The 115,101-nt window shown below is 57.0% G+C and carries 110 protein-coding genes and 2 riboswitches (2 of these 112 running past the window's edge); of the genes, 45 read left to right on the top strand and 65 right to left on the bottom strand.

Annotation, left to right across the window (positions count from 1 at the left end):
* Positions 1-106, top strand: the 3' portion of a protein-coding gene (locus B0B07_RS06930; RefSeq protein WP_076757681.1) for a BrxA/BrxB family bacilliredoxin. Its footprint begins 335 nt before the window's first position; the window shows 106 of its 441 coding nt (coding positions 336-441); its start codon lies off the left edge, out of view; its stop codon occupies positions 104-106.
* Between the two features lie 476 nt (positions 107-582).
* On the opposite strand, the gene prli42 is transcribed toward B0B07_RS06930, so the two are convergent.
* Entirely contained in the window at positions 583-675 is a 93-nt protein-coding gene (prli42, locus tag B0B07_RS15235; protein ID WP_159438425.1) for a stressosome-associated protein Prli42, read from the bottom strand.
* A 573-nt stretch (positions 676-1,248) separates the two neighbouring features.
* On the opposite strand from prli42, the gene B0B07_RS15575 reads away from it, so the two are divergent.
* The 8 genes from B0B07_RS15575 to B0B07_RS06890 all read left to right on the top strand — a co-directional run bounded on the left by B0B07_RS15575 (position 1,249) and on the right by B0B07_RS06890 (position 8,588).
* Positions 1,249-1,377 carry a DUF3954 domain-containing protein gene (locus tag B0B07_RS15575; protein ID WP_144264321.1) on the top strand — a complete coding sequence of 43 codons (129 nt, stop codon included), beginning with the start codon at positions 1,249-1,251 and terminating at the stop codon, positions 1,375-1,377.
* A gap of 349 nt (positions 1,378-1,726) precedes the next feature.
* A complete protein-coding gene (locus B0B07_RS15230) occupies positions 1,727-1,903 on the top strand; it encodes a hypothetical protein (protein ID WP_159438424.1) in 177 nt (58 codons plus the stop codon).
* A gap of 58 nt (positions 1,904-1,961) precedes the next feature.
* Positions 1,962-2,372, top strand: a complete 411-nt coding sequence (gene mce / locus B0B07_RS06915; RefSeq protein WP_076757679.1) for a methylmalonyl-CoA epimerase — start codon at positions 1,962-1,964, stop codon at positions 2,370-2,372.
* 8 nt (positions 2,373-2,380) lie between these two features.
* The gene (locus B0B07_RS06910) at positions 2,381-3,928 is read left to right on the top strand and encodes an acyl-CoA carboxylase subunit beta (RefSeq protein ID WP_076757678.1); all 1,548 of its coding nucleotides are present in this window, start codon (positions 2,381-2,383) and stop codon (positions 3,926-3,928) included.
* Positions 3,929-4,004: 76 nt separating this feature from the next.
* A complete protein-coding gene (locus tag B0B07_RS06905; protein WP_076757677.1) occupies positions 4,005-5,135 on the top strand; it encodes a M20/M25/M40 family metallo-hydrolase in 1,131 nt (376 codons plus the stop codon).
* 119 nt (positions 5,136-5,254) lie between these two features.
* Positions 5,255-6,463: a DNA polymerase IV gene (locus B0B07_RS06900; RefSeq protein WP_076757676.1), complete on the top strand. Its 1,209-nt coding sequence runs from the start codon at positions 5,255-5,257 to the stop codon at positions 6,461-6,463.
* 7 nt (positions 6,464-6,470) lie between these two features.
* Entirely contained in the window at positions 6,471-7,412 is a 942-nt protein-coding gene (gene rnz / locus B0B07_RS06895; protein WP_076757675.1) for a ribonuclease Z, read from the top strand.
* A 27-nt stretch (positions 7,413-7,439) separates the two neighbouring features.
* Positions 7,440-8,588: a diaminopropionate ammonia-lyase gene (locus tag B0B07_RS06890; protein WP_234982289.1), complete on the top strand. Its 1,149-nt coding sequence runs from the start codon at positions 7,440-7,442 to the stop codon at positions 8,586-8,588.
* Between the two features lie 221 nt (positions 8,589-8,809).
* Here B0B07_RS06890 and namA read toward each other — a convergent pair whose 3' ends face one another.
* Both namA and proC read right to left on the bottom strand, forming a co-directional pair.
* A complete protein-coding gene (namA, locus tag B0B07_RS06885; protein ID WP_076757673.1) occupies positions 8,810-9,826 on the bottom strand; it encodes an NADPH dehydrogenase NamA in 1,017 nt (338 codons plus the stop codon).
* A gap of 53 nt (positions 9,827-9,879) precedes the next feature.
* Complete coding sequence (gene proC, locus B0B07_RS06880) at positions 9,880-10,689, bottom strand: pyrroline-5-carboxylate reductase (protein ID WP_076757672.1); 810 nt, start codon at positions 10,687-10,689, stop codon at positions 9,880-9,882.
* A gap of 390 nt (positions 10,690-11,079) precedes the next feature.
* On the opposite strand from proC, the gene B0B07_RS06875 reads away from it, so the two are divergent.
* From B0B07_RS06875 to argH, 5 genes are all read left to right on the top strand, one after another.
* Positions 11,080-12,024: an MBL fold metallo-hydrolase gene (locus tag B0B07_RS06875; protein WP_076757671.1), complete on the top strand. Its 945-nt coding sequence runs from the start codon at positions 11,080-11,082 to the stop codon at positions 12,022-12,024.
* A complete protein-coding gene (locus tag B0B07_RS06870) occupies positions 12,011-12,763 on the top strand; it encodes an SDR family NAD(P)-dependent oxidoreductase (RefSeq protein ID WP_076757670.1) in 753 nt (250 codons plus the stop codon). Before B0B07_RS06875 ends, B0B07_RS06870 begins: the two co-directional genes overlap by 14 nt.
* Positions 12,764-12,945: 182 nt before the next feature.
* Entirely contained in the window at positions 12,946-13,506 is a 561-nt protein-coding gene (locus B0B07_RS06865; protein ID WP_144264320.1) for a membrane lipoprotein lipid attachment site-containing protein, read from the top strand.
* Positions 13,507-13,783: 277 nt separating this feature from the next.
* The gene (locus B0B07_RS06860) at positions 13,784-15,010 is read left to right on the top strand and encodes an argininosuccinate synthase (protein ID WP_076757668.1); all 1,227 of its coding nucleotides are present in this window, start codon (positions 13,784-13,786) and stop codon (positions 15,008-15,010) included.
* Positions 15,007-16,395: an argininosuccinate lyase gene (argH, locus tag B0B07_RS06855; RefSeq protein ID WP_076757667.1), complete on the top strand. Its 1,389-nt coding sequence runs from the start codon at positions 15,007-15,009 to the stop codon at positions 16,393-16,395. Before B0B07_RS06860 ends, argH begins: the two co-directional genes overlap by 4 nt.
* Positions 16,396-16,449: 54 nt before the next feature.
* On the opposite strand, the gene B0B07_RS06850 is transcribed toward argH, so the two are convergent.
* Complete coding sequence (locus tag B0B07_RS06850) at positions 16,450-17,064, bottom strand: FMN-binding negative transcriptional regulator (protein ID WP_076757666.1); 615 nt, start codon at positions 17,062-17,064, stop codon at positions 16,450-16,452.
* 207 nt (positions 17,065-17,271) lie between these two features.
* Here B0B07_RS06850 and B0B07_RS06845 point away from each other — a divergent pair, with 207 nt between their 5' ends.
* The gene (locus tag B0B07_RS06845) at positions 17,272-18,525 is read left to right on the top strand and encodes a Y-family DNA polymerase (RefSeq protein WP_076757665.1); all 1,254 of its coding nucleotides are present in this window, start codon (positions 17,272-17,274) and stop codon (positions 18,523-18,525) included.
* Positions 18,526-18,676: 151 nt separating this feature from the next.
* Here B0B07_RS06845 and B0B07_RS06840 read toward each other — a convergent pair whose 3' ends face one another.
* Complete coding sequence (locus B0B07_RS06840) at positions 18,677-20,083, bottom strand: vWA domain-containing protein (protein WP_076757664.1); 1,407 nt, start codon at positions 20,081-20,083, stop codon at positions 18,677-18,679.
* Between the two features lie 110 nt (positions 20,084-20,193).
* Between B0B07_RS06840 and B0B07_RS06835 the strand changes: the two genes are divergently transcribed.
* The 6 genes from B0B07_RS06835 to B0B07_RS06810 all read left to right on the top strand — a co-directional run bounded on the left by B0B07_RS06835 (position 20,194) and on the right by B0B07_RS06810 (position 26,044).
* Positions 20,194-20,526 carry a YolD-like family protein gene (locus tag B0B07_RS06835; protein WP_076758361.1) on the top strand — a complete coding sequence of 111 codons (333 nt, stop codon included), beginning with the start codon at positions 20,194-20,196 and terminating at the stop codon, positions 20,524-20,526.
* A gap of 82 nt (positions 20,527-20,608) precedes the next feature.
* Positions 20,609-22,363: an ABC transporter ATP-binding protein gene (locus B0B07_RS06830; protein WP_076757663.1), complete on the top strand. Its 1,755-nt coding sequence runs from the start codon at positions 20,609-20,611 to the stop codon at positions 22,361-22,363.
* On the top strand, positions 22,363-24,156 hold the full coding sequence (locus B0B07_RS06825; protein ID WP_076757662.1) for an ABC transporter ATP-binding protein: 1,794 nt from the start codon (positions 22,363-22,365) through the stop codon (positions 24,154-24,156). The genes B0B07_RS06830 and B0B07_RS06825 overlap by 1 nt, the downstream gene beginning before the upstream one ends.
* Before the next feature lie 294 nt (positions 24,157-24,450).
* Positions 24,451-25,161: a cytochrome c biogenesis CcdA family protein gene (locus B0B07_RS06820; RefSeq protein ID WP_076757661.1), complete on the top strand. Its 711-nt coding sequence runs from the start codon at positions 24,451-24,453 to the stop codon at positions 25,159-25,161.
* Between the two features lie 24 nt (positions 25,162-25,185).
* The gene (locus B0B07_RS06815; protein ID WP_076757660.1) at positions 25,186-25,518 is read left to right on the top strand and encodes a thioredoxin family protein; all 333 of its coding nucleotides are present in this window, start codon (positions 25,186-25,188) and stop codon (positions 25,516-25,518) included.
* Positions 25,511-26,044, top strand: a complete 534-nt coding sequence (locus tag B0B07_RS06810; RefSeq protein WP_076757659.1) for a CcdC family protein — start codon at positions 25,511-25,513, stop codon at positions 26,042-26,044. The genes B0B07_RS06815 and B0B07_RS06810 overlap by 8 nt, the downstream gene beginning before the upstream one ends.
* Before the next feature lie 81 nt (positions 26,045-26,125).
* On the opposite strand, the gene B0B07_RS06805 is transcribed toward B0B07_RS06810, so the two are convergent.
* A complete protein-coding gene (locus B0B07_RS06805; protein ID WP_076757658.1) occupies positions 26,126-26,554 on the bottom strand; it encodes a DUF2621 domain-containing protein in 429 nt (142 codons plus the stop codon).
* Positions 26,555-26,665: 111 nt separating this feature from the next.
* On the opposite strand from B0B07_RS06805, the gene B0B07_RS06800 reads away from it, so the two are divergent.
* The 5 genes from B0B07_RS06800 to B0B07_RS06780 all read left to right on the top strand — a co-directional run bounded on the left by B0B07_RS06800 (position 26,666) and on the right by B0B07_RS06780 (position 28,754).
* On the top strand, positions 26,666-26,884 hold the full coding sequence (locus tag B0B07_RS06800) for a DUF1659 domain-containing protein (protein ID WP_076757657.1): 219 nt from the start codon (positions 26,666-26,668) through the stop codon (positions 26,882-26,884).
* A 33-nt stretch (positions 26,885-26,917) separates the two neighbouring features.
* Entirely contained in the window at positions 26,918-27,136 is a 219-nt protein-coding gene (locus tag B0B07_RS06795; protein ID WP_076757656.1) for a DUF2922 domain-containing protein, read from the top strand.
* A 64-nt stretch (positions 27,137-27,200) separates the two neighbouring features.
* A complete protein-coding gene (locus B0B07_RS06790; protein ID WP_076757655.1) occupies positions 27,201-27,341 on the top strand; it encodes a YvrJ family protein in 141 nt (46 codons plus the stop codon).
* Between the two features lie 90 nt (positions 27,342-27,431).
* Positions 27,432-28,028 (top strand): SCO family protein, encoded by a 597-nt coding sequence (locus B0B07_RS06785; RefSeq protein ID WP_076758359.1) that lies wholly within the window; start codon positions 27,432-27,434, stop codon positions 28,026-28,028.
* Between the two features lie 45 nt (positions 28,029-28,073).
* Positions 28,074-28,754 (top strand): lytic transglycosylase domain-containing protein, encoded by a 681-nt coding sequence (locus tag B0B07_RS06780; protein ID WP_076757654.1) that lies wholly within the window; start codon positions 28,074-28,076, stop codon positions 28,752-28,754.
* Between the two features lie 52 nt (positions 28,755-28,806).
* On the opposite strand, the gene B0B07_RS06775 is transcribed toward B0B07_RS06780, so the two are convergent.
* Entirely contained in the window at positions 28,807-29,058 is a 252-nt protein-coding gene (locus B0B07_RS06775) for a GlsB/YeaQ/YmgE family stress response membrane protein (RefSeq protein ID WP_076757653.1), read from the bottom strand.
* A 506-nt stretch (positions 29,059-29,564) separates the two neighbouring features.
* Here B0B07_RS06775 and acnA point away from each other — a divergent pair.
* The 3 genes from acnA (at position 29,565) to B0B07_RS06760 (ending at position 33,422) form a co-directional block, all read left to right on the top strand.
* On the top strand, positions 29,565-32,279 hold the full coding sequence (gene acnA, locus B0B07_RS06770; protein ID WP_076757652.1) for an aconitate hydratase AcnA: 2,715 nt from the start codon (positions 29,565-29,567) through the stop codon (positions 32,277-32,279).
* Between the two features lie 397 nt (positions 32,280-32,676).
* Positions 32,677-33,102 carry an acyl-CoA thioesterase gene (locus B0B07_RS06765; RefSeq protein ID WP_076757651.1) on the top strand — a complete coding sequence of 142 codons (426 nt, stop codon included), beginning with the start codon at positions 32,677-32,679 and terminating at the stop codon, positions 33,100-33,102.
* Complete coding sequence (locus B0B07_RS06760; RefSeq protein WP_076757650.1) at positions 33,102-33,422, top strand: hypothetical protein; 321 nt, start codon at positions 33,102-33,104, stop codon at positions 33,420-33,422. Before B0B07_RS06765 ends, B0B07_RS06760 begins: the two co-directional genes overlap by 1 nt.
* A gap of 12 nt (positions 33,423-33,434) precedes the next feature.
* Here the strand turns inward: B0B07_RS06760 and B0B07_RS06755 are convergent, their stop codons facing one another.
* The gene (locus B0B07_RS06755; protein ID WP_407643865.1) at positions 33,435-33,734 is read right to left on the bottom strand and encodes a HesB/YadR/YfhF family protein; all 300 of its coding nucleotides are present in this window, start codon (positions 33,732-33,734) and stop codon (positions 33,435-33,437) included.
* 28 nt (positions 33,735-33,762) lie between these two features.
* On the bottom strand, positions 33,763-34,365 hold the full coding sequence (gene plsY / locus B0B07_RS06750; protein ID WP_076757648.1) for a glycerol-3-phosphate 1-O-acyltransferase PlsY: 603 nt from the start codon (positions 34,363-34,365) through the stop codon (positions 33,763-33,765).
* Positions 34,366-34,552: 187 nt separating this feature from the next.
* Here plsY and parE point away from each other — a divergent pair, with 187 nt between their 5' ends.
* Positions 34,553-36,601 carry a DNA topoisomerase IV subunit B gene (parE, locus tag B0B07_RS06745; RefSeq protein ID WP_084186632.1) on the top strand — a complete coding sequence of 683 codons (2,049 nt, stop codon included), beginning with the start codon at positions 34,553-34,555 and terminating at the stop codon, positions 36,599-36,601.
* A complete protein-coding gene (gene parC, locus B0B07_RS06740; protein ID WP_076757647.1) occupies positions 36,598-39,039 on the top strand; it encodes a DNA topoisomerase IV subunit A in 2,442 nt (813 codons plus the stop codon). Before parE ends, parC begins: the two co-directional genes overlap by 4 nt.
* Positions 39,040-39,092: 53 nt before the next feature.
* Here parC and B0B07_RS06735 read toward each other — a convergent pair whose 3' ends face one another.
* The 5 genes from B0B07_RS06735 to dapA all read right to left on the bottom strand — a co-directional run bounded on the left by B0B07_RS06735 (position 39,093) and on the right by dapA (position 43,693).
* Entirely contained in the window at positions 39,093-40,142 is a 1,050-nt protein-coding gene (locus tag B0B07_RS06735) for an alanine racemase (protein WP_076757646.1), read from the bottom strand.
* A complete protein-coding gene (locus tag B0B07_RS06730) occupies positions 40,142-41,293 on the bottom strand; it encodes a M20 metallopeptidase family protein (RefSeq protein ID WP_076757645.1) in 1,152 nt (383 codons plus the stop codon). The genes B0B07_RS06735 and B0B07_RS06730 overlap by 1 nt, the downstream gene beginning before the upstream one ends.
* Before the next feature lie 65 nt (positions 41,294-41,358).
* Positions 41,359-42,075 (bottom strand): 2,3,4,5-tetrahydropyridine-2,6-dicarboxylate N-acetyltransferase, encoded by a 717-nt coding sequence (gene dapD / locus B0B07_RS06725; RefSeq protein WP_076757644.1) that lies wholly within the window; start codon positions 42,073-42,075, stop codon positions 41,359-41,361.
* A 2-nt stretch (positions 42,076-42,077) separates the two neighbouring features.
* Entirely contained in the window at positions 42,078-42,809 is a 732-nt protein-coding gene (gene dapB, locus B0B07_RS06720; RefSeq protein WP_076757643.1) for a 4-hydroxy-tetrahydrodipicolinate reductase, read from the bottom strand.
* Positions 42,810-42,811: 2 nt separating this feature from the next.
* Complete coding sequence (gene dapA / locus B0B07_RS06715) at positions 42,812-43,693, bottom strand: 4-hydroxy-tetrahydrodipicolinate synthase (protein WP_076757642.1); 882 nt, start codon at positions 43,691-43,693, stop codon at positions 42,812-42,814.
* A gap of 167 nt (positions 43,694-43,860) precedes the next feature.
* Positions 43,861-44,039, bottom strand: a riboswitch (Lysine riboswitch).
* Positions 44,040-44,255: 216 nt separating this feature from the next.
* Between dapA and B0B07_RS15030 the strand changes: the two genes are divergently transcribed.
* The gene (locus B0B07_RS15030; protein WP_084186595.1) at positions 44,256-44,747 is read left to right on the top strand and encodes a hypothetical protein; all 492 of its coding nucleotides are present in this window, start codon (positions 44,256-44,258) and stop codon (positions 44,745-44,747) included.
* A gap of 1,218 nt (positions 44,748-45,965) precedes the next feature.
* Here the strand turns inward: B0B07_RS15030 and B0B07_RS06705 are convergent.
* The 4 genes from B0B07_RS06705 to B0B07_RS06690 all read right to left on the bottom strand — a co-directional run bounded on the left by B0B07_RS06705 (position 45,966) and on the right by B0B07_RS06690 (position 49,086).
* Positions 45,966-46,379 carry a MarR family winged helix-turn-helix transcriptional regulator gene (locus B0B07_RS06705; protein ID WP_076757641.1) on the bottom strand — a complete coding sequence of 138 codons (414 nt, stop codon included), beginning with the start codon at positions 46,377-46,379 and terminating at the stop codon, positions 45,966-45,968.
* Positions 46,380-46,466: 87 nt separating this feature from the next.
* A complete protein-coding gene (locus tag B0B07_RS06700; RefSeq protein ID WP_076757640.1) occupies positions 46,467-46,868 on the bottom strand; it encodes a sporulation protein in 402 nt (133 codons plus the stop codon).
* A gap of 8 nt (positions 46,869-46,876) precedes the next feature.
* Entirely contained in the window at positions 46,877-48,082 is a 1,206-nt protein-coding gene (locus B0B07_RS06695; RefSeq protein ID WP_076757639.1) for an AI-2E family transporter, read from the bottom strand.
* Between the two features lie 23 nt (positions 48,083-48,105).
* Complete coding sequence (locus tag B0B07_RS06690) at positions 48,106-49,086, bottom strand: LCP family protein (RefSeq protein ID WP_076757638.1); 981 nt, start codon at positions 49,084-49,086, stop codon at positions 48,106-48,108.
* 126 nt (positions 49,087-49,212) lie between these two features.
* Here B0B07_RS06690 and msrA (B0B07_RS06685) point away from each other — a divergent pair, with 126 nt between their 5' ends.
* The 3 genes from msrA (B0B07_RS06685) to B0B07_RS06675 all read left to right on the top strand — a co-directional run bounded on the left by msrA (B0B07_RS06685) (position 49,213) and on the right by B0B07_RS06675 (position 51,832).
* Positions 49,213-49,746 (top strand): peptide-methionine (S)-S-oxide reductase MsrA, encoded by a 534-nt coding sequence (msrA, locus tag B0B07_RS06685; RefSeq protein ID WP_076757637.1) that lies wholly within the window; start codon positions 49,213-49,215, stop codon positions 49,744-49,746.
* Between the two features lie 125 nt (positions 49,747-49,871).
* A complete protein-coding gene (locus B0B07_RS06680; RefSeq protein WP_076757636.1) occupies positions 49,872-50,123 on the top strand; it encodes a hypothetical protein in 252 nt (83 codons plus the stop codon).
* A 101-nt stretch (positions 50,124-50,224) separates the two neighbouring features.
* On the top strand, positions 50,225-51,832 hold the full coding sequence (locus B0B07_RS06675; RefSeq protein WP_076757635.1) for an ABC-F family ATP-binding cassette domain-containing protein: 1,608 nt from the start codon (positions 50,225-50,227) through the stop codon (positions 51,830-51,832).
* A gap of 40 nt (positions 51,833-51,872) precedes the next feature.
* On the opposite strand, the gene B0B07_RS06670 is transcribed toward B0B07_RS06675, so the two are convergent.
* The 3 genes from B0B07_RS06670 to B0B07_RS06660 all read right to left on the bottom strand — a co-directional run bounded on the left by B0B07_RS06670 (position 51,873) and on the right by B0B07_RS06660 (position 53,219).
* Positions 51,873-52,352, bottom strand: a complete 480-nt coding sequence (locus tag B0B07_RS06670) for a YkvA family protein (RefSeq protein ID WP_084186594.1) — start codon at positions 52,350-52,352, stop codon at positions 51,873-51,875.
* 165 nt (positions 52,353-52,517) lie between these two features.
* Entirely contained in the window at positions 52,518-52,718 is a 201-nt protein-coding gene (locus B0B07_RS06665; protein ID WP_076757633.1) for a cold-shock protein, read from the bottom strand.
* 198 nt (positions 52,719-52,916) lie between these two features.
* On the bottom strand, positions 52,917-53,219 hold the full coding sequence (locus B0B07_RS06660) for a DUF1033 family protein (protein ID WP_076757632.1): 303 nt from the start codon (positions 53,217-53,219) through the stop codon (positions 52,917-52,919).
* A 219-nt stretch (positions 53,220-53,438) separates the two neighbouring features.
* On the opposite strand from B0B07_RS06660, the gene B0B07_RS06655 reads away from it, so the two are divergent.
* Both B0B07_RS06655 and B0B07_RS06650 read left to right on the top strand, forming a co-directional pair.
* Positions 53,439-54,137: a 5-bromo-4-chloroindolyl phosphate hydrolysis family protein gene (locus B0B07_RS06655; protein ID WP_076757631.1), complete on the top strand. Its 699-nt coding sequence runs from the start codon at positions 53,439-53,441 to the stop codon at positions 54,135-54,137.
* Positions 54,112-55,317, top strand: coding sequence for a toxic anion resistance protein (locus tag B0B07_RS06650; protein WP_076757630.1), 1,206 nt, complete (start codon positions 54,112-54,114; stop codon positions 55,315-55,317). Before B0B07_RS06655 ends, B0B07_RS06650 begins: the two co-directional genes overlap by 26 nt.
* 151 nt (positions 55,318-55,468) lie before the next feature.
* Here the strand turns inward: B0B07_RS06650 and B0B07_RS06645 are convergent, their stop codons facing one another.
* The 6 genes from B0B07_RS06645 to B0B07_RS06620 form a co-directional block, all read right to left on the bottom strand.
* On the bottom strand, positions 55,469-57,355 hold the full coding sequence (locus B0B07_RS06645) for a vWA domain-containing protein (RefSeq protein WP_076757629.1): 1,887 nt from the start codon (positions 57,353-57,355) through the stop codon (positions 55,469-55,471).
* 9 nt (positions 57,356-57,364) lie between these two features.
* The gene (locus B0B07_RS06640) at positions 57,365-58,228 is read right to left on the bottom strand and encodes an ATP-binding protein (RefSeq protein ID WP_076757628.1); all 864 of its coding nucleotides are present in this window, start codon (positions 58,226-58,228) and stop codon (positions 57,365-57,367) included.
* Positions 58,229-58,283: 55 nt separating this feature from the next.
* Positions 58,284-58,481 (bottom strand): DUF6501 family protein, encoded by a 198-nt coding sequence (locus B0B07_RS06635; RefSeq protein WP_076757627.1) that lies wholly within the window; start codon positions 58,479-58,481, stop codon positions 58,284-58,286.
* 505 nt (positions 58,482-58,986) lie between these two features.
* On the bottom strand, positions 58,987-60,231 hold the full coding sequence (gene odhB / locus B0B07_RS06630; RefSeq protein WP_076757626.1) for a 2-oxoglutarate dehydrogenase complex dihydrolipoyllysine-residue succinyltransferase: 1,245 nt from the start codon (positions 60,229-60,231) through the stop codon (positions 58,987-58,989).
* A gap of 33 nt (positions 60,232-60,264) precedes the next feature.
* On the bottom strand, positions 60,265-63,075 hold the full coding sequence (locus B0B07_RS06625; RefSeq protein ID WP_076757625.1) for a 2-oxoglutarate dehydrogenase E1 component: 2,811 nt from the start codon (positions 63,073-63,075) through the stop codon (positions 60,265-60,267).
* A 261-nt stretch (positions 63,076-63,336) separates the two neighbouring features.
* Complete coding sequence (locus B0B07_RS06620) at positions 63,337-64,422, bottom strand: undecaprenyldiphospho-muramoylpentapeptide beta-N-acetylglucosaminyltransferase (protein WP_234982285.1); 1,086 nt, start codon at positions 64,420-64,422, stop codon at positions 63,337-63,339.
* Between the two features lie 112 nt (positions 64,423-64,534).
* Between B0B07_RS06620 and B0B07_RS06615 the strand changes: the two genes are divergently transcribed.
* Positions 64,535-65,884 carry an MATE family efflux transporter gene (locus B0B07_RS06615; RefSeq protein WP_076757624.1) on the top strand — a complete coding sequence of 450 codons (1,350 nt, stop codon included), beginning with the start codon at positions 64,535-64,537 and terminating at the stop codon, positions 65,882-65,884.
* A gap of 53 nt (positions 65,885-65,937) precedes the next feature.
* On the opposite strand, the gene B0B07_RS06610 is transcribed toward B0B07_RS06615, so the two are convergent.
* The 14 genes from B0B07_RS06610 to B0B07_RS06545 form a co-directional block, all read right to left on the bottom strand.
* Positions 65,938-67,032, bottom strand: coding sequence for a Ger(x)C family spore germination protein (locus tag B0B07_RS06610; protein ID WP_076757623.1), 1,095 nt, complete (start codon positions 67,030-67,032; stop codon positions 65,938-65,940).
* Positions 67,029-68,057, bottom strand: coding sequence for a GerAB/ArcD/ProY family transporter (locus B0B07_RS06605; protein ID WP_076757622.1), 1,029 nt, complete (start codon positions 68,055-68,057; stop codon positions 67,029-67,031). The genes B0B07_RS06610 and B0B07_RS06605 overlap by 4 nt, the downstream gene beginning before the upstream one ends.
* Positions 68,054-69,457 (bottom strand): spore germination protein, encoded by a 1,404-nt coding sequence (locus B0B07_RS06600; protein WP_076757621.1) that lies wholly within the window; start codon positions 69,455-69,457, stop codon positions 68,054-68,056. Before B0B07_RS06600 ends, B0B07_RS06605 begins: the two co-directional genes overlap by 4 nt.
* 168 nt (positions 69,458-69,625) lie before the next feature.
* Positions 69,626-70,606, bottom strand: coding sequence for a CAP domain-containing protein (locus tag B0B07_RS15550; protein WP_076757620.1), 981 nt, complete (start codon positions 70,604-70,606; stop codon positions 69,626-69,628).
* A 180-nt stretch (positions 70,607-70,786) separates the two neighbouring features.
* Positions 70,787-71,035 carry a hypothetical protein gene (locus B0B07_RS06590; protein ID WP_144264319.1) on the bottom strand — a complete coding sequence of 83 codons (249 nt, stop codon included), beginning with the start codon at positions 71,033-71,035 and terminating at the stop codon, positions 70,787-70,789.
* The gene (locus B0B07_RS06585; protein ID WP_076758351.1) at positions 71,028-71,927 is read right to left on the bottom strand and encodes a CobW family GTP-binding protein; all 900 of its coding nucleotides are present in this window, start codon (positions 71,925-71,927) and stop codon (positions 71,028-71,030) included. Before B0B07_RS06585 ends, B0B07_RS06590 begins: the two co-directional genes overlap by 8 nt.
* A gap of 53 nt (positions 71,928-71,980) precedes the next feature.
* On the bottom strand, positions 71,981-73,474 hold the full coding sequence (locus B0B07_RS06580; RefSeq protein WP_076757618.1) for a lmo1851 family serine protease: 1,494 nt from the start codon (positions 73,472-73,474) through the stop codon (positions 71,981-71,983).
* A gap of 87 nt (positions 73,475-73,561) precedes the next feature.
* Positions 73,562-74,266, bottom strand: a complete 705-nt coding sequence (gene deoD, locus B0B07_RS06575) for a purine-nucleoside phosphorylase (protein ID WP_076757617.1) — start codon at positions 74,264-74,266, stop codon at positions 73,562-73,564.
* Between the two features lie 95 nt (positions 74,267-74,361).
* Entirely contained in the window at positions 74,362-74,580 is a 219-nt protein-coding gene (locus tag B0B07_RS06570) for a YozE family protein (protein ID WP_076757616.1), read from the bottom strand.
* 27 nt (positions 74,581-74,607) lie between these two features.
* Positions 74,608-75,045 (bottom strand): peptide-methionine (R)-S-oxide reductase MsrB, encoded by a 438-nt coding sequence (gene msrB / locus B0B07_RS06565; RefSeq protein ID WP_076757615.1) that lies wholly within the window; start codon positions 75,043-75,045, stop codon positions 74,608-74,610.
* A gap of 3 nt (positions 75,046-75,048) precedes the next feature.
* A complete protein-coding gene (gene msrA / locus B0B07_RS06560; RefSeq protein ID WP_076757614.1) occupies positions 75,049-75,576 on the bottom strand; it encodes a peptide-methionine (S)-S-oxide reductase MsrA in 528 nt (175 codons plus the stop codon).
* A gap of 12 nt (positions 75,577-75,588) precedes the next feature.
* Positions 75,589-76,164, bottom strand: coding sequence for a YpmS family protein (locus tag B0B07_RS06555; protein WP_076757613.1), 576 nt, complete (start codon positions 76,162-76,164; stop codon positions 75,589-75,591).
* Positions 76,165-76,178: 14 nt separating this feature from the next.
* Positions 76,179-76,988: an SGNH/GDSL hydrolase family protein gene (locus tag B0B07_RS06550; protein ID WP_076757612.1), complete on the bottom strand. Its 810-nt coding sequence runs from the start codon at positions 76,986-76,988 to the stop codon at positions 76,179-76,181.
* A gap of 66 nt (positions 76,989-77,054) precedes the next feature.
* A complete protein-coding gene (locus B0B07_RS06545; protein ID WP_076757611.1) occupies positions 77,055-77,894 on the bottom strand; it encodes a DegV family protein in 840 nt (279 codons plus the stop codon).
* A gap of 172 nt (positions 77,895-78,066) precedes the next feature.
* On the opposite strand from B0B07_RS06545, the gene trhA reads away from it, so the two are divergent.
* Positions 78,067-78,696 carry a PAQR family membrane homeostasis protein TrhA gene (gene trhA, locus B0B07_RS06540; protein ID WP_076757610.1) on the top strand — a complete coding sequence of 210 codons (630 nt, stop codon included), beginning with the start codon at positions 78,067-78,069 and terminating at the stop codon, positions 78,694-78,696.
* Positions 78,697-78,849: 153 nt separating this feature from the next.
* Here the strand turns inward: trhA and B0B07_RS06535 are convergent, their stop codons facing one another.
* The 7 genes from B0B07_RS06535 to B0B07_RS06505 all read right to left on the bottom strand — a co-directional run bounded on the left by B0B07_RS06535 (position 78,850) and on the right by B0B07_RS06505 (position 85,622).
* Entirely contained in the window at positions 78,850-79,338 is a 489-nt protein-coding gene (locus tag B0B07_RS06535; protein WP_076757609.1) for a dihydrofolate reductase, read from the bottom strand.
* A gap of 28 nt (positions 79,339-79,366) precedes the next feature.
* Positions 79,367-80,311 (bottom strand): thymidylate synthase, encoded by a 945-nt coding sequence (locus B0B07_RS06530; RefSeq protein WP_076757608.1) that lies wholly within the window; start codon positions 80,309-80,311, stop codon positions 79,367-79,369.
* 177 nt (positions 80,312-80,488) lie between these two features.
* Entirely contained in the window at positions 80,489-81,067 is a 579-nt protein-coding gene (locus B0B07_RS06525; protein WP_076757607.1) for a YpjP family protein, read from the bottom strand.
* A gap of 290 nt (positions 81,068-81,357) precedes the next feature.
* Positions 81,358-82,140: a class I SAM-dependent methyltransferase gene (locus tag B0B07_RS06520; RefSeq protein WP_076757606.1), complete on the bottom strand. Its 783-nt coding sequence runs from the start codon at positions 82,138-82,140 to the stop codon at positions 81,358-81,360.
* Complete coding sequence (locus B0B07_RS06515; protein ID WP_076757605.1) at positions 82,137-82,571, bottom strand: BrxA/BrxB family bacilliredoxin; 435 nt, start codon at positions 82,569-82,571, stop codon at positions 82,137-82,139. The genes B0B07_RS06520 and B0B07_RS06515 overlap by 4 nt, the downstream gene beginning before the upstream one ends.
* A gap of 3 nt (positions 82,572-82,574) precedes the next feature.
* Positions 82,575-83,708: a conserved virulence factor C family protein gene (locus B0B07_RS06510; RefSeq protein WP_076757604.1), complete on the bottom strand. Its 1,134-nt coding sequence runs from the start codon at positions 83,706-83,708 to the stop codon at positions 82,575-82,577.
* Between the two features lie 21 nt (positions 83,709-83,729).
* Entirely contained in the window at positions 83,730-85,622 is a 1,893-nt protein-coding gene (locus B0B07_RS06505; protein WP_076757603.1) for an ABC-F family ATP-binding cassette domain-containing protein, read from the bottom strand.
* A gap of 396 nt (positions 85,623-86,018) precedes the next feature.
* Here B0B07_RS06505 and B0B07_RS06500 point away from each other — a divergent pair, with 396 nt between their 5' ends.
* From B0B07_RS06500 to B0B07_RS06490, 3 genes are all read left to right on the top strand, one after another.
* A complete protein-coding gene (locus B0B07_RS06500; protein WP_234982320.1) occupies positions 86,019-87,587 on the top strand; it encodes a T7SS effector LXG polymorphic toxin in 1,569 nt (522 codons plus the stop codon).
* Between the two features lie 19 nt (positions 87,588-87,606).
* Positions 87,607-88,335, top strand: a complete 729-nt coding sequence (locus tag B0B07_RS06495; protein WP_076757601.1) for a PoNi-like cognate immunity protein — start codon at positions 87,607-87,609, stop codon at positions 88,333-88,335.
* A gap of 531 nt (positions 88,336-88,866) precedes the next feature.
* Entirely contained in the window at positions 88,867-90,099 is a 1,233-nt protein-coding gene (locus tag B0B07_RS06490; RefSeq protein WP_076758349.1) for an MFS transporter, read from the top strand.
* A gap of 149 nt (positions 90,100-90,248) precedes the next feature.
* On the opposite strand, the gene B0B07_RS06485 is transcribed toward B0B07_RS06490, so the two are convergent.
* Positions 90,249-91,550, bottom strand: a complete 1,302-nt coding sequence (locus tag B0B07_RS06485) for a serine hydrolase domain-containing protein (RefSeq protein ID WP_076757600.1) — start codon at positions 91,548-91,550, stop codon at positions 90,249-90,251.
* A gap of 172 nt (positions 91,551-91,722) precedes the next feature.
* Here B0B07_RS06485 and B0B07_RS06480 point away from each other — a divergent pair, with 172 nt between their 5' ends.
* Positions 91,723-94,038: a YhgE/Pip domain-containing protein gene (locus tag B0B07_RS06480; RefSeq protein ID WP_076757599.1), complete on the top strand. Its 2,316-nt coding sequence runs from the start codon at positions 91,723-91,725 to the stop codon at positions 94,036-94,038.
* Positions 94,039-94,118: 80 nt separating this feature from the next.
* On the opposite strand, the gene B0B07_RS06475 is transcribed toward B0B07_RS06480, so the two are convergent.
* The 8 genes from B0B07_RS06475 to B0B07_RS06440 all read right to left on the bottom strand — a co-directional run bounded on the left by B0B07_RS06475 (position 94,119) and on the right by B0B07_RS06440 (position 104,008).
* On the bottom strand, positions 94,119-97,205 hold the full coding sequence (locus B0B07_RS06475; RefSeq protein ID WP_076757598.1) for an AAA family ATPase: 3,087 nt from the start codon (positions 97,203-97,205) through the stop codon (positions 94,119-94,121).
* Entirely contained in the window at positions 97,202-98,374 is a 1,173-nt protein-coding gene (locus tag B0B07_RS06470; RefSeq protein WP_076757597.1) for an exonuclease SbcCD subunit D, read from the bottom strand. Before B0B07_RS06470 ends, B0B07_RS06475 begins: the two co-directional genes overlap by 4 nt.
* Positions 98,375-98,554: 180 nt before the next feature.
* On the bottom strand, positions 98,555-99,022 hold the full coding sequence (locus tag B0B07_RS06465) for a DinB family protein (protein ID WP_076757596.1): 468 nt from the start codon (positions 99,020-99,022) through the stop codon (positions 98,555-98,557).
* A gap of 176 nt (positions 99,023-99,198) precedes the next feature.
* The gene (locus B0B07_RS06460) at positions 99,199-99,660 is read right to left on the bottom strand and encodes an OsmC family protein (RefSeq protein WP_076757595.1); all 462 of its coding nucleotides are present in this window, start codon (positions 99,658-99,660) and stop codon (positions 99,199-99,201) included.
* Between the two features lie 233 nt (positions 99,661-99,893).
* On the bottom strand, positions 99,894-100,250 hold the full coding sequence (locus tag B0B07_RS06455; protein WP_076757594.1) for a DUF779 domain-containing protein: 357 nt from the start codon (positions 100,248-100,250) through the stop codon (positions 99,894-99,896).
* Positions 100,251-100,269: 19 nt separating this feature from the next.
* Positions 100,270-101,811 carry an aldehyde dehydrogenase gene (adh, locus tag B0B07_RS06450; RefSeq protein ID WP_200805793.1) on the bottom strand — a complete coding sequence of 514 codons (1,542 nt, stop codon included), beginning with the start codon at positions 101,809-101,811 and terminating at the stop codon, positions 100,270-100,272.
* Positions 101,812-102,230: 419 nt separating this feature from the next.
* The gene (gene rlmN / locus B0B07_RS06445) at positions 102,231-103,292 is read right to left on the bottom strand and encodes a dual-specificity RNA methyltransferase RlmN (RefSeq protein ID WP_076757593.1); all 1,062 of its coding nucleotides are present in this window, start codon (positions 103,290-103,292) and stop codon (positions 102,231-102,233) included.
* 83 nt (positions 103,293-103,375) lie between these two features.
* On the bottom strand, positions 103,376-104,008 hold the full coding sequence (locus B0B07_RS06440; RefSeq protein ID WP_084186593.1) for a GGDEF domain-containing protein: 633 nt from the start codon (positions 104,006-104,008) through the stop codon (positions 103,376-103,378).
* A gap of 176 nt (positions 104,009-104,184) precedes the next feature.
* Here B0B07_RS06440 and B0B07_RS06435 point away from each other — a divergent pair, with 176 nt between their 5' ends.
* On the top strand, positions 104,185-105,915 hold the full coding sequence (locus B0B07_RS06435; protein ID WP_076757592.1) for an ABC transporter ATP-binding protein: 1,731 nt from the start codon (positions 104,185-104,187) through the stop codon (positions 105,913-105,915).
* 346 nt (positions 105,916-106,261) lie between these two features.
* Here B0B07_RS06435 and B0B07_RS06430 read toward each other — a convergent pair whose 3' ends face one another.
* The 6 genes from B0B07_RS06430 to B0B07_RS06405 form a co-directional block, all read right to left on the bottom strand.
* Complete coding sequence (locus B0B07_RS06430; protein WP_076757591.1) at positions 106,262-107,458, bottom strand: NupC/NupG family nucleoside CNT transporter; 1,197 nt, start codon at positions 107,456-107,458, stop codon at positions 106,262-106,264.
* Positions 107,459-107,841: 383 nt separating this feature from the next.
* Entirely contained in the window at positions 107,842-108,702 is an 861-nt protein-coding gene (locus B0B07_RS06425) for a YitT family protein (RefSeq protein WP_076757590.1), read from the bottom strand.
* Positions 108,703-108,843: 141 nt separating this feature from the next.
* Positions 108,844-110,163, bottom strand: coding sequence for a nucleobase:cation symporter-2 family protein (locus B0B07_RS06420; RefSeq protein ID WP_076757589.1), 1,320 nt, complete (start codon positions 110,161-110,163; stop codon positions 108,844-108,846).
* Positions 110,160-110,747, bottom strand: coding sequence for a xanthine phosphoribosyltransferase (locus tag B0B07_RS06415; RefSeq protein ID WP_076757588.1), 588 nt, complete (start codon positions 110,745-110,747; stop codon positions 110,160-110,162). The genes B0B07_RS06420 and B0B07_RS06415 overlap by 4 nt, the downstream gene beginning before the upstream one ends.
* Before the next feature lie 149 nt (positions 110,748-110,896).
* A riboswitch (purine riboswitch) is annotated at positions 110,897-110,998 on the bottom strand.
* Positions 110,999-111,086: 88 nt separating this feature from the next.
* Complete coding sequence (locus B0B07_RS06410) at positions 111,087-112,301, bottom strand: MFS transporter (RefSeq protein WP_144264318.1); 1,215 nt, start codon at positions 112,299-112,301, stop codon at positions 111,087-111,089.
* Between the two features lie 55 nt (positions 112,302-112,356).
* Complete coding sequence (locus tag B0B07_RS06405; RefSeq protein WP_076758342.1) at positions 112,357-113,478, bottom strand: NAD(P)/FAD-dependent oxidoreductase; 1,122 nt, start codon at positions 113,476-113,478, stop codon at positions 112,357-112,359.
* A gap of 152 nt (positions 113,479-113,630) precedes the next feature.
* Between B0B07_RS06405 and B0B07_RS06400 the strand changes: the two genes are divergently transcribed.
* Complete coding sequence (locus B0B07_RS06400; RefSeq protein ID WP_076757587.1) at positions 113,631-114,464, top strand: EcsC family protein; 834 nt, start codon at positions 113,631-113,633, stop codon at positions 114,462-114,464.
* A gap of 167 nt (positions 114,465-114,631) precedes the next feature.
* On the opposite strand, the gene B0B07_RS06395 is transcribed toward B0B07_RS06400, so the two are convergent.
* Both B0B07_RS06395 and B0B07_RS06390 read right to left on the bottom strand, forming a co-directional pair.
* A complete protein-coding gene (locus B0B07_RS06395; protein ID WP_076757586.1) occupies positions 114,632-114,949 on the bottom strand; it encodes a thioredoxin family protein in 318 nt (105 codons plus the stop codon).
* Positions 114,950-114,977: 28 nt separating this feature from the next.
* Positions 114,978-115,101 carry the 3' portion of a trypsin-like peptidase domain-containing protein gene (locus B0B07_RS06390; protein WP_076757585.1) on the bottom strand. 1,337 nt of this gene lie beyond the right edge of the window, so only the last 124 of its 1,461 coding nucleotides appear in the window; its start codon lies off the right edge, out of view; the stop codon is at positions 114,978-114,980.

Genomic DNA, 115,101 nt, shown 5'->3' with positions numbered 1-115,101 from the left:
CAAAGTGATCGGCGAAGTGCCGCGTCACGAAATCGAAGGCCACGATCCGATGTCGGTCGTCGTCAACCTTCAGGCCCAGTTCGAGGAAAACTGCGAAGAGCTTTAATAGAAAAGGAGAACCGGCACCGCATGAAGCGGCGTCCGGTTCTCCTTTTTTTGTCTGGGTGAGGCGGGTTGGGATGCAGGCAGTCGTCTTTTGATCGAGTGCGTGCAATTGGATTCCGAATCGGTCTGCTCGGAGGGCGAATTGGACTACTGGGCAGGCGAATCGGCCTTCTCAGAGACTGAATCGGTCCTTTCACCGTTTCTGGCTGCTCCGTCTAAGGTTTCATCCAGCTGTGGGCCATAGGGGTGAAGGCGAATCGCTACCAATCATGGATGAGTCCCTACCTTTTCCTTCCGAATCCCTACCTTTCACCTGCGAGTCACTACCTTCCAAACGGGCGCCCTCCGCCTTAGGTTACATCCAGCTGCGGGCGGTAGAGGTTCGGGGTCACAAGTCGGTCCGCGCCGCGGATCGGGATCCGCTCTGCGTCCAGCCTTGTGCCTGTCGCCCCTGATCCACCGCCCTCCGCTTTTGGTTTAAATCGCCATGCTGAGGCCGAAGACGACCATGGAGAGGACCATGAGAAGGATCATGATGTAGACAATTGTTTTCTGGAATTTTTTATTCACATTCCGGTCTCCTTCGTTGATGATGCCCTCATTCTACGATTTTTTCGTTGTTCGCGCAATAACGGGAGTGGTTCGAAAACCAACTGATAACACAGAGTGGGGACGCTGCGATCAACAGTCCCCCAGCGGTTCCTTCAATTCCTAGATTTACTGTCTCCGAAAACAGGTCAACAGCCTCTTCATCAAGTTCTTTTACAGCATGCCCGTACACCCTGCGGATCACCTCCGCGGTATTGCCCAAACACTTGGCCATATTATGGGCAGTGACTCCTTTCACGAACAGGAAGGTAACGTGCGTATGTCTAAAACCTGCAGGGTAATTGATGGGATGAGGTGCTGAATTTCTTCGGTGATCATTCGAGCTCATCAGGAGCCAGCAGATATTACGTTGAACGTGGGATCATGAAGGACGGGGGCGTCTTCGGGATGCCGGGGAACACTATCATCCGTTGCTCAGCGCTTTACCGGGAGGAGTTCATGGAGTGGAAGGAGACAGAAGCCGAAGTTTCTCCAAGCAAGACGTGAATAGTAAGTGAGGAACAGCTGAAGGAAGCAGCGAAGAAGTCGGAAGGCGTGTATATCATCAAGGACGGCAAGACAATGAAAGTTACCCCTCCGGCGACCGGGTTCAGGAAGCAGGTCCTTTTATGGGGAACCGGGAGGCCAACACGTTCGGGGGTCGGCTTTACGGAGAGGGGTTAGTCAACAGTTGACGCATTATGTGCATAAAAAAGCCCCCTAAATGGGGATGTAGGGGGGGACAAGGTGTATTGCTTAAAATCTACAACACAGGGTCCGGATCCTTAGGCCACCAGTAAAGTAAGCTCAACATTTTTTCTTCTTACATTTTTTGTCGTTAGCGAATATCGCGATACATGTACCTGACAAAACAGTCATCCATAAAATGAGATCCATTTTTCCACCCCCAATCGGCATTCGTTACATTATTGTACTTCGGATAATCGTGGAACAGCAATTCTGGGTTATCGAAATAATTAAAAATTAATCTCGTGGTAAGGACTAACGAGTGACAATACAAGGAGGGGAGGCGATGATTCACTTGAAAAATCGTGAAGAGGTTTTTGAAATACTGGATGACTTGGTCAGTAAGGGTTCCAGGTATTTGGTGCGTGCTGAAGGGGTGGAATGCCAAAAACGCAGTATTGATGGAGGTGTGGAATCGCTCAAGTCTCTTCAACCACCCGTGCATGATTCGCGCAATATATAGAGATTTCTCCTTTAACGCGGTACAATTGAAGGCGGATACAAAAAGGGGGCATGAGGAAATGAAACGTGTGGATCATATCGGCATTGCGGTGAAAAGCATCAGCGAGACGCTGCCCTATTACACGGAAACGCTCGGCATCCCGCTGCTCGGCACGGAAGAAGTGCCGACACAGGGGCTGAAGGTGGCTTTCCTTGATGCCGGCAACATCAAACTGGAGCTGCTCGAGCCGATGTCGGAAGACAGCACCGTTGCGAAGTTCATCGACAAGCGGGGGGAAGGGGTGCACCATGTCGCCTTCGGGGTGACCGGCATCCAGGAACGAATGGATGAGCTGAAAGAACACGGGGTCCGGCTGCTGTCAGACGGGCCGAAACCGGGTGCGGGCGGTGCGCAGGTCGCCTTCATGCATCCGAAATCGTCCTTCGGCGTTCTTTATGAGCTCTGCGACAAATCCGGAAACCGGGAGTGACTGACGATATGGATATTTATGAAAAGATCAATGAACTGTATGACCGCCGTCGTGAAATCGAGCTGGGCGGCGGGGATGAACGGATCGAAAAGCAGCACGAGAAAGGAAAGCTCACTGCCCGGGAGCGGATCGACCTGCTCCTGGATGAGGGTTCCTTCGTCGAGCTCAATCCGTTCGTGACCCACCGGACGCAGGATTTCGGGATGGACAAGCTCAAGGGGCCCGGGGACGGCGTCGTGACGGGCTACGGCAAGGTGAACGGCCGCCCGGTCTACCTGTTCTCCCAGGACTTTACGGTTTTCGGCGGTGCACTCGGGGAAATGCACGCCATGAAAATCGCCAATGTCATGGACATGGCCGCGAAGAACGGCGCCCCGTTCATCGGGCTGAACGATTCCGGCGGCGCCCGCATCCAGGAAGGCGTCGTGTCGCTTGACGGGTACGGCGAGATTTTCTACCGGAATGCGATCTATTCGGGCGTCATGCCGCAGATTTCCGTTATTCTCGGACCGTGCGCGGGCGGCGCGGTGTATTCTCCGGCGATCACCGACTTCGTCTTCATGACGGACGAGACGAGCCAGATGTTCATCACCGGCCCGAAGGTCATCGAGACGGTCACCGGCGAGAAGATCTCCTCCGAGGACCTCGGCGGATCAAAAGTACATAATGCGATCAGCGGGAACGCCCATTTCCGCGCGGCGACCGAAGAGGACGTGCTCCGGGATGTGCGCCGGCTCCTGTCCTACCTGCCGCAGAACAACAACGAGATGCCGCCGCGAATCGAGGCAGATTCCGAAAAGGACGACCGTCCGGACCTCGCGGACATCGTCCCGTTTGAAACGATCCGTCCGTACGACGTCCGCAAGGTGATCGACCAGGTCGTCGATGCGGATTCGTTCATGGAAGTGCAGTCGGAGTTCGCGAAGAACATCGTGGTCGGCCTCGCCCGCATCAAGGGTGAAGTCGTCGGCCTCGTCTGCAACCAGCCGAAGGTGATGGCGGGCGGCCTGGACATCGACTCATCCGACAAAGCGGCCCGGTTCATCCGGTTCTGCGATTCGTTCAATATCCCGATCATCACGTTCGAGGACGTCACGGGCTTCTTCCCGGGGATCAAGCAGGAGCACGGCGGCATCATCCGCCACGGTGCGAAGATCCTGTACGCCTATTCCGAGGCGACCGTGCCGAAAATGACCGTCATCCTGCGCAAGGCGTTCGGCGGCGCGTACGTCGCCCTCAACTCGAAGTCGATCGGTGCGGATATCGTGTATGCGTGGCCGAATGCGGAAATCGCCGTCATGGGGCCGGAAGGGGCGGCGAACGTCATCTTCTCCCGAGAGATCGCGAACAGCGACAATCCGGAAGCGACCCGTGCGGCCAAGATCGAGGAATACAAAAACAAATTCGCCAATCCGTATGTGGCGGCAAGCCACGGCATGGTCGACGATGTGATCGACCCGCGCGAGACGAGGATCAAGCTCATCCAGGCCCTCGAGATGATGCGCAACAAGAAAGAGGAACGGCCGGCGAAAAAGCACGGCAACATTCCGCTCTGATGCGGGGCACGGACGCACCGGCAGCTTTTCGGCGACGGTGCGTCCTGCCGTTTTGAAACCTGAAAGGAGAATGGACATGGCACAAAGCAGGCTTGTAGAGGAATTCATGGAGCTCGTCCGGATTGATTCCGAAACGAAACATGAAGAGGAAATCGTCGGAGTGCTGAAGGAAAAGATGGAGGCGCTCGGGTTCGAAGTGACGGAAGACGACTCCGCGGCACGGTCCGGACACGGGGCGGGCAACCTCATCGCCACGCTCGGCGGCAATGTCGCCGGCGCGGACCGGATCTACTTCACCTGCCACATGGATACGGTCGTCCCCGGAAAAGGCATCCGCCCGCAGGTGAAGGAAGACGGATACATTTATTCGGACGGCACGACGATCCTCGGAGCCGATGACAAGGCGGGGCTCGCCGCGCTGTTTGAGATGATGCGCCGGGTGAACGAAGAGAACATCCCGCACGGCGACATCCAGTTCATCATCACGGCGGGCGAAGAAAGCGGGCTTGCCGGCGCACGCGAGCTGGCACCGGACGCCATCCGGGCCGACTACGGCTACGCGGTCGACTCGGACGGCAAAGTCGGCGGCATCGTCACAGCCGCCCCGTACCAGGCGAAGCTCGAAACGGTGATCAAGGGACGCACGGCGCATGCCGGGGTCGCGCCTGAAAAAGGCGTTTCCGCGATCACGATTGCCGCGAAGGCGATCGCCAACATGTCGCTCGGCCGGATCGATTCGGAGACGACGGCGAACATCGGCCGGTTTGAGGGCGGCCGGGCGACGAACATCGTCTGTGACGAAGTGAAGATCCTGTCCGAAGCCCGCTCGATCGACAAAGCCAAGCTCGATGCACAGACGGAGCACATGGTCCGCACATTCGAGCGCCAGGCGCAGCTCATGGGCGGCTCGGCAGAAACCGACGTCCGCCTCATGTACCCCGGCTTCTCAATCGGAAATGAAGACCCGGTCATCCGAACCGCGACGGCCGCCATCCGCAAAATCGGCCGCGAGCCGGAGCTCATGACGAGCGGCGGCGGAAGCGACGGGAACATCTTCAACGGCTTCGGCATTCCGACGGTCACGCTCTCGGTCGGATACGAAGAGATCCATACGACGAACGAACGCATGCCGGTGGAGGAGCTTGAAAAACTTGCCGACCTGCTCGTGGAGATCGTCAAGGAAGCCGGAAACGCGAAATCGGAATAACGCATGACGGAAAAAGCGGGTGAGCTGCCCGCTTTTTCTATTGGCGTCCGCCCGGCAGGAGGCTTTTGTGCATTCCGGCCGGCCGTTGATATAATGAAGGGAGAACGGGAGGTGATGGGATGGCGGAGAACGGCGGCCGGCCGAAGGGCCGGATCATTTTTCATATCGACATGAACTCGTTTTTCGCATCGGTCGAGCAGGCGCATGATCCGTCGCTCAAAGGGAAGCCGGTGGCGATCGCGGGCAATCCGAAAGAACGCCGCGGCATCGTCGTCACCTGCTCCTACGAGGCGCGGGCGCACGGCGTCTATACGACGATGCCGGTATGGGAGGCACGCAAAAAATGCCCCGACCTGATCGTCATCCCGCCCGACCACAACCGGTACAGGGACGCATCGAACGCCATGTTCGGTTTGCTCGGCACGTTCACCGAGCTGGTCGAGCCGGTTTCGATCGATGAAGGCTACCTCGACGTGACCGAGACGGACTGGCCGGGTTCCGCCGTCAGCCTCGCGGAGGAGATCCAGCGCCGGGTGCTTGCGGAACTGGACCTGCCGTGCTCGATCGGCATCGCGCCGAACAAGTTCCTTGCGAAGACCGCATCGGACATGAAAAAGCCGATGGGCATCACGATCCTCCGGAAGCGGGATGTCCCGTCCGTGCTCTGGCCGCTGCCGGTCATCGAGATGCACGGCGTCGGAAAAAGCACGGAGGAAAAACTGAATTCAATCGAGATCCGGACGATCGGCGAACTCGCCGCCGCGCATGACGGACTCCTGAAGGAAAACCTCGGAAAGCGCGGACTTTACCTGAAGGCGCGGGCAAACGGCATTGACGGCCGGCCCGTCGATCCGGAATCCGCGAATGAGCGGAAAAGCGTCGGCGGATCGGTCACCCTGCCGGTCGATGAAACGGATCCGGACGAGATGAAAAAGACGCTGCGGATGCTGGCCGGAAAAGTCGCCCTCCGGCTCGCGCGGAGGGAGCTCGCGGGAGACGTCGTGACGCTCCAGATCCGGGATGCGGACTGGGTGAACCATTCGAGGAGCCGGACGCTCACGAATCCGGTCTTTTCGGAGGAGGCGATCTTCCGGGAGGCCGAGGCGCTCCTGGACCGCCACTGGGAAGGCCAGCCCGTCCGGCTGCTCGGCGTGACCGTGGGGCGAGTGGTCGACCGTTCGGAAGCGACCGAGCAGCTGTCGATCTTCAGTTATGAAAAATACGCAAGGGAAGAACCGGTGCTCAAGGCGCTCGGGGAACTGGAACAGAAATTCGGGAAGGGCGCGGTGACCCGGGGCATCCGGGGAGCGGGACCGGACGGAAAGTAGGGAAATTATGCAGATAGAATTTTTGGGGACCGGAGCGGGCATGCCCTCCAAGCAGAGGAATACGAGCGCACTGGCGCTGAAGCTGCTTGAGGAGCGCGGGACGTTCTGGCTGTTTGACTGCGGGGAGGCGGCCCAGCACCGCATTCTCCACACGACGCTGAAGCCGAAAAAGCTGGAGAAGATCTTCATCACCCACCTTCACGGCGACCACATCTTCGGCTTGCCGGGCCTGCTCGGGTCAAGAGGGTTCCTCGGCGGCACGGACCGGCTCGACCTGTACGGGCCTGCCGGGCTGGCGGAATGGATCGAAGTCACCCTCCGCATCAGCCGCACGCATCTGAACTACGAACTGGCGGTGCATGAGGTGGACGGAGGCACCGTCTTCGAGGATGAGACGTTTCGGGTGGAGGCGCTGCCCCTTGACCATGTGATCCCGTGCTTCGGCTACCGGATCGAACAGAAGCCGCTTCCCGGCAAGCTCCTCATCGACCGCGCGACCGAAGCCGGCGTGCCGAAGGGGCCGCTCCTGCGGGAATTGAAGGAGGGGCGGGACGTGGAGCTCGGGGACGGGCGGACCGTCCGCAGTGCGGACGTCACCGGGCCGCCGCAGCCCGGATTCTCGGTCGCGATCCTCGGCGACACCCGGTTCACGCCAAATGCGATTGAACTCGCGCGCAGCGCCGACGTCGTCGTCCACGAAGCGACCTATGACCGTGAAACGGCCCATCTTGCCGGGGCGTACGGTCACTCGACGATCCTTGACGCCGCGCGTGTCGCAAGGGAGGGGGGCGCAAAGGCGCTCATCGCCAACCATATCAGCGCGCGCTTCCTGCCCGAGGACGCCCGCAAACTGGCGGAAGAGGCGGAAGATCTGTTTCCGTTCGTTGAAATTGCGGAAGACCTTTCGGAGTTTGAATGGAAAGACGGGCAGCTGAGACGGCTGCCGTAGGGGAACGAAGGAACAGGGGGGATTTAAGTGGGGAATATTAAGTGGATGATCAACCAGTATGCGGGGGAGCGGCCATCCGATCTGATGGAGCTTTTTTCATTGGAAGAGGCGAAGCGGGCGAGGGCATTTCACGAGGGCCTTCCGGCGTACGCTGCAACGCCGCTTCATTCGCTTGACGGACTGGCCCGGTCACTCGGGGTCGGTGGACTGTATGTCAAAGATGAGTCGGAGCGGTTCGGCCTCAACGCATTCAAGGGGCTCGGTGCTTCCTATGCGCTCAGCCGGCTGCACAGCGGAAGCGAAGAAACCGTCACATTTGCCACGGCCACCGACGGCAATCACGGAAAGGGACTCGCCTGGGCAGCGAGGGAACTCGGGCAGCGGGCGGTCGTTTTCCTGCCGGCAGGATCCGCAACAGAACGGGTGGACGCCATCCGGGAGCAGGGGGCGGACGTGCGCGTCACCGAGCTGAATTATGACGAAACTGTCCGGCTTGCCGAAGTAGAAGCGGCGCGCAACGGCTGGGTGCTCGTCCAGGACACCGCATGGACCGGCTATGAAAAGGTCCCCCGGCTCATCATGCAGGGCTATCTGACGCTGATCGACGAAGCGTTCGGTCAGCTGGAGGAAGCTTCGGCGCCAAGAGTCACCCATCTGTTCCTGCAGGCAGGCGTCGGCTCGTTCGCTGCGGCGATGGCGGCCTATGCGGTTGCCCGGCTCGGGATGGACGCGCCAAAAATCATTGTAATGGAACCAGACAAGGCCGACTGTTTTTACCAGTCGGCACAGACGGGGGATGGAGCCGCGGCCGTGGTGGGCGGCGACCTGGACACGATGATGGCCGGACTCGCCTGCGGTGTGCCGAGCCCCGATGCTTGGGCGATCCTGAGGCCGCTCGCCGCGCACTTCGTTTCCTGCAGCGACGAAATCAGCGCCGAAGGAATGCGGATCCTCGCCGGGCCGGCTGCGGGAGATTCTGCGGTCGTGTCCGGCGAATCCGGCGCAGCCGTGGCGGTGGGCCTGCTGGACGAACTGTGCATCCGGAGTCCAGAGTGCGCGAGCGAACTGGGACTGGACGAGAATTCCGTCGTCCTCGTGATCAACACGGAAGGCGCCACCGATCCGGCAAATTACCGGAAAGTCACCGGAGGCGAAGCCTGCGGTGGGCGAATATGAACGGGGCGCCGGCCGGGTGATTGAAATCAAAGCCGTGTTTGCCGCCGGAGCATTCAGTGGGGGGCGAGTGTGAAGCAATCCGAAACGAATGTTAAGCAAATCGACCTGAATGTTAAGCAACTGCCCCCGAATGTTAAGCAAACAGACGCGAGTGTGAAGCAACACGTTTCTTCACACATAAAAAAGAGCCGTCCGGGAATTCATCCCGTCCGGCTCCTTTTTCATTTCCAGCCCCGTTCGTACTGGACCGGCGTGTCTAATTCCGCGCCGAGTTTCTCTGCCGCCCTGCGCGGCCAGAATGGGTCGCGCAGCAGTTCGCGGCCGAGCAGCACGAGGTCGGCCCGTCCGTTTTGGACGATCTCTTCCGCATGCTCCGGCTCGGTGATCATGCCGACGGCACCGGTGAGAATGCCGGCACCGGTGCGGATCGTCTCCGAGAACGGTACCTGGTAGCCCGGATAGCTCTCAATCCGGGCCTGGACGACGGCACCCGAGCTCACGTCGATCAGGTCGACGCCCTGTTCCTTCATCCATTGCACCATCGGCACGTAATCATCCGGCTTCATGCCGCCTTCGGTCCAGTCGCTTGCCGAAATCCGGACGAACAGCGGTCCGTCCCACACTTCCTTGACGGCATCGATCGTCTCGCGGACGATTCGGTACCGGTTTTCCGCACTGCCGCCGTATTCGTCTTCCCGCAGGTTGGATAGCGGGGAGAGGAACTCGTTGAGCAGATAGCCGTGGGCCCCGTGGAGCTCGATCACATCGAATCCGGCTTCCTTCGCGCGGCGCGCAGCTTCCCGGAAAGCGGACACGGTCTCCCGGATGTCATCGGCGGTCATTTCGTTCGGCTGCTTGTACCGGTCGCTGAAAGCGATCGCGGACGGGGCGAAGATATCCCCGTCGGTCTCCGACTTCCGGCCGGCGTGCGCAAGCTGGATCCCGGCTGCCGCGCCGTGGCTTTTGACCAGTTCCGTCAGCCGCCGGAGGCCGTCGGTGTGGCCGTCTTCCCAGATGCCGAGGTCTTCATTGGAGATCCGGCCTTCCGGCTGGACCGCGGTCGCCTCCACGATGATGAGGCCGGCGCCGCCGACCGCCCGGGACGGATAGTGGACGAGGTGCCAGTCCTGCACCCGGCCGTCCTGTTCCGGACAGGAGTACATGCACATCGGGGACATGACGATCCGGTTCCGGAGCGTCACGCCTTTGATCTCGATCGGTTCAAACAACTTGGACATCGCAATCACCTTCCCATGACAGAGTTCCCGTCCATTCTACCAGTTGCGGACGGTCACTTTCCTTCCGCAAGCTCACGGGAACGGTTTTCCGCCGCCCGGATGCACGAGGCGACCGCGCGGTGGAAGCCGGCGTCATCGAGCGCGCGCAGTCCCGCAGCGGTCGTGCCGCCCGGGCTCGTGACATTCTCCCGGAGGACGGACGGCTCCATCCGGGTCTGCCGCATCATCGCCGCCGCGCCTTCGAGCGTCTGGATGATCAGCTCGCGTGCGTCGGCCCCGTCAAAGCCGGCCGTCTTCGCCGCTTCCTCCAGCGCTTCCGTGAAATAGTACACATACGCCGGGCCGCTTCCGGAAAGGGCGGTCACCAGGTGGAGATCGTCTTCCGCCACTTCTTTCACGATGCCGACCGCCCCGAGGAGCGAGAGGATGTCCCCGCGCACCCGGTCGCACACGGCGTCGTTCATCGCCACGCCCGTCGCGGCAAGCCCGATCGTCGCCGACGTGTTCGGCATGGACCGTGCCACCGGGCGGCTGCCGAGCCCTTCCTCGAACGTGCGGATCGGGATGCCCGCCATCACCGACAGGATCGCCGCTTCCAGATGAAGCCGTCCGGCCACATCATTCATCGCCTGGCGGACGTCCTTCGGCTTTGTCGCGAATACAACCAGTTCCGCCCGTCCGACCTCAGGATCTTCTTTCCTGACCGGCACGATGCCGTACCTTTCTTCCAGTCCGGACAGCCGCGCCTCATCCGACTTGTTCATCACGAATACGGACGACGGGTCCACGGCCCCCTTTTCCACGATTCCGGCCATGATCGCTTCGGCCATCGAGCCTGCGCCGACAAACAATACGTTTTTCATCCCGCTCATCCTCCTTGTCCAAAATAAAAGATGCGTTCTCGTCCCAAGTCATGACTCATCATGAAAAAGGACGAAAACGCATCGGTTTCCGCGGTACCACCTTCATTCACCGGCAAGGCCGGTGCGGCTCGTCCGCCTTAACGCAGCGGGGCACGGCCGTGTTTCCACGGCGGCTCGGAAGCAGGTTCGGGGCGGGAGAGGGGATGCGGCTCTCAGCCGGTGACCGCATTTTCTGTGCGCCTTCACCGCCCGTACTCGTCTTCGTCGGAGCATTCCGTTCATTCGGTTAACGCGATTATACGCATCGTCTGCCGCGGTGTCAACAGGTGACGCGGCGGACCGGCTCATGTACAATAAGTGAATCACGATTCATTTTGCGGGGGGATTCCGATGATCCATACGATCACCATGCCGACGCCGTTCGCCGTCGGAGACGTCAATGTGTATTTGCTGAAAGGGGATGCACTGACCCTGTTCGATGCCGGGACGAACACGCCCGAAGCGTGGGAAGCGCTTCTGCACGGCCTGAAGGAATCCGGCTATGAACCGGGCGACATCGAACAGGTCATCCTGACCCATCACCATCCGGACCACGCCGGACTTGTCGACCGGTTCGATGGGGCCCGGCTGCTCGGGCACGCCTACAACGACCCCTGGCTGCGCCGCGACGAAGCATTCTTTGAACACCATGACCGGTTTTATCTGGACTGCCTGAAAGAGGAGGGGGTGCCGGAGCAATACCTGAAATGGGTGCCCAAGATGAAGCGGCCGGTCGCCTTCATGGGCAGCCGGCCGCTTGACGGGCAGCTCGGTGAAGGGGACGCCGTGCCGGGACATTCGGGCTGGAAGGTGCTTGAGACACCGGGCCACGCCCGGAGCCACCTGGCGTTCTTCAACGAAGAGACGGGGGAAATGATCGGGGGCGACCTCGTGCTCGGGAAGATCTCGTCCAATCCGCTCATCGAACCGCCGCTCGATCCGAAGGCGGGACGGCCGAAATCTCTGCTCGAATACAATGATTCGCTCCGGCGGGTCGCCGCTCTTCCGGTGGACGTCGTTTATCCGGGGCACGGCGAAGAAGTGCGGGGGATTGCCCCGCTCATCGAACACCGCCTTGGCCAGCAGAAAGAACGCGCGCTCAAAGTGCTCGGCATGCTGGAAGATGGCCCGAAGACGATTTTCGGCCTGACGACGCGCCTGTTCCCGACGATGTATGAAAAAGAACTCGGGCTCACCTTATCCGAAACGATCGGACAGGCGGACTGGCTCGTAGAGGAAGGGCTCGCACGAGAAGTGCGCGGTGAGGACGGGGTGCTTCATTATGAACAGGCGTAAGCGGGTGCTCGTCACCGGCGCGACGGGCGGCATCGGCCGGGCGATCGTTTCACAACTGCTGGAGGAAGGGCATCTCGTGCTCGCCACCGGCCGGAACCGGGCCGGCCTCGAAGCCATCCGGCGGGAAGGCGCCGGGATCCTCGAAGCCGACCTGTCCACCGCGGAAGGACTCGACCGGGTGGCGCGGGCAGCGGGCGCACCGGATGCGGTCATCCTGGCGTCGGGCGTCGGCGCGTTCCTCCATGCCCATGAGCTGTCCGACGAATCGATCGACCGGATGCTTGAAGTGAACGCCGCCTCCCCGATGAAGCTGCTGCGCCGGCTCCTGCCCGGCATGATGGAGCGCGGATCCGGCCGGATCGTATTCATCGCCTCCGCAGCCGGGAAAGTCGCAACTAAAAAGGCCTCTGCGTACGCGGCGTCCAAGAGCGCGATCCTCGGCTATGCGGATGCGTTGAGACTGGAAATGGCCCCGTACGGCATATCCGTCACATCGATCAACCCGGGTCCGGTCGATACGCCGTTTCTCGACATTGCCGCCCCGTCCGCAGATTATCGGGCGTCGATGGCCGGCTACCTGACCGCACCGGAGCGTGTCGCCGAGGCGGCCGTCGGTGCGCTCGGCCGTCCGGTCCGCGACATCGATCTTCCTTGGTACATGGCGGCCGCCGCCAGGGCCCATGCCATCGCCCCGGGGCTCACCGAGCGGCTCGGCCGGAATTTCTTCGACAAGAAATGAAACGTCCGGACTCCTCCGTCCGTCTGCTTGTTTAAGAGGACGGGGATGCCGGTGCCGGAAAAGGTGATTGACCGGATCTGCGGCGGGAATGGAATAGTATGAACGTGCATGCTTTTCCGGAGCTGTACGGGGATGCACCGGATCCAGAAGACCGTTTTCATGATCAAGGGAGTGGTGATCGATTGAAGAAACTGTTCGTATTCACGGTGGCGGCCGTGCTCCTCTCGGCCTGCGGCACAAGCGGGACAGGCGGCGGAAGCGGAGATGCACCAAAAGCGGAAGACAAGCTGTCCGTCCCGGTGGAAGGGATGGAGGAAGCGAAGGGGTTCATCACCGACATCGACGGGGACCGGGTGCTCGTCAACGACATCTACTACACGATCGACGACGAAACCCACTTCGTCTCGATCGGCGACGGCGCGGAGCGGGAACTCGAATCCGGCGACCTTGAGAAGGGGATGCGCGCGGATGTCTATCATTCCGGCATGATTGCCCGGTCGTTCCCGGGCCAGGGCCATGCGGCCGTGTTCGTCGTGCCGAAGGATGACCTCTCCAAGCGCCAGACGGAGGCGTTCCAGGCGTTTCTCGAAAAAGAAGGCAACGGCTTCGTCGTTCTCGGCAAGCCGGAGCTCGGCGAGGACACGATCAAATTCGACTGCACGATCGTCGAGTCCAATGAAACCTACACTGTGGAACTCGATGTCGAAAGCCATGAATATACGAAAGAACCCAAAAGCGAATGATCCCAACGTCAACAGGCGGCCTGCATCCGGTTATCCGGACGCAGGCCCGTTTTTGTCTATCTCAATCCTAAAAGCGCCGGGATCGCCGGGGCGGCAGACGAAGATCCCGCTCGGGGCGCCTGCGCGCTCACTCGCATTTTGAACGCTCTTGAACAAGAATTCTCATTTCTTTTGAAAATGCATAAACATTTGCTTGCATCGATGTTTATTCCATGTTAAGATTCACTCATGAATAAAACATGAATAAAATGAATAAACATACACGGAGGGATTGCATATGGGCAAGAAAGTGGTTCTCGCATATTCAGGAGGTCTTGATACATCGGTGGCGGTCACATGGCTGAAGGAACAGGGGTATGAAGTGGTGGCGGTCTGCCTGGACGTCGGCGAAGGGAAGGACCTCGCGTTCGTCAAGGAAAAGGCGCTCAAGGTCGGCGCAACCGAAAGCTACATGATCGACGCAAAGAAAGAGTTTGCCGAAGACTTCGTCCTGCCGGCGCTCCAGGGCCACACGCTCTACGAGGAGAAGTATCCGCTCGTCTCGGCGCTGTCCCGTCCGCTCATCTCGAAGAAACTTGTCGAGATCGCACATGAGACGAACGCCGACGCCGTCGCACACGGCTGCACGGGCAAGGGGAACGACCAGGTCCGCTTCGAAGTGTCGATCAAGGCGCTCGACCCGTCTCTTGAAGTGATCGCTCCGGTCCGCGAATGGAGCTGGTCGCGTGAAGAGGAGATCGAATACGCGAAAGAGCATAATATCCCGATTCCGATCAACCTCGACAGCCCGTACTCGATCGACCAGAACCTGTGGGGCCGTTCGAATGAATGCGGCATCCTCGAGAATCCTTGGGCGGCGCCGCCGGAAGATGCATACGATCTGACGGTTGCACTCGAAGACGCGCCGGACACGCCGGACGTCATCGAAATCGGCTTTGAGCACGGCGTGCCGGTCACGCTCGACGGCGAGAAGATGCAGCTGGATGAGCTGATCCTGAGCCTCAATGACATCGCCGGCAAGCACGGCGTCGGCCGCATCGACCACGTCGAGAACCGCCTCGTCGGCATCAAGTCCCGTGAAGTGTACGAGTGCCCGGGCGCGATGACGCTGCTCACGGCGCATAAGGAACTCGAAGACATCACGCTCGTGAAGGAGCTGGCCCACTTCAAGCCGGTCGTCGGCAAGAAGCTGACCGAACTCATCTACGAAGGACTCTGGTTCTCGCCGCTCACAAAAGCGCTCCAGGCCTTCCTGAAGGAGACCCAGCAGTTCGTCAACGGCACCGTCCGCGTGAAACTGTTCAAGGGGCACGCGATTGTCGAAGGCCGCAAGTCGCCGAACTCCCTCTATGACGAGAAGCTCGCGACCTATACGAAGGAAGATGCATTCAACCACGAATCCGCAGTCGGCTTCATCGAGCTCTGGGGTCTGCCGACGAAAGTCCATGCATCCGTCAACAAGGCTGCCGAATCCGCGAAACAGCCGGAGAAGGTGCAGTCATGAGTGAAAAACTCTGGGGCGGCCGTTTCCAGAAGAGTGCCGAGGAATGGGTCGACGAGTTCGGCGCGTCGATCGGCTTCGACCGGGAACTCGTCCTGGAGGACATTGAAGGCAGCACGGCGCACGTGCAAATGCTCGGCAAATGCGGCATTCTCACCAACGATGAGACGGACGCCATCCTCGGCGGCCTCGCCCGCCTGAAGGAAAAGGCGCAGGCGGATGAACTGGAATTCTCCGTCGAGCTCGAGGACATCCACCTGAACCTCGAGAAGATGCTGACGGACGACATCGGTCCGGTCGGCGGCAAGCTCCATACCGGACGCAGCCGGAACGACCAGGTCGCGACCGACATGCATCTGTATCTGAAGGCGCGCACGAAGGAGATCATCGGACTGACCGAAGACTTCCAGAAGGCGATCCTCGAACAGGCGGAGGCCCATGTCGAAACGCTTGCGCCGGGCTACACGCATCTCCAGCGCGCGCAGCCGGTGTCGTTCGCCCATCATCTGATGGCGTACTTCTGGATGCTCGAACGGGATAAGGGCCGGTTTTCGGACTCCCTCAAGCGGATCGACCTGTCGCCGCTCGGCGCGGGCGCACTCGCCGGGACGACGTTCCCGATCGACCGTCATCTGTCCGCCGGGCTGCTCGGCTTCTCCGGTGTCTATGAAAACAGCATGGACGCGGTGAGCGACCGGGACTTCATCGTCGAGTTCCTGTCCGCCTCTTCGCTGCTCATGGCCCATCTGTCGCGGTTCGCCGAGGAGATCATCCTCTGGTCGAGCCAGGAGTTCGGGTTCATCGAGCTCGACGACGCGTTCTCGACCGGCTCGAGCATCATGCCGCAGAAGAAGAACCCGGATATGGCGGAACTCATCCGCGGCAAGACCGGACGGGTGTACGGCAACCTGACCGGTTTGCTGACGACGCTGAAGGGCCTGCCGCTTGCCTACAACAAAGACATGCAGGAAGACAAGGAAGGCATGTTCGACACCGTGAAGACCGTCACCGGCTCGCTCCGCATCTTCGCGGGCATGATCCGCACGATGACCGTGAACAAGGACGTCATGGAAGCGGAGGTCGGCAAGGATTTCTCCAATGCGACGGAACTCGCCGATTACCTGGCGGCCAGGGGCATGCCGTTCCGCGAAGCGCATGAAGTGACCGGGAAGCTGGTGTTCACCTGTATCCAAAAAGGCTGCGTGCTGAAGGATCTCCCGCTTTCCGTGATGCAGGAGGAAAGCACGCTGATCGAGGACGACATCTATGGAGTGCTCGCGCCCGAGGCGGCCGTCCGCAGGAGAAACTCCTACGGCGGCACCGGTTTCGACCAAGTCCGCATACAGATCGCCAAGGCAGGGGAAGCACTCGGCCGGACGGTCCGATGAGAAAACAGAAAAGCAGACCGGCGTCCCATTGTGGAGTCCGCCGGTCCGCTTTTTTCATGGCTGGATTTTTTTCATCACTTCCGCCACTTGGCCCGAAAGCGGATCGCTTTCCTCGCCAAGGCGGTCGATGATGTTCCGGTAGTCCCGATCATTGCGGTTCTGGCTCATTTTATAGGCCGCTTCGAATCTTTCCACCTTGATCTTGAATCCGACGATCCCTTTCAGTTCGGTTTCCAGCAGTTCGGGGGACAGAGTGTCCCAGAGCACCGGGTGTTTCCGGTGCTTTTCGTATTTCTCCATCAGGTGTGCGAGGTCCCGGTGCAGTTCTTCGCCTTCGATGATCTCCGGCTTCCCGTACACGTGCACGGCCTGGTAGTTCCAGGTCGGCACGTTTTCCTGCTCATACCAGGAAGGGGAGATGTACGAGTGCGGACCCTGGAAGATGGCCAGGATTTCTTCGTTTTCCCCGAATGTCTTCCACTGCGGGTTGCCGTATGCCACATGTCCGGTCAGCTCGTGGCCTTCCTCCGTCTTGCGCAGCTGCAGGGGAAGATGGGTCGCAATCGGCCGGCCCTCCCGCGTGCTGACGAGCGTGGCGAATGAATTCGCCCCGATGAACGCCACGATTTCTTTCAGGTCTTTCTCTTTGTAAATTCTCGGTATGTACAAGATCGTTCCTCCCCGGATTGAGCGGGTTCGCGCTCTTCTTTTCCTCATCATACTATCTGCAGCGCATTTGCGGAACCCCGCTTACAGGCCGCCATCCCCTCCATTTCCCGAAATTGCCGTTGAATGAATCCGTCCGGTTTGGCTATACTGAAGAAGGGGAACACCTGTTCTGGATCGAATGAATAGAGAAGAAGGGAGGAAAATCGGATGCATGAGGGACTGCCGGACCGGAAGATCATCTGTCTCGACATGCGGAGTTTCTATGCGAGCTGCGCCGCGGCCGACGAAGGGCTTGACGTGATGAAGGAGCCGATTGCGATCATCGGAGACCGGGACCGGAAAGGGAGCGTCGTGCTCGCCGCCTCGCCCCGGCTGAAAAAGGAATTCGGTGTCCGCACGGGCAACCGGCTGTACGAAATACCCGATGATCCGTCGATCCGCCTCATCGAGCCGAAGATGGGATTTTATATCGGCCTCTCGATGGAGATCACCCGCCTTCTGAACGAGTACGTCCCGAGGGAAGCGATCCATGTGTACAGCATCGATGAGGCGTTCGTCGATCTCGGCGGCACGGAGCGGCTGTGGGGCCCGCCGGAGGAAACGGCCAAGCGGATCGGGGACCAGCTGCTCGCCCAATTCCAGATGCCGTCCGCAATCGGGATGGGGCCGAACATGCTCATGGCGAAGCTCGCGCTGGACCTGGATGCCAAGAAGACGGGATTCGCCCGGTGGACATACGGGGACGTTCCCGAAAAGCTCTGGCCCGTCGCCCCGCTGTCCGGGATGTGGGGCATCGGGCGCCGGATCGAGAAGCGCCTGAACGGGCTCGGCATTTTTTCCGTCGGTGATCTGGCCCACGCGGATCTCGCGGTGCTTGAGAAGGAATTCGGCGTCATGGGCAACCAGCTGTACCACCACGCATGGGGGATCGATCTGTCGGAGCTCGGCGCCCCGCTCATCGCCGGCCAGGTGAGCTACGGGAAAGGTCAGGTGCTGTTCCGGGATTATGTGAAGCGGGAGGACATCCTTGCGGTCATCCTGGAGATGTGCGAGGACGTCGGCCGGCGTGCGCGCGAAGCGGGCAGGGCGGGCCGGACCATCCATCTGTCCGCCGGCTACAGCGAAGATGCGTACGGCGGCGGGTTCGGCCGGTCGCGTTCCGTGGAAGTGCCGACCAATGCCACGATGGCGATCTACCGGACGTGCATGGAACTGCTCGATGAATTCCATGACGGCCGGCCGATCCGGCGCCTGGCGATCTCGATCTCCAATCTGGAGGATGAGCGCTCCATGCAGCTCAGCCTGTTCGAGACGCGCAAGTGGGAGGAGCGCAAGCTCGGCGCCGCGATGGATGCCATCCGCTCCAAATACGGGCCGGCCGCCATTCTCCGTGCCGTTTCCTACACGGATGCCGGCACCGCGGTCGGCCGGGCCAAACTGATCGGCGGCCACAAGATCTGAAACGGGAGCCATGAATCCGCCCGGCATTCCAAAGCGTCCGCTCATGCGGTGAGCGCCCTCACTCAAGACGGCACACACCCGCGCGTCCAATATGCCGCCCATCCAAACAGGCGGCCGCCCCATCCCGGAACGGCCGCCTGCAACCCGGGCTTCAGTCGCCCTGTTCTTTTTTCAGTTTTTCCATGCGGGTTCGGTAGTCGTCGATCTTTTTGTCGATGCGCTCGACTTCCGAAGTGACGGCATCCCGCTTCTCTTCCGCAAGTTCGTCCAGCAGCCGGGCGTGGGTGTCCTTCCGGCTGTCGGCCATCGCAAGAAGCTCATCCCGTGTGTCTTCGCCGATCAGCCCTTCTTCCAACAGAAGATCGGCCGCGCCGAGGAAGCGGAGGTGCTCGGTAAAGACAGACCGCTTGGTGAGGGAGGATTTGTCCGAGATATGGTGGAGCGCCGTGGAGCTCGCCCAGCCGTTCGGCGACTGGAATACGAGCAGGGAGAGGTCGAGGTCCGAAGGCAGCCACATCTCCGCGATGCCGCCGGTCATCTCCTCAAGCGTATCGGCCCCGAGGTAGCGGCCGTTCCCGGCTTCCGCCACCGACTTGAGCTGGCTTTCGGCTTCCGCGTCGACCTGGAAGCCGATGATGTCGACATGGCGGCCCGGATGATCGGCCACGAACGCGTCCGCTTCCCCGACCGGGTCGCCTCCGCACGTCTCTGCCCCGTCGCTCACGATGTATACGGTGATGTCGCCGTCGGTCCCGGCAAGGTCTTCCCGTGCCTGGCGGATGGCGCCGGCGAGCGGCGTCCAGCCCGCGGCCTTCACCCCGTCGACGGCCTTATTGAAGCGTTCCTCGTCATACGGGCCGGCCGGAAACACTTCGTCGATCGTGCCGCAGGACAGTTCTTTGTCGGACCGGTTCTGGGTGCCCGCGTGCCCGTACACGTAGAGGGACACGTCGCTCTTCTGGCCGATCGTGCGGCCGAAGCTTCGCACGGCGCTCTTGGCCGTGTCCATCTTGAGCCGTCCGTCCGCCTCGAGCAGCATGCTGGAGCTGGCATCGAGGAGGATGACCGCCCGGTCCGGGATGTCGGCACGGCTATCTTCCGCCGTCCGTTCCTCGGGTTCCGGCAGGAGGGGCTCGTCAAAATCGGGCCGGAACCCGACAAGCCACGGAACGAGCTCCCCGTAGGCCGGCGTGGCAAGTGTCCCGGCGATCGCGGCGAACCAGGCATCGGCATCGTCCTTGCCGGCGGAGACCGCCTGCATCTCGTTCAGGAAGGCGTCGTGTATTTCCTCCGGCACTTCCCGCCGGCTCCATGTGGATGCCTCCTGTTCAACGGGAAATTCCGCGGTCAGCGTGCCGGCGGTCAGCGCGGCCAGCTCATCCGGGGTCGCGGCCTGCGCGGGGCCGTCCGGCAGGGAGGCGGGCGGCGTCCGCTCCTCGCCCTTATCCCCGGTGCCGCTGTCCTGAGGCGGCGGATTGCTTTCATCGGCAGCGGGTCCGCCGCCGGAACAGCCGGCGAGGAGGACGGCTGCAAGCAGGAGAGGCAGAAATGATTTCATCAGGATACCTCCTTTGAAGGCTTATGTACTACACAGCTCCATACGGGCCGGCGGCGGAAAAAGTTTCAGCGCGCCGGACAATCAATGATTTCGGGAAAGGATTGGTGCGGATGATCCGCGACAGGGGAAACATCAAATGGACGGCGATGATGCTCCCGGAACACCTGAGGCTGCTCAGGGAATGGCAGGAAGGGGAAGGGCGGGGAGAGCCGTCCGAACCGGATGCCCAGCAGCTGGAGGAATGGGACCGGCTGCTGCACGAGGCGCTCGAATCCGGCATGGGGCTCGCCATCCGCTGCAGGACGGCCGGCGGGGAGATGGACTGTGCGGGACGGGTCCATCATTTCGACCCGCTGACGGGAACGATCCGGATGGTGGGCGGGGACGGGGAGCCGCACATCATCCGGACGGCGGACGTCCGGGATATTTCAGTTACCGGATAATTTGTTTTCCGGTACTTCTCTAGATTCGGAACATTTGCTACACTGGATATCGGCTTTGAAAACTGAAGGGGGACCGGGGTCTGTGAAAGTGTTCATGCAACTGGGGTGGTTCTTTAAAGAGAGAAAGAAGCAGTACATCTTCGGCATCCTCATGCTGATCGTCGTGGCCGTGCTCCAGCTTCTCCCGCCGCGGATCATCGGATTCGTCGTCGATGAGATCCGGCTCGGCGAGCTGACGCCGGGCGGCCTCGGAAAATGGCTGCTCGTGCTGGCCGGGGCGGCGCTCGGCATGTATGTCCTCCGCTACTATTGGCGGATCATGATTTTTGGTTCCTCGGTTCTGCTCGGGCGCCAGATGCGGGAGCGGCTGTTCCGCCATTTCACCGAACAGTCGCCGTCGTTCTACCAGCAGCGCCGGGTCGGCGACCTGATGGCGCATGCGACGAATGACCTCCGGGCGGTCCAGATGACGGCGGGGCAGGGTGTGCTGACGCTCGTCGACTCGCTCACGACGGGCGGCGCCGTCATCCTGGCGATGGCGTTCACGATCAGCTGGAAGCTGACGCTGATCGCCCTCCTGCCGATGCCGTTCATGGCCGTCCTGACGAGCTGGTACGGCCGCATGCTCCACGAGCGGTTCCGGGGCGCACAGGAAGCGTTCTCCGATCTGAACGACAAGACGCAGGAAAGCATATCGGGCATCAAGGTCATCAAGACGTTCGGCCAGGAGGAAGAGGACATCGAGGACTTCCGCAGGCTGTCCGCGGACGTCGTCGACAAGAACGTCCGGGTCGCGAAGGTCGATGCCCTGTTCGACCCGACGATCTCGCTCATCGTCGGCATTTCCTTCTTCCTCTCGGTCGCGTTCGGCTCCCGCTTCATCGTGGCGGGCGAGATGAGCGTCGGGGACCTTGTCGCCTTCACGGCCTATCTCGGCCTGCTCGTCTGGCCGATGCTGGCATTCGGATTCCTGTTCAACATCGTCGAGCGCGGCCGCGCCTCGTACGGCCGGATCATGGACCTTCTCGCCGTGGAACCCGAAGTCCGGGACGTCCCGGGGGCGATCGACCGGAAGCCCGGGGGCGACCTTTCGTTCGATGTCCGGGAATTCCGGTTCCCCGGCGATGGGCGCACGGCATTGAAGGACGTCCGTTTCGAACTCCGCCGCGGCGAGACGCTCGGCATCGTCGGCCGGACGGGTTCCGGCAAAACGGCGATCCTGAAGCTGCTGCTGCGGGAGTTCGACGGTTATGAGGGCCTCATTTCCTATGGAGGCATCCCGATCGGCGACTACCGGAAAGAGCGGCTCCGCGAGGCGATCGGCTATGTGCCGCAGGACCATTTCCTGTTCTCGGCGACGATCCGGGAGAACATCGCCTTCACGGACATCGACGCACCGATCGGGGATGTGCGCCGCGCCGCGCGGCTCGCCCAGATCGACGGGGACATCCTCGGGTTTGCGGACGGCTATGAAACGGTCGTCGGGGAGCGGGGCGTCTCGCTCTCCGGAGGGCAGAAGCAGCGCATTTCGATTGCGCGCGCCCTCCTCATGGATCCCGAACTGCTCATTCTCGACGATTCGCTCTCCGCAGTCGATGCGCGGACGGAGGAGGCGATCCTCCGTTCCCTGAAGGCGGAGCGGCAGGGGGAGACGACGATCATCACGTCCCACCGGATGAGTGCGATCCAGCACGCGCACCAGATCATCGTCATGGACGGCGGCACGGTCGCCGAAAAAGGGACCCACGACGAACTGATGGCCCTGCGCGGGCAATATTATGAAATGTACGAGCTGCAGCAGCTGGAGGCGCTCGTCGAGCAGGGAGGGGATTCGTGATGGAAAAGCAGGAAAAGCAGCCGGTCCTCAGCAACCGGGAACAATGGCAGGTGCTGAAGCGGCTGATGGGCTATATCCGTCCCCACACGAAGGCCGCGGTCTTCGCCCTCGTGCTCCTCGGGCTCATGGTGCTCGGCAACGTGCTCGGCCCGGTGCTCATCAAGATCTTCATCGATGACTATCTGACGCCGGGCACGTTCCCCGCAGGTCCGCTCTGGTCGCTGGGCGCGGCTTATCTGATCATCCTCGTGCTCAATACGGTGTTCGGCTATGTCCAGCTGCTCAAGTTCCAGGAGATCGCCCTGAAAATCGTCCGCCAGATCCGGATCGACGCATTTTCCAAAGTCCAGCGCCTCGGCATGCGCTTCTTCGACCGGACACCGGCAGGCGGGATCGTCTCGCGTGTGACCAACGACACGGAAGCAATCCTCGAAATGTTCGTGGATGTGCTCGTCGGGTTCCTGCAGAGCGGGTTCCTCATCGCCGGCGTCTATGTCGCCATGTTCATCCTCAATGTCCGGCTCGCGCTCATCACGCTCCTTCTGCTTCCGTTCATCTTCCTCATCATGGCCGTCTACCGGAAGTACAGCTCCGGGTTTTACCAGGATCTGCGCGAGCGCCTCAGCCAGCTCAACGGCAAGATCGCCGAGTCGCTGAACGGCATGGGCATGGTGCAGGCGTTCCGACAGGAGAAGCGGCTGCGGAAGGAATTCGGGGAGATCAATGAAAAGCATTATGAAGCCGGCATGCGCAACATCCGCCTCGACGGGCTGCTCCTGCGGCCGGCGGTCGACCTCGTCTATGCGCTCGGCATCATCCTGCTGCTGTCGTACTTCGGCATCACGTCATTCAGCAGTCCGGTCGAGGTCGGCGTCATCTATGCGTTCGTCACGTACATCGACCGCTTCTTCGAGCCGATCAACCAGGTCATGCAGCGCCTGTCGATCTTCCAGCAGGCCATCGTGTCGGCGCAGCGGGTGTTCGTGCTCATGGATGACCCGGAACTGGAGCCGGCCCAGCCGGCGGACGGAAGTTCGGAGATCCAGGAAGGGAAAATCGAGTTCCGGGACGTGTCGTTTGCCTATGACGGGAAAAACGACGTGCTGAAGCACATCACATTCACGGCAAACCCGGGGGAAACGGTGGCGCTCGTCGGGCACACCGGCTCCGGGAAAAGCTCGATCATCAATCTGCTCATGCGGTTCTACGAATTCGGCCGCGGGGATATCCTGGTCGACGGAAAGCCGATCCGGGAATATCCGAAGGGGGAGCTCCGGCAGAAGATGGGGCTCGTCCTGCAGGATCCGTTTCTGTTCTACGGCGACATCGAGAGCAACATCCGGCTGTTCAATGAGTCGGTCACGCCGGCCGATGTCCGGGCGGCGGCCGAATTTGTCCAGGCCGATCCGTTCATCCGGAAGCTGCCGGACGGATACCGCCAGAAAGTGACGGAGCGGGGGACGACCTTCTCGGGCGGCCAGCGCCAGCTCATCGCCTTTGCCCGGACGATGGCCGCCGATCCGAAGATCCTCGTGCTCGACGAGGCGACGGCGAACATCGACACGGAAACCGAGGCGGCGATCCAGGAAGGCCTTGCCCGCATGCGGAAGGGGCGGACGACCATCGCCATTGCCCACCGGCTCAGCACGATCCAGGACGCCGAACTCATTCTCGTCCTCCATCAGGGCGAGATCGTCGAACGCGGCAGCCACCGGGAACTGCTTGCCAAGAAAGGGCTCTATTACAATATGTACCGCCTGCAGAACGGCATCCTCGGCGATGAGGCAGGCTGATCCCATGAAGCAGAACCGGAATCATCCGGTTCTGCTTTGCTGTTTTACCGGGATGGAGCGTGCGGCTCTGCGGTCTTGCAGGGACCGGACCATGCTGCCGTGATCCCATCCGGTTCACCTGCGCGCTCACTCGTGCCCCGCATGGTTCCACTCGCGCTCCGGACGCGATCACCCGCAACGTCCGTGATGCCACCCCAACAACCACTCGGACAACAAACTGTCACAGGCGGAACAGGCGCAAACCCGGGGTGATTTTGGTACGATAGGATGAGCAACTGAGAAAGGGGGACCGGTATGTCTACGGATCTCAATATACTCCTGGCCTTCGGAGCGGGTTTCCTCAGCTTCATTTCACCGTGTTCGCTGCCTCTTTATCCTGCATTCGTTTCGTACATCACGGGAATGTCGCTTGAAGACCTGAAGTCCGACCAGAAAAAGATGACGAAGACCGGCATCCTTCACACCCTGTTCTTCCTGATCGGCTTTTCGATCATTTTCGTGGCGCTCGGATTCGGGACTTCGATCATCGGGGAGTTTTTCCTCAAATACGATAATCTGCTCCGCCAGGTCGGAGCCATCTTCATCGTCCTGTTCGGACTGATGATCGTCGGGGTGCTGCAGCCGGACTTCCTCATGAAAGAACGGAAAATCCAGTTCAAGAGCCGCCCGGCCGGCTACCTCGGCACGATGGTCGTCGGTCTGGCGTTCGCCGCCGGATGGACGCCGTGCAACGGCCCGATCGTCGGGGCGATCATCACCCTGGCAGGCCAGAATCCGGACGCGGGCATGCTTTATATGCTTTCCTATGTATTCGGCTTCGCCATCCCGTTCTTTGTCCTGTCATTCTTCATCACCAAGCTCGGCGTCATCCGCAAATACAGCAACATCATCATGAAAGTCGGCGGCTGGATCATGATCCTCGTCGGGATTCTGTTGTTCTTCGACGGCATGACGAAAATCATCGGCTGGCTGAGCCCGTTCTTCGGGGACTTCCAGGGATTCTGATTCTGAGAGAAGGAGCAACACGATATGGAGGAAATCAACACTTACAACGACTGGCTGCAGACGCTCGAAGAAGAGGAAACGCTCCTCCTATTCGTCAAGACCGACAACTGCTCGGTCTGTGAGGCGCTGTTTCCCCAGGTCGCCGCAATCGAAGAAGATTACGGCTTTCCGTTCTATCATGTAAATGCAGCCCGTGTACCGGAACTGGCAGGGCAGCTTTCGCTGTTTTCCGCTCCGGTCGTCCTCCTGTTCAGGAAGGGACGGGAATTCGCCCGCTTTGCCCGGTTCGTGCCGATGGCCGACCTGGAACGGAGAATGGATGAATTGGAAGAGATGACGGGTGAATCCTATGATTAACGATTGGATCAACCAGGTGTTTGAAGAGGTGCCGGCCCCCGTCCTCATCATCGGTTCCACGGTCGCCTTCGCCTTCATGGGCATCATGGCGCTCATCGTGCGATCCCGGTCGGCAAAGCGGCCGGCAAGCGCCAGGAAGATTCTCCTGCCGCCGGTCATGATGTCGAGCGGCGCCCTCATGTTCCTGTTTGACCCGTTCAAGGTTCCGTGGACCCACGTCCTGGAAGCGGCGCTCGTCGGTCTGCTGTTCTCGGTCATCCTGATCAGGACGTCCAAGTTCGAGACGATCGGGGAGGAGATCTACCTGAAGCCGTCCAAGGCGTTCATCTATATCCTCGTGGGACTGCTCATCTTCCGGGTGATCGCCAAGCTCATCCTGAGCAGCTCGATCGACGTCGGTGAACTGGCGGGCATGTTCTTCCTGCTTGCGTTCGCGATGATCGTCCCGTGGCGGATTGCGATGTACGTCCAATACGAGAAGCTGAACCGCCGGATGAAACGGTCCGCCCTGAGCGGCCAGGAGTGATCCCTTCCGGAGGCTGGGACGATAAGAAGAACAACAGAAAAAGCCCGGTCCGAAAACCATTCGGACCGGGCTTTTTTGTAATTAAAACAGCTGTTCATAGGGACGGACGTCAATCTCCATTTCATCGAGCTTCTTGCGAAGGAATTTATGGTCCCGCTTCGGTGTCGCCAGGATGTATCCGCGGATAATATGATCAAACTCGATCCGTCTCGCTCTTTCCTCAAGCGCCAGCTGCCCGATCTTCCCCGCGATTTTCTGTTTGGCGACGGGGCGGAACAGCTCGGGAACCGGTGCGACCAGTTCATTGAGGAGTTCCTTGGACTCGGTCGTCCAGAGTTTCAGCGAACGGTCGACATAATATTCTTCCCAGTCGAGCGTGGATTTCCCGTCTTCCTTCGGAAACACTTTGAGGAACTTGCGGAACATGAAAAAGCCGCCGATCGCAAACAGGCTGACCAGGACGACGACCCAGAACAGGATAAACCAGAGAAACCAGCCTTGTAGCAACATTCTCACCTCATTTGGATTCTCTCTCATTATAAAGGGGCGGGAGAGAAATTTCATCCCTGGTATCCTTCCGGACAAGAGAGCCTATGTAACGGGTGAAAGGAGGGGATGGAAATGGCGAGCATTGAATTCAAGGATGCCTCCCTACGGCTCTACTTTGACGCCGGAACGGACGGCGAGGGGAAGCCGGTCACGAGGACGAAGGTATACCGGAACGTATCCGGCAGTGCGGACGCGGAAGAGCTGCTGGCGGCGGTCATCGCGCTCGGAGGGCTGTCCGAACGGCAATTCATCTCGGCGGACCGGATCGAAACGGCATTCATCATGCCATGACGGTGAGTGAAATCAGGAAAGGGGGGAGAAGGCATGGCGAAAACATTGGAACTCGGATTTTTGACGGCGGGGGGCAAGAAGGTGAACCTGACGGTCGATGAACCGAAAGAAGGGCTGACGGCTGCAGAAGTGCGGGAACGCATGGAGGCGGTCATCGCGAGCGGCGTGTTCGGAGCGGAAGGCCATCCGCTTGCGGAAGTGTCGACCGCACGCATCATTGCCCGTGAAGTGACCGATCTCATCATGGCATGACGGCAGGGTCCCCGGAAAGCTCCGGAGGACCCTGTTTTTCATTCGTGGAAAGGGGGCAGGGGAGATGGAGCAGTGGATGTCATTCATACAAGACCTCGGGTTTCCGATTTTCGTATCGTTTTATCTGATGCACCGTGTGGAGACGAAGCTCGTGGCCATCCATGACGCGCTCGTTTCGATGAATGCACATCAAGAGGGTCAATAATTTGTCGGAAAATGCTCTGTCTGCCGCTTGAATGGACCGTGGCTGTCCGATAAGATGAAAAAAGACGAGATGTGGGAGGATGGAATGCACATGAAAAAACTCCTGGCATTCACGGTTTTCGCTTTGGCGGCGGCGATGCTGCTGGGCGCATGCAATGCAGGCAAGTTCAAAGGGGACTTCAACTGGGAAGTCCAATCGTTTGAGTATACGGACCAACACGGCGAGAAAGTCTCGCTTGATGATTTGAAAGGCGAAGTATGGCTGGCCCAATTCGTCTTCACGAACTGCACGTCAGTCTGCCCGCCGATGATGTACAACATGACGGAGCTCCAGGACCGGATCAAGGCGAAGGGAATCGAGGACTACAAGATCGTTTCATTCAGCGTCGATCCGGATCATGATACGCCCGAGGCGCTGCAGGAGTACCTGGATATGTTCGAAGTCGCAGACGAATCAAAGTGGGAAATGCTGACGGGCTATTCACAGGATGAAATCTCCAAGTTCTCGGTGAAGTCGTTCAAGCTGCCGGTCATCGATGATCCGAACTCCGATCAGGTGACACACGGCACATCGTTCTTCCTCGTCGATCAGGAAGGGCATGCGGTGAAAAGCTATGACGGGTATGTCGATGTCCCGTTTGATATCATCACGGAAGACATGGCAGCACTCATCAAGGAAGGCAAGTGATCGGGGCCGGCGAATGAGCCGGTCTTTTGCATGAGGAGGGGAAGGATGGCAACAGGAAGGAAAGCGAAAAAGCCGAGGCGACGCCTCCGGAAGCGGGGCTGTCTGCTGGCGGCCATCATCTTCCTCATACCGGTCCTCATGGTGATGTATGTGGTGACGGCGCTGTTCTGGAACACGATCCGGGAATTGCCGGGCATCCGGGAACTCAATCAATATGCACTCCATGCGCCGGACAGGCTGTTTGACGTTGATGTGCCGGAAAACTATATCCCGCTGTACAAGGAAGCCGCAGCGGAATACGGCATCCCGTGGACATTGCTGGCGGCCCATCACCGGGTGGAAACCCGCTTCAGCACAATGGATCCGCTCCTTTCCCCGGCAGGCGCCGAGGGGCATATGCAGTTCATGCCGTGCACGTGGGTCGGCTGGCAGCATCCGACATGCTCGGGACTCGGAGCCGGCGACATTCCGGAAGAGGAGAAGACCGATCCGGAAGTGATCCGCAAATACGGCGGCTACGGAGTTGATGCGGACGGCGACGGCAAGGCAGATCCGTACAGCCTGAAAGATGCGGTCTACAGTGCCGCGGCATACCTGTCCGAAAACGGGGCGGCAGACGGGGAAATCAGACAAGCCGTCTTCCGGTATAACCACAGCGACAAGTATGTCCAGGATGTCCTCGCATTCTATGAGGATTATGAATCCAGGATCGATGACTTCAATTGAACAAAAACACACAAAAAAGAGGACCTGAAAAGGTCCTCTTTTTTATCGGCTGTTACGCTCTGCGCATCGCTTTGAGAATGAAGCTGACGATGAACACCAGGATGATCGCACCAATCAGTGCCGGTACGATTGCAATCCCCGCGACGTCCGGGCCCCAGTCTCCGAAGAGCGCTCCGCCGACCCAGGCACCGATGATCCCTGCGATGATGTTACCGATGATGCCACCCGGGATGTCTTTTCCAAGGATGAGTCCTGCGAGCCAGCCGATGATACCGCCGACGATCAGATACATAATGAATCCCATGATGTTTCCTCCTTTTGGTTTGTGATGGAATAGTGCTGCTTACATTAATTGATATATCCGTTATGCCCAACTTCAAAACCTAAATACCAAAAAAACGTTCCGCCGGACCACAAAAAAATCCGGTTTAGAATGTTTTAAGTATTGAAATAACAGGTCCCTTCATTTATAATCATGAAAAAGGAGATGGTCATATGGATATGGAACTGTCGAAAAAGCTTGATCGCTACGGTCTGTTGTTCGCTGCGGTGCATTCGATATTCATCATCTCCCTCGCTACGGAATTTCTGACGTTCTACTGAGATGCACGGCAAACCCGGCGCCAACTGCGCCGGGTTTTAGTATGTCCAATGGAAACAAAAGCATTCGGCAGCCGATCAAGCGATCACATTTACTTATGTACATCGATCTAAATTACGTATTTTACTTATCATCTTTATTCCGATATGATGGAAGTGTGAAAAGTGGATCCGTCCGACTTTTTCAGTAGAGTCAGAGGAGGAAAAGCAATGGCTAAAAGCAATCTGCACAACAGCCGCCAATCGTTCGAACTGAACGGCAAGACGTACAATTTCTATCGTCTTGCAGCGCTTCAGGATGCGGGCATCGCAGACGTTACACGGCTGCCTTACTCCATCAAAGTGCTGCTGGAATCCGTTCTTCGTCAGTACGATGGCTATGTAATCAAAGATGAGCACGTAGAAAACCTTGCAAAATGGGGGAAAGACGCTGATCCAGCAGCGGAAGTGCCGTTCAAGCCTTCCCGCGTCATCCTTCAGGACTTCACGGGTGTCCCGGTTGTCGTCGACCTCGCGTCGATGCGCCAGGCAATGGCCGACATGGGCGGCAACCCGGACAAGATCAATCCGGAAATCCCGGTTGACCTCGTCATCGACCACTCCGTACAGGTTGACCGCTACGGAACTGAAGACGCACTCCGTGCGAACATGGAGCTCGAATTCGAGCGCAACGCCGAACGCTATCAGTTCCTGAACTGGGCACAGAAGGCATACGACAACTACCGTGCCGTTCCTCCGGCTACGGGGATCGTCCACCAGGTCAACCTTGAGTACCTGGCAAGCGTCGTCCATGAAATCCAAAATGAAGACGGTACATTCGAAACGTATCCGGATACGCTCGTCGGCACCGACTCCCACACGACGATGATCAATGGTCTCGGCGTTCTCGGCTGGGGCGTCGGCGGCATCGAGGCGGAAGCCGGCATGCTCGGACAGCCTTCCTACTTCCCAATTCCGGAAGTCATCGGCGTGAAGCTGACCGGCGACCTGCCGAACGGCTCCACGGCAACTGACCTTGCCCTCCGCGTCACGCAGCTCCTGCGCGAAAAAGGCGTTGTCGGCAAATTTGTCGAGTTCTTCGGCCCCGGCGTCTCCAAGCTTCCGCTTGCAGACCGCGGAACGATCGCCAACATGGCGCCTGAATACGGCGCAACTTGCGGATTCTTCCCGGTTGACGAAGAGTCCCTCAACTACATGCGCCTGACAGGCCGTGACGAAGACCACATCGCCGTCACGAAGAAATACCTCGAAGAGAACGGCATGTTCTTCACGCCGGACAAGGAAGATCCGTTCTACACGGATATCGTCGAACTCGACCTGTCCACGATCGAGGCGAGCCTTTCCGGCCCTAAGCGCCCGCAGGACCGCATTCCGATGTCCAAGATGAAAGAAGAATTCCTCAAGGCCGTCACGGCGCCTGCAGGAAACCAGGGCTTCGGTCTCTCCGAAAAGGAATTCGACAAGAAAGGCACGATCGAATTCGAAGACGGCCGCTCTGTCGACATGAAGACGGGCGACCTGGCGATTGCAGCGATCACATCCTGCACGAACACGTCGAACCCGTACGTCATGCTCGGCGCCGGCCTCGTCGCGAAAAAAGCGGTCGAGCGCGGCATCTACCCGCCGGCATACGTCAAGACATCGCTTGCACCGGGTTCGAAAGTCGTCACCGGCTACCTTGAGGCAGCAGGTCTCGACGACTACCTCGACAAAATCGGCTTCAACACAGTCGGATACGGCTGTACGACATGCATCGGGAACTCCGGTCCGCTTCTTCCGGAAATCGAGAAGACGATCATGGACAACGACCTGCTCGTGTCTTCCGTCCTTTCCGGGAACCGGAACTTTGAAGGCCGGATCCACCCGCTCGTCAAAGCCAACTACCTCGCCTCTCCGCCGCTCGTCGTTGCTTACGCGCTGGCCGGCAAAGTCGACATCGACTTCGACAAAGAGCCGATCGGCCGGGGCACGGACGGCACGGACGTTTACCTGAAAGACATCTGGCCAACTTCCGAGGAAGTGAAGGCGGAGATCGAAAAAACGGTCACGCCGGACCTGTTCCGCAAAGAGTATGAGCATGTCTTCACGGAAAACGAGCGCTGGAACGCCATCGAAACGACGGATGATTCCCTGTATGACTTCGACGAAAACTCGACGTACATCCAGAACCCGCCGTTCTTCGAAGGCCTTTCGAAAGAAGCGAGCCCGATCGAAACGCTTGCGAACCTGCGCGTCATCGGCAAGTTCGGCGACTCGATCACGACCGACCACATCTCGCCTGCAGGCGCCATCGGCAAAGACACGCCGGCCGGCAAGTACCTGCGCGAACGCGGAGTGGAGCCCCGCTACTTCAACTCGTACGGTTCCCGCCGTGGTAACCACGAAGTGATGATGCGCGGCACGTTCGCCAACATCCGCATCCGCAACCAGATCGCAAAAGGGACGGAAGGCGGCTACACGACTTACTGGCCGACCAAAGAGATCCTCCCGATCTACGATGCAGCCATGAAGTACCAGGAAGACGGTACGGGCCTTGCGATCCTCGCCGGCAAAGACTACGGCATGGGCTCTTCCCGCGACTGGGCTGCGAAGGGTACCAACCTTCTCGGCATCAGGACGGTCATCGCGGAAAGCTACGAGCGGATCCACCGTTCGAACCTCGTCATGATGGGCGTTCTCCCGCTCCAGTTCATGAAAGGCGAAAACGTGGAAACCCTCGGCCTGACCGGTGAAGAGGAAATCAGCGTCAACATCACCGACACGGTCAAGCCACGCGACATCCTGACAGTCACGGCCACTTCGCCGGACGGTTCCGTCAAGGAATTCCAGGCACTCGCACGCTTTGACTCCGAAGTCGAAGTTGACTACTACCGCAACGGCGGCATCCTTCAGATGGTCCTCCGCGACAAGCTGAAAAACAACTGATTGATATAGAAAGCCGGAAGGGACTCTCCCTTCCGGCTTTTTCTTGTATGGGGGGCGCGGGGAACTTGGGGAAGCGGCAGTGTGTGATCGGGCGCGAACCGGTCTCGATCGGACGCGAAAACCCGGCAGTGAGTGGATCGGCCGCGAACGACTCCCGATCGGCCGGGAACCGCCCCAGATCGGCCGTAAAAACCTGCGATGCAGGAAAATCGGTCGCGGACTGTTCCGGATTGGACGCGATAAACCGCCAGCCCGTAAATCAGCCGCAAACCTCCCTCCGCCCGATCGAGAGAACCCACTTCACGTGGTCCGCCTCCCGGCACGCCCCAGACCCGGCACCTCAGAACCGGCGAATCCGGCCCGCTTCCTTTATAATAGAAGAGAGAGGTGGTAAAGCATGCATATCAGTGAAACAACAGTGGAAGTCCGGTACGCGGAGACAGATCAGATGGGTGTGGTCTATCATGCCAACTATCTGGTCTGGATGGAGATCGGACGCACGGCACTTATCCGGGACATCGGCTTTTCCTATGCCGGTCTCGAGGAAAAGGGGTATCTGTCCCCGGTGATCGACCTGAACATCAGCTACAAGCAGCCGATGCGCTACGGGGATACGGCCGTCATCCGGACCTGGATTGAGCAGCACGGCCGGCTCAGGACCACTTACGGCTATGAGATTGCCCATCCGGACGGGACCGTTGCGGCGACCGGAAGCTCGGTGCATACGCTCGTCCACAAGGAGTCCTTCCGTCCTGTGGCACTCCGGAAGATCGATCCGGAGTGGGAGGCGAAGTACATCGAGATCGCCAAGGAAACGGACTGATGGCATTCGGGATCAAGCGTGCAGAACTAAATGAGTGGAAAGCGGCCGTCAGGCGGGGGGAGATCGCCTTCCTGACGCACTATTGGCTCGACGACCGTTTTCCCGGCTGCCACACCGTCACGAAAGCCGGCTGCGCGGATCTCTCCAGACTGGAGGAGTGGGGAAGGGCATACGGGCTGAGGCCTGAGTGGATCGACCACAAAGAGCATTTTCCTCATTTCGACCTGTTCGGAGAACGGGAATACGCCATCCTCGAAGCCGAGGGGCGGCAAGACCTGATCGACCGGTTCCGGCTTGGCAGCGGAACTAAAAAAGCATGAGCCCCTGGGAGCTCATGCTTTTTCGTACCGGTAATCGGGTTCATCCAATTGTTCGTTGTAATCCACCGTCAGGTCATGGCCGTCGAAATACCAGTCGTCGTCCCCTTCGATGAAAAACGTGATGCCGTCCCGGTCCGTGCTGGCCGCAGGGGACTCGGGGCGATCGCTGGACAGGGCGAGGGAAAAGCCGGGCTGCAGGCCGGCACCGCCGTAACGGACACGGAACCGGATGTGATCGCCGGTTGAAACATCCATCTCATCTTTGAACCAGGTAAGCGCCTTGTCGCTGATCTTGATCTTCAACCGATACACCGCCTTTCGTGTAGATGCTCCAAGTATACTAGAGCCACTTCACTTTTGGCTCGGTTCCCGCCTTGATCCGTCCGATATTCGCCCGGTGGCGGTAGAAGATGAACACCGTCAGCAGCAGGATGACGATGAGCAGGTACAGATCCCCGGTGACGAAATAGTTCACGGTCGCATAGATGAGGCCGACCACACCCATGGCCATCGATGTGAGCGACACGATCTTCGACAGTTTGAGCACGATGAGGAACGAGGCGATCAGGACGAGGAAGAACGGCCAGCTGTATCCGAGGATCACGCCGCCGGACGTGGCGACCGCCTTGCCTCCGCGGAATTTTGCGAACACCGGGAACATGTGGCCGATCACCGCCGCGATCCCGAGCGTCAGAGGATGGATGTTCGCATCATGAAAGACGGGGAGAAGCGGCAGGAGCACCGCTGCGGTCCCCTTCAGGATGTCGATCGCGGTGACGGCGATCCCCGCTTTTTTGCCGAGGACGCGGAACGAGTTGGTCGCACCGAGGTTCCCGCTTCCGGATTCCCGGATATCCGTATGATAAAATAGTTTGCCGATCCACAGACCCGCCGGAATCGATCCGAGCAGGTACGCGGCCAGCAGCATGGCTGCAATCTGCATAAAACGCACCTCGTTGATTAAAGTAACTGTAAAGTCACTTTCAGTTTACCTTAACGGCCGGGTCCGTACAATGACGCGAAGCAGAAAACAGTGCCGAAAAGCCCGGCCTTTCGGCAGCCCAATTCCGGGACAACATTGCCACGGAGTGCTCCGTTGTCTTACAATGAAGACCGGGCATGCCGGAGAGATGCGGTTTGACAGCCTCCGGCAAAACGATTACGATGAAATAAAATACGAACAAACGTTTGATGGGGGAGAACCTTTGACTAAGATCAGTGAAATCAGCACATATAACGATGAATCGATCCAGGTGCTCGAAGGCCTCGACGCCGTCCGGAAACGGCCCGGCATGTATATCGGCTCGACCGATTCCCGGGGTCTGCACCACCTTGTTTATGAAATTGTCGACAACGCGGTCGATGAGGCGCTTGCCGGCTTCGGCGAAGAGATCAACGTCACCGTCCACAAAGACGGCAGCGTGAGCGTGCGCGACCATGGTCGCGGCATGCCGACCGGCACACACAGCACGGGCAAACCGACGACCGAAGTCATCCTGACCGTCCTGCATGCCGGCGGGAAGTTCGGACAGGGCGGCTACAAGACGAGCGGCGGCCTCCACGGCGTCGGGGCGTCGGTCGTGAACGCCCTCTCGGAATGGCTCGAAGTCGTCGTCTACAAGGACGGGAAGAAATTCCGCCAGCGATTTGAACACGGCGGCCACCCGGTGACGACGCTCGAGGAAATCGGAAAGACGCGGGAACACGGAACGCTGATCCACTTCAAACCGGATGCAGCGATCTTCTCGACGGTGAAATTCAACTACGAAACGCTGAGCGAACGGCTCCGTGAATCGGCTTTCCTGCTGAAGGGCATGAACATCACGCTCGCCGACGAGGAAAGCGGAAAATCGGATTCATTCCATTTCGAAACCGGCATCGAGGCGTTCGTCCATTATCTCAATGAAGAAAAAGACACCCTCCACGAAGTGGCCTACATCGAGGGCGAACAGGACGGGATCGAACTGGAGTTCGCCTTCCAGTTCACCGACGGCTACTCCGAAACGATCCTGTCGTTCGTCAACAACGTCCGGACGAAAGACGGCGGCACGCATGAAACGGGCGTCAAGACGGCGATGACCCGCGTGTTCAATGAATACGGGCGCAAGGCGGGCCTGCTGAAGCCGAAAGATAAAAATCTTGACGGCTCCGACATCCGGGAAGGGATTTCGGCCATCATTTCCGTCCGGATCCCGGAAGCGGTGCTGCAGTTCGAGGGGCAGACGAAGAGCAAGCTCGGCACGAGCGAGGCGCGGACCGTCACGGACGCCATCGTTTCACAGAAGCTGCTTTATTTCCTGGAAGAGAACGCAGAACTGTCCGCCACGCTCGTCCGCAAGGCCGTCCGGGCCCAGCAGGCGAGGGAAGCGGCGCGCAAGGCCCGGGAAGACGCCCGGTCCGGCAAAAAGCGCAAACGTTCGGAGACGCTGCTCTCCGGCAAGCTGACGCCGGCCCAGTCGCGCAATGCCGCCAAGAACGAACTGTATCTGGTGGAGGGCGACTCGGCCGGAGGCTCCGCCAAGCAGGGAAGGGACCGCACGTTCCAGGCGATCCTGCCTCTGCGGGGCAAGGTCATCAACACCGAGAAGGCGAAGCTGGAAGACATCATGAAAAACGAAGAGATCTCGACGATCATCCATGCAATCGGCGGGGGCGTCGGCGCGGATTTCAACACCGATGACATCGCCTATGACAAAGTCGTAATCATGACCGATGCGGACACCGACGGGGCGCACATCCAGGTGTTGCTCCTCACGTTCTTCTACCGCTATATGAAGCCGCTGATCGAGGCGGGCAAAGTGTACATCGCACTGCCGCCGCTCTTCAAAGTCTCCAAGGGCACGGGCAAGAAAGAGAAGATCGAGTATGCCTGGACGGAGGCCGAGCTCGACGGGGCCATCAAGAAAATCGGCAAGGGCTATATGCTCCAGCGGTACAAGGGCCTCGGCGAGATGAATGCGGACCAGCTCTGGGAGACGACGATGAACCCCGAGACGCGGACGCTCATCCGCGTCACGATCGAGGACGGGGCGAAGTCCGAGCGCCGGGTGACCACGCTCATGGGCGACAAAGTCGACCCGAGACGGAAGTGGATCGAAGAGAATGTCGACTTCGGCATGGAGGACGGGGACAACATCCTCGAAAACGAATTCCTGACTGCTGAGGAGGACATCTCATGACTGAAAACGCACAATATCAGGACCTGCCGCTGGAGGAAGTCATCGGCGACCGGTTCGGACGATACAGCAAATACATCATCCAGGACCGGGCGCTTCCGGACGCGCGGGACGGGCTGAAGCCTGTACAGCGGCGCATTCTTTACGCGATGCACCAGGAAGGCAACACGAATGACAAGCCGTTCCGCAAATCGGCAAAGACGGTCGGGAACGTCATCGGCAACTATCATCCGCACGGCGACTCGTCGGTTTACGAGGCGATGGTGCGGATGAGCCAGGACTGGAAACTCCGCCACCCGCTCATCGAAATGCACGGCAACAACGGTTCGCTCGACGGCGACCCGGCTGCGGCCATGCGGTACACCGAGGCGCGATTGTCGGCAATCGCGTCCGAGATGCTCCGGGACATCGGCAAGCGGACCGTCGAATTCGTGCCGAACTACGATGACAACGAGACCGAGCCGACCGTCCTGCCGGCACGCCTGCCGAACCTGCTCGTCAACGGATCGACCGGGATTGCGGCAGGCTATGCGACGGACATCCCGCCGCATGCGCTTCATGAAGTGATCGATGCCGTCCTCATGAGAATCGACAATCCGGCTGCCACGACGGACGAGCTCATGACCGTCCTCAGGGGGCCGGACTTCCCGACCGGGGGCATCATCCAGGGGGCGGACGGCATCCGCAAGGCGTACGAGACCGGCCGCGGGAAGATTGTCATCCGGGCGAAGACCGAGATCGAGGAGCTGCGGGGCGGAAAACAGCAGATCGTTGTCACGGAAATCCCGTATGACGTCAACAAGGCGAACCTCGTCAAGAAGATCGACGAGCTCCGGCTGGACCGCAAGCTTGAAGGCATTTCCGAAGTGCGCGACGAATCCGACCGGACCGGCCTGCGGATCGTCGTCGAACTCAAGAAGGACATCGCCGGGGCGGGCATCCTGCAGTATCTGTTCAAGAACACGGACCTGCAGGTGAACTACAACTTCAACATGATCGCCATCGAGGGTCGGCGGCCGAAGCTCATGTCGCTCGGCATGATGCTCGATGCCTATATCGGCCACCGGCGCGACGTCATCACGAAGCGCTCCGAATTCGAGCTGCTCCGGGCGAAGGACCGGCTCCATATCGTGGAAGGCCTCATGAAGGCCCTGTCGATCCTCGATGAGGTCATCCGGACGATCCGCGCATCCGAGGACAAGCGCGACGCGAAGAACAACCTCGTCAGCGCATTCGGATTCACTGAGCCCCAGGCCGAAGCGATCGTCTCCCTCCAGCTCTACCGGCTGACGAACACGGACATCACGGAGCTGCAGCGCGAGCAGGAAGAGCTGAATGCGCTCATCGAGGAACTCACCGGCATTCTCGGCTCCGAGAAGAAGCTGCTCCGCGTCATCAAGAACGAGCTGAGAGAGATCCGCAAGCAATTTTCCGAGCCGCGCCGGTCGGTGATCGAGGAGGAAATCGCGGAGATCAAGCTCGACCTGGACATCCTCATCCCGAGCGAGGAAGTCGTCGTGACGGTGACGAAGGACGGCTACGTGAAGCGGACGAGCCAGCGTTCTTACGGCGCCACGGGCGGCAGGGACCTGGAGATGAAGGAATCCGACCGGCTCCTGTTCGGCGGGACGCTCAATACCCAGCAGGCGCTCCTCCTGTTCACGTCGCTCGGCAACTACATCTATCAGCCGGTGCATGAACTGCCGGACATCCGCTGGAAAGATCTCGGGCAGCACATTTCAAGCATCGTGCCGCTTGCCCAGGACGAGGAGATTGTGGAGGCGCTCGGAATCGGTTCGTTCGATGAGGCAGGCGCCGGTATCCTGACGGTGACCGAGAACGGATTCGTGAAGCGTTCCGCGCTTGCCGACTACAAAGTCCAGCGTACCGGCAGGACGTACAAGGCAGTCTCCCTGAAGAAGGGGGATGCGCTGCAGGCCGTCCATCTCGTGCCGGCGGACGGCGAGCTTCTGCTGTTCACCCACCTCGCGTACGGTCTCCGGTTCCCGCTTTCCGAAGTGACCGAAACCGGGGTCCGCACCGCCGGGGTGAAGGGGATCAACCTCAAAGACGGCGACCGGGTCGTCTCGTCTGTCGTGAACCGGCCGTCTGATGAAGAAGCGCTGTTCCTGGCGACCCACCGCGGGGCCGTGAAGAAGATGCCGGTCTCCGAGTTCGAGCTGTCCACGCGTGCCAAGCGAGGACTGGTCTGCCTGAAGGAACTGAAATCGAACCCTCACCGGGTGGCCGGCGTCGTCGCCGCACGGAAGGGTGAGCAGGTCGTCCTGGCGACCGACAAGGACAAGCGCATTCCCGTCGATCCGGGCGCATACCGCCTGGCAGACCGCTACTCCAACGGAAGCTTCGCGGTGGACCAGAAAGAAGACGGCTATGTGACGAACATTTACACGGACATCAACATGGAAACGACCGAAGAATAAATAGCAACACCCCGTTGCACGCGGCTCAGGCGAGCCAGTGCAACGGGGTGTTTTCACTCTTTGATCATCGTATCGAGGGTCATGCGGTTCAGGGCGGACATCTGCTCGGAGTTGGCGCCGACCCCGAGCGCCGTGTAATGATCGACCCTCAGCTCGTCGCTGTACAGGTACACACGGTGGCCCGCCCGGACACCTTCATCCGCCCGAACGAGCAGATGGCTCATCATGAGTGCGGCGATCGGGTACCGCTTTCCGTTGATCAGCACATCATGCCGGGCACGCGTCCTCAGCAGACCGTCCCCGTACCCGATGTCACAGACCGCCAGTGTACAGTCCTCATCCGCGGTGAAGGCGGCCGAGTACCCGGACGATTCGCCCTTCCTGAGACGGATCGTCTGGATCACTTCCGCACGGAGGGTCAGGATGTTCGGAACGGCCGATTCACCGAGCTCCGGGTACGGACGCGCCCCGTACAGGAGGATGCCCGGCCGGATATGGCTGTGGCCCGGCAGCAGGCCGTCCCGCATGTAGGACGCGCTGTTCTGTGCGTGGATGAACGGAATGTTCCGGAGATGGCCGGACAGCCGTCCGAGCACTCCGAGCCATGCTTCCTTTTCCTGATGGTACTCATTTAGGCCGAACTCGTCGGCAAACGCAAAATGAGTCCAGATGCCCGTCACCTGCACAATCCCCTCGTGCAGCACCTTCTCCATTTCGTCCGCGTCGGTAAAGCCGGACCGGCGGAGCAGATTCCGGTATTCCAGGTGGAGCCCGATGCCGCCGAGGAGCTGTTTGTACCGTTCGTAAAATGGCAGGGACGGGAGCGTCATGTCAATCCGGTTTTCTCGGAGGACGTCAAATTCGGTCACCGGGTTCATGAGGAAGACCGAACAGTGCTCATCCAGCTCCCGGAGTGCGACCGCTTCCCGGAGGCTCGTCGTCGCGAACGCACGGATCCCCGCTTCCCGGAACGTCCGCCATGCAAGCGGCAGCCCGGTGTTGTATGCATCATTTTTGACGACGGCCATGACCGCCGCGTCGCGGTTGACGATGCCTGCCTGCCTGGCCATGCGGCCGCGGTCGATCTCCAGCACCGCCGGCATCAGAGAGACCCTCCCTGCATCAGCGCCTGTTCGAAAAACCGGACGCCGCCGGCCAGCGCTTCTTCCCGGAAATTCAGGTGAGGCGTATGAAGCGCAGCCGTATGGCCGAGGCCTTCATTTCGCACGCCGAGGAAAGCGAAGTGTACCGGGGCAACTTCGCTGTAGAACGAGAAATCCTCGCCGAACAGATACGGCTTTTCTTTCAGCAGGAATTTCAGTCCTGCGGCATCCGCCGCCCGTTCCGAAAGGGGGAGAAGGGAAGGGGAATTGATCACAGGGGGATACCCCTCGGCGACGTCCAGCTCCGTCTCCGCCCCGAAGAGAAGGTCCGCGCTTTCGGCAAGTTTCCGCATCGACCCGGTGACCCGTTCCAGATCCCCGGCGGAATAAGTCCGGATCGTCCCTTCCAAGTATGCGGAGGAAGCGACCGTGTTGATCGCCTCTCCGGCCCGCATGCTGCCGATATGGACGATATTCCGGTTCAGTCCGTCCAGATGATATTGCTGGATCCGCTCGATCCCGGACGCCACATGCAGAAGCGCGCCGAGCGCGGAGGCCCCGTTTTGCTTGTCAGCCACATGTGCAGAGCGGCCATTCACCCGGATCCGGTATTCGGTCGCGCTCGCCGTCAATTCACCGCTCCTCGTCAGCAGCAGCCCTTCTTCTTCGTCCGGCATGACGTGGAGGCCGAACACGGCGTCCGGCCTGTGTGCGTCAAACACACCCGAACGCACGAGCCGTGCGGCACCGCCGCCCGATTCCTCGGACGGCTGGAAGACAAGAAGAATGTTGCAGGGGAGCCGGCCCTCCTTTTTCAGTTCCATGCAGCGCTCGGCGAACGCGAGGAGGATCGCCGTGTGTCCGTCATGCCCGCATGCGTGCATCCACCCGGGGTGTTCCGACCGGAAGGGGAGGCCGGTCTCCTCTTCGATCGGCAGCCCGTCAATATCCGCACGGAAGGCGAGCGTCCGTCCGGCACCGTCCCCTCCGATCCATGCGACGGTCGCCGTTTCCATCGGTTTTTCATAAGCGAGCCCGAGCCCATCCAGGACTTCCCGGATGTACCGTGCCGTCTTGAATTCCTCGAATCCGGCTTCCGGAATGCGGTGAAGCGTCCGTCTGTGGCGGGTCAGCCGTTCAGTCAAATCCATCGTGCTCACCTCCAAATATGTAAAGAGGGAAGGGCGGACCCTTCCCTCCGGTCGATCAAATCAAATCAGTCGTTCAGCTTCCGGAGGGCGTCGACAATGCCGACCTTGCCCGACTGGACATCCGCCGCCTGCTTGATCACCCGGGCGGGAACACCCGCGACGACCGCACCGGCCGGCACATGATCGGTGACGATGCTGCCGGCCGCGATCACGGCCCCGTTGCCGACCTGCACCCCTTCAAGGAGGACCGCATTGGCACCGATGAGGACGTTGTCGCCGACGGTCACCGGTGTGGCACTTGCAGGTTCGATGACACCCGCCAGCACGGCACCGGCACCGACGTGCACATTCCGTCCGGTGATCGCGCGGCCGCCGAGGACGGCATTCATATCGACCATCGTCCCTTCGCCGACGACTGCACCGATGTTGATGACCGCGCCCATCATGATCACGGCGCTGTCCCCGATGACGGCATGCTCCCGGATGTAGGCGCCCGGCTCGATCCGCGCATTGACGTTTGTCGCATCCAGCAGGGGCACCGCGCTGTTCCTGCGGTCCTGCTCCACGACGATATCTTCGAACCGGTCCCGGTTGGCCGCCTCAAACGGTGCCCATTCGGCGTGGTCGGCGAAAATGGTATAGGAGCCGTCACTTCCGAATACATGGAAGCTGTCCGGGAATTCGTCCCGTCCAAGTTGCGTGTTCACATATATTTTGAGCGGTGTCGTCTTTTTTGCATTGCTGATAAAAGAAATGATCTCTTCTGCAGTGAATTCGTTCATCGTCAGTCAACCCCCAGATTATCGTAAGTATAAAAACCGTTGTCCTTATGGATCAGCCGTTCGGCCACGTCCAGTGCGCCGGATGCGAATATGTCCTTTGACTGGGCATGGTGGGCGATCGTAATGGTTTCCTCATGGCCGGCAAACAGCACTTCATGCTCTCCGGAGATCGTTCCTCCCCGCAGCGAATGGATGCCGATCTCCTCATCCGTCCGGCGGCCTTCGGAATGGTGGCGGTCCGTGACGGGATGGACGCCCGGACGGACGGAGGCGATCGCGTCGTAGAGCTTGATGAGCGTCCCGCTCGGGGCGTCCACCTTTTTCCGGTGATGGCGCTCGGTTAGCTCGATGTCAAACGAAGGGAGGAGGGAAGCCGCAAATTTCACGATTTCCGTCAGCATATGGACGCCGGCACTCATGTTGGCACTGAAGAAAATGGGCTGTCCGGCCGCTTTCTCCTTCATCAGTTCCAGCAGCGTTTCCTTTTCACCGGTGGTCGCGATGACGAGCGGGAGCCCGGTGCCGGCCTGAAGCAGGGCGGCCGACAGGGCAGGGTGGGAGAAGTCAATAACCGCATCGGCATCGGGCAGCCGTTCATCGGGCCGGTAAACCGGATGTCCGTCCGCACGGCTTCCTCGCAGGAGCAGGACACCCGCAATCTCATGGCCGCGTTCCGTGGCAAGTGCGGCGACGCGGCGGTTCATCGCCCCGTATCCGCAGAGCAGCAGTTTCATCGTCAAACCTCCATCCGGATGGATTCAAACTGGCGGATGAGGCGCCCCCGGCCGTCCGCATCAAGCGGCAGCAGCGGCAGGCGGACCTCATAGTTGCCGAAGCCGAGATGCGATGTCAGCACCTTGATCGGAATCGGATTCACGTCGACCGACAGCGCCGCGATGAGCGGGGTGAGCCGGTAGTGGATCTCCTGGGCCCGTGACAGGTCGGTCCGGGCCTGTTCGAACATCTCCTGGAATTCATCCGGCACGATATTGGCGACGACCGAAATGACGCCGTTCCCGCCGAGCGAAAGGAAGGGGAGTGCCGTGTCGTCATTCCCGCTGTAGACGGCAAAAGACGGGTCCGTGATGAGCCGGACGCGGGACATGTAGTTCAGGTCGCCGGTCGCGTCTTTCAGCCCGACGATCATCGGGTGGCGGCTGAGCTCAAGGACCGTTTCCGGCTCGATCGTCATGCCCGTGCGGGAAGGGACATTGTAAAGGAGTGCCGGAATCCCGGCCGCCTCGACGATGGCTTCGAAATGCCGGATCAGGCCGCGTTGGCTCGTTTTGTTGTAGTAGGGGGTGATGAGCATGATGCCGTCCGCGCCGAGTTCCTTCGCTTCACGTGACGATTCGATCGATTCGAGCGTTGAATTCGAGCCGGTTCCCGCGATGACCGGCACCCGTCCGGCCGAGGTTTCCACGGCGATCTCCAGCAGGCGGCGCCGTTCAGCCGGAGTCAGCGTCGATCCTTCTCCGGTCGTTCCGTTGATGACAAGCGCCTGGATCCGGTTGTGGATCAGGTACTCCAGATGCAGCCGGTAATTGACGTAATCCACCTCCTGGCCGTTGAACGGCGTGGTGACGGCTGCTGCGATTCCTGTGAACAAATGACTCATCGTTCCATCCCTCTTTCTATCCATAGTGTATTCCGGTTTCCCGGTTTCCGGTACGAACGCCCGGACAATGGATGAAATGTCCCATGCTTCGCGGCAAATAAAAAACAAGCCGGAATCAGAGTTCGAATCCGGCTTGTGGGGTTGCGCGATGCACGACCTGGAAGGTCACAAGTGGAAGCACTCCATTATCACGAAGAATAATGACAGCCTGCATGCTGTTCACATACAGTCCAACGGAAGACGGCCTGAGAACCGGCCTCCGTTTCGGCAAATCTCCCTTTCGCCCGCGGCCGGTTCTCAGCCGTTGCCGCGGGGTACTGATGATCTTTGCACCTCATCCATTGCTATTCAATTTTGAATCTTGCAGACAACACTACAACATCAAAACGGGGTTGTAAAGGGTTTTGTTATGTTTTTTTAAAATAGTTTCGTAAAACCGGCAATTCACCGGGATCCCCATTGACAGGAACATGAGTGCGTCTTACGATACACCGGTAGTGAGTGTGGCAGCCGATGCAGGCCGGCTGGGTCCGGACGCACAGATCATAAACGGAGGGCATATATGGATGAAAGAATAGCGATAACGGACGATTATTTCAATACAAAGGACATTGCCAAACGAAATGCCCTATTGAAGCAATCGATCCTCGACTTGCCGGAGGACGGGAAGGAATTTTTCCTGAAGGCCTATAAAAAAGAACGATATTTGGATATGCGGCTTACGGCCATCAGAGGATATGCTGCCTTTGCAAGCGAAGAAGAAGTTGCCGCTTTAATGAAAAAGATGCTGGAGATCTTAAAAAAACGTCCCGATCGCACTCCTTATAATTATGAGGAATATGAAATCATGCGCTCGGCATTTTTGATGCCCTATCTATTGGAAAAATACCCTTATGATTGTTTCAAAAGGTTTCATGAACAGTTGGAGGAACAATATGAGGCCATGCCCGATGCATTCAAAGGGATTTTCACCTGCAATGAGAAAGGAGAACATATCCAGTTGCTGCCACCGGCAACAGCGCGGAAGCGGATTGAAGATTTCCGGCGTGGATGATCTGCTTTCCGCATTAGACAAAGGGATAGGGGGCAAGGGGCTTTATAAAGGGATAACCGGCCACAAATCACGAAGCAACGAGTTGTCATTGGAAGGCAGTGTCCATACCACGGCAGATAGATCGATGCAGCCCCCTGATTTCAAGAATCAGGGGGCTGCATGTTCTCAATGATCAATAGGCCATAAAAACGGCTCCATCTCAACGGTGACGGCGCTGAAGTACGGGAACCGGTTCCTAACAGGTCCAGCAGACACCCGAAAAAGCATCCGGGTACTTCTGACAGCATTTTACTGATGAAGCGGCCGTGAGGCGACGGATTCAAAGCTGACGGAAGACGCATCTCATCAACATGGGACAGAACGGCTTGTCAGTGAGATGGCGGATCGATAGATCATGAGATGATCCAGTAGACCTGTGAGACGGACAGAACCGGTTTAAGGAAACGGAAAGGAACTGCGTGTCGATGCCTGTAAGGATGATACTACAGCATGGTTTGAACAAAGACGCATCTGAACGGCCAGGCCCGGAAAAACACGTTTCATCTCACTGTTTCAAGTATACTTATCAATGATATACAACTTCCGAAAATAGAAATTATGTAAACTAAAAGAGAAAGCAGTCAAGAGAGGTCCTGATCGGTATCCCCCCATCAGAATGATGCACTTCGCACTCTACTCCTCATTATATCATTAAGCTTCAGCATTACGCTCCGGCTTCTGTTGTTGCAGGATCTCCTTCTCCATCTTCCTGCCGGACTTAACCACATTTCCTTGCTGATGAAACTTGATACGACCGATCGGCAGCATATCCGATAACCAGGTTTTGTTTTATCGGTCCTCAGCCGAAGTTTAGCATTTGGCCATGATAATGAACCATGCTTATTAAGAACTCGTCGACCCGTTCAATCATGGCTCCATATCCACTTACAGCGACCAACCGCTGCCGGCAATTAGAAGCTGTTTCTTTTGACTGGATCACCTGTCACAATAAACGAACCGGCCGTGCTGACCGTCTCAAATCACTTTTTAAGACCATCACTTGCAAACTGCACGGTTGAAGGTTGCAACATGCATACTCGATGGTTGCGTACTGCAAGTTCGATACTTGCAAAACGAAAATTGTTCGAATTTTCCCTGTCATTCTCATAGTTCAACTACTATACTTGATAAATGCAATCATCTGTCAAAAAGAATAGTTGCTGGCTGCAACTAGGAATTTTAAGCTTCTTTGCTCATGTTTTTATAGAGCTGCTGAAGGGACCGGATGATGATCTCCTTTTCGAAATCACCCATATCAGACAGCGACCGCCCCAGCTGTATCATGATCTCTTCGTCTATCTGTGATACAGCCGATTCACCGAGTTCGGTAAGGGAAAGAATCTGGATGCGCCGGTCTCCGGGATACGGTTTCCTTGATACATGGCCGGATGTGACGAGTGATTGGATCTGTCTTGAAAAGGTTGTGATGTCCATGCCGACCCCTCTGGCCGTTTCCTGCATGGACGGTTCACTGAGGCTCTGGATTTCGTGCATGATGGTGCTCTGCTGGACAGATACTTCCTTGCAGGCTTCCTTATGGATCTTGTTCAGTTCGCCGCTCAATGTGTGGAACATCTTCAGCAATGGATCCACTTGCCGTCCCCTCCCCTTCGGTTGCCTTTAATTGATTGTACATTCAAAAAAAGAAAAGCGCATCCGTCAAACCGGATGCGCTCTCTTTCAGCCGTATTGAATCTGGTCTTCGTCATGGGCGTCCGTGCCGCCGGGAATGTGGGCAGTCGTCCTGAGCATGAGCGATGACTGCTCCGTGTCGACTTCCCAGCGTTCATCCGGAACGATCTCAAACGGGATCATCCTCGTTCCCTTTGACCGTACATCCCCTACAAGTTCGATGGATTGCTTGGTGAGCGTTCTGCCGTCCGCATCGGAAAGACGCTCCGCGCTGTGGGCGAGCGGCCTGATTAGCACTTCCAGCGTAATGTGGTCGATCACCTCATCCGCGTCACCGCCATCGATGTAGATGGTGCCGTTCAGGGTCTCCCCTTCTTCCATCATCTGATTATCGACGACCGTGTCCACCACGAGGGCACCGATTTCGATCTTTGATAAAAAGGATTTCATCGTCTCACTCACTCTTTCCCTGTCTCATCCGGCCATTGAATACTCCCCGAGTAACGCAGGTCCGGATCGTCTTCATGTTCATCGTAACGCTTTTTGAACAGCTTGAACAGATGTGTCATGACGACCTTCAACAGCGCATAACCCGGAATCCCAAGGATGACGCCCGGCAAACCGAACAGAGAGCCGGAGGTCAGCAGGACGAAAATGATTGTGATCGGATGGATATGCATTGTTTTACCCATGATCTGCGGCGAGATAAACTTCGACTCGATCAGCTGCACGGCCGTCCAGACGACCGCCAGCTTCAAAATCATGAACGGCGACGTGACGAGCGCGATGATGAGTGCGGGCGTGATGGCGATCACCGGCCCGAGATACGGGACGACGCTCGTCACTGCGGCAAGTGCGCCGAGCACGAGTGCATACTTCATCCCGATGATCAGGAAACCGATGGACACCATGATGCCGATGCACAAAGACACGAGCACTTGTCCAAGGATGTAGGCGCTGAGCTGCCGATCTGCGTCCGTGATGATCTCGATGGCATCTCCCCGCATGCGCGGCGGTAGAAGGCCCACGGTGAAGCGGGGCAGCTTCTCGCCGTCCTTCAGCAGGTAAAAGAGGATGAACGGCACGGTGACGATCGACAGGACAATGCCGGTGAGCGTCGAGATGAAGTTCGTGATGCCCGAGGCGATTCCTCCGGCCGTTTCCTGGAAGAATCCCGAGAGGTCTTCAAGGTACGAATCGGTCAGATTCGCAAGACTGAAGTCCAGGCCGCTGAGATAGCCTGCAAACATCGATGTGCTCAAGTACCGGTCGATATTGATCATCAGGGTCCGGAAGTACTCCGGAAAATCCTTGATCAGGTTATGGAACTGCTCTTTCAAAAACGGGAAGATCAGCAGGATTCCAAGCGTGATCAGCCCGAGTCCCCCGACGTAGAGGATCACAATCCCCCAGATCCTCGGAATCCGTGCCCGTTCGAGCAAACGGAGCACCGGCCGCAGCAGATAAAACAGGATCGTTGCCAGGATGACCGGCAGGACGACATTCTGCAGCAGGACCCGGACCGGCGTGAAAATGAACGACACGTGGTCGTAGACGAGGATGATCAGTCCGGCAAGCAGGATTGCGGCCAGCACGAACATCGTGGCGCGCCCTCCAAGAAACCGGACGATCTTTGGTTTGTCCCTATTCTGTTGTCCACCCATCGGTATGCCCCTTTATCTCTTTTTCAGTCTGCGAAGGCCGACGCGCCGGTCTCCGTCAGGGGAAGATCGAGGAACTTCCCGAGTGCTTCCCTGTTCGCGGCCTTGTCGATCTCCATGACCGATCCGGCGTGGGGATAAGTTGCGAACGAATAGGTCCCTTTCGCAGGGATGGTCATGCGTTCGATGTCCACGCCCCCCGATACGATCGCCCGGATCACTTTCTGGAGTCCGTCGGTGCCGCCGATATCCGTTTCCACGTATCCTGTAGCCGCTCCGGCGAGTTTCGGCAGCCTAGGCAATGTCTTCAGGGAAACGACCTTATCCTTCACTGCCCCGATGACTTCCTGCTGGCGGGCCACCCTGCCGAAGTCCCCTTCTTTGTCCGCACGGAAGCGGGCATAGCCGAGGAGTTCCTTGCCGTTCAAATCATGGACGCCCGGATTGAGCGTCACGCCGATCTTCTCGGACATCTCTTTTTTGACGTTGATCGTCACGCCGTCCGGTGCCGCGATGTCGATCAGTTTCTCGAAATTATCGAAGTCCGTGACCGCATAATGGTGGATCGGCACGCCGAACATTCCCGAGATGGTATCTTTCGCGAGCTGCACCCCGCCGAGGTAGTAGGCGGTGTTCAGCTTATAAGACTTGTAGCCGGGGATGTCCGCGTAAATGTCCCGCATGAACGAGACGAGCTTCACTTTTCCGGTTTCCCGGTTCCATGAGGCGAGGAGCATCGTATCGGACCTTGAGCGGCCGGATCCGTCGTCATCCACGCCGAGCAGCAGGTAGTTCTCGATATACGGCTGCCTCGCATCTGCCGGGTCTCCGCTGAAATTGCCCGAGTCCGGCTTGCTGCCCACGGCAAGTTCCTTGCCCTGATTATACTGCCAGACCGAGTACAGGCCGGCTGCGATGAATCCGACAAACAGCAATGCGAACAGGACCCTGAACGGACGCAGCCTCCTTCTTTTCTTGCGACGAGCCCGTGTATGTGGCTGTTCCATAATGATTCCTCCAAACTGATATTCGCTCATAGGACGCACTGCACGCCCCCGGGTTGCACCATCTTGCCCCTGGCCGGACCCGCATGCTACAATCACCGCATGAAAGAAAGAGAAGGTGACGGAGAGATGGCGGAGAACAACACGGAAAAAGCGGTGTTCGCAGGAGGCTGTTTTTGGTGCATGGTGAAGCCGTTCAAAGAATGGGACGGCATCGAGGACGTTGTGTCAGGCTATACCGGCGGATCGTTGGAAAACCCGACGTATGAAGATGTAAAGCGTGGCGGCAGCGGCCATTATGAAGCGGTGGAGATTGAGTTCGATCCCGCCGTGTTCCCCTATGAAAAGCTGTTGGACGTATACTGGCAGCAGATCGATCCGACCGATGACGGCGGCCAGTTCCATGACCGGGGGGTTTCCTACCGGACAGCGATTTTCTGGACGACGGACGGTCAGCGTGAAAAGGCGCTCCGTTCCAAGGAAATACTCGCACAGAGCGGGCGCTTCGACAAGCCGATCGTGACGGAAATCCTGCCGGCATCGGTCTTTTATCCTGCCGAGGACTATCACCAGGACTATTATCTCAAAGAACCCGGCCACTATGAACAGGATCGGGCAAAATCGGGCCGGGATGAATTCATCGACGGTCACTGGAAAGCATGACGGCATCCGCCCCGGCGGATGTTTTTCATATCCGGGGGGACTGTGCACGGCGGATTCCTCGCACTTCCCCGGACTTGCGCCCCTTGCCCAATGCAGGTAAAATATAGCAGGAAGGGGCGTTTTACATGAAGTTGATGCAGTGGGCCTACACCCGCAAGTATCAGGTGAAGGCCGTTTTTGATGACTTTCCCGAAACCGTCTTCCTGTTCAGAAGGATCGGGGAGTATTACTTCCTTTTTTCCTCAAGGGGCGGCGAATACGGCCGGCTGCCGGAGCGGCATGACTACGCGGTGATGGAGGAACTCGTCAACGGCGAGCTCGGTACGCTTCATCAGTACCGGAACCGCCGCAGCGCCAGAAGCCTCGGTGTTTCATGATCCGCCCGCTTGAGCTTGTCGTTTTTCCGCGTCCCCGCCGTGTTTCGGTCCGGGGGCGCTTTATGGTATAATCGGAGCATTGTGTACAAGGAGGAGAACTCATGATCCAAGTCAGCAACGTCAGTCTTCGCTTCGGAGACCGCAAGCTTTTCGAAGACGTCAACATAAAATTCACGCCGGGCAACTGCTACGGCCTGATCGGTGCGAACGGTGCCGGCAAATCGACCTTCCTCAAGGTCCTCTCCGGAGAGATCGATCCCCAGACGGGCAATGTCTCAATGGGACCGGACGAGCGTCTGGCCGTCCTGAAGCAGAACCACTTTGAACATGAAGAAAATGAAGTTCTGGAAACCGTCATCATGGGCCACAAGCGCCTGTTTGAGGTGATGAACGAAAAGAACGCCATTTATATGAAGGAAGACTTCTCCGACGAGGACGGCATGCGCGCCGCTGAACTGGAAGGAGAATTCGCGGAGATGAACGGCTGGGAAGCGGAGACCGATGCATCGATCCTGCTCCAGGGTCTCGGCGTGCCTGAATCGATGCACCATACGAAGATGAAGGAGCTCACCGGATCCGACAAGGTGAAGGTCCTTCTTGCGCAGGCGCTCTTCGGCAAGCCGGATGTCCTTCTTCTTGACGAGCCGACCAACCACCTCGACCTGAAGGCGATCCGCTGGCTGGAAGAGTTCCTCATCAACTTCGAGAACACCGTCATCGTCGTGTCCCACGACCGCCACTTCCTGAACAAAGTGTGCACTCATATTGCGGACCTCGATTTCAGCAAGATCCAGCTGTATGTCGGGAACTACGATTTCTGGTATGAGTCGAGCCAGCTTGCCGCCAAGATGGCGTCCGAGCAGAACAAGAAGAAAGAAGAAAAAATCAAGGAACTTCAGGCATTCATCGCCCGTTTCAGCGCGAATGCCTCCAAGTCCAAGCAGGCGACTTCCCGGAAGAAGATGCTCGATAAGATCGAGCTGGATGACATCCGACCTTCTTCCCGCCGCTACCCGTACGTCAATTTCCAGATCGGCCGGGAAATCGGCAATGACGTACTCCAGGTGAAAGACCTGACGATCAAGGACGAAGGCCACACGTTTGCAGAAGGTATCAACTTCACGATGAACAAGGATGACAAGATCATCCTCCTCGGCAATCCGCTTGCCAAGTCGGCGCTTCTCGACGTCCTTTCCGGAGAGAAAGAACCGGCTGCGGGCTCCTACAAGTGGGGCGTCACGACCACTCAGGCCTATTTCCCGCAGGACAACGCCGAGTATTTCTCCGGGAGCGAGCCGACACTCGTCGACTGGCTCCGCCAGTACTCCCCTGAGGACCAGACCGAGACATTCCTTCGCGGTTTCCTCGGCCGGATGCTCTTCTCGGGCGAAGAAGTGAAGAAAAAGCCGTCCGTCCTGTCCGGAGGCGAAAAAGTCCGCTGCATGCTTTCGAGAATGATGCTGACGAATGCGAACGTCCTCCTTCTCGATGAGCCGACGAACCACCTGGACCTCGAATCGATCCAGGCGCTGAACAACGGGCTCATCTCGTTCAAGGGCGCGATGATCTTCACATCCCATGACCACCAGTTCATCCAGACGATCGCCAACCGCGTCATCGAAATCCTGGATGACGGCACGATCCTCGACAAGCAGCTCAGCTATGATGAATACTTGGAATGGCGGGACGCGCAAAGCGTGGCCAACTAATCAGCACATCCAAAAAGGGAGGCGGTCATCCGCCTCCCTTTTACTTTTTCTTTAAATACCGTCTGGCCAGTACACCGGCCGGCAGCCTGCTGATGAGCCTGCCGCCCTTCGAGCTGATCTTCTCGAGCGTGTTCAGCAGCCGGGTGCTGCCCGTCCAGTGCTCCTGCAGCACGTCCTCCCCCGCACTCCCGATGAGTGTCGTGACGATGAATGACGCGACCGCCACATCATCGAGATAGCCTCCGGGGCCGAGGAGCCCTTCCGGCAGCAGATCGATCGGACTGATGAAATACAGAATGCCGCTCGCGATGAGCAGCTTGCTCTTGCGGTCGATCCGCCCGTCCCCCATCGATTTCATGAGCAGATGGAACAGATCCGGTGCAAACAGGACGACATCTGCAATCCTTCCCCGCTTCCCCGGCTTCTGACCGAGCCAGCGGGCGACCTTGGTGCGGAGCTGCTCGTAAAAACCCTGCTGCTCGCCCGGCGGCGGCAGCGGCTGTCTGAGTTCCTGATCCACTCGCAACACTTCCCTTCTAACGTGTGTTTACCGGATTGGGCGGATTTTGAAACATCCATCCCGCCGGCCGGGAAATTGCGGCGGAAACCGATTGCGCGCTTTTTAGATAAACATGGAAAAAAGGAGCATCCGGACGGACCGGATGCTCCTTCAGATTGTCGGCTATTACAGTTTGACGACGTTTGCAGCCTGTGGTCCGCGGTTGCCTTCGACAACTTCGAACTCGACCTGCTGGCCCTCGTCAAGCGTCTTGAAGCCTTCGCCCTGGATTGCGGAGAAGTGGACGAATACGTCGTCTTCGCCGTCGACTTCGATGAAGCCGAATCCTTTTTCAGCATTGAACCATTTGACCGTACCTTGTTTCATGATAATACCCCCAGATAAAAAGTAAAAATTAATATGGAACCTTTTTGTTGAAACAAAAAAATTCACATATTATAAAAAGTACCGCAAAGACCCCGATCACTTTTTATAATATGTGAATCCGCGTTTGGTCCGTCTGTTCAGTTAATGACAAGTATAGCATCTTCCAATCGGTTGTCAAACGATTTTGCAGAACATTTTTCATTTTCTCGAAATCGGCGCCGGCTTGCCGTCAATCATGGTCAGGATGCCATGGTAGATCTGCAGATCCTCCGCACAATCTTCGCAAAAGCAGATCTCCTTGTCCGACCAGAACGCCCAGAATTTCTGCTCCCTGGATGCCTCGTTCCGGTGCTCCTGTCTGAAGTCCTTCAGAATTTTGTCCAGCTGTCCGGCGGCATGGTCCGGTGATTCGTACGTCCATCGTTCCACGATTTCCTGCTCCCATCCGTTAAACAGCCACCACGGTTCATAATCTGCCTTCATGTAGATGATTTCATACATTGTGCTCAACCTCTTTTGTCTGATGATCTATGCCACCCATTCTAGCAGATTTCCCCTGACGATCCACGAACGTTGCTCACAATACCGTGCGGTTCGGATGCCGCCTGGCCGGGTATGCGATATAATGGAGCCATGAACGGCGGGAGAAGGGATCAGATGAAACTTTTCCCCTGTCCGGAACGTAACAAATGGTAAGATTTCGACAGGAGGTCCGGCCAAATGAATAACTTTCAGCAGTTCCTGACGAGGCAGGCGATCATGCTGCCGGTCAGTTTCGGGTCATGGCTCTACTTTCTCCTCGGAGCTGGCATGACATTTATACCGGCCACCGGACTGCTCATCGCCATCTACCTGGCAGGCGACTTCTCGATCCGCCAGGTACAGACCACGTCCGAGGTGAAGCGCCTGGGAATGACCCGTTCCGAATATAAGCATATCGAGCACCAGTTAAGCGAGGCGAAGTCAAAGCTCAGGCAGCTGAATGCCCACTACGGGAACATCCGTTCCGTCCAGGCTTTCCGCCAGCTGAATGAGCTGAATAAGCTGTCCAAGCGGATCATCGGCATTGTCGGGCAGAACCCCAAAAAGTTCTACAATGTCGAGAAGTTTTTCTACGCCCATCTTGATTCTGCCGTCGAGCTTTCCTCGAAGTATGCCCTTCTCGCCAACCAGCCGGCGAAGGACCCGGAAATGCAGGCGACTCTGCAGCAGACGCGGGAAACCCTCACCGACCTGAACGAGGAGATCCGGAAAGATGTCAAGCGGGCACTCACCACCGATCTTGAAACCCTGAAATTCGAGCTGGACTATGCAGATGTCCTGACCGGCAAAGAAAGAAAACAATTGAACACGGCAGAAACCAAATCGCTGCCACTCGAAGGAGATGACCCTGATGACCGAAAATCGACCGGCTCATGAACCCTTGAATACGACAACCATGGATGACCTGCTCGACAATCCGTTCGACCTGAAACCGGAAGCCGCCCTTCTGCCGGAGGAAATGCAGACCCGGGAGCCCGCCAAACCCGGCCTGAAGCTGATGGACCGGCTGAGCGACGAAGAACAGACGAAGGCACGGGAGCTGGCCAAGCAGATCCCTGCCGGTGACTATGAGGCCATTCTCACATATGGTGCAAACGCACAGAACCAGCTGTCCACGTTTTCCCATAAGATGCTCGATCACGTCCAGTCGAAGGACATCGGACCGGTCGGCGACATCCTGAGCGACCTGATGGGCAAGCTGAACGAGATCGATCCCGAAGACCTCAGCGTCGAGAAGAAAAGCGGTTTGAAGAAGCTGTTCGGACGCGTCCAGCGCTCCGTCCAGGAACTGATGACAAAATACCAGAAGCTGAGCACGCAGATCGACCGGATCGGCGTTCAGCTTGAACATTCCAAGCGCGGACTCATCGAAGACGTCCACATGCTCGACAATCTGTATGAGCAGAACAAAGCGTATTTCCAGGCTCTGAACGTCTACATCGCGGCAGCCGAGCTGAAGCGTGATGAAATCGTCACGGAGATCCTGCCTGCCATGCGGGCAAAAGCGGAAGCCTCCGATGACCAGATGGCGCTCCAGGAAGTGAACGACATGGCCCAGTTCGTGGACCGGCTTGAAAAACGGATCTACGACCTCCAGCTGTCCCGCCAGATCACGATCCAAAGCGCGCCTCAGATCCGGATGATCCAGCAGACGAACCAAACGCTGGCCGAGAAGATCCAGTCGTCGATCATGACATCGATTCCCCTGTGGAAAAACCAGATTGCCATTGCGCTGACGCTCAACCGTCAGCGCCAGGCGGTCGAGTCGCAGAAGCTCGTGACAAAGACGACGAACGACCTCCTTCTCCGGAACTCGGAAATGCTGAAGATGAACTCGATCGAGACGGCCAAAGAGAACGAGCGCGGCATCGTCGAGATCGATACACTGAAGAAAACGCAGGAAAACCTCATTTCCACGATCGAAGAGACACTTGCCATCCAGGCAGACGGGCGTGCCAAGCGCAAGGCTGCGGAAGCAGAAATCGGCCGGATGGAAGAAGAGCTCAAACAGCGCCTGATCGCGGTTGCCGACAAAGCCCAAAACCGTCCTTCGTGACGCCGGTACTGCACGTGCAGTCCGTTATACAGCAAAAAGCAAGGAGACCGTCCCGCAAAATGGACCGGTCTCCCTGCTTTTTTATTTGGACGGACAGCTTGCTTCCATTGTGTGTGCCTTCCCGGGGATTGAAACGGGCTTGGCCAAGATCCTAATCCGCCGAGGCCACAAGTGCCAGCAGCTTCCTCAGGATCCGGATCGTCTCATCCGAAAAGCGGCTGAGCGATTCGGCGGAGGCCGTCCGGTTGCCGTACATCATCCTGAACAATTCCTGCTGTCGCTCATCAACCGGCTGTGCCGACAGGAAGAGATGGATGATCGTGATCCCCTTTTTCTCCGCTTCGTTCACTGCTTCCGCCGTGTCGACGATCCCGTTTTGCCCATAGCCGAATGCGGACGGTTCCCCGTCGGTGAAGATCAGCAGGAATTTATGCTGTTCCTGCATCCGGCCGAGCTGCCTGGTCATCCACCGGATTGCAAAGCCGTCCCGATTATCGTCCCCGGCTTCCCATGCAAGGATCCGTCCGGAGTCGTCCTTGCCCGTATCCGCGAACCGGTGAAGCCAGAGAAACTCATTCGGCTGGCGTTCCTTCGTCGCCAGGCCTGCGTCCTCCTGGTACGAGACGATTCCGTGTTTCACGGCGAGAGCCGTCAGCACATCATGAAACAGCAGCACCGCCTTTTTCGTCTCCTGCAGCTTGTCAGCCATCGAGCCGGAGCCGTCGACCAGCAGGCCGAACACCGCATCGAGCCGTTCGGACGGCCGCTGCTTGCGGTAGAACGGTTTTGGTCTCTCCGACAGGAGGATGTCGACAGGATTGCCGGACAGCCTGCCCATCGGCAGGCCATCGCGCCGGTCTTCCCGCTTCCGTTCAATCCGCTTTTTCATCTCCCGTTCAATGGCCCGTACATAGGGAGCTGATTCGGATCGCCATTCATCCGTCTTCTGCCCGGCGTCCCCCTCCCGGTCAGGCTCAGCCACGCGTTCCCTGAACACGACCCCCGTGTTCTCGCTGCCGAACCCTTTCGCCTGACGCCACTCGCCCGGCCCCGCTTCCCCGCTTCCTGTGCCTGATTGTCCCCGGCCTGTCTGCTCGTCCGCCACGGATCGCCCGCGGCCAAACGATTGCACGTCCATCCCGGCACGCCCTTCCCTCGACGAACCGGCGTCCGATTTGCCGATCCGGCCATGTTCGAGTTCATAATCGAGGTGAGGGCCCTTTTCTGACTGACTGGCCCCATGCCATGTCCGGAACACCTCCTGGATCGTGTCCTTCTCCCCTTCTTCACCTGCTTCAGCCGTCTTCACCCCTTTGTGGTAATGGAAACCGGAACGGGTGCTTGTGAAAGAGTCGGCGATCGCATAGTAGGTACGGATCAGGTCCTGATCCAGATGCTCCTCCAGGATCGGAGCCAGACGCTCCACGACTCTGATCGAATCGCGGGTGGAGCGTGAGTCGAATCCAAGGAACAGCACCGGATCGGCCAGTGCGGAGATCTCACCCAATGAGTCATCCCCGGCCCCGTTCAGCACAAGATGAAAATGATTGAACAGGGCGTCGGACGGGTGGCCGTGCCGAAGGTTGATGGGCAGCTGCGCACCGTGCTGGCCGGCATAAACCTCACGGCGGATGTTGAATGCTTCCTTTGTCCCCGGACGCTCCTTCATGACGGCGTCCGACAGACGCATCTCCTCAATCAGAAGGACGGTCTGTCTCAACAGGTTCCTCAGAGGATGATTGGCCGAGCGGCCGGCGAAATCCCGCCAGGCGGCAAGGTCAAATCCGGTCCAGAAACCGGCGGCGAGCAGATAAATATCCGACAGCCGGCCGGCTTCCCGGATTTCAGCAGAACGATGCCGCCAGAACACGCTCATCGCCATTTCGTGATCAGGCAGATTATACTCCAAAAGCTTGCGTTCCGTGAGCCGGAGTTCGGGCTCTCCTGCCAGTGCGCGTGCCAGGCGTTCATGGCGGAGACGTTCATCCGCGTCAACCCGTTCGTCATTAAAGTCAATAAATCGCTTCATGGCAGTCATGGGCGGGCCTCACCGGATCCTCGTGCGGACGAGGTCCATGACAAGCTGGCGCTCGCCCCGGTCTTCCATCTTTTCCGCGACTGCATACCGGACTGCGCGCTCGGGCCCGATATGGAGCGCAAGTTCAGTCGCATCAATGAGACTCCGGATCGATGCGGCCTCATCTTCCAGCAGGCCGTTCCGGACTTGTTCACGGAGATCCTCCGAGATATCCAGCATTGTCGCGATGAGAACGGACGGAGCATCCGGAAACTCGCTTTCCAGCAGCTCCCTCGTCTCCTGCATGCCCAGATAAGGCACGTGAAACGCAATAAACCGGTTTTTCAGGGCTTCGTTCATCGGCACCGTCCCGACATAGCCCTCGTTGATCGCCGCAATGACGTTGAAGTCGGGATGGGCCGAAATCACTTCGCCGGTGAACGGGTTCGTCAGCATCCGCCGGTGATCCAGGACGCTGTGCAGGATCGGAAGCGTCTCAGGCTTGGCCATGTTGATCTCGTCGATATAGAGGATATGTCCGTTCTTCATCGCATGGATGACCGGTCCGTCGACAAAATCGATTTCCGTCCGGCCTTCTTTCTGGATGATCGTCTTGTACCCGAGCAGCGCTTCCGCGTCAAGATCGACCGAGCAGTTCACCTGGTGCATCGGCTGGGAGAAAAATCCGGATACCGATTCTGCCAGTTTCGTCTTGCCGGAGCCGGTCGGCCCTTTCAGAAGTACGGGACGCCGGATGACGACGGCAGTCAGCACATCTTCCCACAGATGGGGATCCGGTGAAACGTATCCGCCTGTCCCGATCAGGACCGAGTCCTCTTCCCCGTATCGGCGGGACAGCCGTTCCTTGCGTTCTTCTCCAATGATTGCTTCCATGCAATGCATCCCTCCTATTGAAAAAGCCCGGCGGTTTTCCCGCCGGGCCTCCGGTTCATTCAAAGTATGTTTTGTAATAGCCGGCCACTTTGCCGGTGTTGTCCTTGACGAAGATGAATTCCTCCGTCTCGTTTTTCACTTCGTACTCCTTGCCCGGCGTCAGGACGTTGGAAACCAGGTACTTCTCTGCATCAGTGTGCGTGCAAGTGACCGTCCGGACTGCCGGGGCCTCTTTCCATTGGGTGAAGTTCATCTGTCGCTGCCCCCTTCTCGTCTTTTCCCATTATAACGGGGATGTCCGATTATTTCAAAGCCGGTCCATGATCGATACGGCCATTGATGATCCGGACGGGATCTGTCCGGCCGTCCCACAACGGGGTTGAATCATATTGACCTGAGCAGCCGCCATTTTAATGGGTTCCTGCCTTTTGATGTTTTGCAGTCTCAGTCTCCTGGTCCTCTCAATAGGCCCGCATCCATGATGGTAATTTCTCAATGACAAGAAGGTGATTGAAGCGGATAGGATCTATCTTAACCAAGAAGACCTTTTTTTTACTTAGAGAGCACCATTCTTCACTTAGAGAGCAACTTTCCTAACCTAGAGGGATTTCTGCTTACGTGTCGACTCGTTTTCGACTTTTTCAGTGGCCGTGCCAGACGTCGCTCCTAAAAAAAAGAGGCGGGATTGCCGCCCGTTTCCGGTGCAATCCCGCCTCTTCCGTCGCCTACCTTTCGGAAAGGCTCATTTTATCCGCTGATCAAGATCCTAGGAGCAGATCCTCTGGGTTTTCGATCATTTCTTTGACTGTCTTGAGGAAGCCGACAGAGTCTTTTCCATCGATGACGCGGTGGTCATAAGAAAGGGCCACGTACATCATCGGACGGATTTCAACGTTGTCGCCTACGGCAATCGGGCGCTTTTGGATCGTGTGCATGCCGAGGATGCCCACTTGCGTGCCGTTCAGGATCGGTGTCGAGAACAGCGATCCGAACACGCCGCCGTTTGTGATGGTGAACGAACCGCCGCTCAGGTCGGAGAGGGCCAGTTTCTTGTCACGTGCCTTCGCTGCGAGGCCGGCAATGTCTTTCTCGATTTCCGAGAAGTTTTTGCGGTCTGCGTCACGGACGACCGGAACGACGAGCCCTTCTTCCGTGGAAACGGCGATGCCGACATCGTAGTAGTTCTTCAGAAGGAGGTCGGTTCCGTCAAGCTCGGAGTTGACCGCAGGGTATTGCTTGAGCGCCGCGACGACGGCTTTCGTGAAGAACGACATGAAGCCGAGGCGTGTGCCGTATTTCTTCTCGAACTCGTCTTTTTTGCGTTTGCGCAGTTCCATGACATTCGTCATGTCGATTTCGTTGAACGTCGTCAGCATCGCAGTCGACTGGCTCACTTCAAGCAGGCGGTTTGCGATCGTCTGGCGGCGGCGCGACATCTTTTGTCGCGTTACGCGGCCGGACTCTTCGTCGGATGTCGGTGCAGCGGACTTGGCAGCCGGCGGCTGCGGCTTCGCCTGCTGTTTCGGAGCGGCGGCAGCTGCCTCCACGTCCTGGACGCGGACGCGGCCCATCGGATCAACCGGTGTGATGGCCGCAAGGTCGATGCCTTTTTCGCGTGCGAGTTTGCGCGCTGCAGGGCTGGCGATAGTGCGGTCGCCGGAAGTGGATTCTTCCTGTGCCGCTTCCGGAGCCGGTGCAGGAGCCGACTCTTTCGGCGCTTCCTGTTTTGGCTCTTCGGCTTTTGGAGCCGGAGCCGCTGCAGCGCCGGTGCCTTCTCCGACTACTGCGATGACCTGGCCGACTTCGACCGTGTCGCCTTCTTCCGCGCGAAGTTCCTGGACGACGCCGGCTTCCTCGGAGATGACTTCGACATTGACTTTGTCGGTTTCGAGTTCAACGATGAATTCGCCTTTCTCGACTGTGTCGCCCGGCTGTTTCAGCCACTGGGCGATTGTTCCTTCCGTGATGGATTCAGCAAGTTCGGGCACTTTGATTTCTGCCAAGGTGGTTTCCTCCTTATGGTCATGCAAATGGGATCATTTGCTCATTGCAGTTTGGATGATGCGGTCCTGCTCGATCTTATGGGACTTGCCGTCGCCCTCGGACGGGCTCGAACGCATGATGCGTCCGTTGTAGACGACGTCCTTGCCGTCGGCGATTTCCCGGATGTACGGCTCGGCGAATGACCAGGAACCCATGTTTTTCGGTTCTTCCTGGACCCACATGAACTCTTTCACGTTCGGGAAGCGGGCCACGATTTCGCGGATCCGGTCCGAAGGGAACGGATAGAGCTGTTCCACACGGACGATGTGCAGCCAATCCGGCTCTTCCCCTTCCTTCACCTGTTCCGCAAGGTCGATTGCCATCTTGCCGCTTGCGAACGCGATCCGCTCGACTTTTTTCGGCTTTTTGCCGAGGCCCGGCTGTTCGATGACAGTCTGGAACTTGCCATCCGTCAGGTCTTCGAGATCTGCCCCGACGAGCGGGTGGCGAAGCAGCGATTTCGGCGTCGTGATGACGAGCGGGCGGCTCGTTTCTTCTCCCAGATGCTCTGCCTGGCGGCGGAGGATATGGAAGTAGTTCGCGGCACTCGAAAGGTTGGCGACCGTCCAGTTGTTTTCTGCGGAAAGCTGGAGGTAACGCTCGATGCGTGCGCTGGAGTGTTCCGGTCCCTGTCCTTCATAGCCGTGCGGAAGCAGCATGACCATTCCCGCATTCTGACCCCATTTCGAGGCGCTGGATGAGATGAACTGGTCAAACATCATCTGGGCCATATTCGCAAAGTCACCGTACTGGGCTTCCCAAAGCACAAGCGCGTTTTGGTTTTCAAGGGAATAGCCGAATTCGTACGCCACGATCGATGCCTCGCTGAGCGGGCTGTTATAGACCGCAAACGATGCTTTCGAATCGCTGATGTGATGGAGCGGAACGTATTCCGTGCCGTCCTGCTCGTCGTGGAGAACGAGGTGACGCTGTGCGAATGTGCCGCGCTGCGCATCCTGGCCCGTCAGCCGGACCGGATGGCCGTCTTGGAGAATCGATCCGAACGCAAGTGTTTCTGCATGCGCCCAGTCGATCTTGCCCTTGCCGTTGAACGGCTCTTCGCGTCTTTTCAGAATGCGCGACAGCTTCTTGAACACATGGAAGTCACCAGGCCACTCGAGAAGCTCGGCGTTCATCCTGCGGAGGCGTTCTTCGGAAACACCGGTGTCGATGCCCGGATACCCTGCCATGATCACTTCCGGTGTGGAGTTGTCCGGCGTATCCTTGCCGGATGTCTCTTTCACGCGGTCATAGGCCGCCTGCATGGTCTTGAACGTTTCTTCGTCGAGCTTCTTGACGTCGTCTTCCGTGAGGATGCCCTCTTCCGCCAGCTGCTTTCCGTAAAGTTCACGGACCGTCGGATGCTGGTGGATATGATGGTACATCATCGGATTCGTGACGAGCGGCTCATCCATTTCGTTGTGGCCGAAACGGCGGTAGCCGAGCAGGTCGATCAGGATGTCCTTGCCGAAGCGTTCGCGGTATTCAAATGCAAGCCGCGCCACGGCGATCACCATTTCAGGCGCATCGGCGTTCACGTGGATGACCGGCACTTCGTATCCTTTGGCCGGATCGGACGAATAAAGCGTCGAGCGGGAATCGTAATGCTCGGTCGTGAAGCCGATCATGTTGTTGGCAATCACATGGATCGAACCGCCTGTGTTGAATCCGTTTGTCCGGCTGTAGTTGAACGTTTCAGGGTTGATGCCCTCTCCCGTGAATGCTGCATCCCCGTGGATCAGGACGGCGTGTGCACGGTCCGCATGCTGGACCGGCTGCCCCGGCGAATCGGTTTCATCCTGCGCCGCCCGGGTCTGTCCCGTGATGACCGGATTGACGACCTCCAGGTGGGACGGGTTATAAGCCAGCTTGACCTTCAGGCCCTCGGGAGAGTTATAGGTGGCGCCCATGTGATATTTGACATCACCGAACCAGCCGCGGGTAAGTTCAAGTGACCCGTCTTTCGGCATGAATGGTTCTTCGGAGAGCCCCGCGAATTGCGCGAACATGATTTCATACGGCTTGTTCAGCACGTGGGTCAGGACATTCAGGCGGCCCCTGTGGGCCATCCCGATGAGCAGCTCCTTCATCGAGCGGACGCCGGTCTTGCGGACCAGCTCATCCAGCAGGACAACGAGCGTATCGAGCCCTTCGATGGAAAAGCGCTTTGCGCCGACGAAAGTCCGGTGGATGAACTTCTCGAATCCTTCCACTTTCGTGAGGCGTTCAAGAAGTGCTTTCTTTTCATCTTTGCTCAGTTCCACTTTGACGGATCCGGATTCAATGTACGACTGAAGCCAGTCACGCTCTTCCGGGTCGATCACCTGTGCAAACTCGTAGGCTGCCTTGCCCGTGTACACTTTCCGGAGGTGACGGATCGCCTCAAGACCGTTTGTCACGCCTGCAGGCACGTCCTTGAAGAACAGGGACGCCGGAAGCACATGAAGATCCGCATCGTCGAGTCCGTACGCAGACGGTTCGATGCGGGAGGAGTCCCGTTCATAGTCTTTGAGCGGGAAGATATCCGCTGCAAGGTGGCCGTAGTCCCGGATCGCATCGGCGAGCTGGACTGCGGCGATGGCCTTGAATAGATCTGCCGGAGAGCCGCTGGCTGCGGCCTCGCCGGTGCTTCCTGCGGGCGCCGGTGCAGCAGGCGGCCCGAAATTCCTGAACAGCTCCGCGAGTTCAGGATCGACCTGTTCGGGGTTTTCCCGGTACAGGTCATACTGCTCCATCACATACCCGAGGTTCGGCCCTGAAAAGGATCCCCAGGGCGAGCCGGGAGCGGCAAAGTTATTTGACATGTAGATACCCTCCACTTTTTCGCACGGCATCGTGAAATATTTGATCCTCTTTAATTTTAGCATGCCGGTCCCAGGACTTAAAGGAAACGGCATACCGGGCGATACCGGCGTTTTGTCCATATCAATCTTACTACTGTGCTGATAAAATACAATCATTTTTTAACGAAAAAAGAGGCATGGCCGCTGAAAGCGGATTCATGCCTCGTAAATACCCTGTTCCATCTCCGGTCAAGCCGAAAAAATGGGAAAAGGTACATGGTTTCATGAGCTTGACGAGTGGCGCAGGATGAGTTCTGCCATTTCTTCGGGCGTCTTCGGCGCTTCCGCCTTCTCCATGGAGAGTATCATCCGCTGCGTGTTGCTGTTCAACTTGCCGACCGCTTCGAGGAACGATTCCCCTGTCACGCGCTCTTCTTCGAGAACTTCCGCAAATCCCGCCTTCGCGAACAGTCTTGCGTTGAGAATCTGGTCGCCGCGGCTTTTTTCGGCAGAAAGCGGAATTAGGAGCATCGGAAGGCGGAGTGCGAGGAATTCGAAGATCGAATTGGATCCTGCCCTCGAGACGACCCCGTCAGCGGCCTTCAGCAAATCTTTCAGCCCGCCGGTTACATATTCAAATTGGGCGTAGCCTTCCGTCCCGTCAAGCGTCCTGTCCAAATGCCCTTGTCCGCACAGATGGATGACATCCATCGTGCGCAGAAGCGCAGGAAGCTGTGAGCGCACGGCTTCGTTCAGGACTGCCGATCCCTGGCTGCCCCCCATGACGAGAAGGACCGGACGTTTTCCCGACAGTCCCGCCAGCCGGAGCCCCGCTTCCTTCGACCCCTCGAACAGCTCTGGACGGATGACCGGACCCGAACATGTCGCCTCCGCCTTTTTCACATGCGGCACGGTCTCCGGGAAGACGGTGAACACATGGTCGGCAAACGGCATTGCCAGCTTGTTCGCCAGGCCCGGCGTCACATCTGACTCGTGGATGACGACAGGGATGCCCGCCATCCGGCCGGCGAGAATCACCGGAACCGAGACGAATCCGCCCTTGGAGAAGATCAGTTCCGGCCGGAGTTTCCGGATCAGCCTGTATGCCTGCAGGACGCCGGCCCCCACCTTGAACGGATCGGTAAAATTCTTCATCGAGAAGTATCTGCGGAGCTTTCCGCTCCGGATTTCATGGTATGGAAGGCCAGGGAACGAGTCTTCTATCAACTTTTTCTCAATTCCGTCCCTCGAACCGATATAATGAACGTCGTACCCCATATTTTTCAGCGGGGGAATGATGGCCTGGTTCAGGGAGACATGGCCTGCGGTTCCTCCGCCGGTCAGAATGATGATCGGTGATGATGTCAAAGCAAAAACCTCTATTCTTTTTCTGTCTTACATCCATATGAAAGCATTATCCAATGTAGCACGGATGAAAGCAAGCCGTTCCGGGCTCTTATTCCAGAAAGGAGGCCGCTGCATGGCCGCTGAAACAACTTTCTCCGCCAAGATCCCCGTTTTCGGGAAAATTGTATTACCGATTCTCGTCACCCAGGTGGCCATGTATATGATCACGTTTTTCGACATCCTGATGACGGGCCGGTATGACTCAGCGCATCTGGCGGGCGTCACGATCGGCTCATCCTTTTGGAATCCGGTCTATACGGGCCTGGCCGGGATCCTGCTTTCCGTCACGCCGATCGTCGCACAGGCTATCGGCGCGAACCGGAAACAGGATGTCAGGCCGACCGTCCAGCAAGGATTATACATCAGCATCGTCCTTTTCATTGCCGTGTTCGCCATCCTCCAGCTCGTGATCCGCTTCGCGCTCGGAAGCCTGCAGGTTGAGCCGGAGGTGCGGGAAGTCGCACGAGGCTATCTGAGCGCCATGAGCCTCGGCCTGCTGCCGCTCTTTGCCTACAACGTGTTCCGGTCATTCATCGATGCGCTGGCCGCGACACGTGTGACGATGGCGGTGACCCTCCTGTCGGCACCGATTAATGTCCTGTTCAATTATCTGCTCATTTTTGGGAAAGCCGGCTTTCCCGAGCTTGGCGGGATCGGTGCGGGGGCAGCATCCGCCATCACATATTGGATCGTCCTGCTCATCGCCATCCTGGTCGTCCACCGCGGACGCATGTTCTCGGACTACCGGATCCTGTCCGGTTGGCAGCGTCCGGCGTTTCCCAAATGGAAGGAGATCATTTTACTCGGTGTCCCGATCGGTATTTCCATCTTCACCGAGACGAGCATATTTGCGGTCGTGACGCTGTTCATGAGTGCTTACTCGACGGAAACGATCTCCGCCCACCAGATCGCCCTCAACTTCACTTCCCTTCTGTACATGATCCCGCTCAGCCTGTCGATGGGTGCCACCATTCTTGTCGGACAGGCTGCAGGGGCGGGAGGGAAAAGGGATGCCGTCCAGTTCAGCTGGCTCGGGGTGACGATGGCCATCGGCTTTAGCCTCATCTCCATCCTCATCCTCGTGATGTTCCGTGAGGGAATCGCATCGCTCTACACCGACGACCAGGCCATCATCCGGCTGGCTGTCCAGTTCTTCCTGTTCGCCGCACTCTTCCAGCTGTCCGATGCCATTCAGGCCCCGGTCCAGGGTGCCCTCCGCGGCTATAAAGACGTCAACGTCACCTTCATCATGGCGATCATCTCATACTGGGTCATCGGCCTGCCTGTGGGCTACGCACTGGCCAATCTTACGGACCTCGGGCCGTACGGCTACTGGATCGGACTGATCACCGGCCTGACCGCCGGCGCCGTCACGCTGTCCGTCCGGCTCATCCTGATCCAGCGGAAGAAAGCTCTCGAATAAGACGACAAACCCCGACCGGGCATCTGTCCCGGCGGGGTTTGTTTTCCGTTTCTCTAATCCAGGATTCCGGTACGTTCGACTTTGACCTTCACTTTCACCTGTATATCAAGTTCCGAGAAGGTATCATGCCAGTCTCCCTTTTCCCACAGGTTGTGATGGAATGCCCGGACCCGCCTGCCGATCCCGATGGCATCGCTTTTTGCCTCCTGCATCGACTCGACTGTTTTCTGCATGTCATTTTCAATGGCAGCCGACAGTTTCTTCTCCAGTTCAGCAAACTCCCCTTTCCCGATTACTGGTGTCACTGAATACTCATCGATCTCGACATGGATCGTTTCACGGATTGTAATCGATGTTTCACCGATATCCCAGTTCTTCCGGCTTCTAATAAATTCATACGTCACGGGAACTTCTCTGCCTTGGACCTCAAAGATGTACGTGTCCCGCAAAAACTTTCCTGTATTATGCTGCAGAATGTTCAGCATTTTGCTTTCGGTGATATCCAGACTTTTTCCGGTGTAAGTAAAGTCGTTGAACAACGCGGTACCGTCGAGTTCGGGCTGACCTGATTCTTCACTCATTTTCAGCAGCGGTAAAGCAAGATCCTGTCCCTGTGCAAACATGATGCTGCCCATGTCCTGCACATTATAATCGGTCGACAAAGAATATTCTTTGATGGTATCCATCAATTGAGTGAGAAATTCAGGCGTATCTTGTGTCTTACCGGAATTTTCGTTTTTGCCATTCCCCATATATGCATCCAGCTCTCCCTTTACAAGAGCCACATGGCTGGACAACCTGTTTCTCGGAGTTCTGTACAGGCTATCAAGATAGTCGAAAATGTTGGCTTCCGCAGATTTATCGGACAAGAGCAAAACTTGGAGTTGCGATATATCCAGCACTTTCCCTGTTTTAAGGTTCATGTTGTTGCGTGCATCACTGAAAGAGCTGCCGCTGGCTTTGGCGGTCAGATATTCCACTCCATTCCCGCCGCTGACCGACGGAAACGAGTAATGGACCGTCACATCCCCTTTTTCACCTCCAATGCCCACAAGCGTGACGATCTGCAGGTCTTTAAAATAGAGCTCATCCCAGCAACCGGACAGGAGCGGCAGAAGAAGGAGGATCAAAAGCACTTTCTTTTTCATTTCGCAGGCTCCTTCCTTCCTTTATACCGGTTGAATAAAATCACAATGAGCGGCAGGATGAAAGCGAAAACCATATGACCATACGTCAGGATGCGGCCGTTCAATTCCGTACCCGTCTTGGTGGCCGTGTACCAGACGAGCGGGATATAGGGAATGCAAAGAAAAGCGGCCACATAATTGGGCTTTTTTACTCGGTGGATGTTCATCAATCTCATGATGGCAAAGGCAATCCCGCAAAGCGAGATGATCGACCAGGCGAGCCAGATGTAGATGAAGATCAAATCCAGCCGTTCGGCAAAAGTGACTTCCTGCGATTTTAAAAGATAAATGATCGGTTCTGAAATCATCGTGAATTCCTTCAATGAGAAAAAGGCCAGGGAAAGGATCAGCATGAACATAAAGAACACAAGCCAGATTCCGCTGTAGATCATTAATTTTGCATTGCCGATCTTCCCTGCAGTCAGGTATCTGAACAGCAGGTACAACTCCATGCCGCCGAACGGAAGCTGGGCAGCAAAGAAACCTCGGAACAGATCCTTGGAAGTCATATGACCAACCGGGAACAGATTGGTCCATTCAAGATTATTGATGGACATCATCAAAAATATGAGAAATACTCCGATGAGCGGAAGCATCAATACGCCAAGATTGACGGATGTCGACGTCTTGGAAGTCGAAGCACTCAGCAACACTAAAGTGATCAGGAGGATAACGACGACTGTCGGGGTTTTGGGAAATGCATATACATTCAGCGTATAGACGGTATAACTGGTGATGCTGACCATGGCGAAAAACCAATAGATCCCATAAAGCAGAGAGATGAACTTCGTCCATTTGAAATCACGATAAAATCGCTCAAATAACCATAAATGCGGGAAATGCAGCAATCCCAAGATGAAAAAGAGCCACCATGAGTCTCTTCCGGCGGCCTTGATCATCAGACTCGGAAAGTTGATGAAGAAAGTTCCGGTCTGCACAAGAAACAGCAACAGAAACATCTGGACTGGTGCCATGACCGGCTTCATTTGTCCCGATCCTCCCAGTAGTTGAATGAGGATTGCTGACGGTCCGGACGGAAATATGGGATCCGGAAAAATATATTTCTGAAACGTGAAGGGTCAAATGGGACGATGGGCGTCAGATATGGCTGTCTAAGCGAAGAAAGGTTCAGCAAATGAATGAACAGCAGCAACGTTCCGATGACCATGCCGAGGAACCCAAAACTGGCAGCCAGCAGCATGAATGGGAACCGTAAAATGCGTATGGCCATGTTCATCTCGATCGCGGGCACGGAGAAGCTGGCAATCGCCGTCATGGCTACGACAATGACCATCAAATTGGTCACCAGCCCGGAGGTGACGATGGCATCTCCGATGATGATGCCGCCTACGATGCCCACCGTCTGCCCAATCCTTTGCGGCAGACGCACACTCGCCTCCCGGATGAGTTCGATGAATAGCTCGAGCAGCAGGGCTTCCAACAGAGGACGATACGGCACGTCCTTCACCAGCTCCTGCAGATGTTTGCTGAGATCAAGCGGCAGCACTTCAGAATGAAATGAAACAATCGATATATAAAATGATGGCAACAGAATGGCAACAAAAAAAGCAAGAAGGCGGACCATTCGGTAAAATGATCCGACAATCACCCGGCTGTTATAATCATCAGGTGATTCATAAAAAGCAAAAAAACTAACCGGGGCAATCAATGCTGTGGGAGAACTGTCGATGAAAACAGAAATTTTGCCCTCAAGAAGGTTATAGACGACTCTGTCGGGCCGCTCGGTGTTCAACCATTGAGGAAAAGGAGAAAGTATTTGATCTTCAAGGTAGTCTTCCAGTTGACCGACACTGTAGAACTCGGGAAAGGGAATATCGAAAAGTCTTTGCTCTAGGTCATTTACAACCTCCGGAGAAGCCTCGTTTTTCAGATAGACCATATGAATCTGCGCTTTCGTATTCTCTTCCTGAAATTTCTTCACAACCAGGTCAGAGCGTTGGAGACGTTTCCGGATTATCCCGATATTTTTATTTACATCTTCTATTAATCCCTGATGTGATCCCCTGATTACTTGTTCATTGATCGGCTCCTCCGGAGAGCGTTCAGGTGTCTTCTGTACTTGGATCCCGATCATCATGTTCGTCTCCGGAAAAATGAGGACTGCACTCCCCATGCAAACTTCTTCGATCAATTTATCTTGGCTGAACGGATACACAGTCGAGGTGGAACTGCTGCCCCAGGAACCGGATTCCTCTTTTGCCCGGCTGTCCAGAAAGCCAATCTGTCGGTTGGCTTCACTTGAATCAATCAATGTGGCATAGTAGCAAAGGAGGGCCGTCACGCCTGCAATATCCACTTGTTTTACTTCAAAGTCAACTGTATCGTTGAACAAGCCCTTGATGGTCTGGGTTATTTGTTCATACATCGGCGTCACTCCTCCACTGCATTATCGGCAGCAAAAGGTATGATTATTCGACGGAAGTGAAACCGTTCATCCACATAAAGAAATAAAAAAAGCGTTCCGGAATGCAAATGATCGCATTCCGGAACGCTTTTCCGTTCATCCGCTGGACGGGTGCGGATTGTATCTTGGTCACTTCTGGATGAATTGCTGTGTCCAGTAGTGGCCGCTTGGGTCATAACCGATGCCGATATGGGTGAATCCCGGCGTCAGGATATTTTGTCTGTGTCCCGGGGATTCCATCCATCCTTTAACGACTTCTTCCGGCGTGCGCTGGCCCATTGCAATGTTCTCCGCAGCGGAGCGATAGGAAATGCCGAGAGCCTTCATCTGGTCGAATGGCGAACCGTATGTCGGGCTCGTGTGCGAGAAGTAGTTGTTTTTGCTCATGTCCGCAGATTTTTCACGGGCTGACTTCATCAGCTTGGTATCCGCTGCAAGCGGTTTGAGGCCGGCCTTCGTGCGTTCTGCGTTCGTCAGGTCCAGCACTTTTTGTTCTGTGGCGCTGAGTCCGGCATTTTCATTTGAAGACTGTCCGGGGGCCGGCTGCTGCGGCTTGCTCGGCTCTGCCGGTGTTTCCGTCGAAGGCTGGCCATTTGTACCGGGTGCTTCCGGCTTGGCTTGCGGCTGTTCGGAAGGCTGCTCTGTCTCCGGCTTTTGTTCAGGTTCCTGTTCAGGTTTCTGGACCGGCTTTTCAGTATCCGGGTTCTCGGATTCCGGCTTTTCGGTCACCGGCTTATCCGCTTCCGGTTTTTCAACCGGCTTATTGGCATCCGGCTTTTCAGCTTCAGGTTTATGGTCTTCCGGCTTCCCGGTTTCCGGTTTTTCAGTTACCGGGTTTTGGGTCTCTTCGTTGCCGGAAGCCGGCGGAGTGACGGACGGCTGTCCGTTGGATTTCAGGATTTGGCTGATGAGCCGTTGGAGATCAAGCTCATTCCATTTGCCGCCTTCCCATCGGATCGGCTGGCCTTTGATCACTGCCTTGTAAGTAGTGCCCTCCACTTGGAAGTGTACGGGTTTGATGGAGTTCGTCTCCTGCTGAGAAGCTTCTGCAGTGACTGTCGGCAACAGGAGTGCCGTGCTCATAGCGATGAGTGAAAGCGATTTTTTCATCTGCTGATTCCTCCCTTCCGCCATATCGTACATGAGTGGCGGCTCTTGATTTTTGCCAGGGATTGGAGAGGAACCCAATGACGAAGCAAACCTGATAAGACAGGCTCCCGGCTGCCGGTTTCATAGGAAACATCCGGCAGTCTGCCACATTATTTCTTGTCCGATCCTGTTGACAGCTTCCTATAATGCCGATCGATAGGCCTCTTTCAGCAGTTCTTTTTGTTCTTCCCGAAGGGGGCAGGTGCGGATCCTCCGTTCCAGTTCCTCCAGCTTTTCCGCCCTCGGCTTTCTCAGCCTCGGATGCGTGCGGAGGTCATCCAGATCTTCGGCCATGGCCCTGAGTGCCCGGTCATCGCTGAGAATGCCCATGGCGGATGCACGGCCTTTCCAGAAATCCCGGTAGGCCTCGGCCAATGGTTGATCACACATCCGTGTTCCCCGGCACTGTGACCGCCCCCGGATTTTCTCCGATGATGACCAGGTTGCATGGCATATTCATCGATTCGGGAATCCACTGGACCATTCCGTAGGCGTATTGGAAAAGCGTTGGATAGCGGTGCCCTTCCAGCTTTACATAGCCCTTCATCCGGTAAATCGAATCGGGCAGAGACTTCACCCATGCCTCGAACGCCTCCCGTTCGACCGGCTCATCGATGGAGACAAGTCTGGATGAGATCGGCAGCTGCTTGCCGATGGCGGTCTGTTGAACCGGTCCCCGGCTCCTCGGGACGGACATTTTCCTGAGATATCCCAGCGGCGCTTTTCCGTTCACCGTCTCCAGCAGCAGGGCCCCCTGGTTGATGGCCTGCAGTTCGGACACAGCCTTTGAACGTTCCGCATCCGTCATCAGGTCGGTCTTGTTCAGAAGGATGACCGATGCATGCCGGATCTGCTCGAGGAACAGCATCCTGACCTGCGGGGACATCGATTCCCGACCGAGCCACCTCCGTCCGTCCGCGATGGTGACGATGCCCCGGATATCGAGCGCATCACCGAACAGCGGAGAATGGATCGAATCAAGTGCCTCGACGGGATGGGCGGCACCGGTCGTTTCAATGAAAATGATGTCCACCCCCTCATGGAGCAGCGTCTGGACCTGCGCCTCCGTCTTTTCGGCCCCTGTGCAGCAGATGCAGCCGTCCAGGATCTCCCGCAGCGGCACATCACCGTCTACTGCAGCAGAGTCAAAGGCGAGCTGTCCGAGCTCATTCATGATGACCCCCGGTTTCAGCCCCTCTTCTTTTGCCTGGCGGATCGCATGCGTCAAGAGCGATGTTTTTCCGCTGCCAAGGAATCCGCTGAAAATATATACCTCCGTCATGTCCTTCATCCTTTCCCGATAAAAAAGCGGAATCCTGAGGATTCCGCCCAATGTCATTTCAGTTGCCCGTGAACGAGTTCAGCCGCTTTTTTCAGCTGAGGATCATCCGTCTTGATCTTCTCGCGGAGTTTGTCCATGAGGGCGTATGTCGTATCGCCTTCCAGGACTCCGTCTACTTTAAGATCTTCGTCCTTCTGCAGGGCTTTCACCGCGTTCTCGGTATGTTCGTCAAAGACGCCGTCCGCCTCACCGGGATCGTATCCGACCGCTTCGAGCATTTCTTCGGCAGCCAGGACCGTCATCGAAGTCGTCCCCTCTTTCATGGAGGTTTCCGGATTGATGTACGGCAGTTTGGCATACTCCGGCTGTGCAACCGGGAAGTCCGGCTCAAATCCTTTTTCATGGATCCAGTTGCCGTCCGGCGTCAGCCACTTGGCCGTCGTCAGCTTCAGGTTCGATCCGTCCTTGAACTGCTGCGGTGTCTGGACCGTCCCCTTGCCGAACGAATGCTCGCCGACACTCTTGATGCCCGCCGACTCTTTCATCGCACCGGCCAGGATTTCAGATGCGGAGGCACTCCCGCCGTCAATCATGAGGACCACGGGGATTTTGATCTTCCGGCCGTCTTTGGCATAGTAGATCTCCGGCTTCTCGCCCTTGTTCTCGATCTGGAAGAGCGGCTTGCCTTCCTCCACGAACAGATTGGAAATGTCGATCGCGCTGTTGAGCAGGCCGCCCGGGTTCTGCCGGACGTCGACGACCATTCCTTTCATGCCGTCCTTCTCCATGTCTTCAATGGCTGCAAGCAATTCCTTGTATGTGTTCTCGGAGAAGCTCGAAATCTGGATATGCGCGACCTCGTCATCGAGCATTTCGGCATACACCGTCTCGATCGGAATCACATCTCTCACGACCGTCACGTCGATCGGTTCTTCAAGGCCCGCCCGCTGGATTTTCAGCTTGACGCTTGTCCCTTTTTCACCGCGGATGAGCAGGACGGCTTCCGAAGAACTCATTCCCTGGAGGCTCTTTCCGTCGGCTTCCAGGATGATGTCATCCGGCTGGAGGTGGGCTTTTTCCGCAGGGGAGTTTTTGATCGGGGAAACGATCGTGATGTGGCCGTTGCGCTCCTGAATCTCCGCACCGATTCCTTCGAAGCTCGACGAGATGCTCTCATTGAGATGCCCCGCCTCGACTTCGTCCAGATAATCGGAATATGGATCTCCGAGAGATTCAATCATGCCGTTGATCGCCCCGTTGACGAGCTCCTCATCGGTGACCTTCTCATAATATTCTTTCTTCACAGCATCATAGGCATCAAACAGTTTCTTGAACTGAGAACGGTCCGTCTGCGGGGAAACCACTTCCACGACCTTGTCATCGCCTACGGTCAGTGCAAAAAATGTCACGCCTGCTGTGGCAAGAATGAGGCCGAACGCCATCATAAGCAGGACAAACGGCTTGATCTTGATGTACCGCCGCCCTGCAGGACCCGATTGCTTTTCCGGCTGTCCCTGGCTGTTCAGGTCCTTTTCATTTTCATCCAATCTGCTTCACCACTTTCGGTGGCCCGGCGTCAACCGGGCCGGTATGCCGAAAAGGCCGCCCCTGTCACGACGGCAGCCAATCCGTGCTTACTCCTGGATCGCGGCGTCGAGGGCCACTTCGATCATTTCATTGAATGTTGTCTGGCGCTCTTCGGAAGAGGTCGCTTCCCCGGTGAGGATATGGTCGCTCACCGTCAGGACGGACAGTGCCTGGCGTCCCATTTTCGCGGCCAGCGTATAAAGGGCGGCCGTCTCCATTTCGACTGCCAGAACGCCGAACGATGCCCACTTCTCGTGTTCGGCATCCTCGCTGTAGAAGAGGTCTTCCGTGAACACATTGCCGACTTTGAGGTGCAGGCCCTTCTCACGGCCGGCCTCATAGGCTTTCAGGAGAAGATCGAAATCGGCAGTCGGCGCATAGTCGATTCCCTTGAAGATGATTTCATTCATCTTCGAATTGGTCGAAGCGCTTTGTGCCAGGATGACATCACGGACTTTGACGTCTTTCTGGATCGCGCCGCAAGTGCCGACTCGGATCAGTTTCTGCACCCCGTACTCCTGCATCAGTTCAGTGATATAGATGGAGATGGACGGCACACCCATCCCGGTGCCTTGGACCGAAACCCGCTTGCCCTTGTAAGTGCCTGTATATCCGAACATGTTCCGCACTTCGTTGTAGAGCTTGGCATCTTCCAGGAACGTTTCCGCAATATACTTTGCACGGAGCGGATCTCCGGGCAGAAGAATCGTGTCGGCGATTTCGCCGGCTTTTGCGCCAATGTGTACACTCATCGATAAAACCCCGCTTTCACAAATTCTTTTCCATCATATCGCGTTTTAAAGGCTTCCGCAATGCCGGAGGCAGGCATCCGCATCGGACGCCTGCCTCAGTCTGATTCTGTATAGTCGTCCCACAGTGAGTCGAAAACCGAAGATGGCATCTCCGGGTCCGCCCGCTCCTCAATATAGCGTGAAAGAGCATCGAATGCCGTTTCGTTCTTCGGAAACTCATGGTCAAGGAAAGCGGTCTCCGCAAAAGCGGATCTTGGATCATCTTTTGGCCCTCCGCGATGGGACATGAGGTATTGGTAAAATGACCGCCTCATCCGTCAGCCACCGCCTTTCTGTCCGTTTTACGCATCGAACAAGGATGCGTACTGGCCGTACCCTTCCTCTTCGAGCCGGCTTTTCGGTATGAATCGGAGTGCGGCGGAATTGATGCAGTAGCGCAGTCCGCCCGCTTCCCTCGGTCCGTCGGGGAAGACATGTCCGAGATGGGAATCACCTGTTTTGCTCCGGACTTCCGTACGCCTCATGCCGAAGCTCTCGTCAAAATGCTCCGTCACCTCGGTTTTTTCGATCGGTTTTGTGAAGCTCGGCCATCCGCAGCCCGCATCGTATTTGTCCGTGGAAGAGAACAGCGGCTCTCCCGAAACGATATCGACGTAGATCCCGTCTTCGAAATGGGCGTCATACTCGTTCCGGAATGGCGGCTCGGTGCCGTTTTCCTGTGTGACTTTGTACTGCATCGGCGTCAGTTTCTGACGGAGTTCCTCATTGCTCGGTTTCATCGTTCAGTTCTCCTTCCATGCGGACTCCTGGAATGATTTCCGGCCGGAGCCTTCGAAATATCTGTTGTAGTGTGCCGGGTTTTTCAGGTAGTAATTCTGGTGCTCTTCCTCGGCCGCGTAGAACGGCTTGGCGGGCAGGATCTGTACGGCGATGCCTTTCTTGAACCTGCCGGACGCCTCCAGCTCCGCCTTCGACTGTTCAGCCATCTGCCGCTGTTCATCCGAATGATAAAAAATGGCCGTCCGGTAAGAGGAACCCCTGTCGAAGAACTGTCCGCCGGCGTCGGTCGGGTCAATCTGCCGCCAGAAAATGTCCAGCAATTCCCGGTAGGTGATCACCTCGGGGTCGAACCCGATTTCCACAGCCTCATAATGACCCGTACGGTCCGAGCAGACCTGGGCGTATGTCGGATTCGGGACATCGCCGCCCGTATAGCCCGAAACGACAGACTGGACGCCCTCGTATTTATGGAACGGCTTCACCATGCACCAGAAGCAGCCGCCTGCAAATGTTGCTTTTTCCGTTGCCATCCGATTCATCTCCTATTTTCGCGGGATCAGGATCTCCAGCTCGATATCATCGTTCTTCAAGTCCACTTTTTTTGCCTTTACTTTCACATCTCCCGAAACCGGCAGACGTGACAAATCGACAAACAGCTCTTCTTCCTTCGGCCGGACGATCATCCAGCCGGGCAGATCTACGGTGTCCCCGAGCAGTTTGAGCACGGTGGTCGGCGGGATATTCAGGTTTCCGACTTCCACAGACTTTTGCTTCAGCTGGAGATTTCCGTCTTCCATCACTTCGGGATCAAAATGCATGACCACCGGCAGGCGGACCGCAAAAACGGTCAGTTCGGAAACGAGCAGCACGTCATCCTCGATGACAAGGTCGACCGGAATCCGGTTGTTGCCGATAGCCTTTGCAATATATGTGTTGGCGATGCCCTGAAGGTCTTCTTTTGTCGCTGTGACCGTCAGCGTGTCTGCTTCCTTCTGCATGGTCTGTGCCGACGGAATATCGACCGCGGTGGCCGGCCGGCTGATCCAGACAGCGAGAGCGATCACGCCGGTGATGATCAGCGCAGCCAGCAGAAAGAAAGCGATTTTCCACTTATTCAATCGGCATCATCTCCTCAAAACTCCAATTCCCCTCCGGACAGCTCACTTAAACCGCAGTCCGCGAGTGATTCCTCGATTCTTTTCGTCATCCGTTCATAGCCTTTCGCATTCGGGTGGAAAAAATCCGTGTGATATACAAGGTCTTCATTTGTGACGAACAGATCCTGGACCGGCACGAAGCAGGCACGCCCGTCCGCAGCTGCTGCATCCTCGAGCACTTCATTCCATTCTGTGATGATGCTGTCCATCTCGCTTTCTTCATCCGTGACGACGGTGAGCGGGTTGTAAAGACCGATTACGACAAGAACCGCATTCGGGTTCGCTTTCCGGATCAGGAACAGCGAGGAGGCGAGCCTTTCTGTGAACGGATCGATTTCTTTGCGGAAAGGTTCCGGCTTCAAATCAAAGAAATGATTCTTGACGATTTTCATGACATCATTTCCGCCGATTGTGAGGGTGATCATATCCGCTTTGCCGATTTCTTCCTGGATCTCTTCCCGCTTAAGCTGGGCAACGAGCTGATCGCTTCTCCTCCCGCGCTTCGCCAGGTTGTCGATCTGTACTTCCTTGACACCTTTCCAGCTATTCATTTCTTCGGCGAGCCGTCCCGGATAGCCCCCTCTCTTCCGCTCATCCCCCACTCCCTGTGTGAGGGAATCGCCGAGTCCGACCAGGGTGACGGTCCTCGGTACAAATGTTCTCGGCACTTCGTAATCACCGAAACCCGGCGAAGGAGCAGAAGAAAACGGTCTGGTCGGACCACCGGATGCACAGCCTGCCAGAAGGATCACAGTCAAGGCAAGCAGGACAATCCTTTTTTTCATTTCTCTCTCATTCCCCTTTGTTGAAGTAAAAATGGCGGGAGTGCTGACACCCCGCCAAGGACGAACTTAATCCCAATAGTACATGAAGCCGATGGCTCCCGGGCCGGTATGGGTGCTGATGACAGGAGATGTAAACATAAGCTTGATATCCTGATGGCCGGCTTCCTCGATCAGTTTCTTCAAGGGAGCGCCCATTGACAATCCGTTGGCATGAGAGATGCCGATTCCTTTCACCGTCCGGCCGATCGTGTGTTCCTTGAACTGATCGAACAGTTGCCGTACGACCTGTTTGTGGTTCCTCGCTTTGCCGACCGGTGTGTATACACCGTCTTTCAATGCGGCAATCGGCTTGATATTCAAAAGCGAGCCGATCATGGCCTTGCCTTTTCCGATCCTGCCGCCCTTCATCAGGTTCTCCAGTGTATCGACGACGACGAATAGCGCGGTGTTCTTCCTGACCGTTTCGACGCGGTCCAGGATTTCCCTGAGCGATTTTTCCTCCATCGACATTTTGGCCGCTTCCACGACCTGGAATGTAAGAGCGAACGAAATGAACTGGGAATCGATGACCGTGACATTGGAATTGCTGAGTTCGGCTGCGGCTCTGGCCGATTCCACGGTTCCGCTCATCCCTCCGGTCATATGGATGGAAAGGACCGGCTTCCCGTCTTCTCCGAGCCGGTCGTACAGTTCTTTGAACACGCCCACCGGCGGCTGGGAACTTTTCGGCAATTCTTCCGCGGCCTTCATCTTTTCCAGGAATTCTTCCGGTGTAATCTCTATCCCGTCCAGGTAGGATTCACCTCCGACATGGATCGAAAGCGGAACGATATGTATCCCGTACGCCTCCGCAATCCCTTCTTCGATGTCCGCGGTGGAATCCGTTACGATGTGCACTGTTGCCATGAAATCGCCCTTCCCTGTTTTTAACTGTAAAATTGATATCGTGCTATAATGAGTTACCTTCCTCTCTACCCGGTGAGCCAGCCGGTCTAACGTGACGGATCAGCTTCCACCGACCAGAGGGCAAAGGACGGACCGTTTTGTTCCGAGTCAAGGAATATAGGAGTGAAGTTATTTGGCATTCGATTACAAAAACCGGAGAGAAGAGTTTTGGAACGCTGTTACACATGGCATCGGGTTCATCCTCAGCATTCCGGCACTCGTGTTCCTGATCCTGAGGGGAAATGAACGCGGGACGGCGCTCCATGTGACCGCCTTTACCATTTTCGGTGTTTCCATGCTCATCCTCTACCTCATGTCCACATTGCTTCATAGTATGCCCGAAAAATATAAGCGATTCTTTTCCATCCTGGACCACTCCTCGATCTACATCCTGATCGCCGGGACATATACCCCGCTGCTTCTCGTTTCTCTCGGCGGGGCGCTCGGCTGGACGCTGTTCGGCGTGATCTGGGGGCTTGCCGTCCTGGGCATCCTCTTCAAGGTGTTCTTCATCCACCGGTTCGAGGCGGTCTCCCTCATCTTTTATATTGTGATGGGCTGGCTGATCGTGTTTGCGATCCGCCCCCTTCACGACCAGATCGGGAACAGCGGCATCACACTGCTCGTGATCGGAGGCATTTTGTACACAGTCGGTGCGATCTTCTACGCATGGAGAAAGATTCCCTACAACCATGCGATCTGGCACCTGTTCGTCATCGGCGGCAGCGCCGCAATGTATTTCTCAGTCCTGCTTTATGCCTGACTTGCACGGCCGCCCTTCAGGCGGCCGTGTTTCTGTATGTGCGGGTGTACCCGGACGGTTATCCGCATACGCTTCTTTTCCGGTGAATCAGCACACCGGCTGCAACGGCAGACTGACGGACAGATATTGGGAGTCCTTCAGTGAAGGCCGCCGTTACAACGTGTGCTTCCTCTCGTAAATCCGGTAGTCATAGGCAGTGCCGTCGTCTGACTGCTCGATCTCCGACTTGGAGACGAGCGCCCAATCGTCCCGGTATTCCGGGAAGTGGGTGTCCCCGTCAAAGCGTTGATGGATATAGGTGATATACAGCCGGTCGGCCTGGTCCAGCATGGAGCTGAAAAGACCTGCGCCTCCGATCACCATGATTTCGGGCGCATAATCCGAAGCTTTTGCGATGGCCTCGTCGACAGAGTGGACGACGACGGCCCCTTCCGCTTTATAGTCGCCGTTCCGGCTCACAACGATGTTCAGCCTCCCGGGCAGGGGGCGTCCGATTGATTCGAACGTCCGCCTGCCCATGATCATGGCCTTGCCCATCGTCGTCCTTTTGAAATAGGCCAGATCCCCCGGAAGATGCCAGGGCAGTTGATTGTCTTTTCCGATCACCAGATCGGGGTCGTGCGCAACGATGAATGAGATCATGGGTCTCGCTCCTTTTCAGCTTAAACGGTCACACGGCGATCGGGGCTTTGATCTTCGGATGCGGATCGTAGCCTTCGACCCGGATGTCCGCCGTCTCCATTTCGAAGATGCTCTTGTCCCCTGCATCGATCACGAGGTTGGGCAGACTGCGCGGTGTGCGGGACAGCTGCTCTTCTACTTGGTCGAAGTGGTTGGAGTAGAGGTGCGCATCCCCGAGTGTGTGGATGAACTCTCCTGGCTGCAGCCCGGTTTCCCGGGCAATCAGATGGGTCAGAAGTGCGTAAGAGGCAATATTGAACGGCACGCCGAGAAATACATCCGCGCTCCGCTGATAAAGCTGGCAGCTCAGCCTGCCGTCCGCCACATAAAATTGGAACAGCGTGTGGCAAGGCGGCAGTGCCATATCCTCGACCTCTGCCGGGTTCCACGCTGACACGATGTGGCGCCGCGAGTCCGGTTGGCTCCGGATCGATTCGATGACATTCCGGATCTGGTCGATCGTCCCGCCTTTTCCGTCCGGCCAGGAGCGCCACTGACGGCCGTACACCGGCCCCAGATCTCCGTATTTGCCGGCAAAATCTTCATCATCCAGGATCCGTGCCCGGAATTGATCCATTTGCTCGTCAAGGAGTTGTTTGAATTCGGGATCGGCAGCGGCACGGCGGCCGAAGTCTGTCATGTCCGGACCGTCATACTCCTCACTCGCCGCCCATTTTTCAAATGCCCATTCATCCCAGATCCGGTTGTTCTCCCCGATGAGGGTCCGGACATTCGTGTCCCCCTTCAGGAACCAGAGCAGTTCCGAGACGATGAGCCGGAATGCCGTCTTTTTCGTCGTCAGGAGCGGAAATCCATCTTCCAGGGTGAAGCGCATCTGGTAACCGAAGATGCTTCTCGTCCCCGTCCCCGTCCGGTCCCCTTTGTCGGTCCCGTCGTGCATGATCTTCCTGCAAAGCTGCAGATACTGTTCCATTCTGTCGGCCTCCGTTGCAGACGCGGGTCATTGTGCACCCAGCGCCGATCTGTTCTTTGTTTCGATGAAAGCCCGGTGAGTGATCTCACAGGATTTCCTTCATTCTATCAATAGACGATCTTTTTGCCTAATCAAAAACAGCCGGGAGCCTGATTTCCAGGTTCCCGGCTGTGTCGGTCAGGACAGCCATTTCGGTGGTGTGTTTTTCGACCAGTAGATGTCGCCGAGCGCAATGTGCCGGCTGAAGCCGTCTTCCGCCGTGTGGTAATGGAAATTGAAGAAATACCCGTCGAGCGGACGCTTGTCCGTCCGGACATGGAACCGGATAAGGTCCTTCCCGGTACCTTTGTCGTAAATGTGAAAGATTTTCTCGCTGTACCCGCCGGCCGGCTGTTCGGTGATGGCGAGATCGCGCACCATGTCCGGTCCGAGCGAGACGAGGGTCATGTCGATCGCCTCTTCGATTTTCGGGAGGATCACAGACTCGAATTCACCGGAGATGACCGGTCCGATCCGCTTGCCGAACTTTTCATATGCCTGGTCTTTTGCGGCAAGCTTGGCGACATCGGTGAACGCCGGCTCGGCCTCGACGACCGGCGTCTCCAGCGTTTCCGCATGGACGGCCGACCCCGATATTTCACGTTGGCCTTTGTCGTCGTCAAGGAGTGTGTCCCACATCTCATGGCTGGGCGGGATGAATCCGAGTGTAAGGAGCGCCACTCCGATCATCAGCGATTTCTGGATCCATTTCTTCATCTTAGATCACCCGTTCAATCAGATTCGTGTCAATTCCGAGAAGTGATGATGTAGAGGTTTCTTTATTCTTGCATTCATTGTACAATAGTTGCTGAGCAATTGAAATCATCATAAAGTCCCTTCGTTTCTTTAAAGGAGGTAAGAAGATGGACGCAAGCACTTGGATCGGAATCGGCTTCCTCGCACTTCTCGCATACCTGAGCTACTTCAACTTCACACACTGATACCAAAAACCCGCCGGCATCTGCCGGCGGGTTTTCTCTTTCCCGATCTGTTGTTCACCGGACAACTCACACATCCAGCACACCGTAATGGAACTTTGTGTTCGGCCGCTCGATCCGGGAGAATCCATACCGGTCGAAAAGCCCGGACTTGAAGTGGGCCTTCAGGACCACGCGGCGGCGGGCGACCCTTCGGGCTTCCCGGAAGAGTTCATCGCCCGGAAGACCGTGGACGCCTGCGGATCGGAGCGGCGCAAACGCCGCGGATTCGGTGATGGCTTCCTCGAACATCGGATCGAGGTAGACGATGTCATGGCTGTTGTCGGGACACCGTCCGAGGTATTCCCCGGACTCTTCCCGGCAGACCCGGATACGCCTCATCGCCTCCAGCACATCCGGCGGGGAATCCGTGTACGTCCCAAGGCCGCGCGAGACGATATAGGCGACGATCGGATCGGCCTCGCAACCGGTCACCCTTCCTTCCGGGCCGGCAATGAACGAAGCGACCGTGGAGTCCGTCCCGAGTCCGAGCGTGCAGTCGAGGAAGGAATCTCCGGGCCTGAGTCCGCACGCATCGGCCATCACGTCCCGGCCGCCGTCGCGGAGCCGCTTGATCCGGATGGCGGCAAGTCCCGGATGGAAGAACAGCGGCTGGACGTCCGGATCGGTGTGGTATTCGAAGCGATCTTTGCCGGCCACCAAAACAGGACGGCCGTAGTCGTTCATGAGCTTTCGGACGGACCGTTTTTTCCGGGGGACGAATTCACTGCCGACTTCCCCCGCCGCCTGCCGGGCCAGCTCCTCACTGCGTCCGTCGGGGTGCTGGCCGGTCGTGACGATCGGCCGGTTCACCCGATCATCTGGCGGAGTGCGCCTGCCAGGTGATCCTGCACCTGTTCGAGGTCATGGTCCTCGATCTGCTCGCGCGGGATAAAGTACTTGAGCATGCTGCCTTCCATGATGGCAATTGAAGGAGAGCTCGGCGGCACGTCCTGCAGATATCCTCGCATTGTCTCTGTTGCTTCCCTGTCCTGGCCGGCAAAAACGGTCACGAGATGGTCCGGCTTCTTTTCAAGTTCCGCAACCGCGCCGACAACTGCCGGCCGGGCGAGACCGGCGGCACAGCCGCATACCGAATTGATGACAACGAGCGATATGCCTTCCGCGTTGTCCATGAAGGCGTCCACATCCTCTGCGGTCGTGAGTTCACGGAACCCGTTTTCGGTCAGTTCCCTCCTCATCGGTTCTGCCATCTGCTTCATATATGCTTCATACGCTTCCATTTCTCATTCCCCTTTCGCCGTGGATCGCAGTTCAGTCATCTGCTTCCAGATGGATCCCTTCGCCTCTTCTCCGCCTTCGATTCGGGCGGCGGCCATTTTCGCCTGCAGCTTCACTTCAAATTCCGGATCGTTCTCCGCCTCATGGAGTGCGGGCAGCGCCTTTTCGGTCCCGGATTCATACAGATACATCGCACCGCGCCAGCGGACGATCTTGCTTTTGTCCGACAGGGCCCGGATGGCCAGGTCTTCGAATTCCGGGAATCCGAGGTCGCTCATCGAGTCCGCTGCAGTCCGGCGGACCGGTGCACTTTTGTCTTCCATCGCCCTGCCGATATACGGCACGACTGCCGGGTCCTCGATCATGCCGAGGTAGACGACCGCAAGCCGGCGGACGGACATTTTGTCATCCTGAAGTGCTTCCATGAGAAGCGGCACATCGTCCATCGTCGGATCCGGCATCTGGTCGAGCAGGCGGAACCGCTCCTCCCAGGAATCCGCCGACCGGTATTCTTCCAGCGTCACCGCTCTGCGTCCGAGAACCGGTGCCTCTTTCGTCTCGTTCCCCGTCCGGACAATCGCATCCAGCCGCTCCGGCGGGTAAGCCGCCTCGATCTCTTTTACGACTTCCTCTCCGATCTCTTTCTTGTCGCCGTAGCGGATGCCGTAGTCGGCCCATTTTCTCTGGAGGATATAGTTCTCCTCGTCATCCTCCATGACGGCAGTCATTGCATCGACAAAGCGTTTGGAAAGTGCGGACCGCTCTTCTCCGTGGTCGTCGAATACTTTGACCTGCAGCGGGACCCCTTTGAATTCCTGCACGTGTACATACACTTCTCCGAAATGGTCGTCGGCTTCCGAGGCTTCCCCGCTTTCCGATGCGCCCTCCCCGAACACCGCTCGGACCGAAGCAAGGATCGGCTCCCAGTCGAACCGGCCGTTCCGCTCGATCGCGATGAAGTCCATGACATGGTAAATCCCTTTCACGCCGTCGATTTCAAAGAGCTGACGGATAAAGTCCGGCGCATCGCCCAGTTCTTCTTTCTTATAGTTATACGCCTTCCCGAACGGCAGTTCCCTGTCAAGGACGACCTTCATTGAGTTCGGGCTCGGCGTCGGTTCTATCGTGATGATCTTCAATGCAATCCCTCCTATGGTTCCTCAAGACCCTCCGGCCAGATCCTCAAGATAAGACCAGCGTTCGATGAGCCTTTCGTATTCAGTGTTGATTTCGTCCAGACGGGCGGACAGTTCACTCACCCTGCCGTAATCGGAACCCGCACCCGCGAGTTCTTCCTCTGCTTCCATGATGGCCTGTTCCGCTTCTTCGATCTTACCGGCGATTTCTTCCCATTCCTCTTTCTCGCCGAGCGTCATCTTTTTCTTCTTGGGCTTTTCCGGCACGGACTCATCCGATTTCTGACGCGCAGATTTCTCCGATGCGGCAATCTGGGGAGCGCCCGCTTTTTCAAGATAATCGGAATAAATGCCGATCTCCTGCTTCACAAGACCGGAGCCGTCCAGAATCCACAGTTTCCTCGAGGTCCGGTCCAGGAAGAACCGGTCGTGGGAAATCGTGACGACTACACCCGGGAAGGTATCGATGAATCCTTCAAGGACCGACAAGGTTTCAAGATCCAGGTCGTTCGTCGGTTCATCGAGAAGCAGCACGTTCGGCTGCTCGATCAGGAGCCGCAGAAGATACAGGCGCTTCCGCTCTCCGCCGGACAGCTTGCCGATGAGGGTGCCGTGGACGTTCGACGGGAACAGGAATTGTTCGAGCATCTGGACGGCCGAATACCGCGCGCCGTCCCGGCGGGCGATGTCATTCGAGGCCTCGGTCACATATTCGATGATCCGCTGGCCTTCGTCCATTTCCGGAAGATGCTGCGTGAAATGGGCAATCCGGACGGTCTCACCCTTGAGGAGTTCCCCGCTGTCCGGGACCGTGTGTCCGGACAGAATGTTCATGAGCGTGGACTTCCCCGCTCCGTTCGGCCCGATCACGGCAATCCGGTCCCCTCCCTGGAGGAGAAATGAAAAGTCGTCGATCACGGTGCGGCCGCCGTACCGTTTCGTCACCCGCTCTCCTTCGAGCACTTTCTTGCCGAGACGGCTCGTCATGAGCGACAGGTCGAGCGGATCCTGTTCATGTTCCTTTTTCACTTTTTCGGACAGCTCTTCAAACCGGCCGATCCGGGCTTTCTGCTTTGTCGACCGGGCCTTCGCCCCGCGCCGGATCCATTTGAGTTCATTGCGGTACCGGTTCCGGTCCTTGTCCCGTGTCGCCACCGCCTGTTCGGTCCGGAGCGCCTTCGCCTCCAGGAAATCCGAGTAGGAGCCCCGGTGGCTGTACAATGTCCGGTCTGCCAGCTCGTAGATGTGCGTGGACACCGCGTCGAGGAAATACCGGTCGTGCGTGATGAACAGGAGACTGCTGCCGAGCTGACGCAAATAGTCCTGAAGCCACTCGATCGATGTGACATCCAGATGGTTCGTCGGCTCGTCCAGCAGCAGCAGGTCCGCCGGCTCGAGCAGTACATGCGCCAGTGCCGCACGCTTTTGCTGGCCGCCCGACAAGGTTCCGGCCAGGGCATCCGTGTCCGGGAGGCCGAGCTTCGAGAGGATCATCTTCGCCCGTGCGTTGAGATCCCAGCCGCCTTCCGCATCCATCCGGTTTTGAAGCGCAGCGAACCGCTCCTGGGCTTGAGGGGAATCCGGTGAATCGGACAGTTCCTTCAGCGCATTTTCGTATTCCCGGTTCAACCGGATGAGCGGCGAGTCCCCTGCAAACACCGTCTGGAGCACCGACAGACCGGGATCCAGCACGGGATCCTGCGGAAGGTGGACGATCCGGTAATCATTCGGATGATCGAATGTCCCCTCGTCCGCATACAGGTCGCCGGCAATGATTGAGAGCAGCGTCGATTTTCCCGTCCCGTTCACGCCGATCAGCCCGATCCGGTCCCCGGAGGTGATTGTGAAATTGATCTGTTTGAACAACGTCTTGTCCCCGACTGTCTTCGTCAGGTCCGACACGATGAGTTGGCTCATATTCCCACTTCCAATCCGATAAGTACCCTTTCATCATACAAGAAAGCAGCATGATAGACCATCCGGCTGTATTGCACCGATGTTGGAAGTTCAGGGGATTTGGGCTGACGGGCAGGCCTCGCAGGCTGCAGGGTTTCAAGTGAGCTCCGGACAGTCCGAGTGGTTACCTTCCGAGCGCAAGTGGTTACGAAGCGGATGCGAGTCATTGCAATACCAATTCGAAGCAGTTAAATCATTGCCATATATGATCAATCGCCCATTAAAGACGGAAACTACACAATCCTATTCCCGCAAAATAGGATAAACGTCATGGCGATTACATCTTCAGCCGATGGTAAACTATTGGTAATTGATTTCGCTTTGAATTTCTGCAAAAGAAGGTGATGGGGATTGAAGGTGTTGGACGTCGCCCCGTTTGAAGAGGGGCTCAGGCGCAATAAGGATACTTTGGATCGGCTCGAGAGTGAAATGGCGCTGATCATGGAGTCCGTAAACGAATTGGTGCGGTTGGACGAAGCACTGAAAGGCCACGGCGGAGAGGCCATCAGGAAGTTTTATCAGGAATGCCACCAGCCATTCCTCGAGTACTTTCTCTTGTTCAAAGAGAAATTCCACAGCACATTAGCCAGACTTGAATCCGCAATTGATGCGCTGGAGCCAGCTCCCGATGGATACATAGATGAGGGCTTTATTGAAAGCGAAGTGGTGAATGGGCTGAATCAGATTTCCCGGATTTCCGGTGACTTGACGAACGAGGCCAACTCGATCATGGACAGCGTGGCCGATCTCGTCAGCCTCCCCCGCCTGGACGACAGTCAGGTTCAAGAAGGGATACAGGATGCAAGGCGGGATAAAAACCGCACTGTCGCTGATCTGAATGAGTTTGACGCAACACAGACCAACCGGCTGACGCCCATGTCAGACCAGCTGCAAGCGATGGAACAATGGATCACTCAAATCGAAACTTTGTACCGGGCGGGATTGACGGACATTGATTTCCCTGCCGAACAATGGACGGCATCGACTGCCAGATCGCCCCTTCAATTGGATTTGGCACACCACTCTTCCGCAACCGACAGTGTCAGCGGAATGGAGACCATGGAGAACCCCGAGAATGTTTTGTACAATGGAAGCAATGGAAGCAACCTCGGCTTCACGCCACTGAAGGGTCGTTCAGCTGAATCCCTGATGACTGCCACCGGCGCGGCAACCGGAAGCAGCACTGAAAAACCGGAAACCGGGAACGGATTCCTTAATGCCCTCAAAGGAACGGCCGATTTCCTCCTGTTGGATGACCTGGAAACCATCACGGACAAGGACTCCTCCTTCCTGCAAAAAGGAATCGCCATCCTCGGCCTGACGCCTATGGGCAAAGGGGTCAAAGCCGGGAATCTCGGATTTAAACTGATCCGGAAATCACCGGTCGCCAAGTGGTTCAAGGCCGACACTGCCAACAATGCGGCGCTTAAAGGCAAACGCCACTACACCGCGACTGAGGTCGCACAAATCCAGCAGCGCAATGCAATAAAATCTGTAGAGTCTGGTAAGACCAAACTGAAAAACAACCAGCAAAAAGGAAACTACGGCGAGATGAAGATGGATGTGCATTATGAGAGTCAGGGGTATCAACGAATCAGCCTGGACCGTGTGACTAAACTTGATCAAAAGATTGCTAAGGGTATCGATGGTGTTTATGAGAATTCCACTCCTCCGCCTAAGTTTATTATTGCTGAGGCGAAATATAATACATCGAGACTCGGCAAAGCCACTATCAAGGATCCGAAAAGAGAGATCAAACAAATGAGCGATGATTGGGTGTTTGATACAGAACGTCTGAATAAAGCAGTCGGCATAGAGAAGGCCGATGAGATAGCATATGAAAGTCTGTTTAATCCTAATAATGTACAAAAGAATTTACTTCGTATAAAACCTGACGGAAAAGTACACCAAAAGATAATTGATTAAGACTATAAGGAGAATCACTATGACAAGGGACTTTTTAAAAGACGACCTTTATTTCGAGAAATTTATTCGAGATGAAACTGCTAGGATTGAAAGGTATTCTAAAGGAATAGAGATGGTCATACAGCAAAGAGGTGAACATGATAAGGGAGTGCGGGTCGGTTACATCATATTGACCGGTTACCACTTCGCAAAGTTGAAGGCGCTCTATTCCGCTGGCCGCCCAATTAATGAGGTCTTAGATTTTTTCCCTGACGTTATCAAGGTCTTGGAGAAATCTTGGAATGGTGAAAACTATGAACGGATGCTCTGGATGTTATCCATTGGAGTCATGCTGGATATAGAAAACGGCCAGTTTGACAGGCTGATTGGACTCGTGAGGAAATATAATGTACAGGATGGTCTTCTGGAGTTCCTGATCCAAGGGAAATGTCAAGGAGATAAATATCTACGGGGTGAGCTTCTCTACAATCGTCCTTACGCCAAATTGGCTGAAGTTATCGGTAACCAAGACAAAAAGGATCAGTTGAAAAATTTGAAAATTTACCTTGAAAAGTATTGGTACACTGGGCATAATGATTCCGGTTGGTATGACTCCCATAAACATCCTGATCCAATCTACAGCGGCTACTGGAGTTTTGAAAGTGGAGCCGTTGCAAAGATCCTCGGACTTGATGACAGCAGCCTGAAGAATGTCCCTTATTACCCGTATGACATGGTTCATTATAAGGAAACAACTGAAGGCGCCTGACATCAGCGCCTTCTTTTCTGCATTCTGATCTATGACTTCGCTCTCCTTCTACCCCCACGTATTATACGATTTGGGCTAAACGCAAAGTCATTCGTCCAATTGTCCATGGTAAACTGCACTGGCCTACCTGGAAACCATCACGGACAAGAATTCCTCCTTCCTGCAAAAAGGGGTCGCCGTCCTCGGTATGCCCCCTTATTCAGATGAGGTTGCTTCAACCGGCATCCGGAAAATCTGAAGTCCCGGTCAGGAAACTCAGGGCCGATTCGGGAAAACTCGGGAACGCTTTGGGAAAACTCAAGACCGATTAAGGAAAACTCGAGACTGGTTAACAAAAACTCCTTGCCAATTCAGTGAAAACCCGGCCCCACTTCGAAGAAACCTATGATGAAACAAGCCGCCCCTCCCTGAAATATTTCAAAAACTTCTCCTTTTCGCGGACCCGACTTGATACAATGGGGAAAACACGCACCATCCTGAGGGGGAATCAGGTTGAAACTCCGGCTGACTACAGAAGAGAAAAGCTGGGCGATGTACGACTGGGCGAACTCGGCTTATTCGATCATCATCACGACAGCCGTGTTCCCGCTGTTTTATAAAGCGGCGGCGACCGACGCGGGAATCAGCGGTGCTGACTCGACGGCTTATCTCGGATATACGATTTCCATTTTCACATTCATCCTGGCGATGCTCGGACCGATCCTCGGCACGATCGCCGACTATAAAGGAATGAAGAAAAAGTTCTTCACGTTCTTCTTCATCCTCGGCGCGGGGTCAACCGCATTTCTCGCGTTTGTTCCGGCGGACAATTGGCTCATGCTGCTCATTGTCTATACGTTCGCCGCACTCGGCTCGACAGGGGCGAATGTCTTCTATGACTCGTTCCTGACCGATGTGTCGGATTCGGAACGGATGAACCGGGTTTCCGCGTTCGGCTACGGCATCGGCTATATCGGAAGCTGCATTCCGTTCATCCTTTCGATCGCGATCATCATGCTCGCCCAATTCGAGCTGATTCCGCTGTCGATGACGAACGCCAGCCGGGCGGCATTCTTGATCACCGCCGTCTGGTGGATCGTCTTCTCCATCCCGATGTTCCGCCATGTGAAGCAGCGCTTCTACATCGAGCCGGAAGCACAGCCGATCGTCAAGTCGTTCCGCCGGCTCGCCGGGACGTTCCGGGAAATCAGAAAATATCGGGGACTGTTCCTGTTCCTGCTTGCATACTTCTTCTACATCGACGGCGTCGGGACGATCATTTCCATGTCGACTGCTTACGGTTCGGATCTCGGCATCGGTTCGACCAGCCTGCTTCTGATCCTGTTCATGACCCAGGTGATCGCCGCCCCATTTTCCTTCCTGTACGGCCGGCTGGCCGACCGGTTCGGAACGAAGCAGCTGCTTTACGTCGGCATTGCCGTTTACACGGTCGTTTGCATTTATGCATATTTCATGGACAGTGTCCTGGACTTCTGGGTTCTCGCCATGCTCGTCGGAACCTCACAGGGCGGGATCCAGGCACTCAGCCGCTCCTACTTCGGACGGCTCGTGCCGAAAGAAAACTCGAATGAATTCTTCGGTTTCTATAACATCTTCGGCAAATTTGCTTCCATCATGGGCCCGCTCCTCGTCGGTGTAACCGCACAGATGACCGGCAACACGAATGCAGGCGTATTCAGTCTCATCATCCTGTTCATCATCGGCGGCATCGTCCTCTATTTCGTTCCGGACCCGTCGCGCTATGAGCCGGTCCCGGAAAATTAAGTCCAATACAAAAAGGAGCCGTCACTCTTCAGTGAGTGGCGGCTCTTTTTGTGTGGTCCCAAATGGCGGTATCCGTCCATTATTACAGGCAGAGCGCTCTATGTATGTACCCTGCCTGAAGCGGAAATCTTCAAAAGATGAGCAGGCGGTCAGTTCCTCTGCCCGTCGCGGAAGTAGATCCGCATCCCGCTGAACGCACTTTCTGCGCCCCGCTCATCGAATGTGAACTGAACCGGCTTCCCGGTCCGGATATTGACGAGCGTGCGGGGGCCGCTCGCCCTGAGGGCATCCATGGATGCCGGTGTAACCAGAACCGGTCCATCGTCATGGCAGCGGATTTCAAATCCGTCAGGGTCTTCGTCATTCCGGTAGATTCCTTCAAATGCGGAGAAATCTTCCGGATCCATTTCGTACTGTGGTTCAGGGAACGGATCTTCCCCGGATTTAAACCCGAGACCGATGTTCAGCATGCCGCGCAAAATGCGGTCTGCAGCCAGATCCGATTTGTTCGATAAAACGACCGCAGCCATGTTCTTTTCAGGCAGAAAGCCCACTGCGGAACTGACACCGGGCTGGCTTCCGCCGTGGTGGATGAAAAGCGTTCCGTGGAAGCCGGGGGATGCAGACAGCCCATAGCCGTAGCCCGTGCTGCGATTCACCGGGTGCACGTTCCTCCACATCTCGGATACGTCCAACCGGATACCCAGCACTTCCTCCCGGTAGGCCTCGTCGACATAGAGCCGCAAGTACTTCATCAGGTCACGGACCGTCGAACGGATTCCTCCTCCGACGGCATAATTGCCGAGCACCGGCCAGTCCACCGCCTTCAGCCGGCCGTTTTCCTCCACATACTGGACGGCGACATTGCCGGCCTCCCCTTGCCCGGGCGGATCAAATGTGGTCCGTGTCATGCCGGCCGGCTCCAGGATCCGCTCCCGGATGAACGTCCGGTAATCCATGCCGGACACCCACCCGATGACCGCCCCAAGAAGGAGAAAGGCATCATTGCTGTAGCTGAGACGTTCCCCCGGTTCTCCCAGCGGAAGGAAGTCCGCCGACTTCAGGTATTCGAAGTGTTCAGGGAACGATGCAATCTCTTCCTTTCGTTCGAGCGGCGGGAGCGATGCCGTATGGGAAAGCAGATGCCGGATTTCCGAACGGCGGATCCCCTTCACTGCCTCAAGCTCCGGAAGATGGGAAACGACCGGGTCGCGGACCGAAAGTTTTCCTTCCGCCTGAAGGATCATGACGGCGAGCGCCGTGAATGACTTCGTGACGGAAGCGGTGCCGAAGATCGTATCCGGCGTCACTTCAAGGCTGCCGTCCGCTTGCACTGTACCTGTCCCGGCCTCATACAGGTCGCCGTTTTCCATGAATGCGACTGCGAGTCCCGGGCTTCTCTCTGTCTTTCTCTGAGCTTCTGCAAACGTTCTGATCTTATGCTGATCCATTGTTCTTCTCCCCCCTGTCCGTTATGATTTTCGCCGCAAGTTTACAAAATTCCTTTTATTTCGTGTTCCGTTTATATGGGGTGCCGGAACGGTTTTTTAGCTGATATGGGGGGAGAATATAGGGTAGAATATGAGGAAGTGACCAATCCAAGACAGAGAAGAAGGGATGCCAATGAGAAATGCATGGAAGATTGCAAAGACGGACTTCCGGAATATCGGGACAAACTGGGTAGCGGCGATCCTTGTCGGCGGGCTCGTGTTCCTGCCGTCGCTCTATGCCTGGTTCAATATTTATGCCTCGTGGGATCCCTATGGACGGACCGACCGGCTGCCTGTTGCCGTCGTCAACGAGGACCGCGGGGCCGATGTCCGGGACGAACATATTGACGTCGGGAAGCAGCTTGTCGAATCATTGAAGAAGAACAAAAACATCGACTGGAAGTTTACAGACCGAAAAGATGCGATGGACGAGGTGACAAACGGCAAATACTTTGCGGCGATCATCGTGCCGGAAGACTTCTCCGAGAAGCTGGGGACCGTCGTGAGCGGCAATCCGCAGAAGGCCGAGATGGAATACTATGTGAACGAGAAGATCAACTCCATCGCACCCAAGATCACCGAGAAAGGTGCCACCTCCGTCGTCCAGAAGCTGAGCAGCGAATTCACTTCCACCGTGAACCGCGTCATCTTCGACATGTTTAATCAGATCGGCCTCGAAATACAGCAGGATCTGCCGGACATCGAGAAATTTGAGCAGTATGTCTTCATGGCAGAAGAGCAGCTGCCGGGTGTCCATGATCTGCTGCAATCGGCATATGGGGATGCGGAAAACGCGGATGCCATGATTTCCAAGGCCCAAAACGCGATGCCGGAGGCAAAGCGCCTGACGAATGAAGGACTCGGCACGATCAACAGGACGCTCGGCTATCTCAATGATGCCGAGAAGCAGCTGGCCGCCATCAGCCCGAAAATCGACAAAGACCTCGAAACGGCTTCCCGGGTATCCAAGGAAGTCAATGACATGCTGACGAAGATCCAGAATACGGATCTCGATACGACCCAGCTGGACGAAGCCAAAAAGCGGCTGGATGACCGGATGACAGAGGCCATCCAATCTACCGCAAACATCGGGGACGAGCTGAGGAAACTGAAAGAAATGGCGGCCGCGGCGCCGGATCCGTCGCCTTCCCTCCCGGTCAATCCGAATACAGGAGCCGGCGGGGATCAAGCAGGAGGCACGGATCAGAACGGAGAGTCCGGCCAGACGGAGCGTCCGGTTGCTCCGGACGTGAAGCTTCCTGAAGTGAAGCCGGATACGACCCTGCCTGAACGCCGCAAACGGATCGACGAGGCCATCGAGTCGACCGACCGTCTGCAGGGACTCCTCCAGGAGGCACAGACGAATGCCCGTGCGGTGGATGAAGCGGCCACCGGCTACGCGGACCAAGCAAAAGGCTGGCTCAGTGACATCCAGAAGATTGCCCAGAATGTGTCCGTGAGCATCGACAGTTATTCGAAGGAATACCATGACACGATCAAACCGACGATCGACAAGGAGATTGCCGGTGCCAAGAAAACACTGACGGAAGCAAAGACCATGCTGACAGGGATCCAGGATACGATTCCCCAGGCGGAGAAGATATTGAACAGCACCGCCGGCGACCTCGCAAAAGGCGAAACCGTCATCAAGGATGTGCTCAATCAGTATCCGTATGTGTATACGAAAGTGTCCGAGCTTGCGGACCGCATCCGGGAAATCCAGGGCGAGACGGATATCAATGACATCATCGACCTTCTGGTGAACAACCCGGAAGCAGAACGGGATTTCTTCCAGCAGCCGATTGTGCTGCATGAGAACAAATTATTCCCGATCAAAAACTATGGGACCGGCATGACGCCGTTTTATACGGTGCTGTCCATCTGGGTCGGTTGCCTGCTCCTCATTTCCCTGCTGTCAACCGACGTCCACAGGGAGGAGACCTTCCATCCGAGAACCGTCTACTTCGGACGGCTCATCACATTTTCGGCCATCGGCCTGCTGCAGGCACTTGTTGTGACACTCGGGGATCTGTTCGTTCTCGGCGTGGAGGTCGCTGAACCGGCCGGCTTTGTGTTATCGGGCCTATTCATCAGTCTTGTGTTCATGTCGATCGTCTATACGCTCGTTTCCGTGTTCGGCGACGTCGGCAAGGCGATGGCGATCGTCATGCTCGTCCTCCAGATTGCCGGTTCCGGGGGAACGTATCCGGTCGTCCTGCTTCCGGACTTTTTCCGGGGACTGAGTCCGTTCCTGCCGTTCACCTACGCGATCGACCTCATGCGTGAAATGACGGGCGGGGCCGTACAGGCCCGAGTCATGCGCGATGTGCCGATCCTGCTCGGGATTGCCGTCGCCTTCATCCTGTTCGGCTCGTTCTTCAAGGCGAGACTGACAAACAGCATGAACAAGCTGATGAAGAAGTCCAGGGAATCCGGTCTGTTCCATTGACCGTCCCTGCAGATGCCGTTGAGCATGTATATGAAAAGGAAGCACGGAGCCAGACGGCGCCATGCTTCCTTTTTTGTGCGTTATTTCAGGATGAACCGTGTTGCGCTGTGGCCGGCTTTCGACTTGGATACTTCCAGCACGGCCGGCATCGCAGATTTCAGTTCTCCGACATGGGAGATGACGCCGACCATCCGGCCTGTCTGCTGGAGCCCGATGAGCGCGTCCACCGCTTTTTGCAGAGATTCAGGATCAAGCGAGCCGAAGCCTTCATCGATGAACATCGTATCGACCCGGACATTGCCGCCGAATCCCTGGATCACGTCTGCCATGCCGAGTGCAAGCGATAAGGATGCGTTGAACTTCTCTCCGCCGGACAATGTCTTTACGTCCCTTGCCTGCCCGGTATAGGCGTCGTATACATCAATGCCGAGTCCGCTCTGCTTGCCTCTCGCTTCCTGCCGGTCGCTTCTCATCAATTCGTACTGACCGTTTGAGAGTTCCTTCAGCCGCTCGTTCGCGGCCACGAGGATCCGTTCCAGATATTCGATCTGTAGATACCGTTCAAAGGAGAGCTTGTCCGTGTTCTGGCCGCGGAGCAGATCATAGATCGCCGAAACCTTGCCTCTCCTCCGCTCGGTTTCTTCCGCTTCACCGGCGGCTTCCCGCATCCCGGCGATTCCTTTGGAGACCGTCTCCAAAAGTGCCTGTGAGCGGATGAGCTGTTCCCTCGCCGATTCATATTCTGTCCGGCAAGCACTCTCTTCCAAGGAAAGCTGCTCAAGATCGGGACGTTCTTTCCCGTGAAGCGATTGGTTAAGCTCGGCGATCCGTTCCCGGACAGAATGGATCATCCGGTCGAACAAACGGACCTCTTCCTCCAGTTCTTCAAGCCGTCCATGAGACAGAAGAGCGGCACGGTATTCTGCTTCATCCGCGAACTCGGACCGGCCGACCGCCTGTTCAAATGCCTCCTGCGCATCGAGTGTGCGCTTCCGGTGTTTTTCTTTCTGTCCGGCACTGAATTCAAGCAATTGCTCGGCGCGCTTTCGGCGGTCCGACGCATCCTGCGCTCCCTTTTCCGCCGCCGCTCTGCGCCGGTCATGCTCCATGATCTCATTCTTGAGCCAGGACAGACGGCTGTCCAGCGACTTCAGATCAGGAAGACCACCCGGAATCGAGGAAGTGATTTCTTCAAGTGCCGCTTCAGTCGACGCCTTTTCGAGAAGCAGTTTCTGTTCCTGTTCGATCTTTTCAAGAAGGTGCTGACGGACGTGCTCCGTTTTCCGTTCGTTGTCGGCAAGCTGCTCGAGAAGGACTGTGCGCAATTCTCTTTGCCTGCGGGCCCATTCGATCCTTTCCCGGCAACCCACCACGTCCTGGCGGCGCTGCCCGATCAGCATGGAGGCTTCACCCGGCTCCATGCCCCTCTCTTTCAGGGAGTGGGCCAAAGTTTCCTTCTGCCCTGTGAGCCATCTGACGTTTGCCGCCGTTTCAGCGCTCTGTGTCCGGGCTTTTCTCCACGCATTCTCCGCATCCTCCAGTTCGGGCAGGTCCTCATTCCTCCCCTGCCCGCCTGCCGGCGCCGGGTGTTCGGCGCTGCCGCACACCGGACACGGCATCCCGTCGTGAAGATGGCCCGCAAGTTCGGCGGCAAGCCCGTCGCGCCGTTCCCGCCGGATCCGTTCCAGCTGCCATTCCGCCGCTTCTGCCAGCCGGTTGGCCCTCTGATCCTCCGACACGGCCGCTTCGGATTTGGCATTCAGTTCGGCGAACGACTCCAGCAGTTCCAAATCGCGTTCCAGCCGTCCCAGCCTGCCATGCCATTCCGCTTCGCCTTCCAGCTGATCGTCCAGTTCCTTGATGGCTTCCCGCCTGGACTGGCCTTCTGCTTCGAGTTGTTCGGCAACAGCCTTTGAGGAACGGATCTCCGACTCCAGCCGCTGCAGGGTTTCCCGAATCACAGATAAGGATCTCTCCGAGTCAGCCTTCCGGCCAATGAGCGGACGGGCTTCCTCCAGCCGGTCCGCTTCCCGTTTCCGGATGTCCGACTCGTGATTTTTCGCATTCACTTCTTCAAGGACGGCAGCCGCCTGTTTCTCTTGGCGGAGTGATTGTTCCGCTTCCTGTCCGGCAGCACGGTATTTTTCTTCCGAGTCCGCCAGTTCCCGCCTGATCTCGTGAAGCTTTTCCTCGAGCGGGAAAATGCGTGCGGCCGCGCCCGCTTTCCTGACTTGCGTCTTGATTTCCTCCATTTTCGGGACACGCGCTTCCAGTCCGTTCAGCTCGGCTTTCTTCGCCTGTCGTTCGTCGAACAGGGAAGCTGCCGCTTTTGCTTCGGACAGCCGTGTCCCGAGCTTCCGGAGCCTGTCATCCAGCTGCCGGACTTCTGCTCCGAGTGTCCGGTTCACGCCGTCCATCCGTTCCTGTTCCGCCAGCAGCCCTTCGATGATCACCGATGGGTTGGGATGCTCGGCTGAAAGCTGGGCGGCCAGTTCTTCGCTGAGCCCGGGCAGGGATTCCCTCAGATGTTTGGCCTGCCAGGCGATCCGGCCGGCCGCTTCCTTCCACTCTTCCTGAAGCCTGTCCCGCTTTTCCTTCAGGATTGCTTCCATGTCCTTGTACCGCTTGGTCCGGAAGATTTTGCGGAAGATCTTTTCCTTATTATCCGTGTCGGACGTGAGGAGTTTGCGGAACTCCCCTTGCGGCAGCATGACGATCTGGCTGAACTGGTCGTGTGTGAAGCCGATCAGCTCGGCTGCTTTCGCATTCACCTCGGTCGTCATCTGACGGTCGGTGACCGGCTCTTCCCGACCGTCACGGAGCCGGAACAGTTCGATTCTGTCTCCGGTCGGACTTTTATTCCCCTTCTTCACATGAGGCATCCGCCGCATGATCCGGTAGAGTTCGCCGGCAGCCTCAAACAGCAGCTCCACTTCCGTGTGCAGCGCATCGTCCGCAAAATCGGAGCGCAGGCTTTTGTCATCGCGCTCCTCTCCGCTCGCCTTCCCGTAAAGCGCGAAACAGATGGCATCAAAGATGGTCGTTTTCCCTGAACCGGTCGGACCCGATATGGCAAACAGGCCCCGGCCGTCAAGTTCCCGGAAATCTATCGTCTCACAATGTTTGTATGGACCGAACGCGGTCATTTTCAGAACAAGCGGCTTCATTTCCTTACCGTCTCCTTCCCGCTTTCCCGTTCGGCACCGAGCAGATCATCGAGCACCTCGCGGAACAGCTTCTCCGTCTCTTCATCGGGTTCTTCACCCTGGATTTCTTCGTGGAAGGCACGGAACATCGCCAGGTCATCCATCCGGCTCATGCTGTCCTTCGGACGGGTTGTGCGGTCTTGGTGGACGGGCAGGGCCCGCTCGATATGAAGGGCATTCGGGAAAACGGTCCGGATCCGCTCCATCGGATAAAGGACCGGTGCACGGTCCAATAGCCGGACGAAGATATAGTCTTCAGATGGTTCCATCTCCAGCAGTTCCCGGAGGGTGCCCTCGACCGTCCGCATATCCCGCCTCGGTGTCAGCGGACGGTGCTCCACTGTCACCTCGCCGTCCGCATCGAGCTCAACGGCAAGGAAACCCTTTCTGTGATGTTCCTCGGATATGGAGTATTTCAACGGCGAACCGGAATAGCGGACCGTTTCGGATCCGGCCGGATGGGCCTGGTGCAAGTGGCCGAGTGCAGTGTAGTGGAACTGCCGGAATCGTCCGGCATCGACATACTCGGCACCTCCGATGGAAAGCGGCCGCTCGGAAGTGCTTGTATTGTCTTCCGGCTCGGCCCCCGGAGTCACGAATGCATGGCCGACAAACACATGACGGGCATCTTCGTCCATACGTCCGCAAACGTCATCGAGTATGCAGGCCATCGCCGCATCATGTCCGGAGACGGAAGGGTCTTCATAGATCGAACGGACGACGGAAGGGTCGGCGAACGGCACGCAGTGGAAATGCACTTCTCCTGAGGCATCCGACAGCACGACCGGTCCCCTGCCCTTACTAAGCAGACCGGAAATATGGTAGCCTTTCCGGCTCATGAAACTGCTGCCAAAATGGAGACGGTTCGGGCTGTCATGATTTCCTGCGACGGCGATCACCGGGATTTCAAGCCCGAGTACAATGTCCGACAGCACCTCATCCAGCAGCCGCACCGCCTCGGTCGGCGGCACGGCCCGGTCGTACAAGTCCCCTGCGATGATGATGGCATCCGGGCGTTCCTGCCTGGCCGCCTCGATAAACTGTTCAAGGACGAATCGCTGGTCGTCCGTCATGTGCACCCCCTGGACGATTTTGCCGAGATGCCAGTCCGCAGTATGAAAAAATTTCATGGATAACCCTCCCTGCATTCTCTGATAACAATTTCCTGTTCTCTCATTATAAACGACTCTCATTCACTCCGATAGACCCGCCTAGAGGAATGGACGTTCTCATCACAATCCATAAAGAAAGGGCGGCAGGCCGCCCCTCATCATTTCCCACCGCCCGTCCCCGTGCCTCTGGCCGCCAGCCTATTCCCTGTTGGCCAGATCGGATACTTGCTTCATGTGGTGATGGTCATGCCAGATAAAATCATTCAGGTAATCCTTTGTCACGAAAGCCTGGCCCTGTCCATTCCGGTAGGTCTTATTAAAAATCTCATCAGGTTGCTCTTGGATGGCAATGATGATGCGCCGGCGAATCTCTTTTGCCAGCCCGGCGAGCTCTTGATCGGATTTCGTCTCGGCAAATTTCCGCGCCTCCTGATTAAACAAGTCAAAATCCGGCTGCTTCACCGTCAATGGGCGTCCTTCCGCTATCGGCTCAATTGCCCGTTCATAAAAATATTGATCCCAAAGAAGAATATGACTGACCACATCCCGGACGGCCCATTTCCCTTCTCCGACCGGCTGATGCCAGACAGACGGTTCAATCCGGTCCACAAATTCAGGCCAGCTTCCAAATTCCTTCAACAATGACCCTTTATCATGATTGTCCATATCGGTCTCCTTTTTGTTTCAGTTACCCATACCATTCGCCTGAATCAGAATTTCCGGATCTCGGTCTCTGATAGATTCAGTATACCAGACATCTCTCCGTGACCCGAAAGCATGTTCCCCTAGAAAGTTTCGGGAAGTTATCGGTTGCCGATCTTAAAAGACTTCCGCCCCGGTGATCATTCAGCTTCCTGCCCATGCACGGTGACGTTCTCCTCCAGCCGGATTTCCACATTCCCGCGTACCGCCCGGCTGATCATGCAGGTCTCCTCGGCTTTAACCGCGAGCCGCTTTGCCCGTCCGAGCGACCTTTCGTCAGCATCGCTCTTCAGGACGAGTTCGGGACGGTGGGTGATCCGCTTGTACGTGAACACACCGTTCGTCACATCGACGATTGCTTCGGAGACCATCCGGAGCGACTCCTTGCGGATGCCGGCCCGTTCCAGCATCGCCGCCAATGTGATGATGTAGCAGGTCGCAGCCGCCCCGAGCAACATTTCATCCGGATTTGTCCCGATTCCCGGGCCGTCCATTTCAGGCGGGATGGAAATCTCCGTCATCAGGTTACCCGCTTCGATGGTCCCCACGTCGTTCCGGAGTCCCGGCCAGTCCGCCTTCAGCTTAAATAAATGTTCTGCCATGTCCATCTTCCTTTCCGTTCTGTTAAGTCCATGGTAGAACAGCAGAATCCCCACGGCAACCCGTGAAACCCCATGGATGCCTGCCCGGTGAAGCGTCCGGTGCTGCTGCGTTAAACCGGGCCGGCATTCCCGCTTATCCGAACTTGTACAGCAGATCAAGCCGGCGTTTGTTCGCCTCAACATGAAAAGCGGTCCTGCCCCAAAGGGACAGAACCGCTTTCGGACACGCCGCTTCAGATGCCGAGCGCTTCCGATTCTTCTTTGGAAAAGGCACGGGAACGGGAGAGAAACCGTTTTCCCTCCACGCCTTCAAGAGAAAACATGCCGCCCCTGCCGTCGACGACGTCGATGATGATCTGCGTGTGTTTCCAGTAATCATACTGGTTTTGGTTCATATAGAATTTCGCGCCCCCGATCTCACCGAGAAGAACGTCCTGTTTGCCGATGAGGAGATCGCCCTCCGGAAAACACATCGGGGAAGAACCGTCACAGCAGCCGCCGGACTGGTGGAACATCAGCGGTCCGTGCTTTTCTTTCAGCATGTCGATCAGCTCAATTGCCGCATCGGTTGCAATGACCCGTTCGACCATTGCGCTGCCTCCCTTCCGATCAGAAGAATCCTTGCTTGTTCTCATCATAGCTGATGAGGAGGTTTTTCGTCTGCTGATAGTGGTTGAGCATCATCAGGTGGTTTTCGCGGCCGATGCCGGACATCTTATAGCCTCCGAACGCCGCATGCGCAGGATATGCGTGGTAGCAGTTCGTCCAGACCCTGCCCGCCTGAATACCGCGGCCGAACCGGTAGGCGGTGTTCATGTCCCGCGTCCAGACGCCGGCCCCGAGGCCATAGAGCGTGTCGTTCGCGATTTGGAGCGCCTCTTCCTTGTCCTTGAATGTCGTGACAGCCACGACAGGCCCGAAGATCTCTTCCTGGAAGATGCGCATTTTATTGTTGCCCTTGAAAACGGTCGGCTTGATGTAATAGCCGTCCTCAAGATCCCCCTCAAGATGATTCCGTTCACCGCCAGTCAGGCACTCGGCCCCCTCTTCCTTGCCGATCTTCAGATAGGACTGGATCTTTTCCATCTGTTCAGTGGATGCCTGGGCGCCCATCATGACTTCGGGATCGAGCGGATTGCCGATCTTGATCGCCTCCACCCGCTTGAGCGCCCGTTCCATGAATTTGTCATAGATCGATTCCTGGATGAGTGCCCGTGAAGGACATGTGCACACTTCACCCTGGTTGAGCGCGAACATGACGAATCCTTCGACCGCCTTGTCGAGGAAGGCATCGTCCTCTTCAAAGATGTCTTCAAAGAAGATGTTCGGGGACTTGCCGCCGAGCTCCAGCGTCACCGGTATAAGATTCTGGGACGCATATTGCATGATAAGCCGGCCCGTAGTCGTCTCGCCTGTGAAGGCGATTTTGCCGATGCGCGGGCTGGACGCAAGCGGCTTGCCCGCTTCCAGTCCGAATCCGTTCACGACATTCACGACGCCGGCCGGCAGCAGGTCCTCGATCAGTTCGACGAGCACCATGATGGAGGCCGGAGTCTGTTCAGCCGGCTTCAGCACGACGCAATTGCCTGCCGCGAGCGCGGGAGCAAGCTTCCATACCGCCATGAGCAGCGGGAAATTCCAAGGGATGATCTGGCCGACGACCCCGATCGGCTCATGGAAATGGTAGGCGACGGTGTTGTCGTCAACCTGGCTGATGCCGCCTTCCTGCGAACGCAGCGCACCGGCGAAATACCGGAAATGGTCGATGGCGAGCGGGAGATCGGCATTCAGCGTCTCGCGGACGGCTTTACCGTTGTCCCATGTCTCCGCCACGGCGAGCATCTCCAGGTTTTCCTCAATCCGGTCTGCAATCTTCAGGAGGATGTTCGACCGCTCGGCCACGGAAGTCTTTCCCCATGCATCCTTGGCTGCATGCGCAGCGTCGATCGCCTTCTCAATGTCCGCTTCCGTCGAACGCGCAATCTGTGTAAAGACTTTCCCCGTCACCGGTGTGACGTTATCAAAATAATCACCGTTGGCCGGCGGGACCCACTGTCCGCCGATATAGTTGTCATAGCGTTCCTTGAAGTTCACCTTGGCACCGTCAGTGTTCGGATTCGAATAGACTTGCGATTTCATCGCTTCTACCATTTCCATTCCTCCTTTTTGGATGCGCTTTCATATGACTCTCTCTACATATTGTCAGAAAGCACGGAACATTTCAACCCTTGATTGATTTTTTGTTCAAGGGGCAGCCGCCCGGCGCGGCCCTAAAAAGACTATACTTCCGAATGGGCCAATCTATTCACGCGAACCGATAAGTCTATATTTTCAGATATCAAAATGATAAAAACCGACTTCCGAGCCATAAACGCTGAAGGGTCAGACTCCGGCAGGTAAACGGAAGGACGCGGAAAGTTAGCTGCCGCCGAGGATGGCAACCCTCATCCCCATAGCAACAACAAAAAAGAGTCATCTCCGCAGAAACAGCAGTGATGACTCTTGATGGTTTTTTATGAGAGGACGAAGGAAATCCGATGCCTGTGCCCGGAGACCTTCCATCCCCTTTTTCAGGAAACGGATTTTTTGATCTGCTTGCTGCGCAGCTGTCCGCAGGCGGCATCGATATCGGTCCCGTGTTCGAGCCGGACGCCGCATTGGATGCCTTTCTGCTTGAGCGCCTTCTCGAATTTATCGATGGATTCCTTCGAGCTGCGTTTGTATTGGTCGTGCTCATCGACCGGATTGTACGGGATCAGGTTCACATAACTGAGGTGCTTCTTGTTCTGCAGAAGCTTTGCAAGCTGCACGGCTTCCTCGACATGGTCGTTCACTCCATCAAGCAGGATATACTCGAATGTGATCCGTCGGTTCTTTTTCGAAAGGAAGTAGTCGATCGCGTCCATCACCTGCTCAAGCGGGAATGCCTTGTTGATCTTCATGATCCGGGTACGCAGCTCATTGTTTGGCGCATGGATGGAAAGAGCCAGGTTGACCTGGAGGTCTTCATCGGCGAAAGCCCGGATGCCTTTGACAAGGCCGCTCGTCGACACGGTGATGTGGCGGGCGCCGATGGAAAGGCCGTCGCCGTCATTCACGATGCGGAGGAAGGCCATCAGATTGTCGTAGTTGTCGAACGGCTCGCCAATCCCCATGACGACAATGTTTGACACGCGTGCCCCTTCGCCCATTCCGTCGAGATATTCCTGGACGTTCATGATCTGCTCGACGATCTCTCCCGCCTTCAAGTCCCGGCTCTTGCGCAAGAGCCCGCTTGCACAAAAGCTGCAGCCGATGTTGCATCCGACCTGTGTCGTCACGCACACGGAATGGCCGTAGCTGAAATGCATGAGGACCGTCTCGATCAGATTGCCGTCCTGAAGGCGGAACAGAAACTTGACCGTCCCGTCCGAAGACTCCTGCTTGACGGCAACATCCATCGTCCGGAGATCAAACTGCTCTTCAAGGAGAAGGCGGCACTCTTTATTGACGTTCTTCATTTCATCAAATGATTTCACGCGTTTCTTATATAACCAGTCCCACACCTGTTTGGTTCGGAACCTTTGCTGTCCGTTTGCCGACATCCATTCCTGCAAAGCGTCGAATGTCAGCCCGTAGATTGATTGTTTCATTGGTTTTTGCCTCATTCCATTAAATATCAGTTTTTATCGTAAAGGAAGACGGCCGAAGCGACAAGTGATAAGCCTTGACTGATTCATTTTCCTGCAAGCTTATCCCTGTACATGGAGCGGTCCGCCGCATCCACAAGTGTTTCCAAATCGTGTCCGTCATCCGGATAAACCGCCATCCCGAATGAAACTCCGATCGAACGTCCGCCTTCGCATGACAGCGAGTGGATGCTCTTCATCATTTCGTCGGTGAATCGTTCGCGGAAATTCCCCTCGGGATCCCGGATGACCGCAAGGAATTCATCGCCGCCCCATCTCGCGACGATCCCCCGCCCGCCGATGAACGACCGGAGATCCTCGGAAAATGTCCTTAAAACAGAATCTCCGGCTTCATGTCCAAACCGGTCATTGATCTCCTTGAAGTCATCCAGGTCGAAAAGGATGACGGCGAATTTCTTGTTCCCGCGTCCGGCCAGTCTCCCGAAATGCGAGATGAGCGACCTTCGGTTGAATGCGCCGGTCAGCGGATCCCGGCTCGCCATGTACTCGGCCCGGTCATACTGATAGCCGCCAAACCATGCAACGGCCAGGAAAACCGCAGCCAGGATGAAAAAACTTGGCCTGAATGGAACTTTCCACAGCACGTGATAGTAGAAGTAACGCATCAAATTAAAAAGAATGACGACAACAATTGCTGCCAGTCTGCCTTTAACCCCCAATGGTTGCTGTCCCCCTATTGGATTCACAATGCCAAATAGTATAGCATATTTAAAGGCATACAAAGGCTTTTTGTCGGACGAAGGGGAAATGCGGATGCTTCTGAATTTTCAAGCCGCAGCTTCCATCCATTCCGGACATCTGCAAACAAACCCGGCAGTGAGAAAGGATTAAAGACATGGATCAAAACTACGAAAAACAACCATTCTACCAGCTTTTGAGGTCGACGCGGTTCCCGAAAGCGGCGATGGCCGCCGGGCTTTCAGGGTTCCTCATCACGACGCTCGTCTCACTGGCCATCCCGCTGCTCACCCGCAATCTGGTCGACGGATTCTCCGTCGCCTCGCTCAGCACCCCGCTGATCGCCGGAATTGCTGCGGCGTTTCTGCTGCAGGCGGTCATCAGCGGCCTGTCGAGCTTCCTGCTCAGTTATTCGGGGCAAAAAGTTGTCGCCGAGCTTCGCGGCAGGATGTGGCGAAAGCTTCTGCGGCTGCCGGTGTCCCACTTCGACAATGAGCCGAGCGGCGGGACGGTCAGCCGGATCGTCAATGATACCGGCATCGTCCGTGAACTCATTTCCGATCATGTCCCGCAGTTTGTGAGCGGGATCATCTCGATCATCGGTGCCGTCACCCTCCTGCTCATCATGGACTGGAAGATGACCCTCGTCATGTTGATCTCGGTTCCGGTCACTGTCCTGATCATGATTCCGCTCGGCAAGAGGATGGCGAAAATCTCCCGCGGGATGCAGGACGAGACGGCTGCCTTCAGCGGAAGCATCCAGCAGACGATCAGCGAGATCCGGCTCATGAAAGCATCGAATGCCGAAGCAGACGAAGAAAAGAAGGGTCTTGGCGGCATCGGCCGGCTCATGCAGTTTGGCCTCAGGGAAGCGAAGATCATCTCCGTGATCGGACCGCTCATGAACCTTGTCCTCATGGCGGTGATCGTTTGCATCATCGTCTATGGGGGTATCCGGGTTTCAAGCGGGTCCATGTCGACCGGAACGCTCGTCGCCTTCCTGCTTTATCTGTTCCAGATCATCATGCCGGTCACTTCGTTCGCCATGTTCTTCACCCAACTTCAGAAAGCGAAAGGCGCAACGGAGCGGATCGCGCATATCCTCGGTCTCGAACCGGAACCGGGACAGACAGGCGGAAGCGCGGACATCGGCGGGAAGGCCGTTACGCTTGATCGGGTGAGCTTTTCCTACAGCGCTGAAGAACCCGTGCTCCAAGAGATCAGCTTCACGGCCAACCCCGGCGAGATGATTGCTTTTGCAGGACCGAGCGGCGGCGGGAAATCGACGCTGTTTTCCTTGCTTGAGCGCTTTTATGAACCTGACAGCGGGATGATCCTCGTCGGTGATGTCCCGATCTCCGAACTCTCCCTTGAGAGCTGGCGGCGCCGGATCGGTTACGTGGCACAGGACAGTTCCATGATGTCCGGAACGATCCGCGACAATCTGCTTTACGGGATGGACAGCACGGGACGGCCGGATGACGGCAAGCTGTGGGCTGCGGCAGAAATGGCCTATGCGGCCGGATTCATCCGTGACTTCCCGGACGGTCTGGACACAGAAATCGGGGAACGCGGGATCAAACTGTCCGGAGGCCAGCGGCAGCGGATCGCCATCGCCCGGGCATTCCTCCGGGATCCGCTGATCCTCATGATGGACGAGGCAACGGCCAGCCTCGACAGCCATTCGGAAGCGATGGTCCAGGAAGCCCTCTCGCGGCTCATGGAAGGCCGGACTACTTTTGCGATTGCACACCGTCTGTCGACGATCGTCGACGCAGACAAGATCGTCTTCATCGAGGAAGGCCGGGTCACCGGCATCGGCAAGCATAAGGAATTGCTCAAAACCCATCCGGTCTACCGTCGGTACGCCGAACAACAGCTGGTTTGAGGACCGGACGGAATTGAAGCAACATCGGTCTGGATCAAATCTCTTTACAAAACGGACGGAACGCCGTATACTGATTGAATGTAATGTTTCAGAACGGAATCGGCGAGATTGGCGTCCATCCGTATGGTACGGAGAGGACTTATTCACACTGGCGCGGCTTCAGGGCCGCAAGGATGCAATAGCAGGCAGGGATTGCATTGCTTAAGTTGTCATGTGGATGGATCACACCGCGGCAAAGAGCCGCCGGCAGAATGCCGGGGCAAAGGGAATTCGATTAGATTCAATAAGAACGTTACCGCAAAAAGGGATGCTCCGACCGAGTCGGACGCATCCCTTTTCCATTTCATCAGATGAACATGCCGGCAATGGCCGCGCTGAGGAGTGAAGCGAGCGCACCGCCCGCGACCGCACGCATGCCGAGCCGGGCAATATCCGGACGGCGATCGGGTGCCAGCCCGCCAAGGCCGCCGAGCAGGATGGCGAGCGAGCTCAGATTGGCGAACCCGCACAGCGCGAACGAGACGATGATCGCGGTCTTCGGCGACAGGTCCGGGATCTGCGGTGCAAATGAAGAGTATGCGACGAATTCATTCAGGATGAGCTTCTGGCCGATGAAGCTTCCGGCCTTGATCGCTTCTTCCCACGGCACTCCGATCACAAACGCGAGCGGCGCGAACACGTATCCGAGAATCCCTTCGATTGTCAGGTTCTGCAGTCCGAACAATCCGCCGACGAAGCCGAGCAGCCCGTTCAGGAGCGCGATCAAGGCGATGAAGGCCAGGAGCATGGCTCCGACGTTCGCGGCGAGCTTCAGTCCGTCCCCCGCCCCTTTTGCAGCGGCATCGATCACATTCACTGATTCGCTGTCCCGCTCCATCTCGAACAATTCATCCTTTGGCTTGTCCCGCTCAGGAATCATGATTTTCGCCATGATCAGACCGGCCGGTGCCGCCATGAAGCTGGCGGCAAGCAGATATTCCAGCGGAACGCCGAGCAGCGCGTAACCTGCCAGCACGGACCCGGAAACCGAAGCGAGGCCGCCGGTCATGACCGCGAAGAGCTCCGACTGGGTCATCCCGGATATGAACGGCCGGATGACGAGCGGCGCCTCAGTCTGTCCGACGAAAATGTTGGCCGCAGCCGAGACGGATTCAGCCTTGCTCGTGCCGAGCAGCTTGGACAGCCCGCCCCCGATCAGCTTGATCACCCACTGCATGATCCCCAGATAATAGAGCACGGAAATAAGTGCAGAGAAAAAGATGATGACCGTCAGCACGTTAAACGCAAACACAAATCCAAATTTGTCTCCGAACAGAAACGCCACGCCTTCTCCCGCGTAATCGATTACGCTCTGGACTGCTCCGGAGAACCATTCCAGTGCCTTTCTCCCCGTCTCCCACTTCAGGACGGCGAACGCAAACACCAGCTGGATGGCCAAACCTCCGATGATCGTTCTCGGCTTCACCGATCGCTTGGCATTCGACATCAGGAAGGCAAGCCCGAGCACGGCGACAATACCAAGAAGCCCCCACAAAATATTCATTTGGATCCCTCAACATTCCGAAACCGTCATGAGGCGGTTATCTTTGATAGTGGTCTGACATCAGACACACAAACGTTATCAAAAAAGTGCATGGCAATTCAACGGTCAACTACTATTTAAGTTAAATGCGGAATTGCCCGAAGCATCTGGAAGATGATCCACTTCCGCTTTCCCCTTCTGTCCTGCCTGCCAAACCTCACGGCTCCGCCCTGAATGAAAGCAAAGAGCAAGGGCTACAGTCGCATACCCGCGGATCACCGCCAAGCTTCCCTGTCCCCGCTTCGCGCGAGTTTCTGGATGGCCGGCATGCCAACTGGTGTCAAACGACGCCCTTGCTCTTTTCCAATGAGCCTTATCCTTATTTTGCTGTGAAATCGTGCCTTTTATTCATAAATCCTCTCCGAAGAGAATCCCCTGCCCAGTATTTCAGACGCATTGAGGAATATAACGAAGGAAGTAGGTTCTTTTTCTTCAAGCAGTTTTTTCAGGTATACCGCTTCGGATTGTTCGACGACGGACAGGATCATCGTCCGCTCTTTTGAGGAGTGGCCGCCGACCACTCGCATTTTCGTCATGCCCCGGTCGACTTCTTCCCGGATGATCGCCTGTACGTCCGCTTCCCTCTCCGTAATGATGAGGACCAGCTTTGTCGGTGACGTCCGCAGTTGGACGAAGTCGATGACCTTGCTGGTGACGTAGATCGACATGAGCGCATACAGAGCCAGTTCGAAGTCGAACACGAGCGCCGATGCGAGAACGACGCATCCGTCGACGAGCAGCTGTGCGAATCCGCTGGAGATGCCCGTGAACTTCTTCAAAATCTGGGCGATCATCGCCGTGCCTCCTGTGGACCCGTTACCCCGGTAGACGATCCCGAGGCCGATTCCGATCAGCATCCCTCCGTAGATGGACCCGAGCAGCGGATTTTCGACGTGCACATTGATGCCTCCGGTCACCCAGATCGTGAACGGGACAAAAAACGTACCGACGAGCGACTTCAGGCTGAACTCTTTTCCGACGAGCAGAACTGCAAGCACGAACAGCGGCAGGCTGATCGACCATTGTACATACGCCGGGTTCCATCCTTTCATTTCATAAAGGATGGTGCTGATCCCCGAAACTCCGCCGGCCGCGATCTTCGTCGGCAGCAAGAACAGATTGAAGCTCAGGCCGACGAGCGCAGCGCCGAAGATGATCAGCAGATAATCGTAAGCGGGTGACTTGGTGATTGTATGATTCCCCATGACTCAAACCTCCTATTGACTCCCTCATTCTATCAGACGCCGGCTGATGGGAAGTTCTGAATTCCTTTAGCCTGATGAACCGGGAAAGAAAAATCGCTCCGGGCTGCAAATTGCCGGCCGGAGCGGTTGTGTAGGGTATATTCAGACTTCATGTGCATGTTCGGCCGAGGCGACGGGTTCTTCCGCCGGCTGTTCCTGTCTGCCCGGCAGCATGTTAAACACAATGTTCAGGACGATCGCCGTGACACTGCCTGCGACGATGCCGTTGCTCGTGAGCAGGCGCACTCCGGACGGGAGTGCCTGGAACAGGTCCGGTACGACACTGACGCCGAGGCCGAGGCCGATTGCACAGGCGACGATCATCGCATTTTCCGGCTTTTCTCCGATTACCCGGCTGAGCATCGTGATCCCCTGCGTGGCGACCATGCCGAACATCGCGAGCATGGCGCCTCCGAGAACGGATGTCGGGATGATCGTCGTGACGGCGGCCACTTTCGGCAGGAATCCGAGCGATATGAGCATCGCGGCGGTGATCAGGATGATCCGGCGGGATTTGACGCCCGACATTTGGATCAGACCGACATTCTGCGAAAAAGTCGTGTAAGGAAAAGCATTGAAGAATCCGCCGAGCATGACGGCAATCCCTTCTGCCCGATACCCGCGGGACAGATCGGCTTTCTCCAGTTTCTTGCCCGTGATGTCGCTGAGCGCGAAGTAGACGCCGGTCGATTCGACGAGCGAGACCATGTTGACGAGGCACATTGTGATGACGGCAGGCCAGACGACCGTAGGCGTACCCAGATGGAACGGTTCAAGCATGTGGAACATCGAGGCGTCGCGGACATTGCCGAAGTTGACGCTGCCCATGGCGGCCGCGGCAGCCGTACCGGCTACCAGCCCGATCAGAATGGAGATGGAACGGGTGAAGCCGGTCGTGAACTTATAGACGAGAATGATGACGAGCAGCGTGCCGAACGACAGCATGATGTTCGTGCTGGACCCGAAATTGGCCGAACCCTGCCCGCCCGCCATATTGTTGATTGCCACGGGAATGAGCGTGAGACCGATGATTGTCACGACGGAGCCGGTGACGACCGGCGGGAAAAACTTCACGAGCATGCCGAAAAACGGACTGATGATGACAATGAACAAGCCGGACAGGATGATCGACCCGTAGAGAGCCGATATCCCGTAGTCCCCGCTGATGGCGATCATCGGGCCCACTGCGGTGAATGTGCAGCCGAGGACAACCGGCAGGCCGATGCCGAAGAACCGGTTGGTCATGATCTGCAGCAGCGTTGCCACTCCGCACATGAAAATATCGACCGCGACAAGATAGGTGAGCTGCTCGTTCGTCAGGCCGATCGCCTCCCCGACGATCAGCGGAACGAGGATGGCGCCCGCATACATCGCGAGCAGATGCTGGATGCCGAGAGTCGTTTCGCGGAGAGCCTGTTTCACAGTGTATTCTCCTCCTTCCTGAAGGTGACCCGACCGTCTTGGAGTCCGTCGACAATCGCAAGGGATTCCACACGCACGCCCCGGTCTCTGAGCAGGCGGCCGCCCTGCTGGAAGCCTTTTTCGATGACGATCCCGATCCCGGCCACTTCGGCACCTGCCTTTTCGGCGATGTCCAGCAGGCCGAGTGCAGCCTGCCCGTTTGCAAGGAAATCATCGATGATCAGCAATTTGTCGCCGGACGAGATAAAGTCACCGGACACCGAGATCGTATTGGTCTCTTTTTTCGTAAATGATTTCACTTCTGCGCTGAGCAGATTGTTGTTCAGCGTAAGGGAAGCCCGCTTCCGTGCAAAGATGACGGGGACGCCGAGTTCCAGGCCCGCCATGACGCTCGGAGCGATGCCGGAAGATTCGATCGTCAGGATCTTCGTGATGTTGTCGGCCCGGAACCGTTCTGCGAACTCCATGCCGATCGCCTGCATGAGATGAGGATCGACCTGATGATTCAGGAAGGAATCGACCTTTAAAACCTCTTCGGACAGCACAATGCCTTCTTTTTGTATTTTCTCTTGAAGCAGTTTCATGATCGGTCTCCTCCCGTTTACTTTGAAGACGCTCTTTCAGGGACAATATGAAAAACCGGCGGCCTTCCCCGGTGATGAGGGACAGGCCGCCGGGCGTGATGTGCACCGGACAATAAATGAAGAAAAGACGGAGCCGCGCCCGCCTGTCCTTACATCTGTCTGCCTCTCATAGTCGGTCCGTTTACGGTAGACCGGTAGAAACTTGCAGGCCATATCCCTGCGATTATATGAGCGTCGAAGATTTGATTGGACCTAGTATAACATGCCGCGGACCGAATACAAGAAGGTAGCAAATTGACGAAATTCGAAGAAAACAGAAAGCGTTTCCACCCTGTGTTCCTATTCAAGCGCGGCAGACCGGTCATCGGGCAGCCAGACGGAGGCAATTCCGAGTATTGGCAGGACCGAGATGACGAGCATTGTCGTCGGAACCCCCGCCGCGTCCATGAACGCACCGATTGCAACGGACCCGACAGCTCCGACACCGAAGGCAAATCCGGTCGTCAGCCCGGCCATCGTGCCGATTTTACCGGGTACGAGCTCCTGCGCATAGACGACGGCGACCGAAAAGCTCGACATGAGCACGAAACCGATGATGCCGAGTGCCGGTGCCACGAGGTAGATCGGCAAATGCGGCAGGACGAGGCAAAGCGGGATCGGAATGAGTGCAGACGCAGCGATCAGCCGCTTCCTGCCGTACTTGTCCGCGAACGGGCCGCCGAAGAACGTTCCGGCCGCGCCGAGCGCGAGGAACATGAATATGAAATATTGGGCTTGCCGGACCGTCAGCCCGTATTGGTCCGTCAGGTGGAACACAAAATAGCCCTGCATATTCACGACATAGAACGATCTGACGATGATGACGAGCATCAGAAGAATCAGCGCATTCCGGACCCGCTGCTTCGTCAATCCCGCGATTCCCGTCGGAGCAGGACGTTTGCCGGGCATTGCGGCTTCTTCCGAAAGGCGCTCCTTCATCCAGCGGGCGATGAGCGCGAGGATCCAGACGCCGGCCGCAGCCACGATCAGAAACCAGGCGGCGCCATGCTGTCCGAGCGGGATCAGGATCAATGCAGTGATGACGGGAGCAAGCGCCTGCCCGGAATTCCCGCCGACCTGGAAAATTGACTGGGAGATGCCCCGCTTTGCCCCGCCTGCCATATAGGCGACCCTGGAACCTTCCGGATGGAAGATGGCAGACCCGAGCCCGAGGAACACCGCCGCTATCAGGAGCAGCCAATAGTTCGGGGAAAAGGCGAGCAGGCCGATGCCGGCAAACGCCAGCACCATCGCCGTCGGCAACATGATCGGACGCGGTTTTCTGTCGCTCAGGATCCCGACGACCGGCTGCATGACCGAAGACAGCATCTGAAAGACGAACGTGATCGCACCGAGCTGTGTGTATGTATAGCCGTTCGACTCTTTGAGGATCGGATACATCGCCGGCACGACTGCAGAAATGGCGTCATTGAAAAGATGACACGCACCGATTGCAAACATGACCGGATAGACCGGCGCCGGCATCCGGTTTCCGGCGGAATTGGCAGTTGCCAAGTGCGTCACTCCTCTCGTTGGCCGGCGCGCGGCCGGCAGGATGGGTCTGGGATGGTCAGTCTGTCATCAGAATCTTGTCCGAGTTGTATGGAGCCGGATCAATGTCCAGTTCCTCCCCGATCACCATTTTGGCGAGCTGGGTGCCGAGGTAGGGCCCGACCGTGAGGCCGCTTGACCCGAGCCCGTTCGCAAAATAAAGTCCGCCGATGGCTGCGAGAGGCCCCATGACCGGAAGATTGTCTTCTGTGAACGGACGATAGCCGACGTTGGCGCCTTCAAATGCAGCATCTGCCAGCTGAGGTGCCGTTGTAAGGGCCTTATCGAGCATTTCATGGATGCCGCCGGCAGTCGGATCCAGCTCGAAGTGGTGATCGTCCTCATGGGTGGTCCCGATGATCACCCTGCCGCCGTCAGCCGGCACGATATAATGCCTGCGGGGCGGCATGATGACCGGCCAGTTTCCGGTTGAGGGATCACCGAGATTCAAATGGAGGATCTGTGCTTTCTGGGCCCGTACATCCGCCCGCAGACCGAGCGGCGCCAGTGCTTCGGGCGCCCATGCGCCGGCCGTGACGAGGACCGACTCGGCCTCGAAAAGCTTGCCGTCCACAATGGCCCCGTTCACGCATCCATTTTCTGCGGAAACGACCGCGGACCCGCGAATGGTCCGTGCACCATGTTTTTTGGCTGCCGACAGGAGCGCGTCGCGGAGCTGCCTGCCGTTCACGCGTGCCGCTCCGCCTATCCACACCGAGCCGAACCCTTCGGCGAGAATCGGGATCCGTTTCCGGGTCTCCTCCTCCGAAAGCCTCAGGATTTCACCGATTTCCGGCGCGTCTTCACGCCGGCCGTACGCCCGTTTCTCGGCAAGGTCAAGCACTGCCGGATCGGTGTGGGCACTGACGGCGCCCACACGCCTGTATCCGGTCTCCGTCTCCCCGTCTTGTTCAAGCGAGGCGATCAATTGGGGATAGAAGGCCGCCCCCCCTTTTGCCAGCGCATACCAGGCCTTGTTCCGGCGCTGTGAGAGCCAGGGGCTGATGATGCCGGCAGCGGCACCCGTCGCTTGGCCCGGTTCGTGCCGGTCGATGACCGTCACATCCCTGCCCGATCTGGCGAGGTGATAGGCGGCGGAAGCACCGAGGATTCCGCCGCCGATTACGATGATTCGCTTCATGGTCAACACCTGTTTCTTTTTGGATTCCTGTCCTATTGTATCGGAACGCGGCGCCAAGAGGAAAGGAGATGTCGTTCCCGCGCTTCCTCTTGCAACTTTTCGGGTAGGAGAACCGTAATAGGATCATCCACACAACGAAGGGAGGGGCCATGATGGAGTCAGACGAAACCAGACAATGGCTGGAACAGGAGCTTCAGAAGATTCGAAAGTGGGAGCGCTCGCAGGGTGGGAGCCCTTTCTGGCAGCGGATCGGAAAAATCCCGTTCAGGATCCTGGACAGGCTGACCCCTGCTTTCATCCACCGGAAAGTCGGAACGGCGCTTGACGAGCTAGGAAAATTCATCCAAACGGGCGGCGGTTATCTCAGTTCGGAAAAGGCGGTGCCGAACTTCTTCAAAGATGACCGGGTCGGCGGGTTGTCTGATGTGATCCGCCTGCCGATCCGGCAGATGGATGCTGCCGCTGTTTCCGTGGCGGCCAACCGCGAGAAAACGGCGGCGGTCCAGGGTGCGTCCACCGGGATCGGCGGTATATTCACCCTCTCGATCGACATCCCCCTGCTGCTCAGCCTGCAGCTGAAGACACTGCAGGACATCGCGATGTGTTACGGCTTTGATCCGAAGCTCCCCGAGGAACGCCTGTTCATCGTGAAGATCCTTCAGTTTGTTTCCTCCGATGCACCTGCCAAGAAGGCCGTGCTCCGGCAGATGGGCCAACTCACCGGCAACACGGCCGCGGCAAGAACGGAAATCATCACAGAACTGCAGGGATGGCGGGAAGTCGTCTATTCCTACCGGGACAGATGGGGCTGGAAGAAGCTGTTTCAGATGGTGCCCGTAGCCGGGCTCATATTCGGTGCGTTCACCAACCGGAACGTCATCCGGGAACTCGCGGAGGCAGGCGAAATGTTTTATCGCAAAAGGAGAATTGAGGAACGGCTCGGCATCGGGGAATCCGGGTTCACCCCTCATTCCACGCGGCCTTAATCCAAAGGATCCTGTTAATCCTTTCAAAAATGACAGACTGCTGCCCTTTGGGGAACGGCCTGTCACCCGCTGACTTTTGGATAAAAGAAAAACTGCAGACAGGGAAGGAACTTTCTCTGTCTGCAGCAACGAAGGACCCGCCATCCGGCGGGTCCTTCGTTTGTTCGTCAGATCGAAATGCCGTCAAGGAATGATTCGATCTGTTCTTTTGTCTTGCGGTCCTTGCTGACGAAACGTCCGGCTTCCTCACCTTCGTTGAAGACAAGGAAACTCGGGATACCGAACACGCCGAGATCGCCGCACAAGTCGATGAAGTCGTCCCGGTCTACGGAGAAGAACGTGAACTCCGGATAGTCCGCCTCGATGGCAGGCAATGCCGGTTCAATCACCCGGCAGTCCGGGCACCAGCCTGCCGTAAACATGAAGACGACCCGCTCTTCCTGCTTGAGTTTGTTGAATTGTTCCATCGATTGAAGCTGTTCCACTATGGTCTCCCCCTGTATCGCTGATCGCTTATTGTTCGGTCACGGTCCTGTCGGCAACCTGGAAGAAACCATTCTCGTCGATGATGACCTTGTAATCGACCTGGAGCTTCCTCTCCGTCACGGTTCCGTCATCAGCCGTTGTCCGGGTGGAC

This window comes from Edaphobacillus lindanitolerans, from assembly GCF_900156305.1.
In the GTDB taxonomy this organism is placed as follows: domain Bacteria; phylum Bacillota; class Bacilli; order Bacillales_A; family Planococcaceae; genus Bhargavaea; species Bhargavaea lindanitolerans.
Note: the sequence above shows the minus strand (reverse complement) of the source record. Positions and strands in the feature narration are given on the sequence as shown.

What these genes read in the sequence shown, in the direction of transcription:
- B0B07_RS06860 (WP_076757668.1), top strand. Translation starts at nt 13,784, where the DNA reads ATGGGCAAGAAAGTGGTTCTCGCATATTCAGGAGGTCTTGATACATCG.
- B0B07_RS06660 (WP_076757632.1), bottom strand. Translation starts at nt 53,219, where the DNA reads ATGTATGAAATCATCTACATGAAGGCAGATTATGAACCGTGGTGGCTG.
- B0B07_RS06475 (WP_076757598.1), bottom strand. Translation starts at nt 97,205, where the DNA reads ATGAAGCCGCTTGTTCTGAAAATGACCGCGTTCGGTCCATACAAACAT.
- B0B07_RS06665 (WP_076757633.1), bottom strand. Translation starts at nt 52,718, where the DNA reads ATGAAACAAGGTACGGTCAAATGGTTCAATGCTGAAAAAGGATTCGGC.
- B0B07_RS06650 (WP_076757630.1), top strand. Translation starts at nt 54,112, where the DNA reads ATGACCGAAAATCGACCGGCTCATGAACCCTTGAATACGACAACCATG.
- B0B07_RS15550 (WP_076757620.1), bottom strand. Translation starts at nt 70,606, where the DNA reads ATGAAAAAATCGCTTTCACTCATCGCTATGAGCACGGCACTCCTGTTG.
- argH (WP_076757667.1), top strand. Translation starts at nt 15,007, where the DNA reads ATGAGTGAAAAACTCTGGGGCGGCCGTTTCCAGAAGAGTGCCGAGGAA.
- B0B07_RS06530 (WP_076757608.1), bottom strand. Translation starts at nt 80,311, where the DNA reads ATGGAACAGTATCTGCAGCTTTGCAGGAAGATCATGCACGACGGGACC.
- B0B07_RS06875 (WP_076757671.1), top strand. Translation starts at nt 11,080, where the DNA reads ATGATCCATACGATCACCATGCCGACGCCGTTCGCCGTCGGAGACGTC.
- B0B07_RS06570 (WP_076757616.1), bottom strand. Translation starts at nt 74,580, where the DNA reads ATGAGGCGGTCATTTTACCAATACCTCATGTCCCATCGCGGAGGGCCA.
- B0B07_RS06900 (WP_076757676.1), top strand. Translation starts at nt 5,255, where the DNA reads ATGGCGGAGAACGGCGGCCGGCCGAAGGGCCGGATCATTTTTCATATC.
- B0B07_RS06535 (WP_076757609.1), bottom strand. Translation starts at nt 79,338, where the DNA reads ATGATCTCATTCATCGTTGCGCACGACCCCGATCTGGTGATCGGAAAA.
- B0B07_RS06640 (WP_076757628.1), bottom strand. Translation starts at nt 58,228, where the DNA reads ATGGAAGCAATCATTGGAGAAGAACGCAAGGAACGGCTGTCCCGCCGA.
- B0B07_RS06690 (WP_076757638.1), bottom strand. Translation starts at nt 49,086, where the DNA reads ATGGAACAGCCACATACACGGGCTCGTCGCAAGAAAAGAAGGAGGCTG.
- B0B07_RS15030 (WP_084186595.1), top strand. Translation starts at nt 44,256, where the DNA reads ATGGATGAAAGAATAGCGATAACGGACGATTATTTCAATACAAAGGAC.
- B0B07_RS06820 (WP_076757661.1), top strand. Translation starts at nt 24,451, where the DNA reads ATGTCTACGGATCTCAATATACTCCTGGCCTTCGGAGCGGGTTTCCTC.
- B0B07_RS06480 (WP_076757599.1), top strand. Translation starts at nt 91,723, where the DNA reads ATGAGAAATGCATGGAAGATTGCAAAGACGGACTTCCGGAATATCGGG.
- B0B07_RS06635 (WP_076757627.1), bottom strand. Translation starts at nt 58,481, where the DNA reads ATGAACTTCACCCAATGGAAAGAGGCCCCGGCAGTCCGGACGGTCACT.
- B0B07_RS06825 (WP_076757662.1), top strand. Translation starts at nt 22,363, where the DNA reads ATGGAAAAGCAGGAAAAGCAGCCGGTCCTCAGCAACCGGGAACAATGG.
- B0B07_RS06730 (WP_076757645.1), bottom strand. Translation starts at nt 41,293, where the DNA reads ATGGATTTGACTGAACGGCTGACCCGCCACAGACGGACGCTTCACCGC.
- B0B07_RS06545 (WP_076757611.1), bottom strand. Translation starts at nt 77,894, where the DNA reads ATGGCAACAGTGCACATCGTAACGGATTCCACCGCGGACATCGAAGAA.
- B0B07_RS06405 (WP_076758342.1), bottom strand. Translation starts at nt 113,478, where the DNA reads ATGAAGCGAATCATCGTAATCGGCGGCGGAATCCTCGGTGCTTCCGCC.
- B0B07_RS06615 (WP_076757624.1), top strand. Translation starts at nt 64,535, where the DNA reads ATGGCCGCTGAAACAACTTTCTCCGCCAAGATCCCCGTTTTCGGGAAA.
- rnz (WP_076757675.1), top strand. Translation starts at nt 6,471, where the DNA reads ATGCAGATAGAATTTTTGGGGACCGGAGCGGGCATGCCCTCCAAGCAG.
- B0B07_RS06515 (WP_076757605.1), bottom strand. Translation starts at nt 82,571, where the DNA reads ATGGAAGCGTATGAAGCATATATGAAGCAGATGGCAGAACCGATGAGG.
- B0B07_RS06435 (WP_076757592.1), top strand. Translation starts at nt 104,185, where the DNA reads ATGGATCAAAACTACGAAAAACAACCATTCTACCAGCTTTTGAGGTCG.
- msrA (WP_076757614.1), bottom strand. Translation starts at nt 75,576, where the DNA reads ATGGCAACGGAAAAAGCAACATTTGCAGGCGGCTGCTTCTGGTGCATG.
- B0B07_RS06905 (WP_076757677.1), top strand. Translation starts at nt 4,005, where the DNA reads ATGGCACAAAGCAGGCTTGTAGAGGAATTCATGGAGCTCGTCCGGATT.
- msrB (WP_076757615.1), bottom strand. Translation starts at nt 75,045, where the DNA reads ATGAAACCGAGCAATGAGGAACTCCGTCAGAAACTGACGCCGATGCAG.
- B0B07_RS06600 (WP_076757621.1), bottom strand. Translation starts at nt 69,457, where the DNA reads ATGTATGAACAAATAACCCAGACCATCAAGGGCTTGTTCAACGATACA.
- B0B07_RS06700 (WP_076757640.1), bottom strand. Translation starts at nt 46,868, where the DNA reads ATGAAATCCTTTTTATCAAAGATCGAAATCGGTGCCCTCGTGGTGGAC.
- B0B07_RS06400 (WP_076757587.1), top strand. Translation starts at nt 113,631, where the DNA reads ATGGAGTCAGACGAAACCAGACAATGGCTGGAACAGGAGCTTCAGAAG.
- namA (WP_076757673.1), bottom strand. Translation starts at nt 9,826, where the DNA reads ATGTCCAAGTTGTTTGAACCGATCGAGATCAAAGGCGTGACGCTCCGG.
- B0B07_RS06495 (WP_076757601.1), top strand. Translation starts at nt 87,607, where the DNA reads ATGACAAGGGACTTTTTAAAAGACGACCTTTATTTCGAGAAATTTATT.
- dapA (WP_076757642.1), bottom strand. Translation starts at nt 43,693, where the DNA reads ATGAGTCATTTGTTCACAGGAATCGCAGCAGCCGTCACCACGCCGTTC.
- B0B07_RS06810 (WP_076757659.1), top strand. Translation starts at nt 25,511, where the DNA reads ATGATTAACGATTGGATCAACCAGGTGTTTGAAGAGGTGCCGGCCCCC.
- mce (WP_076757679.1), top strand. Translation starts at nt 1,962, where the DNA reads ATGAAACGTGTGGATCATATCGGCATTGCGGTGAAAAGCATCAGCGAG.
- B0B07_RS06430 (WP_076757591.1), bottom strand. Translation starts at nt 107,458, where the DNA reads ATGAATATTTTGTGGGGGCTTCTTGGTATTGTCGCCGTGCTCGGGCTT.
- B0B07_RS06655 (WP_076757631.1), top strand. Translation starts at nt 53,439, where the DNA reads ATGAATAACTTTCAGCAGTTCCTGACGAGGCAGGCGATCATGCTGCCG.
- B0B07_RS06780 (WP_076757654.1), top strand. Translation starts at nt 28,074, where the DNA reads ATGGCAACAGGAAGGAAAGCGAAAAAGCCGAGGCGACGCCTCCGGAAG.
- B0B07_RS06680 (WP_076757636.1), top strand. Translation starts at nt 49,872, where the DNA reads ATGAAGTTGATGCAGTGGGCCTACACCCGCAAGTATCAGGTGAAGGCC.
- B0B07_RS06785 (WP_076758359.1), top strand. Translation starts at nt 27,432, where the DNA reads ATGAAAAAACTCCTGGCATTCACGGTTTTCGCTTTGGCGGCGGCGATG.
- B0B07_RS06775 (WP_076757653.1), bottom strand. Translation starts at nt 29,058, where the DNA reads ATGGGATTCATTATGTATCTGATCGTCGGCGGTATCATCGGCTGGCTC.
- B0B07_RS06795 (WP_076757656.1), top strand. Translation starts at nt 26,918, where the DNA reads ATGGCGAAAACATTGGAACTCGGATTTTTGACGGCGGGGGGCAAGAAG.
- B0B07_RS06870 (WP_076757670.1), top strand. Translation starts at nt 12,011, where the DNA reads ATGAACAGGCGTAAGCGGGTGCTCGTCACCGGCGCGACGGGCGGCATC.
- B0B07_RS06790 (WP_076757655.1), top strand. Translation starts at nt 27,201, where the DNA reads ATGGAGCAGTGGATGTCATTCATACAAGACCTCGGGTTTCCGATTTTC.
- proC (WP_076757672.1), bottom strand. Translation starts at nt 10,689, where the DNA reads ATGAAAAACGTATTGTTTGTCGGCGCAGGCTCGATGGCCGAAGCGATC.
- B0B07_RS15230 (WP_159438424.1), top strand. Translation starts at nt 1,727, where the DNA reads ATGATTCACTTGAAAAATCGTGAAGAGGTTTTTGAAATACTGGATGAC.
- B0B07_RS06525 (WP_076757607.1), bottom strand. Translation starts at nt 81,067, where the DNA reads ATGAAGAAATGGATCCAGAAATCGCTGATGATCGGAGTGGCGCTCCTT.
- parE (WP_084186632.1), top strand. Translation starts at nt 34,553, where the DNA reads ATGCGGTTTGACAGCCTCCGGCAAAACGATTACGATGAAATAAAATAC.
- B0B07_RS06605 (WP_076757622.1), bottom strand. Translation starts at nt 68,057, where the DNA reads ATGAAGCCGGTCATGGCACCAGTCCAGATGTTTCTGTTGCTGTTTCTT.
- B0B07_RS06910 (WP_076757678.1), top strand. Translation starts at nt 2,381, where the DNA reads ATGGATATTTATGAAAAGATCAATGAACTGTATGACCGCCGTCGTGAA.
- dapB (WP_076757643.1), bottom strand. Translation starts at nt 42,809, where the DNA reads ATGAAACTGCTGCTCTGCGGATACGGGGCGATGAACCGCCGCGTCGCC.
- B0B07_RS06490 (WP_076758349.1), top strand. Translation starts at nt 88,867, where the DNA reads ATGTACGACTGGGCGAACTCGGCTTATTCGATCATCATCACGACAGCC.
- B0B07_RS06425 (WP_076757590.1), bottom strand. Translation starts at nt 108,702, where the DNA reads ATGGGGAATCATACAATCACCAAGTCACCCGCTTACGATTATCTGCTG.
- B0B07_RS06470 (WP_076757597.1), bottom strand. Translation starts at nt 98,374, where the DNA reads ATGAAATTTTTTCATACTGCGGACTGGCATCTCGGCAAAATCGTCCAG.
- B0B07_RS06675 (WP_076757635.1), top strand. Translation starts at nt 50,225, where the DNA reads ATGATCCAAGTCAGCAACGTCAGTCTTCGCTTCGGAGACCGCAAGCTT.
- B0B07_RS06735 (WP_076757646.1), bottom strand. Translation starts at nt 40,142, where the DNA reads ATGCCGGCGGTGCTGGAGATCGACCGCGGCCGCATGGCCAGGCAGGCA.
- B0B07_RS06485 (WP_076757600.1), bottom strand. Translation starts at nt 91,550, where the DNA reads ATGGATCAGCATAAGATCAGAACGTTTGCAGAAGCTCAGAGAAAGACA.
- B0B07_RS06765 (WP_076757651.1), top strand. Translation starts at nt 32,677, where the DNA reads ATGCATATCAGTGAAACAACAGTGGAAGTCCGGTACGCGGAGACAGAT.
- B0B07_RS06805 (WP_076757658.1), bottom strand. Translation starts at nt 26,554, where the DNA reads ATGTTGCTACAAGGCTGGTTTCTCTGGTTTATCCTGTTCTGGGTCGTC.
- B0B07_RS06760 (WP_076757650.1), top strand. Translation starts at nt 33,102, where the DNA reads ATGGCATTCGGGATCAAGCGTGCAGAACTAAATGAGTGGAAAGCGGCC.
- B0B07_RS06590 (WP_144264319.1), bottom strand. Translation starts at nt 71,035, where the DNA reads ATGTGTGATCAACCATTGGCCGAGGCCTACCGGGATTTCTGGAAAGGC.
- B0B07_RS06815 (WP_076757660.1), top strand. Translation starts at nt 25,186, where the DNA reads ATGGAGGAAATCAACACTTACAACGACTGGCTGCAGACGCTCGAAGAA.
- deoD (WP_076757617.1), bottom strand. Translation starts at nt 74,266, where the DNA reads ATGAGTGTACACATTGGCGCAAAAGCCGGCGAAATCGCCGACACGATT.
- rlmN (WP_076757593.1), bottom strand. Translation starts at nt 103,292, where the DNA reads ATGAAACAATCAATCTACGGGCTGACATTCGACGCTTTGCAGGAATGG.
- B0B07_RS06585 (WP_076758351.1), bottom strand. Translation starts at nt 71,927, where the DNA reads ATGACGGAGGTATATATTTTCAGCGGATTCCTTGGCAGCGGAAAAACA.
- parC (WP_076757647.1), top strand. Translation starts at nt 36,598, where the DNA reads ATGACTGAAAACGCACAATATCAGGACCTGCCGCTGGAGGAAGTCATC.
- B0B07_RS06845 (WP_076757665.1), top strand. Translation starts at nt 17,272, where the DNA reads ATGCATGAGGGACTGCCGGACCGGAAGATCATCTGTCTCGACATGCGG.
- B0B07_RS06645 (WP_076757629.1), bottom strand. Translation starts at nt 57,355, where the DNA reads ATGACTGCCATGAAGCGATTTATTGACTTTAATGACGAACGGGTTGAC.
- dapD (WP_076757644.1), bottom strand. Translation starts at nt 42,075, where the DNA reads ATGAACGAATTCACTGCAGAAGAGATCATTTCTTTTATCAGCAATGCA.
- B0B07_RS06800 (WP_076757657.1), top strand. Translation starts at nt 26,666, where the DNA reads ATGGCGAGCATTGAATTCAAGGATGCCTCCCTACGGCTCTACTTTGAC.
- msrA (WP_076757637.1), top strand. Translation starts at nt 49,213, where the DNA reads ATGGCGGAGAACAACACGGAAAAAGCGGTGTTCGCAGGAGGCTGTTTT.
- B0B07_RS06835 (WP_076758361.1), top strand. Translation starts at nt 20,194, where the DNA reads ATGATCCGCGACAGGGGAAACATCAAATGGACGGCGATGATGCTCCCG.
- B0B07_RS06460 (WP_076757595.1), bottom strand. Translation starts at nt 99,660, where the DNA reads ATGGCAGAACATTTATTTAAGCTGAAGGCGGACTGGCCGGGACTCCGG.
- B0B07_RS06840 (WP_076757664.1), bottom strand. Translation starts at nt 20,083, where the DNA reads ATGAAATCATTTCTGCCTCTCCTGCTTGCAGCCGTCCTCCTCGCCGGC.
- acnA (WP_076757652.1), top strand. Translation starts at nt 29,565, where the DNA reads ATGGCTAAAAGCAATCTGCACAACAGCCGCCAATCGTTCGAACTGAAC.
- B0B07_RS06695 (WP_076757639.1), bottom strand. Translation starts at nt 48,082, where the DNA reads ATGGGTGGACAACAGAATAGGGACAAACCAAAGATCGTCCGGTTTCTT.
- B0B07_RS06550 (WP_076757612.1), bottom strand. Translation starts at nt 76,988, where the DNA reads ATGAAAAAAAGGATTGTCCTGCTTGCCTTGACTGTGATCCTTCTGGCA.
- B0B07_RS06465 (WP_076757596.1), bottom strand. Translation starts at nt 99,022, where the DNA reads ATGGACAATCATGATAAAGGGTCATTGTTGAAGGAATTTGGAAGCTGG.
- plsY (WP_076757648.1), bottom strand. Translation starts at nt 34,365, where the DNA reads ATGCAGATTGCAGCCATGCTGCTGGCCGCGTACCTGCTCGGATCGATT.
- B0B07_RS06610 (WP_076757623.1), bottom strand. Translation starts at nt 67,032, where the DNA reads ATGAAAAAGAAAGTGCTTTTGATCCTCCTTCTTCTGCCGCTCCTGTCC.
- B0B07_RS06455 (WP_076757594.1), bottom strand. Translation starts at nt 100,250, where the DNA reads ATGGTCGAACGGGTCATTGCAACCGATGCGGCAATTGAGCTGATCGAC.
- B0B07_RS06415 (WP_076757588.1), bottom strand. Translation starts at nt 110,747, where the DNA reads ATGAAACTGCTTCAAGAGAAAATACAAAAAGAAGGCATTGTGCTGTCC.
- B0B07_RS06505 (WP_076757603.1), bottom strand. Translation starts at nt 85,622, where the DNA reads ATGAGCCAACTCATCGTGTCGGACCTGACGAAGACAGTCGGGGACAAG.
- adh (WP_200805793.1), bottom strand. Translation starts at nt 101,811, where the DNA reads ATGGTAGAAGCGATGAAATCGCAAGTCTATTCGAATCCGAACACTGAC.
- B0B07_RS06625 (WP_076757625.1), bottom strand. Translation starts at nt 63,075, where the DNA reads ATGTCAAATAACTTTGCCGCTCCCGGCTCGCCCTGGGGATCCTTTTCA.